This is a genomic window from Amycolatopsis arida (assembly GCF_900115565.1).
GTDB lineage: Bacteria > Actinomycetota > Actinomycetes > Mycobacteriales > Pseudonocardiaceae > Yuhushiella > Yuhushiella arida.
The window spans coordinates 168566-282081 of the sequence record NZ_FOWW01000007.1 but is presented as its reverse complement, the minus strand read 5'-3'; the positions used below and the strand labels follow the sequence as shown (position 1 = coordinate 282081).

104 protein-coding genes, 1 tRNA gene and 1 pseudogene (2 of these 106 running past the window's edge) are annotated in these 113516 nt (G+C 73.1%); 66 read left to right on the top strand and 40 right to left on the bottom strand.

Going from position 1 to position 113516, the window contains the following annotated elements; translation table 11 throughout:
- The 4 genes in view from cydB to BM051_RS20700 are tightly spaced (at most 44 nt apart) and all read left to right on the top strand, a layout consistent with a single transcriptional unit that may run on beyond the window.
- Positions 1–214 carry the 3' portion of a cytochrome d ubiquinol oxidase subunit II gene (gene cydB, locus BM051_RS20715; protein ID WP_092532883.1) on the top strand. 794 nt of this gene lie to the left of the window's left edge, so 214 of the gene's 1008 nt are visible here — the last part of the coding sequence; its start codon lies off the left edge, out of view; it ends in the stop codon at positions 212–214.
- A complete protein-coding gene (gene cydD, locus BM051_RS20710; protein WP_092532880.1) occupies positions 211–3645 on the top strand; it encodes a thiol reductant ABC exporter subunit CydD in 3435 nt (1144 codons plus the stop codon). Before cydB ends, cydD begins: the two co-directional genes overlap by 4 nt.
- 25 nt (positions 3646–3670) lie before the next feature.
- Positions 3671–4816, top strand: a complete 1146-nt coding sequence (locus BM051_RS20705; protein WP_092533083.1) for a GAF domain-containing sensor histidine kinase — start codon at positions 3671–3673, stop codon at positions 4814–4816.
- Positions 4817–4860: 44 nt separating this feature from the next.
- Entirely contained in the window at positions 4861–7029 is a 2169-nt protein-coding gene (locus BM051_RS20700; RefSeq protein WP_092532877.1) for a hypothetical protein, read from the top strand.
- On the opposite strand, the gene BM051_RS20695 is transcribed toward BM051_RS20700, so the two are convergent.
- Positions 7007–8554: a hypothetical protein gene (locus BM051_RS20695; RefSeq protein WP_134046266.1), complete on the bottom strand. Its 1548-nt coding sequence runs from the start codon at positions 8552–8554 to the stop codon at positions 7007–7009. The two genes, BM051_RS20700 and BM051_RS20695, sit on opposite strands and share 23 nt — an antisense overlap.
- Before the next feature lie 95 nt (positions 8555–8649).
- A complete protein-coding gene (locus tag BM051_RS20690) occupies positions 8650–9294 on the bottom strand; it encodes a response regulator (RefSeq protein ID WP_092532874.1) in 645 nt (214 codons plus the stop codon).
- 207 nt (positions 9295–9501) lie between these two features.
- Between BM051_RS20690 and BM051_RS20685 the strand changes: the two genes are divergently transcribed.
- From BM051_RS20685 to BM051_RS20675, 3 genes are all read left to right on the top strand, one after another.
- The gene (locus tag BM051_RS20685) at positions 9502–9984 is read left to right on the top strand and encodes an excalibur calcium-binding domain-containing protein (RefSeq protein WP_243859669.1); all 483 of its coding nucleotides are present in this window, start codon (positions 9502–9504) and stop codon (positions 9982–9984) included.
- A 14-nt stretch (positions 9985–9998) separates the two neighbouring features.
- Entirely contained in the window at positions 9999–10643 is a 645-nt protein-coding gene (locus BM051_RS20680) for a class F sortase (protein ID WP_424923299.1), read from the top strand.
- 65 nt (positions 10644–10708) lie between these two features.
- On the top strand, positions 10709–11437 hold the full coding sequence (locus BM051_RS20675; protein WP_092532868.1) for a DUF427 domain-containing protein: 729 nt from the start codon (positions 10709–10711) through the stop codon (positions 11435–11437).
- Between the two features lie 237 nt (positions 11438–11674).
- On the opposite strand, the gene BM051_RS20670 is transcribed toward BM051_RS20675, so the two are convergent.
- The 3 genes from BM051_RS20670 to BM051_RS20660 all read right to left on the bottom strand — a co-directional run bounded on the left by BM051_RS20670 (position 11675) and on the right by BM051_RS20660 (position 15047).
- A complete protein-coding gene (locus BM051_RS20670; RefSeq protein WP_092532865.1) occupies positions 11675–14152 on the bottom strand; it encodes a helicase-associated domain-containing protein in 2478 nt (825 codons plus the stop codon).
- On the bottom strand, positions 14149–14640 hold the full coding sequence (locus BM051_RS20665; protein ID WP_092532862.1) for a hypothetical protein: 492 nt from the start codon (positions 14638–14640) through the stop codon (positions 14149–14151). The genes BM051_RS20670 and BM051_RS20665 overlap by 4 nt, the downstream gene beginning before the upstream one ends.
- 83 nt (positions 14641–14723) lie before the next feature.
- Entirely contained in the window at positions 14724–15047 is a 324-nt protein-coding gene (locus BM051_RS20660) for a nucleotide pyrophosphohydrolase (RefSeq protein WP_092532859.1), read from the bottom strand.
- A gap of 77 nt (positions 15048–15124) precedes the next feature.
- On the opposite strand from BM051_RS20660, the gene BM051_RS20655 reads away from it, so the two are divergent.
- From BM051_RS20655 to BM051_RS20635, 5 genes are all read left to right on the top strand, one after another.
- Positions 15125–15463 (top strand): DUF3024 domain-containing protein, encoded by a 339-nt coding sequence (locus BM051_RS20655; RefSeq protein ID WP_092533077.1) that lies wholly within the window; start codon positions 15125–15127, stop codon positions 15461–15463.
- A 161-nt stretch (positions 15464–15624) separates the two neighbouring features.
- Complete coding sequence (locus BM051_RS20650) at positions 15625–18486, top strand: AAA domain-containing protein (protein WP_092532856.1); 2862 nt, start codon at positions 15625–15627, stop codon at positions 18484–18486.
- A gap of 35 nt (positions 18487–18521) precedes the next feature.
- Positions 18522–19754: a hypothetical protein gene (locus BM051_RS20645; RefSeq protein ID WP_243859668.1), complete on the top strand. Its 1233-nt coding sequence runs from the start codon at positions 18522–18524 to the stop codon at positions 19752–19754.
- Between the two features lie 19 nt (positions 19755–19773).
- The gene (locus BM051_RS20640; protein WP_092532851.1) at positions 19774–21285 is read left to right on the top strand and encodes a hypothetical protein; all 1512 of its coding nucleotides are present in this window, start codon (positions 19774–19776) and stop codon (positions 21283–21285) included.
- Between the two features lie 102 nt (positions 21286–21387).
- On the top strand, positions 21388–21726 hold the full coding sequence (locus BM051_RS20635) for a hypothetical protein (protein WP_134046264.1): 339 nt from the start codon (positions 21388–21390) through the stop codon (positions 21724–21726).
- Here the strand turns inward: BM051_RS20635 and BM051_RS20630 are convergent.
- From BM051_RS20630 to BM051_RS20610, 5 genes are all read right to left on the bottom strand, one after another.
- A complete protein-coding gene (locus tag BM051_RS20630; RefSeq protein WP_092533074.1) occupies positions 21715–22365 on the bottom strand; it encodes an acyltransferase in 651 nt (216 codons plus the stop codon). The two genes, BM051_RS20635 and BM051_RS20630, sit on opposite strands and share 12 nt — an antisense overlap.
- Before the next feature lie 11 nt (positions 22366–22376).
- Positions 22377–23570: a glycosyltransferase family 4 protein gene (locus tag BM051_RS20625; RefSeq protein ID WP_092533071.1), complete on the bottom strand. Its 1194-nt coding sequence runs from the start codon at positions 23568–23570 to the stop codon at positions 22377–22379.
- A 49-nt stretch (positions 23571–23619) separates the two neighbouring features.
- Complete coding sequence (locus BM051_RS20620) at positions 23620–24549, bottom strand: NAD-dependent epimerase/dehydratase family protein (protein WP_092532845.1); 930 nt, start codon at positions 24547–24549, stop codon at positions 23620–23622.
- Positions 24550–24599: 50 nt separating this feature from the next.
- Positions 24600–25739 (bottom strand): DegT/DnrJ/EryC1/StrS family aminotransferase, encoded by a 1140-nt coding sequence (locus BM051_RS20615; protein WP_092532842.1) that lies wholly within the window; start codon positions 25737–25739, stop codon positions 24600–24602.
- A gap of 96 nt (positions 25740–25835) precedes the next feature.
- A complete protein-coding gene (locus BM051_RS20610; protein ID WP_092532839.1) occupies positions 25836–26564 on the bottom strand; it encodes a GAF and ANTAR domain-containing protein in 729 nt (242 codons plus the stop codon).
- A 90-nt stretch (positions 26565–26654) separates the two neighbouring features.
- Between BM051_RS20610 and lhgO the strand changes: the two genes are divergently transcribed.
- Positions 26655–27839 carry an L-2-hydroxyglutarate oxidase gene (lhgO, locus tag BM051_RS20605; RefSeq protein WP_092532836.1) on the top strand — a complete coding sequence of 395 codons (1185 nt, stop codon included), beginning with the start codon at positions 26655–26657 and terminating at the stop codon, positions 27837–27839.
- A gap of 406 nt (positions 27840–28245) precedes the next feature.
- Here lhgO and BM051_RS20600 read toward each other — a convergent pair whose 3' ends face one another.
- A complete protein-coding gene (locus BM051_RS20600; RefSeq protein WP_166677783.1) occupies positions 28246–28767 on the bottom strand; it encodes a DUF3558 family protein in 522 nt (173 codons plus the stop codon).
- Positions 28768–28941: 174 nt separating this feature from the next.
- Here BM051_RS20600 and BM051_RS20595 point away from each other — a divergent pair, with 174 nt between their 5' ends.
- Positions 28942–29682 (top strand): maleate cis-trans isomerase family protein, encoded by a 741-nt coding sequence (locus BM051_RS20595; protein ID WP_092532830.1) that lies wholly within the window; start codon positions 28942–28944, stop codon positions 29680–29682.
- Here the strand turns inward: BM051_RS20595 and serS are convergent.
- Complete coding sequence (gene serS / locus BM051_RS20590) at positions 29632–30900, bottom strand: serine--tRNA ligase (protein ID WP_092532827.1); 1269 nt, start codon at positions 30898–30900, stop codon at positions 29632–29634. The genes BM051_RS20595 and serS overlap by 51 nt on opposite strands.
- 97 nt (positions 30901–30997) lie before the next feature.
- On the opposite strand from serS, the gene BM051_RS20585 reads away from it, so the two are divergent.
- From BM051_RS20585 to BM051_RS20575, 3 genes are all read left to right on the top strand, one after another.
- Positions 30998–31435 (top strand): SRPBCC domain-containing protein, encoded by a 438-nt coding sequence (locus BM051_RS20585; RefSeq protein WP_092532824.1) that lies wholly within the window; start codon positions 30998–31000, stop codon positions 31433–31435.
- Positions 31436–31496: 61 nt separating this feature from the next.
- Complete coding sequence (locus BM051_RS20580; protein WP_243859676.1) at positions 31497–31925, top strand: SRPBCC domain-containing protein; 429 nt, start codon at positions 31497–31499, stop codon at positions 31923–31925.
- Complete coding sequence (locus tag BM051_RS20575) at positions 31922–32245, top strand: ArsR/SmtB family transcription factor (RefSeq protein WP_092532818.1); 324 nt, start codon at positions 31922–31924, stop codon at positions 32243–32245. The genes BM051_RS20580 and BM051_RS20575 overlap by 4 nt, the downstream gene beginning before the upstream one ends.
- A 30-nt stretch (positions 32246–32275) precedes the next feature.
- On the opposite strand, the gene BM051_RS20570 is transcribed toward BM051_RS20575, so the two are convergent.
- The 4 genes from BM051_RS20570 to BM051_RS20555 form a co-directional block, all read right to left on the bottom strand.
- On the bottom strand, positions 32276–33184 hold the full coding sequence (locus BM051_RS20570; RefSeq protein ID WP_092532816.1) for a haloalkane dehalogenase: 909 nt from the start codon (positions 33182–33184) through the stop codon (positions 32276–32278).
- A 152-nt stretch (positions 33185–33336) separates the two neighbouring features.
- Positions 33337–33795, bottom strand: coding sequence for a DUF350 domain-containing protein (locus tag BM051_RS20565; RefSeq protein WP_092533068.1), 459 nt, complete (start codon positions 33793–33795; stop codon positions 33337–33339).
- Positions 33796–33862: 67 nt separating this feature from the next.
- Positions 33863–35029: a glutathionylspermidine synthase family protein gene (locus BM051_RS20560; RefSeq protein ID WP_092532813.1), complete on the bottom strand. Its 1167-nt coding sequence runs from the start codon at positions 35027–35029 to the stop codon at positions 33863–33865.
- A gap of 1 nt (position 35030) precedes the next feature.
- Positions 35031–35603, bottom strand: a complete 573-nt coding sequence (locus BM051_RS20555; RefSeq protein ID WP_092532810.1) for a hypothetical protein — start codon at positions 35601–35603, stop codon at positions 35031–35033.
- A 205-nt stretch (positions 35604–35808) separates the two neighbouring features.
- Here BM051_RS20555 and BM051_RS20550 point away from each other — a divergent pair, with 205 nt between their 5' ends.
- The 4 genes from BM051_RS20550 to BM051_RS20535 all read left to right on the top strand — a co-directional run bounded on the left by BM051_RS20550 (position 35809) and on the right by BM051_RS20535 (position 40251).
- A complete protein-coding gene (locus tag BM051_RS20550; RefSeq protein ID WP_092532807.1) occupies positions 35809–36822 on the top strand; it encodes a septum formation family protein in 1014 nt (337 codons plus the stop codon).
- A gap of 5 nt (positions 36823–36827) precedes the next feature.
- On the top strand, positions 36828–37178 hold the full coding sequence (locus tag BM051_RS20545; protein WP_092532804.1) for a metallopeptidase family protein: 351 nt from the start codon (positions 36828–36830) through the stop codon (positions 37176–37178).
- Positions 37179–38446: 1268 nt separating this feature from the next.
- Positions 38447–39739, top strand: a complete 1293-nt coding sequence (locus BM051_RS20540) for an MFS transporter (protein WP_092532801.1) — start codon at positions 38447–38449, stop codon at positions 39737–39739.
- 116 nt (positions 39740–39855) lie between these two features.
- Complete coding sequence (locus tag BM051_RS20535) at positions 39856–40251, top strand: hypothetical protein (protein ID WP_092532798.1); 396 nt, start codon at positions 39856–39858, stop codon at positions 40249–40251.
- A gap of 11 nt (positions 40252–40262) precedes the next feature.
- On the opposite strand, the gene BM051_RS20530 is transcribed toward BM051_RS20535, so the two are convergent.
- The gene (locus BM051_RS20530) at positions 40263–40883 is read right to left on the bottom strand and encodes a DUF4232 domain-containing protein (RefSeq protein ID WP_092532795.1); all 621 of its coding nucleotides are present in this window, start codon (positions 40881–40883) and stop codon (positions 40263–40265) included.
- A gap of 117 nt (positions 40884–41000) precedes the next feature.
- On the opposite strand from BM051_RS20530, the gene tenA reads away from it, so the two are divergent.
- Positions 41001–41693 carry a thiaminase II gene (gene tenA / locus BM051_RS20525; RefSeq protein ID WP_092532792.1) on the top strand — a complete coding sequence of 231 codons (693 nt, stop codon included), beginning with the start codon at positions 41001–41003 and terminating at the stop codon, positions 41691–41693.
- 23 nt (positions 41694–41716) lie between these two features.
- Here tenA and BM051_RS20520 read toward each other — a convergent pair whose 3' ends face one another.
- Together BM051_RS20520 and pheA are read right to left on the bottom strand one after the other, a co-directional pair.
- The gene (locus BM051_RS20520; protein WP_092533065.1) at positions 41717–42340 is read right to left on the bottom strand and encodes a histidine phosphatase family protein; all 624 of its coding nucleotides are present in this window, start codon (positions 42338–42340) and stop codon (positions 41717–41719) included.
- Positions 42341–42630: 290 nt separating this feature from the next.
- Positions 42631–43545 (bottom strand): prephenate dehydratase, encoded by a 915-nt coding sequence (pheA, locus tag BM051_RS20515; protein ID WP_092532789.1) that lies wholly within the window; start codon positions 43543–43545, stop codon positions 42631–42633.
- 113 nt (positions 43546–43658) lie between these two features.
- On the opposite strand from pheA, the gene BM051_RS20510 reads away from it, so the two are divergent.
- The 5 genes from BM051_RS20510 to BM051_RS29175 all read left to right on the top strand — a co-directional run bounded on the left by BM051_RS20510 (position 43659) and on the right by BM051_RS29175 (position 48572).
- Positions 43659–44267: a macro domain-containing protein gene (locus BM051_RS20510; protein ID WP_092533062.1), complete on the top strand. Its 609-nt coding sequence runs from the start codon at positions 43659–43661 to the stop codon at positions 44265–44267.
- A 146-nt stretch (positions 44268–44413) separates the two neighbouring features.
- On the top strand, positions 44414–45346 hold the full coding sequence (coaA, locus tag BM051_RS20505) for a type I pantothenate kinase (RefSeq protein ID WP_092532786.1): 933 nt from the start codon (positions 44414–44416) through the stop codon (positions 45344–45346).
- A gap of 1602 nt (positions 45347–46948) precedes the next feature.
- Positions 46949–47758 carry an alpha/beta hydrolase gene (locus BM051_RS20500; protein WP_177216975.1) on the top strand — a complete coding sequence of 270 codons (810 nt, stop codon included), beginning with the start codon at positions 46949–46951 and terminating at the stop codon, positions 47756–47758.
- A 266-nt stretch (positions 47759–48024) separates the two neighbouring features.
- Positions 48025–48195 (top strand): hypothetical protein, encoded by a 171-nt coding sequence (locus BM051_RS29180; protein ID WP_166677781.1) that lies wholly within the window; start codon positions 48025–48027, stop codon positions 48193–48195.
- A gap of 200 nt (positions 48196–48395) precedes the next feature.
- Positions 48396–48572: a hypothetical protein gene (locus tag BM051_RS29175; RefSeq protein ID WP_166677780.1), complete on the top strand. Its 177-nt coding sequence runs from the start codon at positions 48396–48398 to the stop codon at positions 48570–48572.
- Between the two features lie 15 nt (positions 48573–48587).
- On the opposite strand, the gene BM051_RS20495 is transcribed toward BM051_RS29175, so the two are convergent.
- Both BM051_RS20495 and BM051_RS20490 read right to left on the bottom strand, forming a co-directional pair.
- Complete coding sequence (locus tag BM051_RS20495; RefSeq protein WP_092532783.1) at positions 48588–49550, bottom strand: Gfo/Idh/MocA family protein; 963 nt, start codon at positions 49548–49550, stop codon at positions 48588–48590.
- 4 nt (positions 49551–49554) lie between these two features.
- On the bottom strand, positions 49555–50661 hold the full coding sequence (locus BM051_RS20490) for a DegT/DnrJ/EryC1/StrS family aminotransferase (protein WP_092532780.1): 1107 nt from the start codon (positions 50659–50661) through the stop codon (positions 49555–49557).
- 200 nt (positions 50662–50861) lie between these two features.
- On the opposite strand from BM051_RS20490, the gene BM051_RS20485 reads away from it, so the two are divergent.
- From BM051_RS20485 to BM051_RS20435, 11 genes are all read left to right on the top strand, one after another.
- Positions 50862–51935 carry an ATP-grasp domain-containing protein gene (locus BM051_RS20485; protein WP_092532777.1) on the top strand — a complete coding sequence of 358 codons (1074 nt, stop codon included), beginning with the start codon at positions 50862–50864 and terminating at the stop codon, positions 51933–51935.
- On the top strand, positions 51905–52558 hold the full coding sequence (locus tag BM051_RS20480; protein WP_166677779.1) for an HAD family hydrolase: 654 nt from the start codon (positions 51905–51907) through the stop codon (positions 52556–52558). Before BM051_RS20485 ends, BM051_RS20480 begins: the two co-directional genes overlap by 31 nt.
- Positions 52559–52576: 18 nt before the next feature.
- Entirely contained in the window at positions 52577–52816 is a 240-nt protein-coding gene (locus tag BM051_RS20475) for an acyl carrier protein (protein ID WP_092532774.1), read from the top strand.
- The gene (locus BM051_RS20470) at positions 52813–53592 is read left to right on the top strand and encodes an SDR family oxidoreductase (RefSeq protein WP_092532771.1); all 780 of its coding nucleotides are present in this window, start codon (positions 52813–52815) and stop codon (positions 53590–53592) included. Before BM051_RS20475 ends, BM051_RS20470 begins: the two co-directional genes overlap by 4 nt.
- Entirely contained in the window at positions 53589–55001 is a 1413-nt protein-coding gene (locus BM051_RS20465) for an AMP-binding protein (protein ID WP_092532768.1), read from the top strand. Before BM051_RS20470 ends, BM051_RS20465 begins: the two co-directional genes overlap by 4 nt.
- Positions 54998–56083 carry a LuxE/PaaK family acyltransferase gene (locus BM051_RS20460; RefSeq protein WP_092532765.1) on the top strand — a complete coding sequence of 362 codons (1086 nt, stop codon included), beginning with the start codon at positions 54998–55000 and terminating at the stop codon, positions 56081–56083. The genes BM051_RS20465 and BM051_RS20460 overlap by 4 nt, the downstream gene beginning before the upstream one ends.
- The gene (locus BM051_RS20455; protein ID WP_092532762.1) at positions 56080–57342 is read left to right on the top strand and encodes an acyl-CoA reductase; all 1263 of its coding nucleotides are present in this window, start codon (positions 56080–56082) and stop codon (positions 57340–57342) included. Before BM051_RS20460 ends, BM051_RS20455 begins: the two co-directional genes overlap by 4 nt.
- A 48-nt stretch (positions 57343–57390) precedes the next feature.
- The gene (locus BM051_RS20450; protein ID WP_092532759.1) at positions 57391–58383 is read left to right on the top strand and encodes a lysylphosphatidylglycerol synthase domain-containing protein; all 993 of its coding nucleotides are present in this window, start codon (positions 57391–57393) and stop codon (positions 58381–58383) included.
- A gap of 416 nt (positions 58384–58799) precedes the next feature.
- A complete protein-coding gene (locus tag BM051_RS20445) occupies positions 58800–60881 on the top strand; it encodes a DUF6541 family protein (protein WP_092532756.1) in 2082 nt (693 codons plus the stop codon).
- 74 nt (positions 60882–60955) lie between these two features.
- Entirely contained in the window at positions 60956–61645 is a 690-nt protein-coding gene (locus BM051_RS20440) for a glycosyltransferase family 2 protein (RefSeq protein ID WP_166677778.1), read from the top strand.
- Positions 61646–61654: 9 nt separating this feature from the next.
- Positions 61655–62023 (top strand): DUF2304 domain-containing protein, encoded by a 369-nt coding sequence (locus tag BM051_RS20435; RefSeq protein WP_092532753.1) that lies wholly within the window; start codon positions 61655–61657, stop codon positions 62021–62023.
- Between the two features lie 18 nt (positions 62024–62041).
- Here BM051_RS20435 and BM051_RS20430 read toward each other — a convergent pair whose 3' ends face one another.
- On the bottom strand, positions 62042–62977 hold the full coding sequence (locus BM051_RS20430; RefSeq protein ID WP_092532750.1) for an NAD-dependent epimerase/dehydratase family protein: 936 nt from the start codon (positions 62975–62977) through the stop codon (positions 62042–62044).
- 202 nt (positions 62978–63179) lie between these two features.
- Between BM051_RS20430 and BM051_RS29170 the strand changes: the two genes are divergently transcribed.
- The 5 genes from BM051_RS29170 to BM051_RS20410 all read left to right on the top strand — a co-directional run bounded on the left by BM051_RS29170 (position 63180) and on the right by BM051_RS20410 (position 69570).
- Complete coding sequence (locus tag BM051_RS29170; RefSeq protein WP_166677777.1) at positions 63180–64847, top strand: hypothetical protein; 1668 nt, start codon at positions 63180–63182, stop codon at positions 64845–64847.
- Positions 64844–65743 (top strand): glycosyltransferase family 2 protein, encoded by a 900-nt coding sequence (locus BM051_RS29165; protein WP_166677776.1) that lies wholly within the window; start codon positions 64844–64846, stop codon positions 65741–65743. Before BM051_RS29170 ends, BM051_RS29165 begins: the two co-directional genes overlap by 4 nt.
- On the top strand, positions 65740–67026 hold the full coding sequence (locus BM051_RS20420) for a lipopolysaccharide biosynthesis protein (protein ID WP_092532747.1): 1287 nt from the start codon (positions 65740–65742) through the stop codon (positions 67024–67026). The genes BM051_RS29165 and BM051_RS20420 overlap by 4 nt, the downstream gene beginning before the upstream one ends.
- 100 nt (positions 67027–67126) lie before the next feature.
- Positions 67127–68812, top strand: a complete 1686-nt coding sequence (locus BM051_RS20415; protein WP_092533047.1) for a glycosyltransferase family 87 protein — start codon at positions 67127–67129, stop codon at positions 68810–68812.
- 47 nt (positions 68813–68859) lie between these two features.
- On the top strand, positions 68860–69570 hold the full coding sequence (locus tag BM051_RS20410) for a lysophospholipid acyltransferase family protein (RefSeq protein WP_092532744.1): 711 nt from the start codon (positions 68860–68862) through the stop codon (positions 69568–69570).
- Here BM051_RS20410 and BM051_RS20405 read toward each other — a convergent pair.
- Positions 69567–70379, bottom strand: a complete 813-nt coding sequence (locus tag BM051_RS20405) for an HAD family hydrolase (protein WP_166677775.1) — start codon at positions 70377–70379, stop codon at positions 69567–69569. The two genes, BM051_RS20410 and BM051_RS20405, sit on opposite strands and share 4 nt — an antisense overlap.
- 76 nt (positions 70380–70455) lie before the next feature.
- Between BM051_RS20405 and BM051_RS20400 the strand changes: the two genes are divergently transcribed.
- A complete protein-coding gene (locus tag BM051_RS20400; RefSeq protein WP_092532741.1) occupies positions 70456–71346 on the top strand; it encodes an LLM class flavin-dependent oxidoreductase in 891 nt (296 codons plus the stop codon).
- Positions 71347–71679: 333 nt separating this feature from the next.
- Here BM051_RS20400 and BM051_RS20395 read toward each other — a convergent pair whose 3' ends face one another.
- Positions 71680–73638 (bottom strand): DUF6541 family protein, encoded by a 1959-nt coding sequence (locus tag BM051_RS20395; protein ID WP_092532738.1) that lies wholly within the window; start codon positions 73636–73638, stop codon positions 71680–71682.
- A 120-nt stretch (positions 73639–73758) separates the two neighbouring features.
- Here BM051_RS20395 and glf point away from each other — a divergent pair, with 120 nt between their 5' ends.
- The 3 genes from glf to BM051_RS20380 are packed head-to-tail and all read left to right on the top strand — an operon-like array spanning position 73759 to position 76413.
- Positions 73759–74982: a UDP-galactopyranose mutase gene (gene glf, locus BM051_RS20390; RefSeq protein WP_092532735.1), complete on the top strand. Its 1224-nt coding sequence runs from the start codon at positions 73759–73761 to the stop codon at positions 74980–74982.
- On the top strand, positions 74975–75487 hold the full coding sequence (locus BM051_RS20385; protein ID WP_092532731.1) for a phosphatase PAP2 family protein: 513 nt from the start codon (positions 74975–74977) through the stop codon (positions 75485–75487). The genes glf and BM051_RS20385 overlap by 8 nt, the downstream gene beginning before the upstream one ends.
- Positions 75488–75489: 2 nt before the next feature.
- The gene (locus BM051_RS20380; RefSeq protein WP_092532728.1) at positions 75490–76413 is read left to right on the top strand and encodes a decaprenyl-phosphate phosphoribosyltransferase; all 924 of its coding nucleotides are present in this window, start codon (positions 75490–75492) and stop codon (positions 76411–76413) included.
- A gap of 884 nt (positions 76414–77297) precedes the next feature.
- On the opposite strand, the gene BM051_RS29160 is transcribed toward BM051_RS20380, so the two are convergent.
- From BM051_RS29160 to dprE1, 3 genes are all read right to left on the bottom strand, one after another.
- On the bottom strand, positions 77298–77639 hold the full coding sequence (locus BM051_RS29160; RefSeq protein WP_092532725.1) for a YbaB/EbfC family nucleoid-associated protein: 342 nt from the start codon (positions 77637–77639) through the stop codon (positions 77298–77300).
- A gap of 106 nt (positions 77640–77745) precedes the next feature.
- Positions 77746–78501: a decaprenylphospho-beta-D-erythro-pentofuranosid-2-ulose 2-reductase gene (gene dprE2 / locus BM051_RS20370; protein ID WP_092532722.1), complete on the bottom strand. Its 756-nt coding sequence runs from the start codon at positions 78499–78501 to the stop codon at positions 77746–77748.
- Positions 78498–79865, bottom strand: a complete 1368-nt coding sequence (dprE1, locus tag BM051_RS20365; protein WP_177216974.1) for a decaprenylphosphoryl-beta-D-ribose oxidase — start codon at positions 79863–79865, stop codon at positions 78498–78500. Before dprE1 ends, dprE2 begins: the two co-directional genes overlap by 4 nt.
- 92 nt (positions 79866–79957) lie before the next feature.
- On the opposite strand from dprE1, the gene BM051_RS20360 reads away from it, so the two are divergent.
- On the top strand, positions 79958–80425 hold the full coding sequence (locus BM051_RS20360) for a GtrA family protein (protein WP_092532719.1): 468 nt from the start codon (positions 79958–79960) through the stop codon (positions 80423–80425).
- Positions 80426–80490: 65 nt separating this feature from the next.
- Positions 80491–82425, top strand: coding sequence for a glycosyltransferase (locus tag BM051_RS20355; RefSeq protein ID WP_092532716.1), 1935 nt, complete (start codon positions 80491–80493; stop codon positions 82423–82425).
- Positions 82426–82496: 71 nt separating this feature from the next.
- Here BM051_RS20355 and BM051_RS20350 read toward each other — a convergent pair whose 3' ends face one another.
- Positions 82497–82784 (bottom strand): hypothetical protein, encoded by a 288-nt coding sequence (locus BM051_RS20350; protein ID WP_092532713.1) that lies wholly within the window; start codon positions 82782–82784, stop codon positions 82497–82499.
- Between the two features lie 150 nt (positions 82785–82934).
- Here BM051_RS20350 and BM051_RS20345 point away from each other — a divergent pair, with 150 nt between their 5' ends.
- The 4 genes from BM051_RS20345 (at position 82935) to BM051_RS20330 (ending at position 86352) form a co-directional block, all read left to right on the top strand.
- Positions 82935–83714, top strand: a complete 780-nt coding sequence (locus BM051_RS20345; RefSeq protein WP_092532710.1) for an ESX secretion-associated protein EspG — start codon at positions 82935–82937, stop codon at positions 83712–83714.
- Between the two features lie 179 nt (positions 83715–83893).
- On the top strand, positions 83894–84319 hold the full coding sequence (locus BM051_RS20340) for a hypothetical protein (RefSeq protein WP_092533038.1): 426 nt from the start codon (positions 83894–83896) through the stop codon (positions 84317–84319).
- 52 nt (positions 84320–84371) lie between these two features.
- Positions 84372–84869, top strand: coding sequence for a DUF3558 domain-containing protein (locus BM051_RS20335; RefSeq protein WP_218151700.1), 498 nt, complete (start codon positions 84372–84374; stop codon positions 84867–84869).
- A gap of 10 nt (positions 84870–84879) precedes the next feature.
- The gene (locus BM051_RS20330; protein WP_092532704.1) at positions 84880–86352 is read left to right on the top strand and encodes a hypothetical protein; all 1473 of its coding nucleotides are present in this window, start codon (positions 84880–84882) and stop codon (positions 86350–86352) included.
- A gap of 264 nt (positions 86353–86616) precedes the next feature.
- Here the strand turns inward: BM051_RS20330 and glfT1 are convergent, their stop codons facing one another.
- The 3 genes from glfT1 to wzm are packed head-to-tail and all read right to left on the bottom strand — an operon-like array spanning position 86617 to position 89359.
- Positions 86617–87609: a galactofuranosyltransferase GlfT1 gene (glfT1, locus tag BM051_RS20325; protein WP_092532701.1), complete on the bottom strand. Its 993-nt coding sequence runs from the start codon at positions 87607–87609 to the stop codon at positions 86617–86619.
- 31 nt (positions 87610–87640) lie between these two features.
- On the bottom strand, positions 87641–88456 hold the full coding sequence (gene wzt / locus BM051_RS20320) for a galactan export ABC transporter ATP-binding subunit Wzt/RfbE (RefSeq protein WP_092532699.1): 816 nt from the start codon (positions 88454–88456) through the stop codon (positions 87641–87643).
- A 3-nt stretch (positions 88457–88459) separates the two neighbouring features.
- A complete protein-coding gene (gene wzm, locus BM051_RS20315; protein ID WP_243859666.1) occupies positions 88460–89359 on the bottom strand; it encodes a galactan export ABC transporter permease subunit Wzm/RfbD in 900 nt (299 codons plus the stop codon).
- A gap of 177 nt (positions 89360–89536) precedes the next feature.
- On the opposite strand from wzm, the gene BM051_RS20310 reads away from it, so the two are divergent.
- From BM051_RS20310 to neuC, 4 genes are all read left to right on the top strand, one after another.
- Positions 89537–90166 carry a hypothetical protein gene (locus BM051_RS20310; RefSeq protein ID WP_092532693.1) on the top strand — a complete coding sequence of 210 codons (630 nt, stop codon included), beginning with the start codon at positions 89537–89539 and terminating at the stop codon, positions 90164–90166.
- Positions 90167–90209: 43 nt separating this feature from the next.
- Complete coding sequence (locus tag BM051_RS20305) at positions 90210–90647, top strand: hypothetical protein (RefSeq protein WP_092532690.1); 438 nt, start codon at positions 90210–90212, stop codon at positions 90645–90647.
- An 87-nt stretch (positions 90648–90734) separates the two neighbouring features.
- On the top strand, positions 90735–91712 hold the full coding sequence (locus BM051_RS20300; RefSeq protein WP_279587059.1) for an N-acetylneuraminate synthase family protein: 978 nt from the start codon (positions 90735–90737) through the stop codon (positions 91710–91712).
- Positions 91705–92871, top strand: a complete 1167-nt coding sequence (neuC, locus tag BM051_RS20295) for a UDP-N-acetylglucosamine 2-epimerase (protein ID WP_243859665.1) — start codon at positions 91705–91707, stop codon at positions 92869–92871. Before BM051_RS20300 ends, neuC begins: the two co-directional genes overlap by 8 nt.
- Positions 92872–92880: 9 nt before the next feature.
- On the opposite strand, the gene BM051_RS20290 is transcribed toward neuC, so the two are convergent.
- Positions 92881–93567 (bottom strand): acylneuraminate cytidylyltransferase family protein, encoded by a 687-nt coding sequence (locus BM051_RS20290; RefSeq protein ID WP_166677774.1) that lies wholly within the window; start codon positions 93565–93567, stop codon positions 92881–92883.
- Between the two features lie 110 nt (positions 93568–93677).
- Here BM051_RS20290 and BM051_RS20285 point away from each other — a divergent pair, with 110 nt between their 5' ends.
- Positions 93678–94424, top strand: coding sequence for a cytidylyltransferase domain-containing protein (locus BM051_RS20285; RefSeq protein WP_092532678.1), 747 nt, complete (start codon positions 93678–93680; stop codon positions 94422–94424).
- Positions 94425–94538: 114 nt separating this feature from the next.
- Here the strand turns inward: BM051_RS20285 and BM051_RS20280 are convergent, their stop codons facing one another.
- The gene (locus BM051_RS20280; RefSeq protein ID WP_092532675.1) at positions 94539–95108 is read right to left on the bottom strand and encodes a bacterial proteasome activator family protein; all 570 of its coding nucleotides are present in this window, start codon (positions 95106–95108) and stop codon (positions 94539–94541) included.
- A 176-nt stretch (positions 95109–95284) separates the two neighbouring features.
- Here BM051_RS20280 and BM051_RS20275 point away from each other — a divergent pair, with 176 nt between their 5' ends.
- A complete protein-coding gene (locus BM051_RS20275; RefSeq protein WP_092532672.1) occupies positions 95285–96484 on the top strand; it encodes a cysteine desulfurase-like protein in 1200 nt (399 codons plus the stop codon).
- 167 nt (positions 96485–96651) lie between these two features.
- Here the strand turns inward: BM051_RS20275 and BM051_RS20270 are convergent, their stop codons facing one another.
- Entirely contained in the window at positions 96652–97626 is a 975-nt protein-coding gene (locus BM051_RS20270; protein ID WP_092532669.1) for an NAD(P)H-quinone oxidoreductase, read from the bottom strand.
- A gap of 65 nt (positions 97627–97691) precedes the next feature.
- On the opposite strand from BM051_RS20270, the gene BM051_RS20265 reads away from it, so the two are divergent.
- Together BM051_RS20265 and BM051_RS20260 are read left to right on the top strand one after the other, a co-directional pair.
- Positions 97692–98354, top strand: a complete 663-nt coding sequence (locus tag BM051_RS20265) for a GNAT family N-acetyltransferase (RefSeq protein WP_092532666.1) — start codon at positions 97692–97694, stop codon at positions 98352–98354.
- A gap of 112 nt (positions 98355–98466) precedes the next feature.
- Positions 98467–99999 (top strand): M28 family metallopeptidase, encoded by a 1533-nt coding sequence (locus BM051_RS20260; protein ID WP_092532663.1) that lies wholly within the window; start codon positions 98467–98469, stop codon positions 99997–99999.
- Positions 100000–100169: 170 nt separating this feature from the next.
- On the opposite strand, the gene ypfJ is transcribed toward BM051_RS20260, so the two are convergent.
- Positions 100170–101084: a KPN_02809 family neutral zinc metallopeptidase gene (gene ypfJ, locus BM051_RS20255; RefSeq protein ID WP_092532660.1), complete on the bottom strand. Its 915-nt coding sequence runs from the start codon at positions 101082–101084 to the stop codon at positions 100170–100172.
- 674 nt (positions 101085–101758) lie between these two features.
- On the opposite strand from ypfJ, the gene BM051_RS20250 reads away from it, so the two are divergent.
- The 3 genes and pseudogenes from BM051_RS20250 to BM051_RS30700 form a co-directional block, all read left to right on the top strand.
- Positions 101759–102235: a MarR family winged helix-turn-helix transcriptional regulator gene (locus BM051_RS20250; RefSeq protein WP_092532657.1), complete on the top strand. Its 477-nt coding sequence runs from the start codon at positions 101759–101761 to the stop codon at positions 102233–102235.
- 48 nt (positions 102236–102283) lie between these two features.
- Positions 102284–102368, top strand: a tRNA-Ser gene (locus BM051_RS20245).
- A 689-nt stretch (positions 102369–103057) separates the two neighbouring features.
- A pseudogene (locus BM051_RS30700) lies at positions 103058–103132 on the top strand (SEC-C metal-binding domain-containing protein); the annotation flags it as partial.
- A gap of 63 nt (positions 103133–103195) precedes the next feature.
- Here BM051_RS30700 and BM051_RS20235 read toward each other — a convergent pair.
- From BM051_RS20235 to BM051_RS20225, 3 genes are all read right to left on the bottom strand, one after another.
- On the bottom strand, positions 103196–103468 hold the full coding sequence (locus BM051_RS20235; protein ID WP_092532654.1) for a DUF2277 domain-containing protein: 273 nt from the start codon (positions 103466–103468) through the stop codon (positions 103196–103198).
- 67 nt (positions 103469–103535) lie between these two features.
- Entirely contained in the window at positions 103536–103883 is a 348-nt protein-coding gene (locus tag BM051_RS20230) for a hypothetical protein (protein WP_092532650.1), read from the bottom strand.
- Between the two features lie 447 nt (positions 103884–104330).
- Positions 104331–107261, bottom strand: coding sequence for an AfsR/SARP family transcriptional regulator (locus BM051_RS20225; protein ID WP_166677772.1), 2931 nt, complete (start codon positions 107259–107261; stop codon positions 104331–104333).
- A gap of 271 nt (positions 107262–107532) precedes the next feature.
- On the opposite strand from BM051_RS20225, the gene BM051_RS20220 reads away from it, so the two are divergent.
- Entirely contained in the window at positions 107533–108741 is a 1209-nt protein-coding gene (locus BM051_RS20220) for a hypothetical protein (protein WP_092533036.1), read from the top strand.
- Positions 108742–109033: 292 nt separating this feature from the next.
- Here BM051_RS20220 and BM051_RS20215 read toward each other — a convergent pair whose 3' ends face one another.
- Positions 109034–111151, bottom strand: a complete 2118-nt coding sequence (locus BM051_RS20215) for a tetratricopeptide repeat protein (RefSeq protein WP_092532644.1) — start codon at positions 111149–111151, stop codon at positions 109034–109036.
- A 202-nt stretch (positions 111152–111353) separates the two neighbouring features.
- Between BM051_RS20215 and BM051_RS20210 the strand changes: the two genes are divergently transcribed.
- Positions 111354–112526: a glycoside hydrolase family 3 N-terminal domain-containing protein gene (locus BM051_RS20210; RefSeq protein ID WP_243859664.1), complete on the top strand. Its 1173-nt coding sequence runs from the start codon at positions 111354–111356 to the stop codon at positions 112524–112526.
- A gap of 82 nt (positions 112527–112608) precedes the next feature.
- Here BM051_RS20210 and BM051_RS20205 read toward each other — a convergent pair whose 3' ends face one another.
- Positions 112609–113516 carry the end of a heavy metal translocating P-type ATPase gene (locus BM051_RS20205; RefSeq protein WP_092532641.1) on the bottom strand. It continues 1396 nt past the right edge of the window, so 908 of the gene's 2304 nt are visible here — the last part of the coding sequence; the start codon falls outside the window, past its right edge — the gene reads right to left on this strand; its stop codon occupies positions 112609–112611.

The following is a 113516-nucleotide window of genomic DNA, read 5'->3' as shown; positions in this document are numbered from 1 at the left end:
CGGCGCCCTCTACCCGAACGTCCTCCCGTCCACGACGGACGCCACCTCGCTCACCGTGGCCGAGGCGGCCGCCAGCCCCTACACCCTCCAGGTCATCACCTGGGTCGCCGCGTTCGGCGCCCCCGCGGTGCTCGTCTACCAGAGCTGGACCTACTGGGTCTTCCGCCGCCGCATCGGCACCCGACACATTCCGAAGGCGCACGCCCCCCGATGAGCTTCCCCGCCCGCGCTCTCCTTCCCGCCACCGTGTCCACAGCGGACACAGCGCGGGCCGGGAAGGGCCCGCTCGGCGCGCTGCCCGCACTGTCCGCGGCGGCGCGCCGGGCGCTGGCCGCCACGGCCGGGCTGGCGCTGCTCAACGCGGCCGCGCTGGTCGCGCAGGCGTTCCTCCTGGCCCACCTCCTCGCCGGCATCGCCAGCACCGTCGACAGCGCCGCCACCGGGCGCCCCGACCTCGACCCCACCGCCGCGTTGCTCGCCGGCACGGTCGTCGCCAGGGCGGTGCTCACCTGGGCGTCGCGGACGGTCGCGGCCCGCGCCGCCGCCGACACCAAGGAGGAGCTGCGGGCCAAGGTGCTCGACCACGCGCTGCGGCTCGGCCCGGAGTGGATCGCCGCGCGCGGCCCCGGACAGCTCACCGCGCTCACGACGCGGGGCCTCGACGCGCTCGACGCCTACTTCACCGAGTACCTGCCCGCGCTGGTCACCGCCGCCGTCGTGCCGGTCGCCGCCGGCGCCGCCGTGCTGCTCGCCGACTGGCCCTCCGCCGTGGTCATCGCCGTGACCGTGCCGCTGCTGCCCGCCTTCGCGGTCCTGGTCGGCCGGTACACCGCCGACCGGATCACCGGGGCCACCGACGCCGCGCACCGCCTCTCCGGCCACCTGCTCGAGCTGGTCCGGGCGCTGCCGGTGCTGGCCGCGTTCCGCCGCGCCGAGGCGCAGGCCGAGACGGTCCGCCGCACCGCCGACCGACACCGCCGCGCGACGCTGGCCACCCTGCGCGTGGCGTTCACCTCCGCGTTCGTGCTGGAGCTGGCCGCCACCCTCGCCGTCGGCCTTGTCGCCGTGCTCGTCGGCGTCCGGCTGGTCTCCGGCGACCTCTCCCTCGCGGTGGGGCTCGGCGTGCTGATCCTCGCCCCCGAGTGCTACCAGCCACTGCGGGCCGTCGGCGCCGCGTTCCACGCCAGCCAGGACGGGGTGGAGGCGGTGCGCCGGGTCGCCGACGTCCTCGCCGAGCCGGTCCCGCGGCCCGGCACCGCGCGGCCGCGCCGGGGCGAGGTGCGGGTCGCGGGCCTGCGGGTGCGCCGCCGCGGCGCACCCGCCCCGGACGGTGAGTCGTTCGTCGCCCGCCCCGGCACCACGGTCCGGCTCGCCGCGCCCAGCGGCGCCGGCAAGTCCACCACGCTGGCCGTGCTGCTCGGCTTCGTCCGGCCGGACGCCGGCACGGTCACCGTCGCCGGCACCCCGCTCGCCGATCTCGACATGTCGACCTGGCGGGAGGCCCTCGCCTGGGTGCCGCAGTTCCCCGCGTTCACCGGCGGCACGGTCCGCGCCGAGCTGGAGCTGGCCGGCGCGCCCGAGGACGACGTGCGGGACCTCCTGGTCGAGCTGGACCTCCACCACCTCCGCGACGCCCCGGTACACCGGCTGTCCACCGGCCAGCGCCAGCGGGTGGCGGTCGCGCGGGCGCTGCTGCGGGTCCGGCGCGGCGCGTGGCTGCTGCTGCTCGACGAGCCGACCGCCCACCAGGACCCCGAGCACGCCCGCATGGTGCTCGCGGCGGTGCGGCGCGCCGAGCGGGCCGGTGCCGCGGTGGTGCTGGCCGCGCACCGGGCGGGACCGACCGGCGACGCCGGCGACGTGCCGGCGGCCCCGCGGCCCGGGGTGCCGCCGGAGGGCACCGGCGGCACCCCGGCCCGCGCTCCGTTGCCGTTGCGCGCCCTCCTCGACCGGCGGCTGCTGGCCGGGGCCGGGCTCGCCGCCGCCGCGCTGCTCGCCGGCCTCGCGCTCACCGCCACGTCCGGCTGGCTGATCGCGAAGGCCGCCCAGCAGCCGCCGATCCTCACCCTCACCGTCGCGGTGGTCGGGGTGCGCACGTTCGGGCTGGCCCGCGCGGCGCTGCGCTACGTCGAGCGCCTGGTCACCCACGACGGCGCCCTCCGGGTGGCCACCCGGCTGCGGGTGGGGTTGTGGCGGTCCCTCGTCCACCGCGGCCCGATCGCCGATCGGGGCGATGCCACCGCGCGCCGCCTCGTCGACGACGTCGACACCGTGCGCGACCTGCTGCCCAGGGTGCTCGCGCCGCCACTGGTGGCCGCGCTCGTGCTGGCGGGCGTCGGCGTCACCGCGGTGGCCGTGCTGCCCGCGGCCGGGCTCGCCGCCGGGGCACCGCTGCTGGCCGGCGCGCTGCTCGCGCCCGCGGTCGCGCTGGTCACGGAGCGGCGGGCCACCTCGGCGCTGGCCGAAGGGCGGCGCGAGGTGGCGGCCAGGGTGCTCGCGCTGCTCGACCAGGCCGCCGAGCTGCTTGCCTTCGGGGCGCACCGGCGCCACCGCGCGGACCTGGCCCGCGCCGACCGCGGGCTGGCCGCCACCGCCCGCCGCCGCGCGCTCGGCGCGGGCGCGGCCGACGCGGTGGTCGTCCTCGCCACCGGCGGTGCCATGCTCGCCGGCACGGCGACCGCCGCGGCCGCCGTCACCGCGGGCGCGCTGGACCCGACGCTCGTGCCGGTGCTCGGCCTGGTGCCGCTCGCGCTGGCGGAGGTCCTCGCCCTCCTGCCACCGGCCGCCGCGCACTGGGACACCCTGCGCCGCGCCCGCACCCGCCTCACCGACCTCGACCCCACGGTGAAACGCCATGAAGGTGGCCTTCATGGCGTGGGTGGGGAGGTGGAGCTGCGTGGGGTGGACGTTCGGTGGCCGGGGGCGAGCCGGGTGGTGCTGCGCGGTGTGGACCTGCGGGTTCCCGCCGGGAGCAGGGTGGCGGTGGTCGGGCCGTCCGGCGCCGGGAAGTCCACCCTGCTGGCGGTGCTGCTCGGGCTCCTCGACCCGGAGCGGGGTGAGGTGGTCCGCCCGGCGCGGGTGGCGTGGGCGCCACAGGAGCCGCGACTCGTCGCTACCACGGTCGCCGAGAACCTGCGCATGGCCGACCCGCACGTCACCGACGCCGAGCTGGTCGCCGCGCTGCGCGTCGCCGGGTTGCCCGACCTCCCGCTGGACATCCGGCTCGGCAGCGGCGGCGCCGGGCTGTCCGGCGGGCAGGCCCAGCGGGTCGCGCTCGCCCGCGCGGTGCTCGCCGCCGCCGACGGTGCGCTCGTCCTGCTCGACGAGCCCACCGCGCACCTGGACGAGCCGACCGCGCGGACCGTGCTCGCCCGGCTCGACGCGGCACTGGCCGGGCGCACGGTCCTGCACGTCACCCACCGCGCCGCCGAGGCGGCCGGCGCCGACCTCGTCGTCGAGGTCCGGGACGGCAGGGTCCGCAGCCTCCGGCCGGAGGAGTGGGTGGGCACGGGCCGGCGGCCGGACGGCGAGCCCGAGGCCGGGCCGGGAGAGGCGGCAGCCCGGTCGGCGCGGGCCGCCGGCCAGGCCCCCGCTCCCGAGACCGGCCGGGTGGCCCCAGGAGGGGCGGCGGCCCGGTCGGCCTAGTGTGGCGGTGTCGATGGAGCTGCCGATGGAACCCAGCCTCGCGGCGCGGGCGCTGTCCGCCGCCACCGAGATCACCACCGCGGCGCTGTCCGGCGACGACCCCGGCGCCGTGCTGGGCTCGGTCGTCCGCCGCGCCGCCGAGCTGGCCGGGGCCGACCTCGGGCTGGTCATGGTGCGCGCCGAGGACGGCACGGTCGCCGTGGAGGCCGCGCATCCGGCGACCACCGAGGGCCTGCTCGGGCTGGTGCTGCCGGCCGCGTCGGCCGCCGGCCAGGTCGCCCGCGGCGGCGGCCCGGTGGTCAGCGCCGACTTCACCACCGACCCGCGCACCTCCCCGTACGTGCCGCCCGAGCTGCGTGACTACGGCCCCTTCGCCGCCGCCCCGTTCGGCTCGGGAGGGCGGGTGCTCGGCGCGCTGACCGTGTACCGCGAGCGTGGAGCGGCCGCGTTCCCCGAGCCGACGGTCGAGGTGCTGGCCGCGTTCGCCGCGCAGGCCGGCGTGGTGCTCGCGCTGGCCGAGGGGGCCAACGCCCGGCAGCGGGTGTCGCTGTACCAGGAACGGGAGCGGATCGCCCGCGAGCTGCACGACGTGATCGTCCAGCGGCTCTACGCCGCCGGCATGCGGCTGGACCGGGTGCGCCGGCGGATGCGCAAGCGCTTCGCGCAGGCCGACGCCGCCCGGCTCGGCGAGGCGGTCGACCAGCTGGACGAGACGATCGGGGAGATTCGGGCGACCGTGCGGGCGCTGCGCTCGCCGGAGCCGGCGCGGGAGTCCCGCCCGGCCGCCGCGACCGACCTGGCCGAGTCGGCCCGCGGCGAGGTGCGCATCGCCGGCGAGCTGCTCGGCTTCCCGCCGACCCTGGAGCTCTCCGGGGAGTTGGCGGACATTCCGGCCGAGCGGGCCGACCACGTCCGCGCCGCGCTCCGCGAGGCACTGTCCAATGTGGTGCGACACTCCGGGGCGAGCGAGACCAGGGTGACCCTGCGCCGGGACGTCGAGGGGATCAAGCTGCGGGTGCGGGACAACGGGTGCGGCGTGCCGCGCGACGTGGCCCGCCGCGGCCTGCGGCACCTCGCCGAGCGGGCCGACGCCGCGGGCGGGAAGTTCTTCGTCAACTCCTCGCCCAGCCTCGGCACCCTGGTCGCCTTCGACCTCCCGCTCGACGGCTGACCGCGCTAGCGTGGCCCCACGTGCCGTGACGAGGGGAGCACAGCGTGTGGGAGGTCGTCCTGGGGGAGGTCGCGAAGTCGCTCGCGGCGGGGGCCACCCTGCGCGGCGCCGGCCGGCTCCGCGAGGCCGTGGCTCGACGGCTCGCCCGGCGGCGCCGGGCGGAGGACGTCGCCGCGCTGCTCGCCGATCCGGAGCGGCTCGAGCGGGCGCTGCGCGAGCTGGTCGAGGCCGAGCCGGAGGTCGGCGCCGAGCTGGCCGGGCTGCTCGGCGAGCTGACCGGAGGGCCACCGCGCGCAACCCGGCCGGCCGCGCCCGCCGCCCCGGTGCCGTTCGTCGACCGGGACGCGGAGCGCGCCGCCCTCGCCGGCGCCGGCCGGAAGCTACTCGTCGGCCAGCACGGTGCCGGCAAGACCGCGCTGGTCTGCGCGGTGGCGCACGACCTCGCGTCCCGGTGGCCCGACGGGCAGGTCTACGTCGACCTCGCCGAATGGCGGGACGGCAACCACCTGCGCCAGCCCGAGGTCGTCGCGCACGTGCTCACCCAGCTCGGTGTCGAGCCCGGCCTGCTCGCCGGCGGCACCGCGGACCTGTGGGCGCAGTACCGCGCGGTGACCGCGCGCCGGCGGTTCCTGCTCGCCCTGGACAACGCGCGGAGCCTTGCCGACGTGCACGCGCTGCTCCCGCCGTCGCCGGCCAGCCTGGTGCTGGTCACCGCCGTCCGCGCGGGTGACCTCGCGGCCGAGCTGCCCGGACCGGTCCCGGTGGGCGCGCTGAATCCGGTCGCCGCGCTCGACCTGCTGGAGGCGCTGGCCGGACCGCACGTCGTGGCCGCCGAGCGGGTCGCCGCGGAGCGGCTCGCCGAGCTGTGTGAGCGGATGCCGGTGGCGTTGCGGTTCGCCGGCGAGCGGGTGCGCACGCGGGCCAGGATCGTCGCGGAACCGGTGGCGGCCGTGCTCGCCGAGCTGCGCACCGCCGGCGCGCTCGGCGCGGTCGACGCCGTGCGCGTGACGTACGAGCGCACCAGGTCCGAGCTGCCTGCTCCGGCCGCCGAGCTGTGCGGCCTGCTCGCCGAGCACCCCGGGCCGGACTTCACCGTGGTCGGCGCGAGCTCGCTGCTCGGTCGGCCCGCCGAGGCCGCGTTCGCCGAGCTGGCCGACGCCCAGCTGCTCGTGCCGACCCGGCCCGGCCGGTACCGGCTGCACCATCTCGTGCGGGAGGTCGCCGCCAGGCCCACTCCGGACGTGGCCGCCGCGGACCGGCTGCTCCGCCACTACCGCGACCGGGCGGTGGCCGCCGACCTCGAGCTGGGCACCGACCGGCTGCGCCGCTACCTGGTGCCGGAGGTCGAGGAGTTCACAGGTTCGTCCCCACTGGACTGGTTGGACGACGAGCGCGAGGTTCTCGCCGCGCTGGTGCGGGAGGCGTGCCTGCGCGGCCGGGACGTCGAGGTGGTCCAACTCTGCGGAGCGCTGGAACGGTTGCAGGTCGCCCGTGGCCATCATCGGTTGTTCGCGGATCTCTACCGGTGGGGCCTGCGCGCCGCCGAGCGGCTCGGCACGCCGGCCGTCTCCGCCCGGCTGCACGGGATGCTCGGCCGCACGCACGTCCTGCTGGGCGAGTACGAGCGGGCGCGGGAGCAGCTGGACCGGGCGCTGGAGCTGGTGGCCGGCCTCGACGACCCGGAGCTGGCGTCGTCCACACTGGAGTTCCGCGCGCGATGGCACGAGGAGCGCGGCGAGCTCGCCGCGGCGGTCGCGGCGCTGCGGGAGGCGGTGCGGCTGGACCGCACGCTGGGCGAGGCCGGTCGCCGCGCGCTCGGCCTGCACCTGCGGATGTTGGCCAACGTGCTGGTGAAGGTGGGCCGGCCGAGGTCGGCGCTGGACCTGCTGCCCGAGGCGTGGGCCAACACCCCGCCGAGGGAACTCCGCAACCAGTCACGGGTGCGGCTGGTGCAGGCCAAGGCGCACACCGCGCTCGGGGCGTACCCGGAGGCCGACGCCGCGCTGCGCGAGGCCTGGCGGCTGGTGGGGGAGGCCGGGGCCACCCAGTACGCGGTGGAGCTGCACGAGGTCTCGGGCACGCTCGCTCATGCTCGCGGCGACCTGGCCGGCGCCCGGTGGCACTGGTCGGCCGCGTGGGAGCTGCTGTGGTGGGCCGGTCATCCGCGGGAGACCGTGTTCCGCGACTGGCTCAGCCGGATGGGGCCGAGCTGACCTCGACCCTGGTCGCGCCGACGCGCAGCGCCGCCGGCACGTCCGGATCGACCTGCCGGAGGTAGGCGAACGAGGCCAGCAGGAGCGGGTCGATCCCGGGCGCGGAGAGCCGACGCGGCTCACCGCCGCGTGGGCACACCAGGCAGGTGCCGTCCCCAGCGACCGCCGCGGCGATCCTGACCACCGGCCGGCGGTGCAGCACCTCCATCGCCCACCTCGGGAAGTCCGTGGGGGCGGGCTCGGTGTACACCACCGAGGCGGCGTCCAGCTCGCGCAGCTCGGCCAGCTCGGCGTGTGCCACGGTGTGCCGGTAGGACAGTTCACCGTGGACATCCACGGCGGCGGGGAAGCGCTCCAACGCCACGACGTCGCCGTCGACCCGGCCGCCGACCACGAACGCGGCGACCTCGGCCGGCTCCACCACGGGCTCCGGCACCGCCGGGAACGCGGGCGCCACCGGCGGGGTGAGCCGCAGCCACCGGTACAGCAGCTCGGTGAGCAGCGCCGCCGACCGCCCTGGCCGGTGCACCGCCCGCCGCAGGATCTCCGCGTGCGCACCGGGCCGGTGCCCGTCCACGACCTCGTCGATCCGCGCGCGGAGGTCGTCACCGGGGCCGAGCGCGGGCGCCGTGGCGGCCAGTGCCGCGAGCGGCGACCCGGGCACCGTGCTGCCGCCGCGCGCGCCGAGCAGCACCGGCTCGTCCACCGCCGCGGCGTACAGCGCGGCCGACCCGGTGTCCGTGACGACACAGTCGGCGGCCAGCAGCGCGGCCTGCCAGCCCCGCTCCGGCGGGACCAGCACGAGCCCGGCGCGACGGGCGTCGGTCAACCAGCCACGCACCTGCCACGGCCCGTGCGCCGCCCAGATGCCCGGGTGCAGCACCGCCGCGACCTGGTAGGAGTCCAGTGGCAGCCGGCCGAGCAACGCGGCCGGCAGCTCGGGCCAGCTGCCGAGCAGCGACTCCGGGCCCCAGGTCGACGCCAGCACCACCAGCGCGCGGTCGCCGGTGCCGAGCGCCCTGCGGTAGCGGGCGGTGCGGTGCGCGCTGGCGAGCATCCGGTCGTGGCAGGGGTCGCCGACCACCACCGCGCGCGGCACGGCTGGCGGGCACGCGGCCCGCAGCTGCTCGGCCTGCTCGGGGTGGGACAGCGCGATCGCCGCCGGCACCACCCGGCCGGCGTGGACCAGCCGGTCCGGATCCATCCCGGACGTGACCCGGCTGCCCGGGTAGTGCTTCTGGTAGCCGAGACCGTGCGGCACGAGCAGCACCGGGCCGGGCAGCTCGTGCAGGTCGTCGTTCTCGCTCGCGGCGAGCACCAGGTCGACCGGGGCCTTCGTGGCCTGCTCCCACGGGATCACCGGGGCGCCCAGCGCGCGCAGCAGGTCGGGCACGCCGGCGGCGAAGATCGCCCGGTTGCCCTCGGCGTGGGTGAACACCACCTGGACCCGCCGGTCGCGTTCCAGCAGCGCGAGGATGTCCAGCAGCCGGGTCAGCGTGGTGACCGTGCGGACGACCACCAGCACGGTGCGGGCGAAGCCGACCGTGTTCCAGTGCCGGTACCGCTGGTCGACCGGAACCTTGCGCCAGTTCGAACGGGGGGGGGGTTGGCGGTTCCGGGTCAGCCGCCACGCGGGCTCCCCCGGCGCGCCACCCACGCCGCGGCCTGGGTGCGGCGTTGCATGCCGAGCTTGGCCAGCACCGAGGTGACGTGGTTCTTCACCGTCTTCTCGGCGAGGAACAGCCGCTCGGCGATCTCCCGATTGGACAGTCCCTGACCGATGAGGTCGAGCACCTCCCGCTCGCGCTCGGTGAGCGCGGCCAGCTCGTCCTCCGGCGGGTGGCGCAGGCTCTCCAGCACCCGCGCGGTGCTCACCGGGTCCAGCAGCGAGCGCCCGGCGGCGACCTCGCGCACGGCCTTCACCACGTCCTGGCCGCGGACCTGCTTGAGCAGGTAGCCGGAGGCCCCGGACATGATCGCGCCGACCACGGCCTCCTCGTCGTCGAACGCGGTGAGCACCAGGCAGCGCGGCGGGTTCGGCAAGGACCGCAGCTCGCGGCACAGCGCGATGCCGTCCCGCTCGCCCTCGCCGAGCCGCACGTCCACCACGGCCACGTCCGGCTCCACGTGCACGGCCACGGCCAACGCCTCGTCCGCGCCGCTCGCCTCGGCGACGACCTCGATGTCCGGCTCGTCACCGAGCAGGTCCCGCAGCCCGCGCCGGACGACCTCGTGGTCGTCCACGAGCAGCACCTGGATGGCCATACCCGAAGCGTACGGGGCGGATCGGGAACGCCCAACCAGGACCGACCTTTTCTCGTTGCCAAATGCCGGCGATTTTCTTTGTGATCGGCGTAACACCTACTTTCGTAGGGTCGATAAGGAAGCCGGTACCGCCGGAGAAAGCGCTCCGGCGCGGGTTCCCCTGTGCGGAGAGGTGTGTTTTCCATGTCATTGTCCCGTCGTTTTGTCGTGTCCATTTCCGCCGTCCTGCTGGCCGGTTCGGCGTTCACCGGCTCCGCGCTCGGGCAAACCGGGGAGGTCGCGCGGGACTACGACTGCGCGAACTTTGCGACCCAGGCGGAGGCGCAGGCGGTGCTGGACGTCGACCGGTCCGACCCGCACCGGCTGGACGGGGACGGCGACGGTTACGCGTGCGAGTCCCGGTTCGGTCCGCCCGCCCCGCCGCAGGCGCCGCCGGCCGACCCGCAACCAGCCGCCCCGGAGCCGGCGAAGCCCGCCGCGCCGGCCCGCGCCGGCCAGGACAAGGACTGCCGGCACTTCGCGACGCAGGCGCAGGCGCAGGCGGTGCTGGACGCCGACCGGTCTGACCCGCACCGGCTGGACGGGGACGGCGACGGTTACGCGTGCGAGTCTCGGTTCGGCGGGCCGGGCAAGCAGCAGGTCCGGGTGCGCCCCTCCGGTGGCGTCGACACCGGCGGTGACGGGCGCTGACCTCGGTGACGACACTGCTGGCGCGGCCGGCGCGGCGGCTCACCCGCCGCGGCCTGGCGGGCGTCGCGGTCCTGGTGTTGGCGGGGTGTGCCGGCCCACCGGTCACCCCGCCGCCGGGCCCGTCGTCCCCGAGCGTGCCGGCCGCCAGCGCGCTGGCTACGGACGCCTCGCCCGAGCCGGACACGGCCTCCCCGCTGCCGCCGGCCCGGCCGGCGTGGCTGGAGATCTCGGCGATCGGGGTGCGCACCGGCGAGGTCGTCGACCTCGGCTTCCAGCCGGACGGCAGCCTCGAGGTGCCGGCGGACGCCGAGACGGCCGGCTGGTTCACCGAGAGCCCCGCTCCCGGGGAGGTCGGGCCGGCCGTCATCGCCGGTCACGTCGACTACCGGAAGGTGCCCGGGGTGTTCCACCGGCTGGCCGAGCTGCCGCGGGGCGCCGTGGTCACCGTGCACCGCGTCGACGGGTGGTCGGTGGAGTTCACCGTCGACCGCGTGGAGCGGTACCCGAAGGCCGCGTTCCCGACCGAACGGGTCTACGGCAACACCGAAGGCCCGGAACTGCGCCTGATCACCTGCGGCGGCGTGTTCGACCGGGCGTCCGGGGAATACGTCGACAACGTGGTCGCCTACGCCTCGATGGTCCGCACCGTTCGCCGATGACCGCCGCGCGGAATCGTCCGGGAATCCGCAGGAATCTCGGCGGGCGATCCGGTGTTGGCCTGGACATGAGCGAACGTGGACGGGTGCGGACGGAACCAGGAGCGAAGCGGGTGCGGGCGGTGTTCGCCGGAACGGTGGTGGCGGACACCACCCGGCCGCTGCTGGTGTGGGAGGTGCCCTACTACCCGACGTACTACTTCCCACGGGCGGACGTGCGGACCGACCTGATCGCCCCGAGCGAGCGGACCCAGCACTCCCCGAGCCGCGGTGACGGCCGGCTCGGCACGCTGCGGGTGGGCGAGCGGGAGGCGCCGGACGCGGTGCTGGAGTACGCCGAGTCGCCGATCGAGGAGCTGCGCGACCACGTCCGGCTCGACTGGGCCGCGATGGACGCCTGGTTCGAGGAGGACGAGGAGGTGTTCACCCACCCGCGAGACCCGCACGTCCGGGTGGACATCCTGGCCAGCTCCCGGCACGTGCGGGTGGAGGTCGCCGGGGTGACGGTCGCCGAGTCGCGCCGCCCGACCGTGCTGTTCGAGACCGGCCTGCCGCCCCGCTACTACCTGCCGAAGCTGGACGTCCGGCTCGACCTGCTGGAGCACACCGACACGGTGACGCACTGCCCGTACAAGGGCGCCGCCGAGTACTGGTCGGTCCGCGCCGGCGACGAGGTGGTCACCGACCTCGCGTGGTCCTACCGGACACCGTTGCCGGAGAGCGAGAAGATCACCGGCCTGGTCGCGTTCCCGCATGAGAAGGCCGACGTCTACGTGGACGGCTCGCTGTTGAGGTGACCCAGCCCGTCGGGCTGGTGGCGTCGAAGCCGAGACACCTTCCGTCCTCAGCGTGGCGCCGCCAGCCCCGACCCGGAGGAGGTCCGGCTGTTGGCCGACGCCCTCGGCCGCGCCGGCGGGCAAGGCCAGTGAGGACCGGGGACCTGGCCGGCCGCTGGTGTCCCGCGCCCGGAACGGCCGGGAACCTCTGGCCACGGTCGAACCAGCACGTACTCGACGGATTTCGGGCGCAGGACACTAGCGCCCTGGTCTGTCGTGCCATTCGGTGAGCAGGCGCTCGGCGTGCGCGCGGGGGCTGGGCACGCTGACCGCCGGCTCCGGCTCCGGCTCGGCGACCCGGGCCAGCGCCGGCTCGGCGATCACCAGCGCGCCGTCGACGTCGCGCCGCACCGGGGCGAACCCGGCTCGCCGGAGCCGGCGGAGCACGGTGTCGGGGTCGACGGTGGCGACCAGCACGGTCGGCGCCACCCGGCGCAGGCCCAGCGCGCCGGCCGCCTTGTGCCCGGCGATCTCGGTTACCACGGCCTCGTCCTCGCCCACGACCACGCCGGCGACCCCGATGACGGCCACCTCGCCGTGTCGGCGCGCGACGTCGTTGATCAGGTACACCAGCGGTTGCGGCAGCTCGTCCCGGGCCACCGCGGCCAGCTCGTCGAGCAGCATCGGGGCGGTGGTGCCCCGGTCGAACGCCCGCCGCACGCTGGCCCGGCTGAACCGCCAGGTGGTGGCCGCGCCCTGGGACTCCCGGTCGGCGACGCTGTCCAGCAGCGCGGCGAGCTGGACGTCCGGGGCGCCGGCGACGACCGCGGTGAGGTCGGCGCCGAACAGCGCCGTCTTCCCGGCGCCGGTGAGCAGCCGATCGACGATCCCGGTCAGCTCCGGCGCGGCCGGGTCGAGCCGCGGCCCCGCGGCGACCATGGCGTAGGCCAGCTCCCCCGGCGCGCCGTCCGCGACGACGCCGAGCAGCTCCGCCTCGGCCAGGCTGCCGCGGACCAGGGCGTCCGCCGCGCTGGCGGGCACCGCGGGCACGGCCCACCGGGCCAGTTCGAGCAGCGCCTTCTCGTCGGCGAGGCCGGACCCGGGTTCGAGGTGGCAGAGCAGCCGCAGGGTCAGCTGCCGCAGGTGCCGGACGGCGGCGGCGCCGAGGCCGCGCACCGCGTGCTCGTCGGCGAGCGGGCTGGCGTCCAGCGTCCACCACGCGCCGAGCAGGGTGCGGAACAGCGCGGCCGAGCCGGCGCTGCGCAGTCGGGCGGCCCGCTCCGCCGGCACCACGCCGAGGTCCGGCGGCGGCGGGATCGGGCGGGCCCGGGTGGGCGGCTCGGGCTCCAGCTCGCGGACGGTCAGCAGCGAGGTCGCGGTCGCGAGGTCCAGGACGAGGCGGACCTCCGCCGGTGTCGCCCCGATGTCCCTGGCCAGCCGCTTGACGACACGGGGGCCGATGTCGGCGCGGTAGCGCAGCGTCGGCAGCGGCTCGGTGGCGGCGGCGTCGAGCACGCTGTGGACCCGGTCCACCAGGCGCAGCGCGGCGGCCGAGGTCCGGACCGCGACGTCGGCCGGGTCGGCCGGGTTCATCGACAACTCGGGTGGGGCCGGGTCGAGCGGCAGCCGGAGCTCCGGGCCGCGCAGGGTCACCGCCACCTCGAGCGGCAGCACCACCTCGCCGGTGGGGAGGGTCCACAGCAGGGCGTGCCGCAGGGCCCACTCGGCCGGCTCGCCGGATCGCCGCTCGACCGGGACGGTGGGTCCGTGCCGGGCGGTGTCGTTGAGCAGCTCGACCGTTCCCTCGGGGGCGCCGGCCAGCAGCTCGCGGACGTGGCCGGGGTCGCGGAGCACGCCGAGGATCACGTCGACGAGCTGGGGCTTGCGGACGCCGCCGGACAGGCCGAGGGTGGCGCGCAGCCGCTTGAGCTCGGCGATGGTGGCCTGTGGCAGCAGCTCGGCCAGCGAGGCGCCGAGGCCGTAGGTGCGGTACTCGTCGCCGCGCAGCGGTTCCGGGAGGTGGATGGCGCCGGAGGGGTCCGGCCAGGCCAGCGCCAGGCCGGCGAGGAAGTCCAGCACCGCCCGCGGGTCGGCGTCGCCGGCCAGCCAACCGGCCAGCGTCGCCGGCGGGACGCCCTGCTCGTGGCCGAGCGCGTAGCCGAGCTGCAACGCGCGCAGCAGCTGGACGCCGGGCGTGCCCACCAGCAGGCGGGCGGCGCGCACCGACTCGGCCGAGGACAGCCGCTCGGCGAGCTCGTCCAGCCGGCGCGGCGGGGAAGGCTCGAGGACGTCCGGCCGGGCGGTGAGGATCCGCTCGAGCCGCTCGGGATTCAGCCCGGCGAGCCAGTCGAGCAGGGTCGGGTCGAACTCGGGTTCGTCGAGTAGCCACATGCGGTGTCCTCCCGGTCGGCCGGGCCCGGCGGTAGTCGAGGGTATCGAGTCCGTCACCCACCGTCGGGGAGCGGGTTGCCGGGCGGGCACCGACCGGCTCAGGAGGCCATGGTTCGAGGAACCGCCTCGTCTCCGGATCTGTGGAGTACACGCACACCCGCCGCCCAGCACGACCACGACCGTCTGCCGCCGCGCCACCCTGGCTCGTTCCACGGCCCGCAGCACCGACTGGTAGGCCACCTGCTGCTCGTCGAGCAGCACGAACTGCTCGCGTTCCCGGATCTCCCTGCTCGCCCGGTTCAGCAGCGGTTTGGCCGGGGCGTGCCGGAAACCTTGGAACGTCACCGACGAGTTCCTCGTCCGGCGGCATCCCGTTCCCCCGCGGGGTCGAGCAGGGCGCGGAGGTGGGCGAGCAGCTCCGCCTTCTCGTCCATCGTGTACAGCCGGGCGAACTGGCTCGGGGTGTACCGCCGCAGCGAGGGCACCCGGTCGCCGAGCGAGTTGTGCAGGTAGGCGATCCCGTGCACGGCGTGGGGACGGTCCTCCAGCGCGGGTGTCTCGTCGACGACGTACTCGCAGTACCGGCGGACCTGCTCGGCGGGGTGCAACACGGGTTGGGTGTGCGCGTCGAGCAGCACCAGGTCGGCGGCGAGCAGCTCGGCGTGCGACCACTGCTTGAGCTCGACCATGACGAAGGTGGACTCGCCGGTGCACGGATGGGTCCCACACAGGACGACGTCGACCCGCATGGGGCTGTGCGGCAGCTTGTGCTCCAGCAGGACCTCGACGTGCCCGAGGCCGGCGTCGACCAGATCGGCGAGGAACACCGGCACGCAGGTATCCACGTGCGGGTGGGGGCAGCGACGAAGTGGCTACTTCGGTGCCCGTCGGGCCGCGACCGCCGAGGTTAGCGGAACTACCCGACGGATTCGGGCGGGAAGCGGTGCTCGTTGCGGTCGATCTTGGCCTCGGCGGCGGCCAGCAGGTCCACCCCGAGGACGTCGGCCAGCCGAACCAGGTAGAGGAGCACGTCGGCGAGCTCGTCACGGACGTCGTGCGCGGTCCCGGGGTCGTCGAGCACCGCGGCGGACTCCTCGGGGGTGAGCCACTGGAACAGCTCGGTCAGCTCACCCACCTCGCCGGACAGCGCCATCACGAGGTTCTTCGGCGTGTGGAACGGCTCCCAGTTCCGGGCGGCGGCGAAGTCGCGCAGCCGCAGGGCGAGGTCGTCGAGTGTCACCGGAACTGCCTACCACGAGCGCCCGGGACGGGGCGCGAGCGGCTGCCTCCGCGTCGCCGGTGGGGTTCAATGGCCGCGTGGCTGCCATCTCCGAGTTCGCGCTCCGGCAGATCGAGCGGTGGTGCGCGCGCCGGGTGCCGGACACCGTCAGGGAGCAGCTCCGCTTCGAGTGCCGGCGCCGCGGCCGCTCGGTGACCCTGGTCCAGCGCCGGCTGCCCTGGACCGCCGAACCCGGGTCGACGGCCGAGTGGATCGTCCACGAGTTCGCCCAGCTCCGCCTCGGCGACGACGGCCGGTGGTCGCTGTACTGGCGCGACCGCGGCGGCCGGTGGCGGCCCTACCCCGGCTGCCCATCGGCCCCGAGCCCGGTTCCCCTGCTGGAGGAGATCGACCTCGACCCGGAGGGCCGCTTCTGACCGGCGGCCGGGATCCGGCTCTATCGCCGCTCGACCCGCCCGCGTTTCGCCCGCGCCCAGGTTTTCCACCGGAGGGGTTACGCTCTGTATTTGCTCGGGCGCTCTTGGTTTACTCGTGGTGAACGGACGCGGACCGACGGGAACGACCTTGGGAGTGATGGATGACGGACTGGCGGCGGGACGCTGCCCACGCGGTCGAGCAGGAGCTCGCCCACGTCCGCGAGACCGGCCCGTGGACCCCGCTTGGCACCCCGGTCCCGCTGCCCGACGCCGGCTGGTACGCCGTCGACCTGCGCGACCGCCGCATCAGCGCCGAGCACCTGCGGCACGTCTGCGTCGCCGGCCCGCGGGGACCCCGGCACGACACCGCGGTCCCCGCCGACGCCGCCCACCTCGCCGGCGGCGTCCTGCGGCTCCGGCTGCCCGACCCGCCCCGCGGCCGCGACCACGTGTGGGCCGCCACCGTGTCTCCGCGCGCCCTGCTCCGCGGCCTCGCCGACGGGCTGCGCCGGCTCGGTGACGCGCCGCTGGCCGACCGGCTCGCCACCGGCACCGTCGACCCACTGCCCGATCCACTGCGCGATTCGGCACCTCCGGCAGCCGGGCTCGTCGACGACCAGCGTGCTGCCTACGCGGCATGTCGGGGCCCCGGCCTGCATCTGGTCTGGGGTCCACCGGCCACCGGCAAGACCCACGTGCTGGTCGCCGCGGTGGAGGAGCTGGTCGCGGCCGGCAAGCGGGTGCTGCTGCTGTCCCCGGTCGACTCCGCGGTGGACGACGCCGTGCTCGCGCTGCGTCGCCGGCTCTCCCCGGGCAAGGTCGCCAGGGTCGGCCTTCCCACCCGCGCCGAGCTGGCGGTCGCCCCCGCCTGCCCCGCCGACGCCGACCGCACCGCCGTGCTGCGCGAGCTCGCCGAGCTGGCCGGCGCCGGGGAGCGGCTCGCCGAGCTGGACTCCGCGCTCACCGGGTACAGCCACGAGGCGTTCCTCGCCGCGCGCCGGCGAATCGACAACGCCCAGCGGCTGCGCACCCTCGGCGACGAGCTCGCCGCGGTCACCGCGCGGCACGCCGAGGCCACCGAGGCGCTCGCCGAGGCGCGGGCGGGGCTGCGCGCCGCGCGGGAGGGCTGGCGGCGGGCCACCGAAGCCAGGGCGAGCCTGACCAAGGCGGAGGAGCTGACCGAGGAGTTGGCCCGGCTCGACACCGTGCCCGACCCGGCCACGAGCCGGCGGGTCCGCCGCGGGTCCGCCAGAGCCGCCGAGCGGCGGCGGGTCGAGCTGCGGGACCACATCGACCGGTGCCGCGCCGCGGCGCACCCGCTGACCGCCGCCGACGTCGAGCGGCTCGACACCGAGCTGACCGCCGCCGAGCGGGCGCTGGACGAGGCCGCGCGGGCCGAGGCCGAGACGCGCACCCGCGCGGAGGCCCTGCGCCGCAAGATCGGTCTGACCCGCTCCGCCGGTGTCGCCAGCGACCAGGACCGCCGCTTCTCCGCCGACTGCCTCCGGCACGACCTGCCCACTCGGCACCAGGAACGGGAGGCACTGCGCCGGCGGGTCGAGGACGCCGCGGCCGCCGACCGGCTGCGCGACCGGCTGCGCCGGCTGGCCGAGCGAACCTTCGCCGAGCGGGAGGAGGCCGAGGCCGCGGCGGTGTCGTGCGCCCAGGTCGTCGCGACCACGCTCGGCACCGCCAGGGTGAACTCGGCCGTCACGGGCCAGCGGTTCGACGTCGTGCTCGTCGACGAGGTCGGCGCCGCCCGGCTCGCCGAGGTCCTCCTCGCCGTCGCGCGGGCCAGGGAGAGCGCCGCGCTCGTCGGCGACTTCCTCCAGCCGGGGCCGGCGGTGCGGCCACCCGCGCTGCGGGCCGTGCCCGAGGCGCGCACCTGGTTGGCCGCGGACGTGTTCACCCACTGCGGCATCCGCCGCGCCGACGACGCCCGGCGCCACCCCGGCTGCGCGGTGCTCGGCCAGCAGTTCCGGTTCGGCCAGCCGCTGCGCGCGCTCGCCAACGACCTGCACTACCGCGTGCTGCACGGCGGCGGCGCGCCACGCCGCGACCCCGGACCCGACACCGAGCTGGTCCTGGTCGACACCGGCATGCTGCCCGGGCTGGCCGCGCCGCGCGGCGCCGGCTGGTGGCCGATCGGCGCGCTGCTGTGCCGGGCGCTGGCGTGCGCCCACCCCGGGCTGGGCGTCGTCACCGCCTGCCGGCCGCAGGCCAGCGCCGATCTGGCCGCGGTCCGCGACGTCGACACCCGGTTCGCCGCCGCGGTCGGTACCGCCCGCACCTGCCTCGGCCGACGCTTCGCCACCGCGGTGATCGACCTCGTCGCGGCCAGCGCGTGGACCCGGCGTCCCCGGCAGTTCGGCGCCGCGCTCACCCGGGCCGACCGCCGGTCGTACCTGCTGGCCGACCTCGACGCCGTGCGGTTCGCGCCGGAGGGCACGCCGCTGGCGGCGCTCGACGAGCAGCGCCGCGCCGGTGGGGTGGAGGTCCGCCGCGCCGACGCCCTGCTCGACCTCGAACCCGCGGACACACTGGCCGACCAGCTGGACCGGGCCGAGGAGTCGCTGTGGTTGTGCCTTCCCGGCCCGTCCTGGCCGGCCGGGCCCGACCTGCCCGTCCATCTGGCGGCAGCGGTGCGCCGCGGCGTCGACGTACGCGTCCTTTTGGACGGCGACCAGGAGGACGCGGACCCGCTGCGGTCGGCGGGCGCCACCGTCGTCCCGGCCGCGACCGGACCGGCCGCACTGGCGGTGGTGGACCAACGGACCGTGGTGTTCGGCAGCGCGCACCGGCCCGAGGTCGGCGACGGCCGGTCGGTGGTGGTGATCTGCCACGGTGCCCGGTTCGCCGCCAGGGTGCTGGCCGACGTGCCCCCGACATGGTGTCGCGGAGCCAGCCGCGTCCCGGCCGGCGGCCCTTCACCGACCGTGCCGACGACGCCGACCGTGCCGCCGACGCCGACGGTGTTGACGGGGAGTGCGCACGAGCGCGGCGAAGTCAACGCTCTTGGATGACGTGGCCGGCCGTTCGGGTAGGGCACTATAGCTCGGTGCCCCCCGCCGACCTGCGTTCCTACCTGCGCTCCCTCGATGTGGCCACGCTGGTCGACCTGGTGTGCGAGTACGCGCAACGGCACCCCGAGCTGCGCCGCGCGCTGGACGCGCACCGGCTGCTGCACGACGCCGCCGCGGCCGAACGCGGCCGGGACCACGCGCTCACGACCAGCGCGGTGCTCGACACCCTGCAGCGGCTGCTCGACGGCGGCACCAGCGCGGACGTCGCGCCGCTGGCCCGGCGCACCGTCGACCGCATCCGCACCGCGCTCGCCGAGCTCGACGACGGCTCCGGAGCCGTGCGCGCCGAGCTCGACCGGGCCGTCGGCCTCTACGCACGGGCCTGCGTGGCGCACCCGCCGCCGCCGACCGCGCTGGCCGAGTGGATCCTCGACGTGGCGCTCGCCGACCGGGCGCCGCAGCTCGCGCTCACCGAGTTCGCCGACGCGCTCGGCCCGGCTGGGCTGCGCCGCCTGCGGTCCCTCGTGGACAACGCGCTCGGGGAGGAGACCGGCCAGCGGCGCAGGGCGACCCTCGAGCGGCTCGGCGAGGAGCTCGCCGAGCTCACCGGCGATGTGGACACCCTGATGGCGGTCCTGGCCGGGACGCCACCGACGGAGACCGCGCGGCGCCTCGACCTCGGCCGGAGGATCGTCCGGGCGCTGCGCGCCGCGGGCCGGCACGCCGAGGCGATCGCGTACGCGGCCAGGACGCTGGGCCACGACAAGCAGGGCCACGACAAGCAGGGCCACGACAAGGCGGCGGGGCCGGAGCACCGGCCGGCCGGACGGGAGCGCGCGCTCGAGGAGTTGCGGGCCAGGGCCGAGCGGGACGTCGGGGCCGCCGACGAGCTGGTCCGCGCGCTGCACGCGGAGGGCAGGCTCGACGAGGCGTGGCGGGCGGCGAACCGGTACGGCTGCTCGCTCGACCTGCGACTCCAGCTCGCCGAGGCCAGGGCCGCGCAGCATCCCGGCGAGGTCATCGGCGTCTACCGCTCGCACGTCGAGCAGCTCATCGCCCACCGTGACCCGCACTACTACCGGCAGGCGGCCCAGCAGCTGCGCAAGCTGCGCACCCTGCACAAGCGCGCGGACACCGCGGAGGAGTTCAGCGCCTACCTCGCCGAGCTGGTCGAGACGCACAAGCGCAAGACCCGGCTGCTCGCCGAGGTGCGCAACGCGAGGATCGCGCTGCCCAAGCCCGTGCGCCGGGCGCCGGCCACCCGATGACGGATGACAGCATGGGCGCATGAGCGGTGAGCGTGCGCCGGAGCCGTCCGGTCGGAACCAGTTCGTCAAGAGCGCACTGCGGGACTTCGGCACCCTCGGCCCCGACCCCGACCCGCTGCACGTCGAGGTGCTCACCGCGGAGATCCTCGGCGAGGCCTGGGCCGACGAGGACTTCGCCGAGGTCATCGACCAGCTGGTGGAAGCCGCCAGGCGGAAGGCGAACCCGGGCGCGGCGGCGCTGCTCACCGCGCTGCACGCGATGGCCGAGGACGACGCGCTGCGCGAGCACGCCGCCGACGCGCTGCGGGCGGTGCTGCGCAAGGGGATCCCGGAGCCGGGGTGGGCCGACCGGCTCGGCGCGGTCAGCATCGAGGAGTGCTGGGAGCTGGCCGACGTCTACGGCGACTCGGCCTCCGTGCTGGGCGTCTTCGGCTACGGCGACCGGCGGCACGGCGTGTTCGCCCTGGTGCAGCTCGACGACGGCCAGTTGCCGGACGTCACCGTCGTGGACAACCCGGACGATTTGCTCGCCGGTATGCGCGAGCAGGCCGCCGAGAGCGCCGGTCTGCTGCGGATGGCGCCGATCCCGCCCGCGCGGCTGCACCGGCTGCTGGCCGAAGGGCTGGCCACGATGGACGAGCTGCCGGAGCCGGCGGTCACCGAGGAGTTCGTCCGGTTTCGGGCGATCGCGGTGGCCCGCTGCCGGGTGCTGCCCGAGCCGGAGCCCGTGGCGGAGGCCGAGCCGATCGGTGATCCCGAGGCGGTGGTCGAGGAGCTGCTGCGTTCGACCGCTGACGTGCCGGACGGGCCCGAGGCCAGGTACTGCGCGCGGCTGCTGGTGCGGTTCGGGGAGGAGACCGAGCCACGCCGGCCGTTGCGGGTGAGCCCGGAGCGGGTGCGGCGGTTCCTGCTCGACTGGCTGCCGGGCGAGGTGGAGCTGTCCGCCGCCGAGGAGGAGGTGCTCCCGCTGGTGACGCACTCCTGGGTGCGCTGGGGCGCGCGACGCCAGGGGCTGCCCCAGCTCGCCGTGGACGAGCTGGCCGAGACGGTCGAGGAGACGTGTCACGGCGCCGACCCGGTCGAGGTCTACCTGGACGCCGACGAGCCGGTCGCGGACGGCGACGAGCTGGCGGAGCTGCTCGACCGGCGGATGTTCGCCGTTCCCGACATCGTCGTCGAGCTCGGCGACAGCGAGCTGGCGCTGGACCCCACCGACCCCGAGCAGCGGCAGCTGCTGGTGGTGGGCGAGCACCCGGAGTACCACGACGCCCTCGCCGAGGACTCGCCGACCGACGACGACGCGCGGGTGTACCTCGCGCTCAAGGCGGCGGTGATCGACCAGCTGTGGGACGGCGAGCCCGCGGAGGTGTGGTCCGCGGCCAGGAGGCTGCGGGACGGCGGCCGGGACCGGGACGAGGTCGTCGACGAGCTGGTCGCGGTCCTCACCGAACATTCCACATCCAACGGATCCGATGTGGACCTGAAGTTCGACGTGGACGCCTACCGGGCGGCGCTGGCCGCCCTGCGCTGAGAGGCTGAGCGGACCGGGCTGCCCGCACGCGACCACGAGCACACGCCCGACCTGGCCACCTCCGTGCTGCGCCAGGGTGGGCGGGCCACACCGTGGCCGCTGGTGCTCACCGAGCTGGTCCGCGGGCTCAGTGGCGTGGTCGCCGTGCTCACCGAGGCGCGCTGGGCCAGCGGGAGGGCCGGCCGCGGGCGTGGACCTCCGAGGGTCGACAGGGCCAGGCTGGAGGCGGTGTCCCGCCGGTACGTCAAGGTCAGCCACCCGTTCGCGCGGTACTACGCCACCGCGTCCGACACCGCGTGGACCCCCGCCGAGATCAACGGGTCCGCCGCGTGGCGGCACAGCCAGTTCCGCAGCCTCGCCCGCGAGTTCTTCGGCACCCAGTACATCCTCGGTGTGCTCCCACCGGTGCGGTCTCGTGGGAGGCCGCCCTCAGTGTCCTGAGCCTTCGCCGTCCTGCTCGGTGAAGTCGCCCGCCGGGGCGCCCCAACCGGGGGAGGAGACGCCGCGTTCGGCGGCCAGCGCACGGCGTCGCTCGTTCTCCGCGCGGACCCTGGCGATCTCCGCCTCGATGTACTCCTCGTCGTAGCGCTGGAACACCCGCGCCGGGTTGCCGGCCACCAGCGTCCGCGGCGGCACGTCCTTGGCCACCACCGAGTTCGGCTGCACGGTCGCGAAGTCGCCGATCGTCACCCCGGGCATGACGACCACGAGCCCGCCGACGAAGCAGCCCCTGCCGATCCTCACCGGCTTGCGCTCGATCAGGTCGCTGCCGGAGTAGTTTGCCAACGCCATGTTCGCCAGCCAGCTGGAATGGGTGAACACCAGCGTGTTCAGCCCGATGCTGGTGTGCTCGCCGATCTCCAGCCCGCCGCTGGCGTCGAGCACGGCGCCCTCGCCGATCCAGCAGTGCTCGCCCAACGTCAGGTTCTCCGGACTGACGATCTTCGCCCGCTCCCGGATCCGGGTGGTCTCCGGCAACCCGTAGAGCCGCGCCCGCTCGACGTCGTTCATGTACTGGCCGACGAGGTCGGTCAGGATCTGCCGGCGCAGCCGGTCGCTGCGCTCGTCGTCAAGGAACAGGTCGGGGGACATCAGGAGCCGCTCCGCGCGCTGATCATCTTCTCCAGGGTGCGCAGGTGCTCCTCGGCGACCACGTCGAGGCCGAAGTGGGCGCGCACCATGGCGCTCTGCCGCCTGGCGATCCGCTCCCGCCGCTCGGGGTCGTCGAGCAGGCCGATCACCGTGTCGGCCACGGCCGCGGCGTCGTCCGGCGGCACCAGCAGGACGTTCTCGCCGTTGCGCAGCTCGACCCCGGGGTAGTTGTCCTCGGCGACCGAGGCGATCGTGGCCGTTCCGGACAGCATCGCCTCCAGCGACGCGGTGCCGCAGCCGCCGTTGAGGTCGTGGGTCACGATGTCGGCCGCCGCGAAGTACGCCGGCACGTCGTCCTTGGGCACCGCGCCGGTCACCACGAACGCGTCCCGCACCCCGAGCTCCTCGGCCCGCCGCAGGAACGCGTCGTGGTAGACCCCGCCGACCACGAGCACCCTGGTCCGCGGGTACCGCTCCAGGATCGCCGGCATCGCCTCGACCAGCGGGACCCGGTCGCGCAGCGGGATCACGTGCCCGAGCGAGACGATCAGCGGCGCGTCACCGACGCCGTGGTCGGCGCGGACGTCCCTGGTCAGCGGCTTGTCGAAATGGGCGGCGTCGACCGCGATCGGGAAGTAGTGCGAGTTGGCGTCACTGGTGCCGTACCGCCGCACGCAGTAGTCCACGCCGAGCTTGTCGAGGATGACGAACCTCGGCCGGAACAGACCCAGGATCGGCCGCACCAGCACCGCGTCGAGCATCCGGAACACCGCGGCGTAGACCTTGTTCTCGCTGACCAGCAGCGTGTGGATGGTGAGCAGGGTCGGCACCTTCCGTCGGCGCGCGTACCACCCGGTCATCCAGGTCAGGTCGAAGAACTGGCCGTGCTGGTGGATCGCGTCCGGCCGGAACTCGTCCAGGAGCCGAAACAGCCGCCGCCAGTTGCCCGGCCGCACCGCGGCGAAGGTCATGTCGAAGTCGATGGACAGCCCGAGCTGCGGCATCTTCGTCGCCGGCAGCCGGACCACCCGGTAACCGTCGCGCTCCTCCTCGGCCGGCGCGCCGCCGTAGGCCGCCGTCACGGCCAGCACCTCGTGACCGGCTGCGGCGTACTGCTGCGCCAGCGACGCCGCCATGTGCGCGCTGCCGCCCACCCGCGGCGGGAAGAAGTTGTTGACCACGACGATCCGCATCGCTCGCCCCTTCGCCGCCGCGACCACGATGTCGCCGCCGGAACCGGTGTCAGGCACTGGCCCGGACCAGGTCGCGCATGCCCTGCTCGACCGTGATCGTCGGCTCCCAGCCGAGGACCTCCTTGGCCCTGGTGATGTCCGCGGCCCGCCGGGAGACCAGCACGTCGCGCTCGTTGAACACCGGCTCGACGTCCACCCCGACGGCGTCGATGAGGATCTTGGCGAGCGCGGCGACCGAGGTGTCGACGCCGGTGCCGATGTTGATCGGCAGGTTCGCCCGCTCCGACTCCAGCGCCAGCACCACCGCCCTGGCCAAATCGGTGACGTGCACGAAGTCCATCGACTGCTCGCCCCTGCCGTCGATGACCGGAGGCTGGCCGGACCGCAGCCGCTGGATGAAGTGGTTGATCACCGAGGTGTAGTAGGCCTCGATCTTCTGGCCGGGGCCGTACACGTTGAAGAACCGCAGCGCGTTCCAGGGCAGGCCCTTCTGCCGCTGGTAGAAGCCGAGCAGATCCTCGCCGGCGCGCTTGGAGATGCAGTACGGGGTGAGCGGGTCGAGCCGGTCGTCCTCGTGCATCGGCAGCTTCTCCGGGTCGCCGTACACCGACGCGGTGGAGGCGAACACCAGCCGCTCGACACCCTCGGCCGCGGCCGCGGCGAAGACGTTGTGGTTGCCGGTCATGTTGATGTCGATCGACTCGTGCGGGTCGGCGATCGACTTGTTGATCGAGACCGTGGCGAAGTGGATCACGTGCGTGCAGCCGCGCATCGCCTCGCGCACCGCGCCGCCGTAGCGGACGTCGGACTCCACGAGCTCGACGTTGCCGGTCGCCACCCACTCGGCCATCCGGTCGCGGTCGCCGCGGCTCATGTTGTCGAAGGCCCGGACGGTGTACCCGCGGTCGAGTAGCAGCGGGACCACGTGACCGCCGATGAACCCGGCGGCTCCGGTGAAGAGGACCTTCTTCTCGGACACGTTCGTCGTCTCTCCTCGCGGTGCTGGGATCGGTGCGGTGGCGCGGATGGTCAGGACAGCTCGGTGACGACCTCACGGACGGCGGTGACGACCCGGTCGACCTGCGCGTCGGTGAGGTTGGCGTGCATGGGCAGGGCCAGCTGGCGGGCGAACACGTCGGCTGACACCGGCAGCGGCGGCTGCTCGCCGTACACCGGTTGGAGGTGGGAGGCGTAGGTGCCGAAGTTGCAGCCGATGCCCCGCGCGCGGAGCCGGGTGGCGACCCTGTCCCGGCCGATCTCCGAGGCGACCAGCACGGCGTAGGCCTGCCACGGATGCTCGCGGTCGGGCAGCTCCACCGGCACCTCGACGCCGTCGAGATCGGTGAAGGCCGCCGAGTAGCGCTTGGCCACCGAGCGGCGCGCGGCGAGCAGGTCCGGCAGCCGGTCGAGCTGCACGTTCATGATCGCGGCCTGGACGTCGGAGAGCCGGAAGTTGAACCCGGCCTCGTGGAAGGTCGGGATCGGCAGCTCGTCGCCGCCCTCGCGGTTGAACGCCGGCTCGATGCCGTAGGTGTGCAGCTTCCGGGCGCGCGCGATCAGGTCCTCCCGGTCGGACACCAGCGCACCGCCCTCGCCGGCGGTGATGCCTTTGCGGCCGTGGAAGGAGAACGCGGCGAGGTCGGCCAGGCTGCCGGCCGGCCGCGTGCGGTAGGTGGCGCCCGCCGCGCAGGCGGCGTCCTCGAACAGCCACAGCCCGTGCCGGTCGGCGATCACGCGGTACTCGTCGTAGTCGCCGGGCTGGCCGAAGGTGTCGACCACCAGGATGCCGACCGTGCGCGGGGTGATCGCCGCCTCGACGGCCGCGGGGTCGGCGGTGAAGATATCCGGCCGGATGTCGGCGAAGACGGGGGTGGCGCCGGCCTGCAGCACGGCGTGACCGGTGGCCGGGAAGGTGTAGTCGGCGACGACCACCTCGTCGCCGGGACGCACGTCGAGGACCCGCAACCCCAGGTAGAGGGCGGCGCCGCAGTTGCTGGTGGCCAGCGCGTGCGCGGTGCCCACCGCGGCGGCGAAGCGTTCCTCGAACCGGCGGCAGGCGGGCCCCGCGCCGGCCAGCCACCCGGACCGGAACACCTCGGCGACGGCGGCCAGCTCCTCCTCGCCGACCGTGGGCTGACCGAGAATGACGTTCTCGGGGCTGTTCGACATACCTCTCCCGTTGCCTTGGGTCGGGTCGCAGTGTATTGGAGCGCCCTCGGCGCCCGTGCGGCCCGTACCCTCGCCTCCGGTGGGTCCCGGGCGCGGTCAGGGTCGGGACAACTCGGTGACCAGCCGTACGGCCAGCTCGCGCAGCTTGACGTTCTGCTGCTGGGACTGCCGGACCAGCAACTGGAACGCCTCGTCCGCGGAGACGTGCCGGGCGGCCATCAGCATGCCCTTCGCCTGATCGATCACTGCGCGGCTGGCCAGCGCCGTGCGGAGCTCCTGGGCGAGGTCGCGCGCCGCGAGGTAGCGGCGGATGCTGCGCACGGCGGCCTCGACGGCCGTGGAGTAGAGCTCGAGCAGCTTGGCGTCGATCTCGTGGTAGCCGTGGTCGGTGTAGCCGAAGAGGTTGAGCGCCCCGGCCAACTCGGGGTCGATGGTGAGCGGCGCCGCGAGGTAGCTGCGGATCCCCACCTCCGTGGCGGCCTTGGCGAAGTCGGGCCACTTCTCCACCGCGGTGCTCACGTCCACCCGGACCACCTCGCCGGTGGCGATGGCCTCCAGGCACGGACCCTGGCCGGCCCGGTACTGAGCGGCGTCGATGTCGAGGACCACCGGATTGCTGCTGGCCGCCGTCTCGTAGGTGTCCCCGTGCCGCACGGTGATGCTGGCCACGTCGGCGTCCGGCAGCGCCTCGGTGATCTGCACGCACACCTGGCGCAGGATCGTGCCGAGGTCCTCTTCGTGGTCCAGCGTCCTCGTCAACGCCTCGAGGGCGTCGGTGACCTCGTCGACTTGTGCGCGCCACTCGGCGGCGGGGCTCTCGGCCATAAGCGCGAGAGTACGCGGCCGGGGCGACCGCGTCCCCAGGAGATTTCCCGAGGTCGGGTGGCCCGGCGTGCTCGCTTAGGCTGTGCAGCCGTGCGTCGAGTCGTGGTGATCGGTGGGGGCATCGTCGGGCTGGCCGTGGCCAGGGAGCTGACCGGGCGCGGCTGCCGGGTGACGGTGCTGGAGAAGGAGGACCGCTGGGCGGCCCACCAGACGGGGCACAACTCGAACGTCGTCCACGCGGGGCTGTACTACAAGCCGGGGTCGTTGAAGGCCAGGATGGCGGTGGCCGGCAACGCCTCGATCGTCGAGTTCGCCCGCGCGCACGGGGTTCCGGTGGAGGTGTGCGGGAAGCTGGTCGTCGCGACGGGCGAGGCCGAGCTGCCCGCGCTGGGCGAGCTCGCCCGGCGGGCGGAGGCCAACGGCGTGCCGGCGAAGCTGGTGACCGCGGCCGAGGCGCGGGAGTACGAGCCCGAGGTGGCGTGCGTGCGGGCGCTGCGGGTGGAGACGACCGGGATCATCGACTTCCCCGCGGTGTGCGGCGCGCTGGTGCGGCTGCTCACCGAGGCCGGCGCGGACCTGCGGCTGAAGACGCCGGCGCTCGGGATCCGGCCGGGGGCGCGCGGGGGTGTCGAGGTGGCCACCGGCGGCGAGGTGCTGCGCGCGGACGCGTTGGTGAACTGCGCGGGTCTGCAGTCCGACCGGATCGCGCGGCTGGCCGGGCTGGTCCCGCGGGCGCGGATCGTCCCGTTCCGCGGGGAGTACTACGAGCTGCGGCCGGAGCGGCGGCACCTGGTGCGCGGGCTGATCTACCCGGTGCCCGACCCGGCGCTGCCGTTCCTCGGGGTGCACCTGACCCGGATGCTGGACGGCAGCGTGCACGCCGGGCCGAACGCGGTGCTCGCGCTGCGCCGCGAGGGGTACCGGTGGGCGGACGTGTCGGCCCGGGACGTGGCGGAGGTGGTGCGCTTCCCGGGGACGTGGCGGCTGGCCCGGCGGTACGCGGTCCCGACCGGGCTGGCCGAGGTGCGCCGGTCGCTGTCCCGGCGCCGGTTCGCGGCCAGCCTGGCCCGGCTGGTGCCGGCGATCGGCCCGGACGACATCGTGCGGCACGGGTCGGGCGTGCGGGCGCAGGCGCTGCGCCCGGACGGGTCGCTGGTGGACGACTTTTTGATCGAGACGGCCCCGGGCCAGGTGCACGTGCTCAACGCCCCCTCCCCGGCGGCGACCAGCGCGCTGGAGATCGCCAGGTACGTCGCCGACCAGGTGCACGACTAGCGGACCCTGGCGCGGGCGGAGTTGTCCACATCACCCATTGGTGGTCCACAGATTTCCGCGACCCCCGTCAGCCGCCCCGACCACCGATAGAATGGACCTGGGACGGCCCCCCGGGAAACGGGTGGGGTTACTTATGGGGCGGGCCGAATCGTTTTCGGGGCCGTTCCGGCCGACTCTCGGGAGCTTTCGGGCCGTTTCGGGTCGGCTTTCCGAGCGTTTGGGGGCGGCTTTCGGATGCGTTCCGGTTGGCTTCGGGGCCGTTCGGGCAGGGTCGCCGGCCGGAATCGCCCGCCGCTCGGAGCGGCGGTGGAACAGCGTGGAGTTGCCCCGAGAGCAGGGGTGGTGGAGCGGTTCGGCCCGGGGCGGGCGGACGCGGCCCCGCGGAGCAGCGGGTCCGGTCAGCGGGTCAGAGGCGGGCGGCGACCAGGGGGGCGACCGCCTTCGGGACGTCGCACGCCTTGGTCGGGTCGCTGGTGTTGCCGCCGGCGATGACGACGAACGCCAGCCTCCCCCGCTTCACCGCCAGGTTGCAGATGGTCGGTCCGAACACGCTCTCGTACCGCCCCCAGCTGGTCCCGCCAAGCTCGAGCTGCTCGACCGGCGGCTTGCTGGCGAAGTACTCCTCGATGGCGATGTCCTCGCTGATCCCGACGTCCACCGGGTCGAAGTCCGCCTCCGGGTCGGCCGGCCGCCACTGGCACATCGGCGGGATGAGCTGCGCCTCGTTCCCCGGCGAGAACGTGCCCTGCTCCGCCAGGCCCAGCCCCTTCGCCTCGGCCGGCGTGAGCAGCTGGCACGGGTCGTTGCGCGGCGCCTGCTCCACCGGCCGCGCCTTCGGCGGCAGCACGGCCGTCCCCGGCACCGTGCTGGCGCACCCGGCCAGCACCGCCACGAGCGCCACCAGCGTCACCAGACGATGCTTCCGCACGTCCACCCTCCCCGTGTCCGTCCCAGCCCGGGTGTTTCGGGCCGATGAACACCGCCGACCTGCGCCGTTACGTCGTGTTACCCCTCGGGAAAACCTCCGCGACACCCGCCCGCTGGCGCCACGCGCAACCTAGCGTGTGCGTCAACCAGCCGGTTCGACACGGGGGGCACGCCCATGGTTCCCGACCTCCCGGCGCTCACCCCGCCCGCGCAGACCGGGATCGGCGTGATCGCCCCCTTCGACTTCGCCCTCGACCGCGAGCTCTGGCGCTGGGTGCCCGACCACGTCAGCCTGCACCTCACCCGGCTGCCCTACCTGCCCGACCCGGTCACCGTCCGGCTGGCCGCCGCGCTCGGCCACCCGCACGGCGTGCGCCGCGCCACCCGTGACCTCCTGGTGCCGCGGCCGAGCGTGGTCGCCTACGCGTGCACCTCGGGCAGTTTCGCCGGTGGCGCCGCCGGCGAGGCCGCGCTCGTCCGTGGCATGCGGGAGGCCGGCGCGCCGGCCGCGGTCACCACCTCCGGCGCCCTGGTCCGGGCATGTGCGGAGCTCGGGGTGCGCCGATTGGCGGTGGTGACGCCGTACGTCGCGGAGGTGGCCGCACTGCTGCACGCCTTCCTCGCCGAACACGGGGTGACCACCCGCGCGAGCGTCGACCTCGGCCGGCTGGGCGGCATCTGGCGGACCACCTACGCCGACGTCCTCGACGCGGTCGCCAGCCTCGACCTGCGCGCCGCCGACGCGCTGTTCGTCAGCTGCACCAACGTCCCGACGTTCGACCTGGTCGGGCCGCTGCGGCGACGCCTGCGCATCCCGGTGCTCACCGCGAACCAGGTGACGATGCACGCCGCGGTGCGGCTGGCCTCACCGGCCGACCGGCTCCAGGACCTCCCGGCCGCCGAGATAGGGGCGTAGCGCCTCGGGCACCCGCAACGAGCCGTCCTCGAGCTGGTGGTTCTCCAAAATCGCCACGATCCACCTCGTGGTGGCGAGCGTGCCGTTGAGCGTCGCCGCCACCTGGGGCCGGCCGCTCTCGTCGCGGTAGCGAATGTTGAGCCGGCGGGCCTGGAACGTGGTGCAGTTCGACGTGGAGGTCAGCTCCCGGTACGCCCGCTGGGTGGGGATCCACGCCTCGCAGTCGTACTTGCGTGCCGCGCTGCTGCCGAGATCGCCGCCGGCCGTGTCGATCACCCGGTACGGCACCTCGATCTTGGCCAGCATCTCCTCCTCCCAGCCGAGCAGCCGGTCGTGCTCCGCCTCGGCCTCCTCCGGCCGGCAGTAGGTGAACATCTCCACCTTGTCGAACTGGTGCACCCGGATGATGCCGCGGGTGTCCTTGCCGTACGACCCGGCCTCCCGCCGGAAGCAGGACGACCAGCCGGCGTACCGGCGGGGCCCGGCGGACAGGTCGATGATCTCGTCGGTGTGGTAGCCGGCCAGCGACACCTCGGAGGTGCCGACCAGGTACAGGTCGTCATCGCGGAGCCGGTAGACCTCCGCGGCGTGCGCGCCGAGGAACCCGGTGCCGGCCATGATCTCCGGGCGGACCAGCACCGGCGGGATCATCAGCTGGAACCCGGCGCCCACCGCCTGCGCGGCGGCCAGGTTCAGCAGCGCCAGCTGCAGCTGGGCGCCGACACCGGTGAGGAAGTAGAACCGGGCGCCGGAGACCTTGGCGCCGCGCTCCATGTCCAGCGCGCCGAGCCCCTCGCCCAGCTCCAGGTGGTCGCGCGGGGTGAAGTCGAGCTCGCGCGGGCTGCCCACGTGCTTGAGCACCACGTAGTCGTCCTCGCCGCCGGCGGGGGCGGCGGGGTGCACGAGGTTGGGCACCGCGGCGTGCAGCTCGGCGAACTCCGCCGAGGCCGCGGCCTGCTCGGCCTCGGCCTCCTTGACCTTGGCGGCCAGCTCCTTGCCCGTGGCCAGCAGCCCGTCCCGGTCGGTGCCGCGCGCCCCGCCGATCCGCTTGCCGAGCTGCTTCTGCTCGGCCCGCAGCGCGTCCGCGGCGGCGATCGCGGACCGGCGGCGGGTGTCGAGGGCGAGCAGCTTGTCGACCACGCCCTCGTCCTCACCGCGGGCGTGCAGCGAGGCACGCACGGCGTCCGGGTCTTCGCGCAGGATCCTCGGGTCAATCACGGGTGAGGAGCCTAGTCGCCACCCAGGTGCAACCTACGGGTTGCGCGATTCCGGAGAGATGTGCAACTCTGTAGTTGCACATCGAGAGGAGATCCGAATGGACATCGACAGGATCGAGCGGGACGTCCTGATCGCCGCCCCGCCCGAGCGGGTGTGGACGAAGCTCGTCGAGTTCGCGTGGGCCGACACCGGCGGCAGCCGGGTCGGCGTCGAGCCGAGGCCGGGGGAGCGGTTCGTCGCCGAGAACCCGGAGCACGGCAAGTTCCCGATCGTGGTGGAGCGGGTCGAGCGACCCCGCCACCTCGCCTATCGCTGGGCCAGCGCCTTCGCCGGGCAGGAGCCCGCGGCGGGCAACTCGACGCTGGTGGAGTTCACGCTGATCGAGGAGGCCGGCGGCACCCGGCTGGCGGTCGTGGAGAGTGGCTTCGCCGGCCTGCCCGCGGAGTCCCGCCGCGGCGCGCTGGACGACAACACCCGTGGCTGGACCGAGCAGCTCGACGCGCTGCGGCAGCGGGTGGAGGCCGCCGCGGGATGAGTCCCGTCGCCACCCATGCAACTCTCTGGTTGCCTATCGCGAGAGGAGAACATCCGTGGACATGGACCGGATCGAGCGGGAGATCGTGATCTCGGCGCCCCCAGAGCGTGTGTGGGCCGCGCTGACCGCACCGGAGTTCTGGCTCGACGAGGCCGACCCCACGGGGTTCGAGCTCGTCGAGGGCGCCCTCATCGTGGGGGAGCACCGCGGGCACGAGTCGGTCCCGCAACGGATCGAGAAGATCGAGCCGGGACGTTACCTCGCGTACCGATGGGCGAACCGGTTCCCTTCCGCGGAGCCGGGCGACGGCAACTCGACACTCGTCGAGTTCACCCTGATCCCGGAGGGCGCCGGCACTCGGCTACGCATGGTGGAGAGCGGCTTCGCCGCGCTCCCCGGGTCCGCCGAGGAGCGGCGGCAGGCCGCCGAGGACAACATCGGCGGCTGGGACGCCGTGCTGGGCGAGCTGAGGAAGTCCGTCGAGGAATGACCGGTACCGGTGTCGACGCCGTGCTCGGTGCGCTCGCCGACCCCACCCGGCGCGCGCTGCTGGACGTGCTGGCCGCGCGGGGCACGGCGTCGGCGACCGCGCTGGCCGCCGAGCTGCCCGTGTCGCGGCAGGCGGTGGTCAAGCACCTCGCCGTGCTGGAGCAGGCCGGCCTCGTGTCCTCAACGCGGGCCGGCCGCGAGGTGCGTTACACCCCGCGGGCCCGGGCGCTCACCGCCACGGCACGGTGGATGGCCGACCTGGCCGCCGAGTGGGACCGGCGGCTGGCGACGATCAAGCGGCTGGCCGAGACGGACGACTGACGCGGCTCGCCCTCGCCCGCCTTCGCCCGCTCAGTACGAGCGGGCGAAGCGGGCAACCACCTCGCCGAGCTCCTCGCCGGCGTCCTCCTGCAGGAAGTGCCCCGCACCGGTGATCGTCGGGTGCTCCCGGCCGGTCGCGCCCTTCATCGCCCGCTGGAGCATCGGGCCGACCGGGCCGGTGATCGGGTCGCCGTCGGAGAACGCGCACAGGAACGGAATGTCCATGGTGGACAGCTTGGCCCACGCGGCGCGGTTGGCCGGGGTCGCCGGGTCGTCCGGTCGGGTCGGCACCAGCGTCGGCATCGCCCTCGGCCCTGCCTTGTACATCTCGTTGGGGAACGGCGCGTCGTAGGCGGTCCTGACCTCCTCGGTCAGCTCGGTCCGGCAGCCGGACTGCACGGCCCGCCCCACCTCGAACACCTGGGTGCTCTCCACCATGGCGCGGAACGCCCACCACGCCTCGGGCATGTCGTGGTCGCCGGTGGGCAGCCCGGTGTTGGCGGCCACCACCCCGGCGAACCGCCCGGGATGCTCGGCCACCAGCCGCAGGCCGATCAGCCCGCCCCAGTCCTGGCCGACCAGGGTGACCTCACGCAGGTCCAGCGCCTCGAAGGCGAGCCGGCGCATCCACTCGACGTGCTTGGCGTAGGTGTGGTCGGCCATCTCGGCTGGCTTGTCCGACCGGCCGAAGCCCACCAGGTCGGGCGCGACGGCGCGCAGCCCGGCGTCGGCGAGCACCGGCAGCAGCTTGCGGTACAGGAACGACCAGCTCGGCTCGCCGTGCAGCAGCAGCACGGCCCGGCCGTCGGCCGGGCCGGCCTCGACGTAGCCCACCCGCAGCAGGCCGCCGTCCGGATCGGGGATGTCGACGTAGTGCGGCTCGTAGTCGAAGTCGGGCAGGTCCTCGAATCGGTCCTCGGGTGTCCTCAGTAGGCGCACACCGGCAACCGTAGTGCCGGAGACGGGCCGAGCCGACCCCCGGGATGGGTGGGACGAGGCGTCACCGACCGCGAAGGGTGCTGTCTTTCCTGGTCAGCGCGCTGCTGGTGGACAGGTCACAGCGGAGGTCACAGTTCCCTTACAACGGGGGGTCAGGAGATCGCGACGGCGACCACGAGACCGAGCGCGAGGTGCGCGGCGGCCACCACGAGGCTCGCCGGGGCGAACTTCTCGCCCTCGATCGTCGAGCGCACGTCGATCCGGGTCGACCACTCCAGCAGCCGCACGGCGGCCACCTGCGCGATGATCCCGACCAGGCCGTAGACCAGCGAGGTGATCAGGCCCTCGGTCAGGTCGCTGGCCGAGTTGAAGATCGCGACGACGATGATGAACGCCATCGAGAGCAGCCCGGACGCGGTGACCAGCACCGCGTTGGGCAGGCCCCGCCGGACGAGCTCGGACAGCTTGCCGGGCGTGCTCCAGTCGATCGCGTAGAAGCCGAGCAGCATCAGCAGCAGACCGACGACCGCGTACAGCAGGATCGCGCCGATCCCGCGGACGAGGTCGGTGCCGAACGTGTCGGACAGCGCGAGGGCCGTCGAGGCGGGCAGCGTCACAGGTACTCCCGGTGTGGACGTGGATTGTCGCGGGTGGATTCTTCCGGTCGGTGAGCTTCTATCACGACTCGGGGATGCGGTGGGGGACGAACGCCGCGCCGTCGTCGGTCACCAGTCCCGCGGTCTCCCGGATGCCGAGGCCGGCCGCGTTGTCCCCGACGATCCACGCGCCCAGCGCCGGCCGGTAGCCGTCGAACTCCGGCAGCGGGTCGAACGCCTGGTACACGAACCCCTCGGCGCCGTAGACACCACCGGTCTCGGTCTCGTACCCGGGCGCCACGATCCGCACGTTGGCGCCCTCCCTGCCGAGCTTCGGCTTGCGGACGTACTCGGTGAGCAGCCCCGGGTCGTCGAGGAACGCGGGCAGCAGGTTCGGGTGGCCGGGGTAGTTCTCCCAGAGGATCGCCAGCAGCGCCTTGTTGGACAACAGCATCTTCCACAGTGGCTCGACCCACAGCGTCTGCGGCAACGACTCCACGGCGTGGCGGCCGAATTCCTCGTCGACCACCCACTCCCACGGGTAGAGCTTGACGATCGTGTTCATCGGCGCCTCCTCGAGATCGACGAAGCGCTTCAGCAGCGGGTCCCAGCCGATCTCCTCGATCGCCAACCCGACCGTGTCCAGCCCGGCCTCGGCGGCGGTCTCCTGGAGGTAGGAGGTGGTGATGTGGTCCTCGCCGGTGGGGTCGGCCGAGGACCAGGTGAAGTACAACTCGTTCGACGGCAGCGATCCGGCGATCTCCGCCCACCGCTCCACCAGCCGCTCGTGGATCGAGTTCCACTGGTCGTCGACCTCGAACACGTCGGTCTTCCAGTGCCACTGCACGACCGCGGCCTCGAGCAGCGAGGTCGGCGTGTCCGCGTTGTACTCCAGCAGCTTCGCCGGGCTCTTGCCGTCGTAGCGCAGGTCGAACCGGCCGTAGAGGTGTGGGTCCCGGCGCCGCCACGACTCGGCGATGTGTGGCCACACCCACTCGGGGATGCCGAAGTCGGCGTAACGCTCGGTGAGCACGACGTTGTCCACCGCGTCCAGGCACATCGAGTGCAGCAGCTCGACATCGGCCTCGACGGAGAGGATCTCGTCCATGTCGAACACGTAGTGCACCGACTCGTCCCAGTACGGCCGCGCCTGCCCGCTGCTGTAACGCGCGGGCGTGCCGAACACCAACCCCTGTTCCTCGACCACCCGCTGCCAGTCCCGGCGCGGGCTGCCGGACTCCCGGTGCAACTCAGGAGCCCCCGCTCTTGCCGCTGCCGCTGATCCCGAACCCGCCGCGCTGGATCGTCTTGCCGGTCTTGGTGGTGATCGTGGCGTTGGACGGCCGGGTGAACGTACCGCCGGAGACCCGCGTGCCGGGAGCACCCGTGCCGCCGTAGTTGTAGCGGTACTGGCCCATCCCGCCGCCGGGCAGTGGCAGGAACAAGAAGCCGCCGGGCCCGATGTAGCCACCGTGGCTGCGGACGTACTCCTCGTCGCAGTGCTCCGGGTTCTGGGCGACGATGCCCTCGGCGTTGGTGCACACCGCGGTGACCTCCTCCGGGGCCACCACCAGGTACCAGCCCGCGACGAGGCCGACCAGGCCGACCGTGACGCCGCTGCCGATCAGCACCTTGCGCCGGGTCTCCGCCTTGCGCTCGGCCTCCTGCTGGGCGATCTCCCGGTCGCGTTCCTCGGCGAGCGCCTTGCGCCGGGCTCGCTGTTCGGCCACGGTGGGCTGGCGCGGGGTGGTGGAGCCGGGCTCCTGGTGCCGCATCGAGCCGCGCGACCGCGGCTCCCCGCCAGGGGGCATGTCGTCCGTCATCAGCACTCCATGACCAAGGAGACCGAAAGCAAGCCGACCGCACTCGCGACGTGCTGATGGGCCGAACAGTTTGCTTTCGGTCGGATTGGCATCTACCGGCACCGTACCGCTGGTACCGGCACCGTACCGCTGGGCAGCACGCTGTGCCCCACACTATCGACCGGTCGGCTCCGGGACACCGCAAACTGCAGGCATCATGGAGGAGATGTCCATTGACTCCGTGGTCGCGGGGCGTTCCGCCCGCGCGGCCCGCACGTTGCGCACCCAGCTGCTGATGGCCGGCGCGGCCGTCGGCGCGCTGGGCGCGCTCGCGTTGAGCTGGGCGTTCTCCTGGCACATCAGCCCGGAGGAGCAGAAGGCGGCCGCCGCGGCCGAGGCCAAGCGGGTGGCCTTCCACTCCCCCGCGGGCAGCTGCCTGTCCTGGACGCAGCCGGACGCCGGCGACGCCCGCACGGTGCCGTGCACCCAGCCGCACCTGTTCGAGGTGACCGGTGTGGTGGACATCTCCGACCAGTACCCGCCGGGGGTGCCGTCGCCGGACCTCACGCTGTGGCGGCAGATCGCCGAGGAGCGGTGCGGTGAGATCGGCGAGGCGTACCTGGGCAAGCCGCTCGACCCGTACGGCAAGCTCACGCTCGGTGTGCTCCGGCCGCCCGAGGAGGAGTGGGTCGAGGGCGACCGGCAGCTCCGCTGTGGGCTGCAGTGGGCCGGCCCCGGCGGCGGGCTGCAAACGCTGGACGCGCCGGCCGCCGAGGTGGACCAGTCGAACGTGTGGGAGCCGGGGACGTGCCTGGCGCTGGTCGGCAAGACCGTGGGCGATCCGGTGAGCTGCGCGGGGCCGCACTCCTACGAGATCGTGGCGACGATCGACCTCGCCGAGGAGTTCACCGAGGGCTACCCGTCGCAGGACAAGCAGATGGCCTGGCTCGACCTGCGGTGCAACGAGGCCGTCGAGGAGTACTCCGGGGGCATGGACCTGGCCGAGCAGGAGCTCATCCTCGGCTGGGACGTGCGCGAGCAGGAGAGCTGGGACGCCGGCTCCACCAAGGTCAACTGCAAGGTGGGGGCGACGCTGCCGGACGACAGCGGCCTGGCCGTGGTGCACGGCAGTATCCGGAAGCAGCCCGAGTCGGCGGAGTCGAGCGCGCCGGAGTCGGAGTCGTCCGACCCGTCGACCGACGCCGCGACCTCGGCGGAGCGGTCCGGGTCGGGCGGGTAGCGGCGATGCCGGTGGAGATGACGCGGCAGCGCTTCGAGGAGCTGGTCGCGGAGGCGCTGGACCTGGTGCCGGCCGAGTTCGCCGCCGCCATGGACAACGTCGTGGTGCTGGTGGAGGAGCGCAACTTCGAGGAGCCGGACATCCTCGGGCTCTACTCGGGCATCGCGCTCACCGAGCGGATGTCGGACTACGGCGGCGTGCTGCCCGACCAGATCTTCATCTACCGGGAGCCGATCCTGGCGATGTGCGACAGCGAGGAGCAGGTGGTCGACGAGGTCGCGATCACCGTGGTGCACGAGATCGCGCACCACTTCGGCATCGACGACACCCGGCTGCACGAGCTCGGCTGGGGCTGAACCGACCGACCCGACCCCACCAGACGCACCGACCGGCCCAGCCGAGCCAGTCGCGGCAGCCGGGCCGGTTGAGTCGGGCGCACCGCCGTATCGGCTGGCCCGACCAAGTCAGGCGCACCGGCCGCACTGACCGACCCGACCGAACGAATCGCAACGACCGCACCGGCCGGTCCAGCCGATGCGGTGGCGCCGCGCGGGCCGATTGAGCCGGCCAGGCTCAGCCGAGCCAGTCGCGGTAGCCGAGCCGGCTGATTCGACCGAACCAATCGCACGGGCCGGGGCGCGCCGGGCCAGTTGAGCCGATCGCATCGGTCGAGCCGGTCGCATTGATCGAACCGGCTGGTTCAGCCGAGGTGTTGGCAACGGTCGGAGGGAGCGGGCCCAGTCAATCGCGGTAGCCGAACTCACCGACCCGACCGAACCAATCGCGGCGGTTGGGCCCGCCGGGTCAGCTGAGCCGATCGCATCGGTTGAGCCGGTCGCATTGATCGCACCGGGTGGTTCAGCCGAGGTGTTGGCAACGGTCGGAGGGAGCGGGCCCAGTCAATCGCGGTAGCCGAACTCACCGACCCGACCGAACCAATCGCGGCGGTGGGCCGAAGGGACCATTCGAACCGGCCGGACGAGCCGAACCAGCGCGAACGGAGCCCCCGGACCACGAAGTTGTCCCCATTTTCCGCGACGCCCTTCCCCAGGCCCCAGCACCGATAGACTGGAACTGGGCGCCGGCCCCCCGATGGGAGGGCGGGTTCTGCGGTAGGCGCTGCTTCTGGGTTCGTCAAGCCTTGTTCGCCCAGCGGTTCGTCGAGCCGTGCGCGTTTGTTCGTCGCGCCGGGTGCATCCGTTCCGGGAGCTGTGCGGGGAGTTCGTGCTCGTCGTCGTGGCGGTGATCGCTCAGGAGGCCGGCCAGATGGCGGGCGGCGCCGGTGTTCCCCTCGGCGTGCTGCCGACGGCGGCGAACCAGGTCGCGCGCCTGGCGACCGCGGCGCCAGGGTCGGCCGGATCCCGGGCCGTTGGTGCGCGGCACTCGAGATCGGCGCGGCACTCGAGATCGGCGCGGTACTCAAGACCGGTGCGGCACTCGAGACCGGCGGCCACCCGGCCCGGTCACCCTCACCGGCACGGCGCGCCGCGCTGGAGGATGCCCCACTGGCGAAGCCCTTCGGCGGTGAGTCTTACTTTCCGGTACGAACCGCTTCCCCCTGTGCCGAATTCCGGTAGCCTAACGCGTTGTCATTCAATGATCGCTACGCGTGCTCAGGGGGAGGATGCATGAGCGAGTCGATCGACCTATCCGGGGAGCCGTGACCAGGGACCGCCGCCTCACCTGGTTGCTGTCCTCGAGCACCGTGTCGAACCTCGGCGACGGGATCGGCAAGGTCGCGTTCCCGCTGCTGGCCGCGGACCTGACCCGCGACCCGGTACTGATCGCCGGGCTCTCGGCGACGCAGTTCCTGCCGTGGCTGATGTTCGCGCTGCTCACCGGGGCGCTGCTGGACCGGGTGGACCGGCGCATCGCGATGATCGCGGCCAACACCGCGCGGGCCGTCGTGGTCGGCGGAGTCGCCGCGTTGGCGTACTTCGACGTCGCCACGATCTGGCTGGTGTACGCCGCCGCGCTGCTCATCGGCACGGCGGAGACCGTGGCGGACAGCGCGGCGAACGTGCTGGTCCCGTCGGTGGTCGACCGGAGCGGCCTCGAGGGGGCGAACAGCAAGCTGCAGGCCGTCGAGATCGCCGGCCAGACGTTCCTCGGCGGCCCGATCGGCAGCCTCACGTTCGCGGTGTTCGCGGCGTTCCCGTTCCTGCTCAACTCGGCGGCCTTCGCACTCGCGGCGGCGCTGCTGCTCGGCCTCGCCGGCAGCTACCGGCCCCGGCGAGAGGCTCCCGAGCGGGACGACCCGGAGCGGGACGACACGGTGCGGCGGCAGCTCGCCGAGGGGCTGCGCTGGGTGCGGCACAGCCCGGTGGTGTTCCGGCTGGTGCTCATCGCCGGGCTGGTCAGCCTGACCAGCGAGCTGGCGCAGGCGCAGCTGGTGCTCTACGCGCTGGAGGACCTCGAGCTGAGCAACGCCGCGTTCGGGGTGTTCGCGTTCGTTGGCGGGATCGGTGGGCTGGCCGGGGCCGCCGTCGCGCCCCGGCTGGTCCGCCACACCAGCCGGCTGGGCGTGCTGGCCGGCGGGGTGTTGCTCGCCGGCGCCGCGTTCACCGGCATGGGGATGAGCACCCGCGTGGTGCTGTCGGCGGGGTTGTTCGGCCTGTTCGCCGCCGGTGTGGTCGCCCTGAACGTGGTGCTCGGCACGGTGCGGCACGCCGTGGTGCCGAGCGAGCTGCTCGGCAGGGTGCTCGGCGTGTGGCGGACGCTGGTGTGGGGCGCGATCCCGGTCGGCGCGCTGCTCGGCGGCGTGCTCACCCAACTGCTCGGCCGGCCCAGCGGGACGTTCGTGGTGTCCGGCGGGCTGCAGCTGCTCATCGGGGTGGCCGCGATCGTGCTGCTGCGCGGGCACCGCGGCACCGTCGACCGGCTCGAACCCGTGCGCGGCAAGGACAACAGCCGGTAGCGAGAAGGGCACGGTTCAGCCAGTCGGGTGCGGTCGACGCTGGTCCCGGGGCGCCGGGAGTGCTCCAATCGCGGGATGTCGTGGGGCACATCACACTCGGAGCGGGGGAGCGGACGATGAGCGAGGCTGCGGACGGCAGACGCGGGCCGCTGGTGCTGGCCGCCACCACCGGGTTCGTGATCGGCAGCGGCGTGCTCGGGTTGCTGTGGGCACTGTCCGGGGTCTCCGGACCCGCCGCCGATGCCAGGGCCGCATGCGCCGCGTTGGAACGGGCCGGCGACCTGCCCGAGCCGACGCGGGGGAACCCGGACCCGCCGCTGGCGCCGGGAACCTGGCGGCGGATCGCCGCCGCCCGCGAGCTCGCCACGGCCGCGGCCGAGCTCGACGGCCGCTACCAGTCGCTTGCCGACCACATCGACGGTGTCAGCCGGATGGTGGTCAGCCGGCACCTGGCCGACCCGGGTGGCCGCTGGCACCTGCGCCAGGCCCGGCGGGCGTGTACCCAGGTCTGACCCGTCCCGGGTCAGGGCTCGCCCGGCCCCTTCTCGATCGTGCGCACCACGAGCTGGTGGCCGGGGATCTCGTCGCTGGCGCACCCGGTGCCCTCGTGCTCGAGGAACTTGGCGTCGGTCTCCTGCGGCAGGTAGACCCGCAGCCCGCGGACCGGCGTCGGCCGGCACACCGCCGGGTCGTAGTTGCGGACCTGCACGAAGCCGAGCGGGGCGTGGGCCTTCTCGCCCGGCGCGACCACCACGGGCGCGCCCTTCTCGCCGTCGCGGTAGGCGGCGGGGCCGACCTGGTGCCCGTCGTCGCCGGTCACGTAGGAGACGCCGGGGTAGCCGTGCAGCACGCACGAGTGGTCGCTGGTGTTGGTGAACTGCAACGGCCGGTAGGCGGTGCCGGCGGCGGCGCTGCCACGGCCGAGCGACAGCGCGACGTCACCCGCCGTGCACAGCGCCGGCTCGCCGTCCGTGGGGCGGACGGACTTCTCCTGGGTGACGGTCTCGGTGACCGTGGTGGTCACCGTCTCGGTGGTGGTCGGTGGGGTGGCCGGCTGACCACCCTGACCGCAGCCGGCGATGGCCGCGGTCAGCGCCGTTCCCGTCGCGATCAGGGCCAGGTGTGCAACTCGTCCTCGCGTCATGCTCGTTCGCCTCCCTGTGCCGGGGAACTACCAAGAGGACGTGTGCGGCGTGGGCACGGTTGCGTCGGTACCGTCGCGGCCGGTGCCGAGGTGCGGGACCGGGAGAGGACGGCAGCGATGACGGGATTCTGTGAGCAGGCTTGGCAGCACACCGGGACGCTACAACGGGCCGTGCTGGAGCACCCGTTCAACGAGGAGCTGGCCGCGGGGACGCTCTCCCGCGACCGGTTCCAGTTCTACCTGGCCCAGGACGCGCGGTACCTGGTCGGCTTCGGCAGGGCACTGGCGGTGGCCGCGGCGCGGGCGCCGGAGCCGGACGGGCTGACGTTCTTCGCCGGTGCCGCGCACGAGGCCGTGGTGGTCGAGCGGGCGCTGCACGAGAGCTACTTCCGCGAGTTCGGCTTGGACGAGGCCGGGTTGGCGGCGATCGAGACCTCGCCGACGTGCCTGGCCTACACGTCGTATCTCCTGGCCGTGGCGCAGGCCGAGGGCTACCCGGAGCTGGTGGCGGCGCTGCTCCCGTGCTTCTGGGTGTACCAGCACGTCGGCACCAGCATCCTGCGTCGTGGCTCCGGCGGCCGTGGCGATTCTGCCAACCCGTACCAGGCGTGGATCGACACCTACGCCGACGAGGAGTTCGCCCGATCGGTCGATGCCGCGAAGGCCGCGGTGGACGCCGCGGCCGCCGGCGCGGACCCCGCCACCCGGGAGCGGATGCTGGGCCACTTCGTGCGCGCGACGGAGTACGAGTGGATGTTCTGGGACAGCGCGTACCGGATGGAGGCCTGGCCGACCACGCACCTTCGCTGAGGGGCCGATTCGTCCAGGCCGGTTCAGGTCAGGACGAGGCCGGCCCAGGTGAGGCAGTGCCACCCGCCGCCGGGGCGGGTCTCCAGCTCGACGACGGCGGTGTTGGGGAGCAGGCCCTTGTCGGCGATCTCCGGGCGGACGTTGTCGGAGAGCCACTCCGCGCCGAGCCGGATCACGCCGCCGTGACTGACCAGGGCGATCACCCCGTCCGGGTGGGTGTCCTCGTGCTTGGCGCGCAGCTCGGCGACCGCGGTGAGGTAGCGCCGGCGGACCTGCGCGCCGGTCTCCCCGCCGCCTGGCATGGCGCCGTCCAGCTCACCGCGCAGCCACGGCCCCACGGTGTCCAGGTAGGTCTGGATGGCGGCGCGGTCGGTGCGGCCCTCGAGCTCGCCGACGGAGACCTCGTGCACGCCGTCGATCACCTGCACCTCGAGGTCGCGCGCCGCGGCGAGGGGCGCCGCGGTCTGCTGCGCGCGAACGGCACCGGACGCGTACACGGCGACGATCGGCTCGGCCCGCAGCTGGTCGGCCAGCGCCGCGGCCTGGTCGTGGCCGAGGTCGGTCAGCGGCGGGCCGGGCAGTGCGGTGTCCAGAGCACCCCGGATATTGGACTCGGTCTGCCCGTGCCGGATCAACAGCAGTCTCACTCGTTCGCCTTCCCGCGCGCCGGTCACCGGCGGGTCGTCCGCCGGCGACCGTCCGTGCAACCCCAGTTCCGCCGCCCACCCTAACGGGCGCGTCTGTCACCCACGCCTACCTCAGCACGCCCTCGCGCGCACACCCTGCGGACTGGCCGCCGCCCCTGACGTGGGAACTCGCCGTCCCGAAGGTGGAACTCGCAGCTTCAGGCCAACGTGCCCGCGCGCACGGCGGCAAGCCGCCCGCCCGTCTCCCACCACCACCCAAACGGACGCCGTGCGCGTGGTCCTCGTACCACTCAGGCCAACGTGCCCGCGCGCACGGCGGCAACCCAATTCGTGGCCCGTTCGAAGGCCTCGTTCTCGGCGCCGGGTTGGATGGTCGCTGGCACGCCGTCCGCCCTCGGGTGCGACCCGAGGAACCGCACGTCGCAGCGCCGCCGCAGCGCGGCGAGCGCGTCACCGATGCGTGGCTCGGCGACGTGGCCCTCGATGTCGATGAAGAACCGGTACTCGCCGAAGTTGCCCTTGGTCGGGCGGGCGTCGAGCCGGGTCAGGTTGATCCCCCGGCCGGCCAGCTCGGTGAGCAGCTCGGCGAGCGCACCGGTCCGGTTGGCCGCCGCGGCGACCAGGGAGGTGCGGTCCGCGCCGGTGGGCGCGGGCAGCTCGCCCGGCGGGCGCAGCAGCACGAACCGGGTCCGCGCGTCCGGCACGTCGGCCACCTCCGTCGCCAGCTCGCGCAGCGGGTAGTGCTCCGCGGCCACCGGGGCGGTCACCGCGGCGTCGTACTCCCCGCGCTGCACCGCCACCGCCGCCGCGGCCGTGGACGAGGCGGCCACGTGCCGGGCGTTCGGCAGCCGCGCCGCCAGCCACTGCCGCACCTGCGCCAACGCGTGCGGGTGACTGGCCACCGTGCGGATCTCGGCGGTGTCCGCGAGGTCCGATCGGACGAGCACGCTGAAGTGCACCGGCAGCAGCTCCTCGGCCACCGCGACCAGTGGCGGCCCTTCGGCCAGCCCGTCGAGGGTGGCGGTGACCGGCCCCTCCACCGAGTTCTCCACCGGCACGCACGCGGCGTCGGCCGCCCCCTCCCGCACCGCCGCGAGCGCGGCGAGGATGGTCTCCGCGGGGGTCAGCGCACCGTCCGGGGCGAGCCGCCGCGCGGCCTGCTCGGTGAACGTTCCCCGGGGGCCGAAGTAGGCGATCCTGGACATCGCGCCAGGCTACGCAAGCCCTGCTCGGCGCCGCCGGGCGTGCCCAGGTTCACTCGCATAGCCGGTAGCCGAGCTGGTTACCTTCCGTGGCTTTTTTTGCGATGCTGGTAGCCGTGACGGCTGAATCTGGCACGCACATGACCCATCGGGACCACGTGTCACGCCGCACTCCCGAGTTGGTGCTCTGTGCCGTCGACGAGGCACTCGCCACGGCGTGGCGGTCGGTGGCCACGGCGATGGAAGGCCGGGTGCGGGTGCACCAGGGGTCCGTCCTCGACGTGCCGGCCCAGGCGGTGGTCAGCCCGGCGAACTCCTTCGGCTGGATGCGCGGCGGCATCGACGCCACCTACGCCAGGGCCTTCCCCGAGGTGGAGCAGAACGTGCGCAGCGCGGTGCTCGCCTACCACGGCGGTGAGCTGCCCATCGGCGAGGCGATCGTGGTGCCCACCGGCGAGCCGGCGCCGGCGTGGTTGATCAGCGCGCCGACCATGCGGGAGCCGGGCGAGCGGCTGCCCGAGGACACGGTGCACCCGTACCTCGCGGCGCGCGCGGTGTTCCAGCTGTGGCGGGACGGTCGCCTGGAGGAGGGGCTGGACGTGCGGCGCGCGGTGGACACGATCGCGATGCCCGGCCTCGGCACCGGCGTCGGCGGCGTCGCGCCGGAGACGTGCGCCCGGCAGGTCGGCGCCGCCTGGGAGGAAGTGTTCTTCGGCCGCGGCTGAGCGGGTACCCGGTAGCCGTCGGACCACCGGTGCGACCACCCGCCGGCGTGGACAACGTCACAGCCCGTTCGCGGGGAGTAGGCCCTACCGTTGGATCCGCGTGACACGAAGACGGCGCTGGCCCACCGACGGGCGAGGAGTGTGCGATGCCACGGGTCCGTGAGCTGAGCCCCTATGTCGAGCTACACCGTGACCAGTGGCGGGAACTGCGCAGCTTCACGCCGTTGCCGCTGACCGCCGACGAGCTGCTCCGGCTGCGCGGGCTGGGGGAGAAGGTCGACCTGCGGGAGGTGGCGGAGGTCTACCTGCCGCTGTCCCGGCTGATCAACCTCCAGGTGGCGGCGCGGCAGCGGCTGTACGAGGCCACCACCACGTTCCTCGGCGAGGACTGCCGCGGCACGAAGGTGCCGTTCGTGATCGGCATCGCCGGCAGCGTCGCGGTCGGCAAGTCGACGACCGCGCGGATCCTGCGCACCCTGCTGGCCCGGTGGCCCGACCATCCCCGAGTCGACCTGGTGACCACGGACGGCTTCCTGTACCCGCGGGCCGAGCTGGTGCGGCGCGGGCTCATGCACCGGAAGGGCTTTCCGGAGAGCTACGACCGGCGGGCCCTGCTGCGGTTCGTCACCGAGGTGAAGTCCGGTGCGGAGCGGGTGAGCGCGCCGGTGTACTCGCACCTGGCCTACGACATCCTGCCCGGCGTCGAGCACGTGGTGGAGCGGCCGGACATCCTGATCGTCGAGGGGCTGAACGTGCTGCAGCCCGGACCGCGGTTGACCGTGTCGGACCTGTTCGACTTCTCGATCTACGTGGACGCGCACACCGAGGACATCGAGCGGTGGTACGTCGAGCGCTTCCTCGAGCTGCGGCACACGGCGTTCGCCGACCCGGCCTCGCACTTCCACCACTTCGCCGGGCTGCCGGACGACGAGGCCAGGGCCGAGGCGCGGCACCTCTGGCGCACGATCAACGAGCCGAACCTGATCGAGAACATCCGGCCCACCCGGCCGCGGGCGACCCTGGTGCTGCGCAAGGACTCCGATCACTCCATCAACCGGGTGCGGCTGCGGAAGCTCTGACCACGTCGGACAGGATGCCGGCCACGGTGTCCGGGATGGACACGTGTGGGCAGTGGTCGCCGGGCGGCTCGATCGGCTCGACTCCTCGCAGCTCCCTCGCCGCCGCGCGCATCCACTCCGGACGCGGGGCAGCACGTAGGTCGAGGCGGCGCGGAGCGGGGGGTGTCGACCGGACCCTCGATCACGGCGGTCGGCCAGAACCACCGCAGGGTGCTGAGCGCCCAGGGCAGGGTGACCAGGTCGGCGGCGTGGAACAGGAAGTAGGCCGAGATCGCCGGCACCTCCCTCGGTGAGCGGCTCCCGCCAGGTGTGCCACTCGGGGTGAACTCCCCGCCACGTTCCCGGACCTCGTCCCGCGATGCGCGCCCGGTGCGCGGGTCGGGCACCAGCGACGCCAGCCAGACGAGGTGGGCGCACCCCAGCCGGCGGGCGATGGCCGGGAGGAGCAGCCCGCCCAGCGAGTGCGCCACCACCACGGGCCGCTCGACCCCGCGACCTGGCCGGCGGCGATGTCGGCGTAGCCGTCGGCGGTCCAGGTCCGGCCGGTCGACCGGGAGGCCCACCGCGTGGCAGCGGGTCGCCCCGCCGGTCCAGCGCGTCACCCGACCGCTGCCACCCCGCCGGCGACTGGGTACCGCCGTGCATTAGCACGAAGTCCATGGCGGAGCGTCCGCCCGCCGGGCGAGGCCGGCGGGCCGATGTTCACGCGGAGCGGAGGAGGCGGCGGTGAGCGCTGCTGGCACACGCTGGGGGAGAGTGCGCCGCGGCGGGCGAGCGGTGCACCCACCGCCGGCCGGAATACCGGCGAACCTCGGCTGGCCGGGCCGGTGGTGCCGCGGGCGGAGTGCCGCGGTGTGGGCGTACGGGCAGCGAGTGCGCGACGACCAGCGGCCGGTGACGTTGGCGGCGCTGCCCGCAGTTCGAATCCGCAATGGACTCCGGGGGCGCCCCCCCGGGGTCCAGCTTATCGCCTGTGGCGGGGCTGATCGAGCGCTCCGGAGGAATGTGGACAGCTCGACGACGCGAACGGGCCGGTCGATACGTGCGGGTGGCGCGAGCGGGCCGGTGGGTGCCTGCTGGCACGAACCGTGGGGCGGATGCGGGCCGGCGGGAGAGACCGGCGGGAGAGACCGGCGGGAGTGGCACCGGCCCGGCAGGCCGCCGGGCCAGCCCACGGCACGGGGGGCGCTCCGCGCGTGGCGGTGGCGGGCCGCCGCCCGGTCGGCGGCAGCCGTGGTGGCGCTGCTCGGCATCCCGCTCGCCGGGGCACATGTTCCCGCGGGCACCGAACCGGGCCTTCCTCGCCACCGCGGGGCGGCCGGCCAGGGGCATGTGGCGTGGATGGGCGGCGGTTCGGCCGGTGGGAGGTGCGCGGAGTGGACGGATGGTCGCGGTTTGGCCGGTGGGACCTGCGCGGAGTGAACGGATGGTCGCGGTTCTGCCGGTAGGAGGCGCGCGGTGTGACGGGCGGCGGGGTTTCCTCGGCGAGGGCCGTGCGGCGGCCGGGATCTGGTGGTGGGTGACGCGCGGCGCGGCCGGGCGGGTTCGGTCGCCGGGAGTGAGCAGCCTCGGTTCGAGGGGCGGAGGGGGTAACGTGGAAGCATGCGGCGCCGGCTGTTGCTCGGTCTCGTCGCGGGGCTCACCATCGTGGCCGTGGTACTCGCCGGCCTGTACGTCCTGCAGCGCAAGCTCGTCTACCTCCCCACACCGGGGCCGGTGCCCAGCGCCGCCGACGTCCTGCCCGGCGGCCGGGACGTCACGTTGCGCACGAGCGACGGCCTCGAGCTGTCCGCCTGGTACTTCCCCGTGCCGCGGCCACGGGCGGCGGTACTGGTGGCGCCGGGCAACGCCGGCAACCGCGCCGCCCGCGCGCCACTCGCCAGGGAGCTGCACGCCCGCGGCCTGTCGGTGCTGCTCATGGACTACCGGGGCTACGGCGGCAACCCCGGCGCCCCCAGCGAGGCCGGACTGGCCCGCGACGTCCGCGCGGCGCGAACCCACCTCCTCGCCGCCGGCGTGCCCGCCGACCGCCTCCTCTACTTCGGGGAGAGCCTGGGCGCCGCCGTGGTCGCCGAGCTCGCCGTCGAGCACCCGCCCGCCGCGCTGGTGCTGCGCTCGCCGTTCACCGACCTCGCCGCGGTGGGCAGCCGCCACTACCCCTTCCTCCCGGTGCGGCTGCTGCTGCGCGACCGGTTCCCCGTCGTGGAGTACGTGGCCCACCGGCCCGCGCCGCTCACCGTCGTGTACGGCACCGCCGACTCGATCGTGCCGCCCGAGCAGAGCAGGGCGGTGACCGCCGCCGGCGGTGGCCGCGCGGTCGCGGTACCCGGGGCCGAGCACAACGACCTGGTGCTGCTGACCGGCCCGGCACTGCTCGACGCCGTCACGGCGGCGGTGCCGGACATCCCCTGAAGGTGCCCGGCGGTCACCGTCCTGAGTGGACCTGTGATCAAAGGGGCGGGAGTGCTGCCTGTTGCACTCGGGGATGCCTCGATCGGCGTAATGTCGGGAGCACGGGTTTCCCCCTGGCGCGGTCACGGAACACGCAGGGCGACCGCGCTCGGCCGATTGGCCGAGTGCGGCGCGCCAGCACCAACCGGTTGGCCGATACCACCGCCGCCCACCTGGGGCGACCCTGGATAGCAGGTAGGACACCCTGCGGAGGGGGAGGCACGCCGATGTTCTCGATAGTGATGACGTGGATCGGGGCAATGCTCGGCGTCGTGGTGCTGCTGGCCATGGCCTTCGGCGCCTTCGTGCTCGATGTCGACGACGCGCTCTACCGGCGGGACCGCAAGCCACGGGAGACCCGCGACGGCTCGGGAGCCAAACCGTCACTGCTCGGCTGAACCCTTCCCGGTACGCACGACTCCAGGGTGATCCCCGGTTCGCGCCGCACCCCCAGCGGCAGCCTACGCGTGTATGTCGCCGTGTGGCGGTCCGGCCGTCGAGCGCCGCCCGTTGGCCGAACCCGGGGCCGGCCGGACGCGGCGACGCGGACGTTCCGATCCACGCCGGGGAGGAAGCCGCGCCCGACGGGGGTTGTCGCATGAATCCGCGCCAGCCGCGTGCGTATGCGGACTATGCCAGCGACCTCTCCGGCGACGCGGGGACCATCCGGATCGCGATGTACGAGGGGCCCCGGCCAGCCGTTCGAATGGGGCCACGGGACGACGACGTCCTGCTCGGCCTGCTCGACCACGCGTCAGCGGAGGCGTTGCGCTGAACCCGCCCGAGCGGATCAGGCCGACGCCGTGGCCTGGTCGAGGACGCTGGCGACCACGCGGTGCGACGGAAGGATGGACTCCCGCTCCACGTCGGCGTCGATCCTGCCCTCCAGGAGGTCCACGAACCGGTCGAGCTGGGTGGCCAGCGGCTCCCGCGCGGTGACCAGCTCCGGAATCTCGATCACCGTCTGCTGCCGGTAGCCCAGGCCGTCCGGCGTGGCCGCGTCGTGCGAGACGTGCCGGTAGATCGTGACGTCCCGGCGCAGCAGGTCGATCTCGATCAGCCGGTCCAGTTCGGACACCATGAGCGAGCGCACCTTGCGCTGCCCCAGCCGGGAGGCGGACACCGTGGCCAACCCGGTCGGGAAGGTCAGCACGGTCTCGATGGTGTCCTCGGCGCCGCTTTCCGACGAGGGGTGGAAGTAGCCCGCGCCGGAGGCCACCCGCTCCGGGACCTGCCCACGGAACAGCTGGATCGCGATGTCCACGTCGTGCACCAGCAGGTCCCACGCCACCCCGGTCTTGATCCGTGGGGCGTACGGCCCGTGCCGCCGGGCCATCAGGTGGATCGGCTCGCGCAGCAACGCCTGGACCGTCAGCACCGCCGGGTTGTACCGCTCCAGCAGCCCGCACATGAGCGGCACGCCCCGCGACTCGGCCAGCGCCACGATCTCCTCCGCCGCGGCGAGGTCGTTGGACAGCGGCTTCTCCACCAGCACCGGCGTGCCCTGCCGGAGGATCTCCAGCGCCAACTCGTGGTGCGTCTCGGTCGCCGAGGCCAGCACCACGGCATCCACATCGGACAGTGCGCCCAGCTCGGGCGTCCACCGGGTCTCGTACCGCTCGGCGCAGGCCCTGCCGGAGTCCTCGCGCGGGTCGATCACCCTGCTCAGGGTCACCCGCTCGTTCTGGGAGAGCACCCGGGCGTGCAGCGACCCCATGCTCCCGGTCCCGATCAACGCGATCCGGTGCGACATCCGGTCAGGCCCCCAACAGCTCGCGGACGGTCTCGACAACGAAGTCGACATCGGACTCCGAGAGCGCCGGGTGCACGGGCAAGGACAGCGCCTGCTCCGCCACGGCCGCGGCCACCGGCACGCCGGCCGGCGACGCCTCCGGCACCAGCGGGTGCTCGCGGTAGCAGTCGTAGTCGAACACGACCTTCGGGTAGTAGATCCCGTTGCCGATCCCCCGCTCGGTGAGCTGTGCGGCCAGCTCGTCGCGGGACAGCATCGCGTGCGGCCCGATCAGCACCGTGTACTGGTGCCACACGTGCTCTCGGCCGGGCAGCACCGGCGGCACCCGCAGCCCCGGTGTCCCGGCGAGCCCGGCGCCGAGCCGCTCGGCGTTGCGCCGCCGCGCCGCGGTGATCCGCTCCAGCCGTTCGAGTTGCGGGATGCCCACCGCGGCGTGCAGGTCGGTCATCCGGTAGTTGTGCCCCGCGACCTCGTACTGGTAGCGAGCCCGCATGCCCTGGTTGCGCAGCACCCGCAGCCGGTCGGCCACCTCGTCGTCGTCGCAGGTGATGACCCCGCCCTCGGCGGTGGTGACGTTCTTCGTGGCGTACAGCGAGAAGCAGCCGAGCCCGAAGCTGCCCGCGGGACGCCCCTCGAACGTCGCGCCCACCGCCTGCGCGGCGTCCTCCACGACGTGCAGCCCGTGCTCGGCGGCCAGCGGCGCGAGCTTGCCCATGTCCGCGGTCTGCCCGTACAGGTGCACCGGCATCAGCACCCTGGTCCGCGGCCCGACCACCTCGGCCACCCGGTCGGGGTCGAGCGCGAAGTCGTCGTCCCGAATGTCGGCGAACCGGACCGTGGCGCCGGCCTCGAGGATCGCGTTCAGCGTCGCCACGAACGTGAACGGCGAGGTGACCACCTCGTCACCGGGCCGCAGATCCAGCACCTGCAGCGCCGCCACCAGCGCGGTGGTGCCGTTGTTCACCGCGACGGCGTGCCGGGTGCCGGAGATCTCCGCGAAGGTCGACTCGAACCGCCGGACCATCGGCCCCTGCGCGATCGCGCCGGACCGCAGCACCTCGCGGACCAACGGCTCCGCGTCGCTGACGTCGACGACGGTAATCGGAATCATGCGGCAGTCTCTCAACTCGGCGGACAGGCTCGGCGCGTCAGGTACAGTCGTGCCTCGGCGAGGCGACCCTGGTCGGCGCACCCGCCGGCGCTGACGCGGGCGTCACGATACTCGCTGGTCGACACCCGTCCACGGGACCGGGTCACCAGCCCGCCGCATCCCGGTGCCCACCACCAGAACAGGCGCGAAAGGGTAGGGACATGCCACGAATCCTCATCACCGGTGCCGGCGGGTCGGCGGCGTTCAACTTCCGGGACGCGCTGTCGCTCGCGCCGCACCGCTACGAGGTGGTCGGCACCGACGTCCGGCCCTACCACCTCGAGCTCATCGACCTCGCCGCCCGGTACCTCGTGCCGCCGGTCACCGACCCCGGCTACGTCGACGCGGTCAACCGGGTCATCGCCGAGGAGCGGATCGACTTCGTGCATCCGCAGCCTGACGTCGAGGTCGGCTTCCTGGCCGAGCACCGCGACCGGATCGAGGCGCCCACCTTCCTGCCCGACGCCGAGGCGGTCGCGCTCTGCCACGACAAGATGGCGTTCAACGCGCACCTGCGGGCCCGCGGTGTCTCCGTCCCGCGCGCCGTCGCGATCGACAGCGCGGAGGACCTGAGGGCCGCCCTCGCCGAGCTCCAGCGGCGGCACCCGCGGGTGTGGCTGCGCGCCACCCGCGGCGCCGGCTCGCGGGCCAGCCTGCCGATCAGCTCCTTCTACCAGGGCGACGCCTGGATCGACTACTGGCGCTCGTTCCGCGGCCTCGACTACGGCGACTTCATGGCCAGCGAGTTCCTGCCCGGCGCCGAGTTCGCCTGGCAGAGCCTGTGGCACCGCGGCGAGCTGGTCACCGCGCAGGCCAGGGAGCGGGTCGAGTACGTGTTCGGCAACCTCACCCCCAGCGGGCAGAGCTCGTCGCCGTCGGTGGCCAGGACGGTCAACCGCGCCGACGTCAACGAGATCGGCACCGCCGCGGTGCGCGCCGTCTCCGCCGAGCCGCACGGCGTGTACTGCGTCGACATGAAGGCCGACGCCGACGACGTGCCGATGGTCACCGAGATCAACGTGGGCCGCTTCTTCACCACCAGCAACTTCTTCGCGCACGCCGGGCTGAACATGCCGGACATGTACGTCCAGCTCGGCCTCGGCAACACGTTGCCCGACCCGCCGCCCCGCTACGACCCGCTGCCCGACGACCTGTACTGGGTGCGGATGATCGACATGGGCTTCCGGCTGGTCAAGGGGGGCGAGTGGGCGGCGTCGGCCCTGGCCGGCCGGTGACCGTGGTCGTCTTCGACTTCGACGGCACGCTGTTCCACCTGCCGGTCGACTGGGCCGCGCTGCGCCACGACCTCGGGATCGACGAGCGGGCCCGAATCGGCGACCTGCTGCAGCGGGCGATGGACGAGGGCGACACCGCGACGCTGGCGGTGGTCGACGAGCACGAGCGGGCCGCCGCGCGGGCGGGCGAGTTCACCCCCGGCTCGCCGGACTGCCTCGCCGCGCTCCGGGAGCGTTGCCGGGTCGCCGTGCTGACCCGCAACACCCGCGACGCCGTGCGCATCGCGCTCGGCCGGCACGCCGACGACCTGCTGGTGGTCGGCCGCGAGGACGTGCGCCGGCTCAAGCCGGACCCGGAGGGCCTGCACGCGGTCCTCGCCCGGTTCGGAGCCGAGCCGGGCGAGGCGGCGCTGGTCGGTGACACCCATCACGACGTCCGCGCCGCCGCGGCGGCCGGCGCGCGCAGCGTGGTGGTACGCAACCCCAGGCTGCGGTACGCCCCGGAGGGTGCCGACCACTACGTCGACGACCTGACCGTGGACCTGCTCGACGTGCTCCGCCGCCCACCGGCCGAGTTCCCGGCCCCGGGACGGTCCGTACCATCGGACGGGCCGACTCACTAGAGACCACCGAGGGAACACATGGCGATCAAGGACCGGCTCCGGGACGTCTTCGTGGAGGCGCTCGACCTCGACGGGGACGTCGACGTCGAGAACCTCAAGTACCGCGACATCGAGGCGTGGGACTCGGTCGGGCACATGGCACTGGTCGCCGCCATCGAGGACGAGTTCGACGTGCAGTTCGACACCGACCAGGTAATCGACATGAGCAGCTTCAAGGTCGCCGTCGACATGGTCACGGAGTTGCAGGGCAAGGCATGACGGATCTCTCCGGCAAGGTCGCGCTGGTCACCGGCGGCACCCGCGGGATCGGGCGGGCCACCGTGGTGGCGCTCGCCGCGGCGGGCGCCACGGTGGTGCTGACCGGGCGGGACGCCGCCGCCGCGGAGCGCGCCGCGAAGGAGGCCGCCGAGGCGGCCGGGGCAGGGGAGGTCGCCGGCCGGGCGCTCGACGTCACCGACGGCAAGGCCGTCGCCGCGCTGGTCCGCGAGGTCGCCAGGGAGCACGGCCGGCTCGACATCGCTGTCGCCAACGCCGGGGTCATGACCGGCGGCCTGCTCGGCATGATCCGGCCGGAGGACGTGGACTCCGTCCTGGCCACCAACGTGGCCGGCACGCTGCACACCGTGCAGGCCGCCGCGCGGGCGATGATGCGCAAGAAGGCCCGGCCCGCCGGCGGTGGCGGCACCAGCACCGGCGCGATCGTGGTGCTCGGCTCGGTCGTGGGGGAGAAGGGCAGCGCCGGGCAGGCGGTCTACGCGGCGTCGAAGGCCGCCGTGGCGACCATCGCCCGGTCGGCGGCCAAGGAGTTGGGGAAGTCCGGGATCCGGGTCAACGCCGTGGCGCCGGGGGTGATCGAGACCGCGCTCACCGCCGACCTCGGCGAGGAGGTGCTCGCCGCGAACGTCGCGAACACCCCGCTGGGCCGGCTCGGCCGGCCCGAGGACGTCGCCGCCGCCATCCGCTTCTTGGTCAGCGACGAGGCGGCGTTCGTCACCGGCCAGGTGCTCGGCGTCGACGGGGGTCTCGTGCTGTGACCTCGCCGCACGGCTCCCTGCTCGGGGACGGCGCCCGGCTGGTCGACGTGCCCGGCGGGCGCGAGCTGGCCGGTGCCGAGCTGGCCGGGGCGGTGGCCGCGGCCGCCGAGGAGTTGGCCGCGCTGCCCACCGGCGTGGTGTTCGCCCGCACCGCGGTCGACCTGCCGAGCGTGCTGCGCTACCTCGCCGCCGTGGAGTCCGGCCGCGCGGTCGCGCTGCTCGACCCGGCGTTGGACGCCGACGTGCTGTCCGGCCTGGTCGAGCGGTTCCGCCCGGTGGCCGTGCTGCCCGCCCCGGAGGGCCCGGTCCCGCCCGGGTACGCCGCGCGCGACGGGCACTGGGTGCGCGCGTCCGCCGAGGGGGTGGCCCCGCATCCCGACCTCGCCGTGCTGCTGCCGACCAGCGGCTCCACCGGCAACCCCAAGCTCGTCCGGCTGTCCCGCGCGGCGGTGCTCGGCAACGCCGGCGCGATCGCCGAGGTGCTGGGCATCGACGGCGCCGAGGTCGCCCCCACCAGCCTTCCGTTGCACTACAGCTACGGCCTCTCCGTGCTGAACTCGCACCTGGTGCGCGGCGCGACCGTGGTGATCGAGCCCTCCGGGATACTCGGCCGCGGGTTCTGGACCGCGGTGACCGAGCACGAGGCCACCTCGCTGGCCGCGGTGCCCTACCACTACGAGATGCTGCGCCGGCTGCGGTTCGACCCGGCGCGGTACCCGAGCCTGCGCACGCTGACCCAGGCCGGCGGCCGGCTGCGCACCGAGCTGGTGACCGAGTTCAACGACGCGATCAGGGCGGCCGGCGGACGGATGTTCGTCATGTACGGGCAGACCGAGGCGGCACCGAGGATGGCGACCGTGCCGGCCGACCGGTTGGTCGACAAGCTCGGTTCCGCCGGCATGGCGCTGCCCGGCGGGGCGTTCACCATCCGGCGTGACGACGGCGTGGAGACCACCCACCCGAAGATCGTCGGCGAGGTGGTCTACCGCGGGCCGAACGTGATGATGGGCTACGCCGAGCACGAGGCGGAGCTGGCCCGCGGCGACGACATGGGCGGCCGGCTCGCCACCGGCGACCTCGGCTACCTCGACGAGGACGGCTACCTGTACATCACCGGGCGGCTCAAGCGGATCGGCAAGGTCTTCGGCAACCGGGTCAGCCTGGATGATCTGGAGCAGGCCGTGCGTTCCGCTGGTATGGGGGTCGACGTCGTCGCCGCCGTGCCCGCCGGGGACAAGGTGGTGCTGTTCGCCGAGGGCGCCGCCGGGGAGACCTGCCGGGCGGTGGCCCGCGCGCTGTCCGAGCGGCTGCACCTGCACACCAGCGGCTTCGACGTCCGATCCATCGACACCGTGCCGCTGCTGGCCAGCGGCAAGATCGACTACCGGACGCTGGAGGCGAGGGTATGAGTGGGCCGCGGCCGGAGGGCGTGTTCACGCTGTCCCAGACCGAGCGGGAGGCGCGGCTGCTGCCCGAGCTGACCGCGCTGACCGAGCACCACCGAGACAACTCGCCCGGCTACGACCGGATGCTCGGCGCGCTGGGCGTGCCCAGGGACGCGCGGTTCGAGCGGATCGCCGACCTGCCCTGGCTGCCGGTGCGGCTGTTCAAGACGCACGAGCTGAAGAGCGTGCCCGACGACGCGGTGTTCAAGGTGCTCACCTCGTCCGGCACCACCGGCTCCGGCGCGTCCCGGATCCACCTCGACAAGGCCGCGGCGGCCGCGCAGACCCGGCACCTCGGCGCGACCCTGCAGACCGTGCTCGGCGGTGCGCGGCTGCCGATGCTGATGGTCGACACGGTCGGGATCATCAAGAACCGGCGCTCGTTCTCCGCCCGCGGCGCGGGCGTGCTCGGCATGGCGAACTTCGGCCGCAGGCACGTCTACGTGCTCGACGAGCAGGACCGGCCCGACGTCGCGGCGGTGGAGCGGTTCCTCGCCGAGCACGGCGACCGGCCGTTCCTGATCTTCGGCTTCACCTTCATGGTGTGGCGTTACCTGTACGAGGTGGCCCGCGAGCATCGGCTCGACCTGTCCAACGGCATCCTCGTGCACTCCGGCGGCTGGAAGAAGCTGGCCGACCAGGCCGTGGACAACACCGAGTTCCGCCGCCGCTTCGCCGCCGACACCGGGCTGCGCCGGATCTTCAACTACTACGGCATGATCGAGCAGATCGGGACCGTGTTCCTGGAGGGCCCTTCCGGCAACTCGCTGTACTGCCCCGACTTCGCCGACGTGGTGATCCGCGACCCGGAGACCTGGCGCGAGCAACCCGTCGGCAAGCCGGGCGTCATCGAGGTGGTGAGCACCCTTCCGCACTCCTACCCCGGGCACGTCCTGCTGACCGAGGACCTCGGGGTGTGCAACGGCGTCGACGACGGTGACTGGCCGGGCAAGCACTTCTCGGTGCTCGGCCGGCTGCCGAAGGCCGAGGCCCGGGGCTGCTCGGACACCTTCTCGGCCCCCTCGGGCCCGGGGGTCGCGGCATGACCACCGCGCTGGCCCAGCGGTTCCCGTTGGGGCCGCCGGTCGAGGTGGACGCGCTGCTGACCGAGGTGTCCGCCGAGCCGGAGGGCGGCCGGCTGACCGTCGGCGACGAGCGGGTGGTGGAGTTCCTCACCCGGTTCGCCAGGAAGCTGCTCGCCCCGGCCACCGCCCGCCGCCACCCCGAGCTGGCCTCGCTCGGCTTCTTCCTGCGCAGGGGGGAGATCGCCAAGGCGCTGGACCGGCTCCGCGACGTGGGTGACGCGCTGCGCTTTCCCCGCGGGCTGGTGTTCCACGTGCCGCCGGCCAACGTGGACACGATCTTCGTCTACTCGTGGGCGCTGTCCGCGCTCGCCGGCAACAGCAACGTGGTCCGCGTCTCGTCCCGGTCGGCGGGAGCCGCCGACGCGGTCCTCGAGGCGCTGACCGCGGCGTTGGACGAGGTCGACCCCGCCGTCGCGCGGGACATCGCCGGCACCCAGCGGATGGTGACCTACGACCGCAGCGACGCGATCAGCGGCGCCCTGTCCGCCGCGTGCGACCTGCGCGTGGTGTGGGGCGGCGACGCGTCGGTGCGGGCACTGCGCCGGTACCCACTCGCGCCGCACGCCCGGGACCTGACCTTCCCCGACCGGTCGTCGTTCGCGGTGGTGTCGGTGGCCGGCTGGCGGGCGGCCACCGCCGAGGAGCGGGCCCGCGCCGCCGAGGGCCTCTACAACGACGCGTACTGGTTCGACCAGGCGGCCTGCTCGTCGCCGCGGGCGGTGTTCTGGGTCGGCGACGCCGAGGAGGCCGCGGCGGCCGGCGCAGAACTGCGCGGCCTGCTGGCCGAGGTGCTCGCCCGGCGCGGCCACGTCGTCGAGCCGGCCATGGCCGTGCAGAAGCGGGTCGCGGCCTACGGCGCCGCGGTCGACGGCCTCGCCCGCCGGATCGCGTTCGCCGGTCCGGGGGAGGACGTCAACGCCGTGGCGACCCTGGAACTGGCCGAGCCGGCCGGGCTGCCCAGGGAGTGGCTGGGCGCCGGCACGTTCGGCCACGCCGTGGTCGGCTCGCTGGACGAGCTGGTGCCGATCGTGGTGCGCCGGGACCAGACCGTGACGCAGTTCGGCTTCACCCGCGACGAGCTGGTCGACTTCGCCGGAAAGCTGGCCGGGCGGGGGGTGGACCGGATCGTGCCGTTCGGCGCGGCGCTGACCTTCTCCGCGACCTGGGACGGCTACGACCTGCTGGCCGAGTTCAGCCGCCTGGTGACCGTCGCCACGTGACCGCCCCCTATCGTGCCGGAGATGGCCGGTGAGGAGACTCGAGAGCCGATGACCGCCGTCGAGTCCGACGCGACCGGGCAGTCGCTGGCCGCGGTGGCCCCGCCGACAGCGCCGAAGACCACGCCGAAGACCACCAAGGCGAGGGTCCTCGACGCCGTGCGGGCCGTCGCCATCGTGGTGGTGGTGTTCTTCGCGGTCCGCCACCTGGTGCTGAACTGGCACGAGTTCTGGCACACGCTGGCCGGGATCCCCTGGCAGTCGTCCCTGCTCAGCCTGTTGGTGCTGATGGTGAGCATCGCGGTCGGGGTGTACGCATGGCAGGTCGTCGTCGACGACCTGGGGCCGCCGATCGGCTACGCCAGGGGCGCGCAGATCAACCTGGTCGGGGCGCTCGGCAAGTACGTGCCGGGCTCGGTGTGGGCGTACCTGCTGCAGATGGAGCTGGGCAGGAAGGCCGGGCTGGCCAGGGCGCGGATCTTCACCGCGTCGCTGATCCACCTCGGCGTCGGCGTGGTCGCCGCGCTGGTGCTGTCGCTGCTGGCGATGCCGGCGGTGTTCGCGAACAGCCCGCGCGCGTGGTGGCTGGTGGTGCTGCTGCCGGCCGGGTTGGTGGCGCTGCACCCGCGCGTGCTGACCTGGGGCACGTCGCTGGTGCTGCGGATCCTGCGCCGGCCGCCGCTGGACCACCGGTTCAGCTACCGGACGGTCGGCACGGTGTTCCTCGCGCTGGTGGGGGTGTACGCGTTGCAGGGCCTGCATCTGTGGCTGCTGGCGAACTCGGTCGGCGCGCCCGGCTTCACCGGCTACGTGCTGTGCGTGGGCGCGATGGCGATCGCCATGACGTCCGGCACGTTCGCGTTCATCATGCCGAGCGGGGCGGGAGTGCGGGAGTTGGTGATGGTCGCCGTGCTCACCGCCACCGCGATCACCGGCCCGCAGGCGCTGGCGTTCGCGCTGGCCTCGCGGGTCATGTTCACCGTGGCCGACCTCGCCACCGCCGGTGGCGCGGCCCTCACCGCCCGCCTCTCCCTTCGCCGCTGACCACCGCCCGCCACCAGGGCCGCGAGGTCCCGCGGCCCGGGCGCGTGCCGGAAGTCCTCCTGGTGGCCCCCGTGGCCGACGATCACCCAGCGCACTCCCAGCCGTGCACCACGTCCCGGACGCCGCGATCAGCGCGGTCGCACCGGCCCGGCGCGGGGCGTCACCGGGCCGCGGGCGTGGGCCGGACGTGACCGGCTCGACACCGGGAGTGCGCCCCGCGTTTCGGCGCTTTCGAGATGTGCTCCCTTCGGCGGACACAAGCATTTCCGTTCGGTCACGAAAATCCGGAAGAGGCAACCCGGGTGTGGTTGTGAAAACGTCATGGAAAATCCCGGACGTGCTCCCGGAAACGGTTTGATATCAGCGAGTATCCCGTTCTGGGGTTGTCTCTCTTCCGTTCCGGAAGGGGGACTCGAATGTCACTGTCCTGGTTTTTTCCGTTCGTCGCGTTCCTGGTTCTGGTGGGTCCCGGGTTGGTGATTCAGCTCGCCGCGGGGGTTCGGGACACGCTGTGGCTGGTCGCGCTCTCCGTGCCGGTGAGCTTCGGCGTGCTCGCCGTGGCCGGGGTGGTCTCGGCCGTGCCGGGACTGCCGATGTCGCCGGTGCTGGTCGCGGGGGCGACCGTGGTGCTGGCGGTCGGCCTGGCTCTGCTCACCCGGATGCCGCGCGACCGGCCAGCGGCCGCCACGTCGGAGCCGGCACCGCCGGGGTTCCTGCCGGCGTTGTCACCGCGGCTGACCTCACTGGCCACCGCGGCCGCCGTGGTGCTGTGCCTCGGCGCGGTCCTGCTGGCCCTGGTGCCGTGGTGGTACGCGCTGCGCGGTTGGTCGACGTACCCGCAGGAACACGACCCGGTCGTGCACACCCTGCTGGCCGGCTACATCGCCCGTACCGGGGAGGCCGCACCGTGGAAGCTGATGCCGGTGGACCTGCTGACCGGGCAACCGGTCTCGTTCTACCCGTCCGGGCTACCGCTGGCGGCCGCCGTGACCGGTGCGGTCACCGGCGGGCCGATCGTGGGGTTCAACCTGGTCACCGCGCTGGTCCTCGGCCCGGTGTTCGTGCTCACCGTCGCGGCGCTCGCCGCGGCGATGTTCCGGAGGTTCGCCGCCGGCCCGGGGTGGACCGCCCTTGCCGGTGGCGTCGCGGCCGTGGTCGCGGCCGGGCTGTACCGCCCGGCGACGCAGCTGATGCACGACGGTGGCGTCGCGCCGAACGCGGTGGCCCTCAGCCTCGCGCCGGGCCTGATCGCCGCCATGATGATCGTGGACCGTGGCCAGTGGCCTCGCGTGGCGCTGCTCGGCCTCGGGCTCGCCGGCGGGTTCGCCGTGCACCCGAGCATCGCCGCCACGGTCGGCGCCAGCATGGTCGTGGTGTGGCTGGTCGACGCCTGCACCGCCGCCGGCCGGCGGCGGCTCCGCCAGCAGTGGGTCGCCGTCGTCGCCGCGGGCGGGGTCGCGGCGCTGGCCGGGGTGGGCACCCTGCTCGGCTCGCTGAGCCAGGCCGCCCGCACCGGTGGGTGGGCCGTGTCGTCGAACGGGCAGTCGGTGGGCGACGCGGTCGGAAGCAACCTGGTGCTGGTCTACGGCGGCTTCGTCGACGGCGACGAGCGCCTGGCGCAGGTGGCCACCGCGGTGGTTGCGCTGGCCGGCGTCGCCGTGGTCCTGCTGACCCGGCGGGGCTGGGCGGCGCTGGCACCGTGGGCGTTCTGGCTGCTGGTCACCGTCGAGCGGCGGGTCGCGCCGGACGGGGTGGCGGCGAACACCATCGGCACCTTCTTCTACAAGTCCTACCCGCGCATCCAGTCGCACCTCTCGTTGTTCGTCCCGGTGCTGGCCGCGCTCGGGATCCTCGGCGTCGCGGTCGGGGCGGCCCGGTTGCTGCGGTCGTGGCGACCGGTCCGCGCGCGGGGCAGCTCGGCGGGGACCTCCGCGGCGCTGGTGGCGGTCGTGCTGACCGGGTACGTGGTCACCGCGGCCGTGCCGTACGCCGAGCGCAACGCGGCCACCCTCGCCACCCGGTACACCGAGCCGGAGTTCACCCGGGTGACCGACGACGACCGCAGGGCGGCGGACTGGCTCGCCACGCACGTGCGCCCCGGCGAGCGGGTGATGAACAGCGCCAACGACGGTTCCACCTACGCCTACATCACCAGGGGTGTGCCACTGGTGGTGGTGAGCACGCTCGGGTCGGCGGAGGCGCCCTACACCTACGAGCTGCTCCGGTCGTTCGACGAGTACCCGCGCGACCCGCGCATCCGGCGGCTGATCCAGTCGTTGAACATCGCCTACGTCTACGTCGACACCGCACCGCCGCGGATCGGCGCGGGTCCCGGGGCACCCAACAACTGGTTGGGGGAGCCAACGATGACCGTTCCGCCCGGGCTCAGCGACGTCGAGGGGCTTCCGGGTGCCGAGCCGGCCTTCCGCTCCGGGCCGGTGACCGTCTACCGGCTCGACCGCGCCGCGGTCGCCGCACTGGACGGCCACGCGGGGTGAGCGGGGGTGTCCCTGTGGGCCACGGCAGCCGCCTGCGTACTGTGTCACCCGGTGTCGGACCCGAAGGAGTGGCAATGGTGGATCACCAGGACACCTGGCTGATCGTGCCGGTGTACAACGAAGGCCCCGTGGTCGGTGACGTGATCCGGGAGGTGCGCAAGGTCTTCCCGAACGTGGTCTGCGTCGACGACGGCAGCGCCGACAACTCCGCCGAGGAGGTCCGGCGCGCCGGCGCGCACCTCGTCCGGCACCCGGTCAACCTCGGCCAGGGCGCCGCCCTGCAGACCGGCATCGAGTACGCACGGTCGCGGCCGGGCGCCCAGTACTTCGTGACCTACGACGCCGACGGCCAGCACCAGGTGGCCGACGTGGAGCGGATGGTCGAGCGGCTGCGCACCGAGCCGCTCGACATCGTCGTCGGCACCCGGTTCCACGGCGACACCAGCCACATTCCCTGGCTGAAGCGCCTCGTGCTGAAGACCGTGGTGGCGCTGTCCCCGCGGTTGCGCAAGCTCGAGCTGACCGACGCCCACAACGGGCTGCGGGCCTTCAACCTGCGGGTGGCGCGGGAGATGGCCATCACCCTGAACGGAATGGGCCACGCCTCCCAGATCGTCGAGCTCATCGCGACCCACGGCTGGCGGGTCGCGGAGGAACCGGTGACCATTCTGTACACCGAGTACTCGATGGCGAAGGGGCAGTCCCTGATCAACGGGGTGAACATCGTGTTCGACTCGGTGCTGCGAACCAACGCGAGGCGATAGAGGCAACAGATGCTGATTCAGTTCCTCCTCATCGTGGCGGTCGCGCTGCTGCTGCTGTTCTTCCTGCGCAACCACGGCAGCGCGCGCGCCTCCGCCGGCGCGAAGATCGGTTTCGTCCTGTTCCTGGTGTTCGGGGTGATCGCGGTGCTCCGCCCGGACGACGTGACCAGGCTGGCCGGGCTGTTCGGCGTCGGCCGCGGTACCGACCTCGTGCTCTACGGGATGGTCGTCGCGTTCGGCTTCGCCACGATCAACACCTACCTGCGGTTCAAGGCGGTGGAGCTGCGCTACGCCCGGTTGGCCCGGTCGATCGCGCTGCGCAGCGCGGAGAGCCCGGAGCCGGGCGACGAGCACGACGGGACGCTGCACCGCAGCTGAGCCCGGCCGAGCCCTGGCTCAGCGCGCCGCGCGGAAGAACTCGACCGTGCGGCGCACGCCCTCGGTCACGTCGACCTGCGGCCGCCAGCCCAGCTCCCGGGCGGCCGCCGACGCGTCGAGCGCCGACGCGCGCAGGTCACCCAGCCGGGCCGGGGCGAGCTCCGGGTCGTCGACCGCGCCGGCCGCCTCGGCGACCATGCGGTGCAGCTCCCGGTCGGTGGTCTGCACCCCGGTGCCGATGTTGAACCGCCGGCCGCTGCCCTTGTCCACCGCGGCGACCAGCGCGGCCACCGCGTCGTCGACGTAGACGTAGTCGCGGGTGTTGCCACCGTCGCCGAACACCCTGGTCGGCTTCCCGGCCAGCAGCGCGCCGGCGAAGATGGCGACGACGCCCGCCTCCCCGTGCGGGTCCTGCCGTGGTCCGTAGACGTTGGCGAAGGCGACGCTGGTGAAGTCCAGGCCGTACAGCCGCTGGTAGGTCTCCAGGTACAGCTCGCCGGCCACCTTCCCGGCGGCGTAGGGCGACTTCGGCGCGAGCGGCGCGCTCTCGGCCACCGGCAGCTCCTCGGGGCTGCCGTAGATCGACCCACCGGACGAGGTGAACACGATCTTGCGGGCGCCCGCCGCCCTGGCCGCCTCGGCGACGTTGAGGGTGCCGAGCACGTTGACGTTCGCGTCGGCGAGCGGCTCGCGCACGCTGGTTCGCACGTCGACCTGGGCGGCGAGGTGGAACACCACCTCGGGCGCGGCGGCGGCGACCACGGCGGGCAGCTCGGCCGAGGTGATGTCGAGGTGGTGCAACGTCATCCGCCCGGTGGCCTCGGCCGCGGTCAGGTTGGCCCGGTTGCCCCGGCTGAGGTCGTCGACCACGTGGACGTCGTGCCCTTCGGTCAGCAGCCGGTCCACGAGGGTGGAGCCGATGAACCCGGCCCCGCCGGTGACGAGTGCGCGCAAGGTGGAACCCCCTGACGTGGCGGAGACCGCCCGGTTGGCTGACGTCGCCGCGGATGCTACCGGGTGGGCAGGGCACCGGGAGGCGCCGCCGCTAGGCTGCACGGCGGGCCGCCGGTACGCGCCGGCGGCGTCCTGCTCCGCGTCTCCACAACTTTATCTCCACAACTTTCCACGGCGCGCACACGATGTCGGGAGGACGTTCATGCGCGACACCCTTGCCCCCGGGGTGGCGGCGGACGAGGCCGGCGGAGTGCCCGCCGCCACCGCCGCCGAGAGCGCCCCGCCGGCTTCATCCCGCGGCGGTTGGGTGGCCGGCGTGGCGGAAATCGTTGTCGCGCTGGTGGTGGCGGCGGCCATGGTGCTCGCGAGCGCCACGGTCGACGTCAACCCGCTGGACCGGGTGGGGCAGGTCAGCGGGCTGGCCGGCCTCGGGCTGCGCTTCGCGTTGCTCGGCCTGCTGCTGCTCGCCGCCGTGGTGCTGGTGAGCCGGCCGCGCGCGGGCCGGTGGCGCGACCTCGCCGTGCGGCTCGGCTGCGCGGGCACCGCCGGCCTGGGATCGGGCCTGGTCGCCGGCGGCGTCGTGGTGATCATGAACGGCACCAGCATGCCGATCAACGCCACCCACGGCGACATCCGGGTGCTGGCCGGCTGGGCGGCCTCGATCATGGAGGGCCAGTCCACGATGCCGGGGAACTACCCGCCGGCGTTCTCCACGTTGTTGGCCTGGTACTCCTCCCTCACCGGCACCGAGCCGATGCTGGCGGTGAAGGACTTCCAGATCGTCGGGACGGCACTGCTGCTGCCGGCCGCCTACCTCGCGTGGCGGCTGCTGTTCCGGCCGCTGCCGGCGCTGGCGGTGGGGTTGGTCTCCGCGGTGCCGCTGCTGTACCCGTACAAGCCGTACGAGCCGCTGGTGCTGGTGGTGCTGGTGCCGGTGCTGGCCAAGGCGGTCCAGTACCTCGCGACCACGCCGAACCGCGGTGCCCGGCAGGTGCTGCTGGTCGGCGCGGCCTTCGGCGCCGGGCTCGGCCTGCTGTTCCTGATCTACTCCGGGTACTTCCTGTGGGCGTTGCCCGGTGTGCTGGTGGCCGTCCTGATCCTGTTCCCGTGGCGCCGGGGCGCCCTGCGGGGCCTGCTCTTCGGCGCGGCCGCGGTGGTGGTGTTCCTGGCGGTGTCCGCCGTGCACCTGGTGCCGCTGGTGCTGGACTGGACGAAGGAGGGCGTCCGGGACACCTACTTCTACTTCGACGCCTTCGTCGACCCGGCCTACATCGCGATGTGGCGCACCGACTTCCCGGGCGAGGTCGGCGCGTGGCCACCGCACGGCGAGTTCGGCGGGGTGGGCGTGTTCACGCTGCTGCTGGTCGTCGGTCTCGGCGTGGCGATCGCGCTCGGCCACCGCGACGCGATCGTGCTCACCGCGTCCCTCGGCTTCGCCGGTGCCTGGCTGATGCGGCTGTACTACGCCGGCCAGATGTACGGGGCCCAGGACGTGCGGCTGTGGCCGCGGTCGAGCGCGTTCATCCTCTACTGCTTGGTGGTGCTGGTCATGATGGCCGGTTACCTGGCCGTGCGCCGCTGGCGGAGCTCGGCGGCGGCCGGCCGGTCCGCTCAGCCGGCCCGGCCGGTCCGCGGGGTGCCGGCGGCGGCGCTGGGCGCGCTGGCCGCCGTGCTGTTCCTGCTCGCCTCGTCCGGCTCCGCCTACGTCGACAAGTTCATGCCGCGCAGGGACAACTCGGAGGGCGCGTTGGCGTGGAACGGCCACGTCGCGCGGATGCCCGACGGACGGTGCTCGGTGCACCTGATGCCGGACTGCCAGACCGTGCGGCACGTCAAACCGGAACGGAAACCGGCCAACGTGCCGGAGTGAGGACGCACGTGTTCGCGCTGGAGATCTTCATCCCCTACCACGGGAACCCGGAGTTCCTGTTCCGCGCCATCCGCAGTGTCCAGGCGCTCGAGGACACCAAGTGGCGGCTGACGATCCTGGAGGACTGCTACCCGGACGGCGACGCCGTGCGGCGGCGGGTCGAGGAGCTTGACGACGGGCGGATCACCTACCTGCGCAACGACCGCAACCTCGGGCCGGGACTGACCCAGCTGCGCTGCATCCACATGGCCGAGTGGGACCACTTCACGGTCATGGACTACGACGACATGCTGCTGCCGAACTACGGCAGGGTGGTCGCCGACCTGTTCGCCCGGCACCCCGACGCCACGTTCGCGCAGCCGAACGTGGAGATCGTCGACGAGCACGACCAGCCGCACCGGCCGCTGCCCGACCGGATCAAGTGGCTGGTCGGCGCGCGCGGCAGGGAGGTCGTGCTGGCCGGTGAGCCGGGGGTGCGCAGCCTGCTGCGGGCGAACTGGACCTACAACCCGGCGCTCTGCTACCGGCGCGGCCCGATCACCGAGCGGCTCGAACACCGGCCCGGCATCGACTGCGTGTGCGACCTCGGCCGGATCGTGGACATCATCCTCGCCGGCGGCTCGTTGGTGGTCGGCTCCGAGGTGGCGTTCCGCTACCGGCGGCACCGCACCAGCCACTCGAGCTCGAACGCGCGCAGCGGGGAGCGGTTCGCCCAGGAACGCAACTACTTCACCGGGATGGCCGCCGAGCTGCGGGCCCGGGGGTGGAACTCGGCGGCGCGGGCGTCCCGGATGCGGCTGTTCTCCCGGTTCAACGCGCTGAGCCAGCTACCCGGCGCGCTGGCGGGGCGCAACGGGGAGCTGGCCGGCCTGCTGACCCGGCACGCGCTGCGATGATCGGCAAGCTGCTGTCGTCGGCCCGGTTCGCGATCGGGCTGCTGCTCGTCGGGGCCGCCGGCTACTACTTCCTGGCGGTGGCCGGGCGGAACCTGCCGGACGAGGAGGCCGCCGCGGTCTCCGCGCTGTACCTGCTGGTCAACATCATCGGGCCGGGCATCTCCACCGCGCTGGAGCAGGAGACCAACCGCAGGGTGAGCCACGCCGTCGCGCACGGGCACGACCCGGCGGAGGCCATCCGCCGGATGACCCGGCTCGGGATCAGGGTCATGCTCGCCGCGGCGGCCGTGCTCGCCGTGCTGTCCCCGGTGCTCGTCGACCGGCCGCTGCGCGGCAGCTGGCCGCTGTTCTTCGCGCTGCTGCTCGCGGTGTTCACCTTCGCCTCGATGTACCTGGTGCGCGGGGTGCTCGCCGGGTACCAGCGGTTCGGCGGGTACACCGTGACACTGGCGGTGGAGGGGCTCAGCCGGTTGGTGCCGTTCTTCGTGCTCGACGTCGCCGGCGTGGCCAACGGTCCGCTGTACGGGTTCATCTTTTCCGGCGGTTGCGCGCTGGCGGCCCTGTCGGCGGTGCCGTGGTTGCGGTCCCGGCCGCCCGCCGAGAGCCGACCGGAGACCGAGGCGGTGACCGCCGGCAACGCGCTCGGGCACCTGCTGTCGGCCGCGCTCATGATGCAGGTGATGGCGAACCTGGCGCCGGTCGTGGTGTCGTCGCGGCTGACCGGCGAGGCCGATCTCGCCGTCACCTTCTCGGTGGCGTTCGTGCTGGCGCGGGTGCCGCTGTTCCTGTTCGCCCCGGTGCAGACCGTGCTCCTGCCCAAGTTCGTCGGCGCGGTGGCCCGCGCCGACCTCGCCAGGGTGCGGCAGAACATCCGGATCGTCCTGCTGGCCGTCGCCGGGATCGGGTTGCCCGGCGCGGCGGCGGCCTGGCTGCTCGGGCCGTGGGTGCTGCGCACGTTCTTCGACGCGAAGGCCGACCTGCCCGGCGCCGTGCTGGCCGTGCTCGGGCTGGGCACCGTGCTGATGATGGCCGTGCAGGTGCTCGCGCCCGCGCTGCTGGCCACCCGGCAGCAGGGCGCGCTGCTCGCGGCGTGGGTCGCCGGGACCGTGGCACTGGTGGGAATCCTGGTGCTGCCGGGCTCGCCGGTGGCGCTGGCGATGGTGGCCCAGCTCGCCGGGCCCTCGGTCGTGGTGGCGGTGGCCGCGGTGACGCTGACCCGCTATTTGCGCCGCCCGGCCGCGCCGACCGCCGAGCGCCCACCCGTGCCGGTCAACCGCGACTGATCCCGACGCCGCACCCGGTGGAACCGATCAGCGCAGGTCGCCGCTACCTTGGCACAGTCGATCCTGGCCGAGCCGGGTGAAGGGTGGAGCGTCGGTGGACGTGAGCGTCGCTGTGGCGGTGGGTGCGTGGCTCGTGCTGGCCGCCTTCGTGCTCGTCGTGTGGCCGCGGATCAACACCCTCCGGTCCTGGCGGGTCGGCGCGTTGCTGCTCACCCTGGCGTTCTCCCTCACCCACCAGCTGCTGTTCGGCACGGTCGCCGAGGACGCCTACATCAGCTTCCGCTACTCGCTGAACATCGCCGAGGGCCACGGGCCGGTGTTCAACGCCGGCGAGCGGGTCGAGGGCTACTCCAACTTCCTCTGGGTGATCACGCTCGCCCTGGCGAAGACCGTGTTCGGGCTGGGCATCGTCGGCACCGCCGTGGTGCTCGGGGTGCTGTGCACCCTCGGCAGCGTGCTCCTGGCCTACGCACTGGTGAACCGCGTGGTGGCGATGGTGCGCCCGGCCACCCCCGCGTTTGGACTCGCCGCCGCGGTGCTCACCGCCGGCGCGAGCGGACTCGCCGCCTACGGCCCCTCCGGCCTGGAGACCCCGCTGTTCCTGCTGCTCGTGCTGGGCATCTGCCTCGCCGTCGCGGCGGAGCGGTTCGTCGTGGCCGGGGTGCTGGTCGCGCTGGCCACCATGACCCGCCCCGACGGGGTCGTCGTCGCGGTGATCGTCGGCCTCTGGTTGCTGGTCCGGGCCGCGCGCCGCCGGGAGAACGGTTGGGCGCTCGCGGGCTACGTCCTGGGCGCGCTGGTGCTGGTCGTGCCGTGGACCGCGTGGCGGGTGACCTACTACGGCCACTTCGTCCCGAACGCCCTCGCCGCCAAGTCCGGCGCCCCGCTGGGCTGGCAGCTCGCCCGGGGCTGGGACTACCTGGCCGGCTTCGTGCTCGCCCACCAGGGCTTCCTGCTGCTGGCGATCGCCGCGGTGGTGGCACTGGTGCTGCGCCGCCCGGCCACCGACGACCCGACCATCGTGCGGGCCCGTTCCCTGGTGTGGCTGCTGTTCGCCGTCGCGACCGGCTACCTGGCGTTCATGACCTACGCCGGCGGGGACTGGATGCCGGCATGGCGGCTGCTGGCCCCGGTGCCGCCGCTGCTGGCGGTCGCCTCGGCCGCCGCGTGCGGGTTGCTCACCGCGCCGGCCACCGCGCCGTCGCCCGCCAAGCGCCCGCCCCGCCGGCGCGCCGTCCCGCTCGTGCCCGTGGTGGCGCTGGCGCTGTCCGGGCTGTCGCTGATCGTGTCCACGGTCCACGGTCAGATGCTGCCGCTCATGCACGAGTGGCGGGACAAGATCGCCGAGATGGCCGAGATCGGCTCCTGGCTCGGCGACCGGCTGCCGCCCGGCACCGTGGTCAGCACCTTCGCCAACGGGGTGCTGTCCTACCGCGCCGGCACCCAGTTGGTGATGATCGACGTGCTGGGGCTGACCGACGAGCACATCGCCCGGCACGGCACCCGCAACGCCGATCTCGGCCTGGTCGGGCACATCACCACCGACTACGACTACGTGGTCAACGTGCGGCGGCCCGCGCTGGCCGTGGTGACCGGCAGCGGGTACTCCGACCGCCAGCGGTGCGGGGCCGACCCGGTCTACGCCGGGCGGTACGAGGTGGCCACGTTCCGCCGCGCCGGCACGGACGAGTGGGTGGCCGTGTACCCGATCGCCGAGCAGGCCGCGTCGATCATCGAGACCCTGGACGCCGACCCGCGGTTCGAGTACGTGCCCTGCGGGACGTGACGCGGACAACCTACGGCTCCGTAGGTTTGTCGCGTAGCCTGGGCTCGATGGAGCTTGTGTACCCGCCGGTCGTGCTCGCGGCGAAGGCGATGTTCCGGGTGCTCGACCTGCGGCTGCGGGTCGACGGCGCGGAGCACATCCCGGCCACCGGCGGCGCGGTGATCGCCTGCAACCACGTCAGCTACCTGGACTTCGTCTTCTGCGGCCTCGGCGCCCAACCGGCCGGCCGCCTGGTCCGGTTCATGGCCAAGCAGGAGATCTTCGCCAACCGGATCGCCGGGCCGCTGATGCGCGGCATGCGGCACATCCCGGTGGACCGCGGCGCCGGCAAGACCTCCTACGCCGAGGCGGTGGCCAGACTGCGGGCCGGCGAGGTGGTGGGCGTGTTCCCCGAGGCGACGATCAGCCGCTCCTTCACCGTCAAGGCCCTCAAGTCCGGCGCCGTGCGGATGGCCGCCGAGGCGAACGTCCCCGTGGTGCCGATGGCCGTGTGGGGCACCCAGCGGCTGTGGACGAAGGGGCGCCCGCGCCGGCTCACCCAGCGGCACCTGCCGATCTCGATCCTCGCCGGCGCGCCGCTGCGGCCGGCCGCCGCCGACGACCCGGACGCGCTCACCACCGAGCTGCGCGCGCGGATGTCGGCGCTGCTGGACAAGGTCCAGGCCGAGTACCCGGAGTCGCCGGCCACCGACGCCGAGCGCTGGTGGCTGCCGGCCCACCTCGGCGGCACCGCCCCCACGCCCGGCGAGGCCGCCTAGAACCAGCGCTCGAGCACCTGGGCCACGCCGTCCTCGGAGTTCGTGGCGGTCACCTCGTCGGCCGCCGCCAGCGCCTCCGGGTGCGCGTTGGCCATCGCGACGCCGTGCCCGGCCCAGCGCAGCATGGTCACGTCGTTGGGCATGTCGCCGAACGCGATGATCCGCTCGGCCGGCACGTCGAGGCGGTCGGCGACCTCGGCGAGGCCGCTGGCCTTGGTGACGTCCCGCGCGGAGATCTCGATCAGCCCGCCGCCGGTGGAGAAGGTGATCTGCACCGCGCCGTCCAGCACGGCACCGGCGGCCTCGGCCATCTCGTCGGAGGTCATGCCCCGGCAGCTGACCAGCAGCTTCACCGCCGGGTGGCCGAGCACCTCGGCGCGCGGCGCGGTCGCGCCCTCGCCGTCGCCCCACGGGTTGTGGTAGGCGGGCTCGATCACGAAGTTGCGCACGTCCCCGTTGGTGGCGCTGGTGCCGATCCGCTCGGCCGCGAGCCGGCACCCCGGCAGCGCCTCGTCCAGCGCGCCGGCGATGTCGTGCAGCAGCATCGGCGCCAAGCCACGGGTGGCGACCACCCGGTCGCGGCCGATGTCGTAGAGCACCGCGCCGTTGGCGCACACCGCGTAGCCGGTCAGCCGGGCCGGCCCGGCCACCGGCGGGATCCACCGCGGTGGCCGCCCGGTGACCAGCACGAACGGCACGCCGTCGGCGGCGACCTCGTGCACGACCGCCGCCGTGCGCGGGCTCAGCCGCTCGGCGGGGTCGAGCAGGGTGCCGTCGACGTCCGAGGCGATCAACGCGGGTTTGTCCACAACCCCATCCTCCCGTACTCACCGCCCGTGCCCCCGGGTGTCCGTGCTCACTACCACGCACCACTACGTTGATCACGTGCGAGTAGGCATCGTGATACTTCCGGAAGACCGTTGGTGGGCCGCCGAGCCCAAGTGGCGCGCGGCCGAGGAGTACGGCTTCGACCACGCCTGGACCTACGACCACCTCGGCTGGCGCTCCCTCGTCGACGGGCCGTGGTTCGAGGCCATGGCCACGCTGACCGCCGCCGCGATGGTGACCTCCCGGATCCGGCTCGGCCCGTTGGTGGCCTCGCCGAGCTTCCGGCACCCCGTCCCGTTCATGCGGGAGCTGATCACCCTCGACGACCTCGCCGACGGCCGGCTGCTGGTCGGGCTCGGCGCCGGGTCGGCGGCGTTCGACGCGAAGGTGCTCGGGTACCCGGAGCTGAGCGCGCGGGAGCGGGCCGACCGGTTCGTCGAGTTCGTCGAGGCGCTCGACGGCCTGCTCACCACCGACGGCTACGACCATCGGGGCACCTACTTCTCCGCCGTGGGGGCGCGGAACCTGCCGGGACCGGTGCAGCGGCCCCGGATGCCGTTCGTGATCGCCGCGAACGGGCCACGCACCATGCGGCTGGCGGCCCGATTCGGCTCCGGCTGGGTCACCACCGGTCCGCGAACCGACGACGTGGACGAGTGGTGGCGGGGCGTGGCCGAGCGGGCCGTCCGGTTCGACGAGACGCTCGACCGGGTCGGCCGGGACCGGACGCGGGTGCACCGCTACCTCAGCCTGGACGCCGCGCCGGTCTACTCGCTGACCAGTGTCGACGTGTTCGCCGAGGCCGCGGGCCGGGCCGCTGAGCTCGGGTTCACCGACGTGGTCACCCACTGGCCACGGAGCACCGGCCCGTACCAGGGGCACGAGTCGGTGCTGGAACAGGTGGTGGACACCGTTCTCCCCACCCTTCGGGATCACTCGCCAGGGTGAGAAACCGCACGAACGGAAACGGATCACCCACCCAGAGCGTCAGTCCGGGCACGGGGGAACGCAAGGGGGAGCCGGCCCGGTGGCACCGGGGGGATGCGACCGGGCCGGCACCAGGCACCCCGGGGGTGGGGACAGGGTCGCGCAGGGCCGAGCCCTGCACGACCCACGGTGCTGGGCTGGTTGCAGGGCCGAGCCCTGCACGACCCACGGTGCGAGCTCCTGCCGACCCAGCGTGGTCACCGGGAGCTCGCACCAGCACCGGTCGGGACACTTTCGGTAAGCGAGACTCGTGCACCTGGCAGCGGTCTTCCCGGGTGAGGCCAGCGCTCGGGGTCAGCTGACCAGGGTGTAGATCACGGCGTCGCGGTTGCGGTACGCCTGCTCCAGGAACGGAAGGCCGTCGAGGTCGCGCAGGCCGGGGGAACGGGGCACGTCCGGGCGGATCGAGCCGCTGCCGAGCAGCACGTGCCGGACGTTCAACCGCTCCACCGCGGCCCGCACCTCGGGGTTCGTCGCGTACTCCCGGAAGTGGTTGGCCAGCAGCACCGCGTCCGGCGGCGGCACGCTCGGGTCGTAGTGCGCCGCGACCGGCCGCACCCCGGCGATCGCGTACAGCCACGCCGTGCCGTCGTTGCGGTCGTTGAGCACCATCTCGCCCGGCTCGGCCAGTTCGCCCATCCGCCGCATCGCGGCCACCTCGGCCTCGGTCACCGGAATCTGCCGCCCCCAGGACTCCGGCCAGTTGTGGTACGCGTACGCCACGGCCGTGGCGTTGGCCGTCGTGTAGAAGCCGTTGGTGACCACGGCGAGCGCGGAGACGATCAGCACCGCGCTGGTCGCGCCGACCCTGGCGGGCGTCACCCGGATCCCCGAGGTCCAGGACAGCCGACCGACCAGCCTGGCAAGCCAGCGCTGCAGCTCGGCGAGGCCGTGCCCGGCGAGCAGGCACAGCGGGATCGCGGCCAGCGCCATCAGCCGGTACCGGTCGTTCCACCACGGCCGGGACAGCGCGATCACCCACGGCACCGCGCCGTAGCAGGCCACCAGCACGAACATGCCGGACAGCAGCACCGCGGACAGCCCGAGCCAGCGGAACGGCCCCAACGCGCCGAGGGTCAGCACACCGGCCGCCAGCAGCACCGTCAACCACAGCTGCGGCTCGTCGAGCACCTGCTGGAAGGTCACCAGCTGCTTGAGCGCGGTCGGCACCGGCAGGTCGGCACCCCACGGCAGGTAGGGGAACCCGCCGGCGGAGAACCGGATCACGCCGATCAGGTGCGGCGCGGCCAGCAACCCGGCGCCGAGCCCCGGCGGCAGCAGCAGCGCCAGGTCGCGCAGCGGCCGGCCCTCCCGCCGCCACCAGCGCTGCACCAGCATCGGGAGGGCGAGCAGGGCCGCGCCGAACAGCGCGCTGGTGTGCGCCAGCAGTAGCCCAGCGGTGGTGAGGGCCAGCACGATCCCCGACTCCACCCCGGGCGCCACCACGAAACGCCGGACGGCGACCACCCCGAGCGGGGTCAGCACCACACCCAACGCGAACGTCAGCAGGCCGCTGGACACCGACTCGTAGGCGCCGGTGGTGGCCGCGCCGGCGACGATGGCGGTGGCACCGGCGAACACCGCGCGCCCGCCGAACTCGCGGACCAGCGTGACCAGCGACAGCGCGAACAGGCCGGCGATCGGCACGGTGACGCCGTTCAGCACGGCGGGGATCGTCGCGCCGGACAACTCGTACACCAGCGTGCTGACCAGGTGGTAGGCGTTGGGGTAGTACGACCCGTCCGGGTACCAGTTGAGCGAGCTCATCCCGGTCAGCGAGCCGTCGCCGGTCTCGGCGATGTATCGCACGCCGTTGGCGTGGTACACGGTGTCCCAACGCTGGAACACCGCGCTCGGCCCCCCGGCCGCGGTCAGCACGGCGACCGCCGAGATCACGCTCGCCAGCGCGACGCACGCCGCCACCGCCACGTGCGCCCTGCCCCGCCAGGGCACCTGTTCGGGCGACGTGCCGGCCGCCTGGCCGCGGGTGGCGAGCCGGCGCAGCCCGGCCACCGCCGCGGCCATCGCCAGCGCCCACACCGCCGCGCTGACCACGGTGAACGAAATCCCGACCAGGCCGAGCCAGGGCCCGGCCAACCCCATGGACAGGTAGGTGAACAGCGGTGCCAGCCCGGCCAGCGCCCAGCCACGCAGCCCGGCCGCGAGCCCGAGCAGGACGCCCGGCACCGCGAGCACGACCAGGTAAACCCCGATCGTGCTCAGATAGGTCCAGACGGCATCCGGTGTGGGCACTGCTTCCTAGGATTCCTCGGTGTTCCTCGGGCCGTTCGTCGCGCCCCGTCCCAGCGGTCCTGCTGCCGAAACCAGCGGGCGGTGCGATCCGTAAAACGCGCGTCGGTACGCTGGGCGTCCGTGAGCGCGCACACGAACCCCCCCAAGATTACTGAAGGCGAATTCGCCGGCTTCGACCTGATCGTAGTCGGCTCCGGCTTCTTCGGTTTGACCGTCGCGGAGCGGGCGGCCAGCCAGCTCGACAAGCGGGTCCTGGTGCTGGAGCGGCGGAGCCACCTCGGTGGCAACGCCTACTCCGAGCCCGAGCCGGAGACCGGCATCGAGGTGCACCGCTACGGGGCACATCTGTTCCACACGTCGAACAAGCGGGTGTGGGACTACGTCAACCAGTTCACCGACTTCAGCGACTACCAGCACCGCGTGTTCACGATGTATCAGGGACAGGTCTACACCTTCCCGATGAACCTGGCGCTGATCAACCAGTTCTTCGGCCGGTCGCACACCCCCGACGAGGCCCGCGCGCTGGTCGCCGAGCAGGCGAGCGAGATCGACACGAAGAACGCGCAGAACCTCGAGGAGAAGGCGATCTCGCTGATCGGTCGCCCCCTGTACGAGGCGTTCGTCCGCGGTTACACGGCGAAGCAGTGGCAGACCGACCCCAAGGAGCTGTCGCCGTCGATCATCACCCGGCTCCCGGTGCGCTACAACTTCAACAACCGCTACTTCAACGACACCTACGAGGGCCTTCCGGTGGACGGCTACACCGCGTGGCTGAACCGGATGGCCGACCACCCGAACATCGAGGTGCGCTGCGACGTCGACTACTTCGACGTGCGGGACGCCATCCCGGTCGGCACCCCGACGGTGTACACCGGACCGCTGGACCGGTATTTCGACTACTCGGCCGGCCGGCTCGGCTGGCGTACGCTCGACTTCGAGCAGGAGGTCGTGCCGACCGGCGACTTCCAGGGCACCTCGGTGATGAACTACGCCGACGAGGACGTCCCGTTCACCCGGATCCACGAGTTCCGGCACTTCCACCCCGAGCGCGACTACCCGAAGGACAAGACGGTGGTGGTCCGCGAGTACTCGCGCTTCGCCAAGGACGACGACGAGCCGTACTACCCGATCAACACCGCCGAGGACCGCGAGATGCTCGAGCGGTACCGGGAGCTGGCGAAGGTCGAGGCGCGGGAGCGCAACGTCCTGTTCGGCGGCCGGCTCGGCACCTACAAGTACCTGGACATGCACATGGCCATCGGTTCCGCGCTGTCGACGTTCGACAACAAGATCGCGCCGCACCTCGCCGATGGCGCTCCGCTGGACGGGTCGCTCGATGCTTGAGAAGAGCCGGCCCTCGGGTGAGCTCGCCGTGCTCGCCGGGGTGCAGCGTGCGCTCAACCGGCGCCCGGTGGTGCGCGCGGCCCGCGCGCTGTCGCACTTCGGCGAGCACAGCGGCGGCTGGGTCGCGCTCGGCCTGGTCGGCGCGACCGTCGACCGGCGGCGCCGTGTCGACTGGCTGACCGCGGCCGCCGGCACGTTCGGCGCGCACGTCGCGTCGATCGCGGTGAAGCGGGTGGTCCGCCGGACCCGGCCGGAGCACCCGGCGGTGGAGGTGCTGGTCGGCACGCCCAGCCGGCTGAGCTTCCCGTCCGCGCACGCGACGTCGACCACCGCGGCGGCCGTGCTGTACTCGAGCTTGACCGGTCGCGCTCTCGTGCCGGTGCTCGTGCCGCCGATGCTGGCGTCCAGGATGGTCCTCGGGGTGCACTACCCGACCGACGTGCTGGCCGGCGCCGCGCTGGGCGGCCTGGTGGGTGGCCTCGTCCGAAGGAAGCTGAAGACCTGACCATGAGTGAGACGACCGAGCGGGTGGAGTTGGCCACGCCCGCACGCCGCGGCCCGGTGGGCACGGCGCTGGGGGTCGTGCGCACCGCACGGCCCCGGCAGTGGGTGAAGAACGTCCTCGTGCTGGCGGCGCCGTTCACCGCGGGGCAGATCACCAACGCCGCGGTGCTGCTGGACGCGGCCGTGGCGTTCGTGGCCTTCTCGCTGGTCGCCTCCTCGATCTACCTGGTCAACGACGCCGTCGACGTCGAGGCCGACCGGGCCCACCCGACCAAGCGGCACCGGCCGATCGCGGCGGGGATCGTGCCGGTGCCGGTGGCCTACGCCGCGGCCGTGGTGTTCTTCCTCGGCGGCATGGCCGTCGGGCTGGTGGCCGACCCACGGCTGCTGATCGTGCTGGGCGTGTACGAGGCGGTGCAGCTCGGGTACTGCTTCGGGCTCAAGCACCAGCCGGTGGTCGACCTGGCGATCGTGGGCTCGGGCTTCCTGATGCGGCTGATCGCCGGCGGTGTGGCGGCCGGCATCGCGCTGTCCCAGTGGTTCCTGCTGGTCACCGCGTTCGGCTCGCTGTTCATGGTCGCCGGGAAGCGGTACGCGGAGATCATGCTGTACGAGCGGACCGGGGCGAAGATCCGGTCGTCGCTGAAGAAGTACTCGGCGAGCTACCTGCGGTTCGTGTGGGCCACCTCCGCGGCGATCCTGATCATGTCGTACTGCCTGTGGGCGTTCGAGCAGCAGCAGCGGGCGGCCGAGGCGGTGTGGACCGTGGTGTCGATCGTGCCGTTCGTGGTGGCGGTGCTGCGCTACGCGGTGGACGTCGACGAGGGCAACGCCGGCGAGCCGGAGGAGATCGCGCTGCGTGACCGGGTGCTGCAGGTGCTCGGCGCGGTGTGGGTGGTCACCCTCTTCCTCTCGTTCTACTTCTGACCTGCTGGTCTGCTGCTGGCCTGATTCTGGTCCGCTTCTGGTCCGCGCTGACCTGGCCGGCCGCCGGGGTGGTAACAGGAATGTCACGTCCTGGTCCTGAGGTGGTGTGGGATGGTTGCTCCGGAGCTCACCCGGTCGGCAACCCGCAGCCCGGCACGGCGCACTCCATCGCCGGCGGGCGAGGTGGCCGGTGGCGGCGGGGATCGTGGCCGCGATGGTGTTCCTCGTGGTGCGGGCGCACCTCGTCGACGACGCCTACATCACCCGCCTACATCACCCGGTCCTACGCCCGCAACCTCGCGCTGCACGGCCACTGGGGACTGATCACCGACAGCACCCCCACCCCCGTGTTCGCCGCCGACGCCATCGTGTTCGCCGCCTCCGTCGTCGTGTTCGTGGTTCGCGTCGTCGTGTTGGCCGCTCGCGTTCGAGCTCGCTGGGGTGTGCTCGCACTCGGGGCGAGCCCGTAGGGGGGCCGCTCTTCCCTCACCGGGGCCGTGACGGCGGGTTCAGGGGGATTGGTGATGAGGAGTAGCCGGGCCACGTGACCGCACCAGAGGAGCGGTCGGACCACCCGGACCGCACGACAGGAGCAGCCGGACCCCGAAGTTGTCCCCATTTTTCGCGGAGCCCTTCCCCGACCCCGAGCACCGGTAAACTGGAAGCGGGGCCGGCCCCCTTGGTGCGGGTGGGGGATACCTACCGCCGGTTACGCGCAGTGATTGTCGCGGAGGACGCGGTCCTGCTGTGGGTGGGAGTGCGGCGACTGCTGAGTGCTGGCCGGGGTGGACATCCGTGGGCGTTCGGCACGGCTCAGCGCCTCCGTGCTCGATCAGGGCACCCCTCGATCGATCCAATCCTTGTGCACCGGGGCCGAACCCCGGTCAGCCGTGTGCGCCGCCGCCGGTGTGCCGGTACCGGTTGCGGGTCGGGGTCGGGCGGGGTGGTGGCGTCCGGCGGGTCCGCGCCGGCGGCGCGGGTGGTGCCGGCAGTGCCGGGGGCGACCCACTCGCCACCTCGGCGTCCTCGTCGCGCCCCGCCGCCGCGTGCTCGGTGGCCCGCCGGATCGTGGCGAGGATCTCCGCCTGCAGCTCGGTGTGTGTGCGGCGCATGGCCAGCGGGGACAGCTCCAGCCCGAGCACCGCGCCGGACGCCGCCGCCGTGACCCGCACCGAGCCGTCGGCGTTCCCGGCGTGCCCGACCGGCTGCTCGTCCCGCTCCGGCATGTCGTCCCCCTGCCTCGCCTCCCGACGCGTCTTCCGACGAAAACTTAACCGCCCGCCCGGAGGGGGAGAAGTCGCGGGGCCGGCGCGCCTTCCGCCGGGAGCGCGGCTAGATCGGCAGCTTGCGGAAGATCGGCCTCGGGATGTGCCGGAGCACGCTCATCACCGGCCGGAACGCCGCGGGCGCCCACACCAGCTCCTTGCCCTTCGCCACCGCGCCCACCGCGACCTCGGCGACCTGCTCGGGCGTCTGCGCCAGCGGCGCCTCGGCCATGCCCTCGGTCATCTTCGACCGCACGAAACCGGGCCGCACCACAGAGACCCGCACGCCGTACGGCCGCAGCGCCTCACCCAACCCGAGATAGAAGCCGTCGAAGCCGGCCTTGGTCGAGCCGTACACGAAGTTCGACCGGCGCACCCGCTCCCCGGCCACCGAGGACAGCGCGACCACCGCGCCGTGCCCCTGCCGCTTCAGCCGGTCGGCCAGCGCCACGCCCACCGACACCGCCGCGGTGTAGTTCACCGTGGCCAGCTCCACTGCCGTGGCGTGGTCCTGCCACGCCCGCTCGGCGTCGCCGAGCAGCCCGAAGGCGACCACCGTCACGTCGATGTCGCCGTCGGCGAACGCCTTCTCCACCACGCCGGGGTGGCTGGCGGTGTCGGCCGCGTCGAAGTCCAGTGTGGACACCTGCGCACCCTTGCCGCGCAGGCGTTCCACGACCGCGTCCCGGCGCGCCGGCGGCCGGGCGGCGAGCACCACCCGCAGCGGGCGGGCGGCGAGGTAGCGCTCGGCGATGGCCAGCGCGATGTCCGAGGTGCCGCCGAGCAGCAGCAGCGACTGCGGGTTGCCGGTCGCGTCGATCACAGTTCCAGCCTCCTGGCCATGTCAGAGGTGAACACGCCGTCCGGGTCGACGGAGTGGCGGATCTTGCGCCACTCGTCCAGCCGCGGGTACATCCGGGCGAAGCGCTCCGGGGTGGTCCGCGAGTCCTTCGCGGTGTACAGCCGGCCACCGGCGGCCAGCACGTCCTCGTCCAGCTCGTCGCAGAACCGGCCGAGCCCGTCCTTCACCGGGAAGTCCACGCTGAGCATCCAGCCGGGCGACGGCCAGGACAGCGGCGCCGGGTTGGCCTCGCCCATCCGCTTGACGACGTTGAGGAAAGAGTGGTGCCCGGAGGTGGCGATCCTGTGGCAGATGCGCCGGAGGGCGTCCTCCGCGCCGAACGGCACGGAGAACTGGTACTGCAGGAAGCCCTTCGAGCCGTACCCGCGGTTCCACTCACCGAGCATGTCCAGCGGGTGGTAGAACTGCGTCAGGTTCTGGATCTTGCCGCGGACCCCCCGGACCGGCACGGTGTGCTGCCACAGGTTGGTGATGAGTCCGAAGGTGAGCTTGTTGCCGAGGCCGTTGGGGAACACGTCCGGCAGGGTCAGCAGCTGGGGCGCGTCGAACTTCAGTGGGTCGCGGCGCAGCTTCTCCGGCAGCTGGTCCAGCCTCGCCAGTGAGCCGCGGGAGAAGGTCGCCCGGCCCATCCGGTCGTCGGCGGAGATCAGGTCCGGCACCGCCATCGAGTAGTCGTAGGCGAGGTCCGAGCCGTCGGTGAACAGTGCGAGCGTCTCGTCGAGGCTGCCGGTGCGGTCGGCGTCGACGACGAAGTAGGCGGTCTCGGTCGGCTTCATCCGCACGGTCGCCCGCAGGATGATCCCGGTCAGCCCGATCCCGCCGACGGTGGCCCAGAACAGCTCGGTGTCGGGCCCCTCCGGGGCGAGCGTGCGGATCCGGCCGTCCGCGGTGAGCAGGTCCATCGACACCACGTGGTTGCCGAAGCTGCCGGCGCTGTGGTGGTTCTTGCCGTGGATGTCGTTGGCGATCGCGCCACCGATGGTCACCTGGCGCGTGCCGGGCAGCACCGGCACCCACAGGCCGTGCGGCAGCGCGGCCCGCATGAGCTGGTCGAGGCTGACCCCGGCGTCCACGTCGACCAGCCGGCTCTCCGGGTCGATCGAGTGGATGGTGTCCAGCGCGGTCATGTCCACCACGAGCCCGCCGGCGTTCTGCGCCGGGTCGCCGTAGGAGCGGCCCAGGCCGCGGGCGATGACACCGCGCGGACCGGCCTCGGCCACCGCGCGGGCGATCACCTCGACGTCGGGGGTGCGGAGCACCTCGGCCACCGTCGGCGCGGTCCGGCCCCAGCCGGACAGGGTTCGCCGCTCCACGTGGAAGGTCACGGGCCCAGGGTAGCCAGTCCCAGTCCGTGGCCTCCCGGTGACCGCTTCTACACTTTCCCCGTCCACCGGACCCGAACCGACGAGGTTGAGCAGTGGTGACCACCGACCCGCAGGCCGGCCCGGCGGCCGCCCGCCCCGGCTCTCCTGGCCTGCTCGGCCAACTGGTGCGGTTCGGGCTGATCGGCGGCTTCTGCGCGCTGCTGGACTTCGGCAGCTACTCCGCCCTGCTCGCGCTGGGCATGTCCGGGGTGCCGTGGGTCGACGTCGCCCGCGCGATCAGCTTCGTGATCGGCACCACCACCGCGTTCTTCCTGAACCGCAGGTTCACCTTCGCCGCGGGCCAGCGCGGAGGCGCCGGGCAGGTCGGCGGCTTCGCACTGCTCTACACCGTCACGTTCTTCGTCGCGGTCGGGGTGAACCGCGCGATGCTGGCCCTGCTGTCCGCCGCGTCTTCCTCGGGGTGGGAGACCACCATCGCGTGGGCCGTCTCGCAGGCAACCGCGACCACCATCAACTTCGTCATGCTGAAGTGGGTCGTCTTCCGCGAGCCGCGACCGTGAGAAGCTCACCTCTTCACCCCGCACTTTGTCAGCCCGTTCACAGCCCTATGGAGGACTGAGGTCACATGCCCGGGAAAGCAGCACCGGCCACCGCGTCGAAACCGGCCGACAACGGCACGGCACCGGATGCCGCCGAGCACGTGGCCCTCACCGAACGGGCGCCGCAGGGCCGGCTGCTGGCGCAGCGCGGCCTGTACGCCGGGCCGTCCGACCTGGTGAGCAAGGATCTCTACGCGCAGGTCGTCACGGGCGTCGCGCTGCGCCGGCGCAGCGGGGTCACCCTCGAGCCGGCCGCCACGGTGTCCGGCAACACCTACTTCGGCCGCTTCCCGGCCAGTTACTGGCAGCGGTGGACCACCGCGGGGCAGGTTCGGGTCGAGGCGACCGTCACCGGGTCCGGGCTGCTCACCGTCGGCGCCTCCGACGCCGAGGGCGAGTCGCGGATCGTCGCCGCGCAGTCCGTGCAGGGCGTGCGGGGCGCGACCGTGACGCTGGACGCGAAGCTCGACAAGTTCCTCGACGGCGGTGCGCTGTGGCTGGACCTGTCCACCGAGGCCGAGCAGCTCACCGTGGAGAACGTGCGCTGGACGGTCGAGCCGCCGGAGCGAATCCGGCCCACCGCGGTGACCATCTGCACGATGAACCGGGCCGACGACTGCCTCGGCAACCTCCGCGCGCTGGCGGGCGACCTGTCCTCGCTGGAGACGCTGGACGCGATCTACGTCGCCGACCAGGGCACCGACACGGTCGAGTCCCGCGAGGGCTTCGCCGAGGTCGCCGCGCAGCTCGGCGAGAAGCTGCACTACATCCGGCAGCCGAACCTCGGCGGCGCCGGCGGCTTCACCCGCGGCCTGTACGAGGTGGCCGGCAGCACCGAGACCGAGCACGCGAACGTGCTGTTCATGGACGACGACGTGCTGCTGGAGCCGGACCTGGTGATCCGGCTGACCGCGTTCTCCAACCGCGCGGCCAACCCGCTCATCGTCGGCGGCCAGATGCTCAACCTGCTGCACCCGAACCAGCTGCACGTCGGTGCCGAGTACGCCCGGCTGAACACGCTGGAGCCCGGCCAGCCGGTGGAGCACAGCCTGTCCACCGCCGACCTGCTCGGCGTGGACGAGGAGACCGGCAAGCCGAACCGGCAGGAGCGCCGGCTGGACGCCGGGTACAACGGCTGGTGGTCCTGTCTGATCCCGTACGAGGTGGTCAAGGAGGTCGGCTACCCGCTGCCGTACTTCTTCCAGTGGGACGACGCCGAGTACAGCTACCGGGCCAGGGCGCACGGCTTCCCCACGGTGACCCTCCCCGGCGCCGGGGTGTGGCACGCCGACTTCCACTGGAAGGACTGGGACGAGTGGCACCGCTACTTCAACCTGCGTAACTCGATCATCACGGCGGCGCTGCACAGCCCGTTCAACGTCAACCTGCTCACCCGAGTGCTGGTCGCGCAGCTCGTCCGCTACCTGCTGGGCATGCAGTACGGGCTGTCCGCGACGCTGATCAAGGCGGTGGAGGACTTCCTGGAGGGGCCGGAGATCCTGCGCGACGGCGGGGTCGCGGCGATGCAGGAGATCCGGCGGCTTCGGGACCAGTACCCGGAGACCAAGCGGCACCCGGCCACCGACGTCCCCGGCATCGCGTCCAGCGACATCGGCATCATCAACACCGCGCCGCGGCCCAGCCTGCAGCGGGTGGTCCTGCTCAAGCGCGTCCTCGACCGGCTGTTCGGCCGGCACCGGTTCGGCCTCGGCGCGATCCCCTCGGACGAGGCGCACTGGTGGCACGTGTCGCTGTTCGAGACGGCCGTCGTCACCGACGCCTCCCAGGAGGGGGTGCGGGTGCGCCGCTACGACCGGCAGCGGATGTTCGACCTGGCCAGGCAGGGCGCGAAGGTCCTGCAGCGGCTGCGCAGGGAGGGCCCGGCGGTGCGCGAGCGGTACCGGCGCGCGCTGCCCGAGCTGAGCAGCCGGGAGAACTGGACCCGCCTCTACGGCCTGTGACATCAGGCGACATCGGGGCCGGGTGGTGCGTCGCGCCGCCCGGCCCTGCCGCGTCTCCGGCCCCCGGTGGCTCAGTGGATGCCGAACACGCTGCCCTTGCGTTGCTGGTCGTCGACGTAGGCCACGGCCACGTGCGCGAAGTTGACGGAGAACGCCTGGCCGTCCCGGGTCCGCAGGGTGGCCATCGCCTGGTCGGTCAGTAGCGAGGCGACCTTGCCGTACAGCTCCTCGGCGTCGCCGGGTGGCAGCGCGAACAGCAGCGGCTCCCCGCCGCCGGCGAGGTGCACGACGAGCGCGGGCTTCTCCAGCCGGGTGCTGTCGGTGCCGGCTGGCTTCTCGGTGGGCTTGTCATCGGCCATGATTTCCAGCAGAGCAGTCGCGCCGGTGGTGGGACAAGGCGGTTCGCCCAGGGCTGAGCGGGTGTCGCCCGGATGCGGCATCCACCTGCGGTGGCGGCCGGCGGTGGGCTAACGTGCTGCCCAGCGATCGGATTCCAGGGGGAGCGCCGGATGTCGTACTCGTTCTCGCTGTCGCTGGCGGCGGTGGACATACTGCTCGAGCACGTCTCGCTCGGCCGGGCGCCGTTCCCGTTCGAGGTGCCGCACATCGGCACCACGCGCAGCCAGCGGGCGCAGGTGCGGGACGCGGTGTTCCGCGACCTCGACGGGCGCGGGCTGCTGAGCCGCGGCCAGGTCGACCCGGATGTCGAGCTGGCCCTGCGCACCTTCGTGGACTCCCCGGTGGCCATCACCGCCGCCGCGCAACTGGACAAGGGCAGGCGGCTGTTCGCCAGGGCCGGCTCGACCGGCCAGTACGGGCTGCTCGTCCGGCAGGACGACAACCTGCTGGTGTTCGAGGAGACCCGGCCGACGGGGATCGTCCCGGCCGTGGTGGACCTGCTGCCGCTCACCCCGGCCGCGGGTGGCCAGTCGGTGACCGTGGCCCGGCCGGCCCGCGCCCGTCGGCCGCGGCACGCCGCGGACGAGGGCGGCTACGACCCGTTCGCCGGGGTCGCGGCGCCCCGGTCGCACTCGGGTGGCCAGCTGCGGATGGTCGAGCGCCTGTTCGAGAAGCCGAAGCTGCGGATCGGCCAGTTCACCGTGTTCGTCAAGGGCCCGGACGGCAGGGAGGGTCCGCTCGGCCCGATCGCGTGGTTCGACACCGAGGACGGCCGGTACCTGAGCACGATGCGCGAGGCCAGCGACGGGCAGCAGTGGATCACCTACGCGCCGGCCGACAACGCGCGGATCGCCCAGCAGCTCTACGAGCAGCTCGAGGGTTACCTGTAGGGCCCGGAACCGACACTGGGCGGGGCGCGTCACACTTCAGGGAGCCGGGGTGGGACCTGATCCGGCGAAGTGCCGGTGGCGCACCGTGGTCACCCAGTAGAATCAGCGCGCAGGCGAGACCGGCGACGAGGTGGGGCGACGTGGCGAACTTCCAACCGGACCCGGGGCAGGGCTCCGCGATGGGTGCGGCCATCGGCAGCATGTTCGGGTCCAGCGGCTCGATCAGCGCCAAGGCCGTCGAGGCCACCAAGGCGGAGACCCAGAAGTTGATCTCCGCCGCCAAGTCCGGCGGCTTCCGCATCTCCGAAGAGGCCGTCAAGCCGCTCCTCGACTCCATCTCCACGATGCAGCACGAGCTCACGGCCCTGATGCGGGGAACATCCCGCCTGAGCCAGACACCGAAGTTGGGGAGCCACGAGTACGGCCAGACCGTCGCCGAGCACGACCAGAAGGCGGCTACTTCGGAAGCCGGTTCCGCGATCGTGGTTCTGGAACAGTTCCGCCAGGTGTTGGTTCAGGCGACCGAGGCGTTGCAACGCGCGGCCGGCATCTACCGGGAGAACGAGGAGAGCGCCCAGTCCTCCATCCGGAACTTCCAGGTCTGACGGCATGCGCACTATTGCAACGACGGTCACGCCCCTCGCCGTAGCACTGCTCGTGCTCACCGCGTGCGGTGGTGAGGGAGGCACCGCACGGCCCACCGAGCAAAACCCCACGACCGGCAGCCCGACGAGCGCCTCGTCACCCTCGGCAGGAGGCGACACCAGCGCAGCGGGGTTGGATCCGTGCGGGCTGCTCGACCCGGCGGAGCTCGCGGAGTTCGGCACCTTCTCCGCCGGGCGCCCCGTCAACCAAGGCGGTGCCCGCGGGTGCGATTGGATCGCCGATCGCGGCCCCTATGCCGGGCTCGGGGTCGGCGTGGACATTCGAGACGCGCAGGGCGTCGACGAGGTCAACGACCTCGGTGACGGTGTCCAAACCGGCGACATCAACGAGCGCCCGGCGGCCCAGACCAGCACGCTCGGCGCGTGCATCATCGCGCTGTCACTGGGTGAGAACGCGCGTGCGGACGTGTCCGTCAACGCGGGGGAGCGTTCCTGCGAGATCGCCGACAAGGTCGCCGGCATCGTCGAGCCGAAACTTCCGGAGAGCTGAGGGGATCGACATGACCACCGAGAACCCGACCGCGCCACGGGAGCTGAGCGACCGGGAGATCGCCGAGCTCTCGCCGGCCGACCGTGAGCAGTACTTCCGCGACCGGGCCGCGGCGGGCGTCGACGACGGCGGCCTGTTCGGCTGGTTCCAGCGGATGCAGGCGCAGGCCGAGGGGGAGCGGCAGGCGCAGGAGCAGAGCGAGCGCAACGTGCGGACCCTGTCCTCCGGCGACGTCCAGTACGTCGAGGGGCTCCGACCCTCGGACGCCGACTACCAGGGCCACGAGCACGCCCAGCTCACCCAGTACGTCACCCAGAACCTGGAGCCCGGCCAGGTGGTCGAGGTCTCCGAGGCGTACCACGAGCTGCACAAGGCGTTCAACGACTTCGCCACCCAGCTCAAGGCCGCCATCGCGAAGTCCGAGAGCGAGTGGGAGGGCCCCGCGGCCGAGGACGCGCGCGGCTACTTCACCAGCCTGCAGACGTGGGCCGACGCCAACTCGACGAACGCGAAGCTGGCGTCGGAGACCATGTACCAGCAGTCGGAGGCGGCCACCTCGGCGAAGAACCGGATGCCCGAGGAGATCCCGTTCAGCTGGGACACCGAGATGAGGAAGTGGGCCAGCAACCCCTTGGACGTGATCGACAACGTCAACCAGTCGATCGAGACCTACCGGGCGAGCCAGCAGGCGCACGCCGAGGCCGCCTCGGTGATGACCCAGTACGACAACGACCTGTACGCGGCGGCGTCGAAGCAGCCGGTGTTCGCCGAGCCGCCGAAGTTCGGTGAGGGTGGGGGCGGCGCGGTGACGCCACCCGCGGGATACGGGACGGGCACCGGCAACACCGGCGCCTCCGGCTTCGCCGGCGGCACCCCCGGCTCCTCCGCCCCGCCGTCGGCGATTCCCGGCGGTGGCGCGGCCGGTGGCGGAGGCGGCACCCCGGGTGGTGGTGGCGGGTTCACCCCGATGCCCGCGCCGCTGGGCCGCGGCCCTTCGACCGGCTCGGGCGCGGTCCCGCCGGCCCGGACCCGCCCCTCGGGCTACCAGCCGCCCGCCACGAGCATGCCGCGCGGTAGCGGCGGCGCCCCGCCCAGCACCATGGGCGGCATGGGTCCGGTGCCGGTCGGCATGGGCGGGATGGGCGGCCTCGGCGGTGGCTCGGACTACAGCAGCAAGATCGGTCGTGGCGGTGGTGGCTTCGGCCCCGGTGGCAGCGGTGCCGCCGGCGGCGCCCCGGGCAGCGGTGCCGCCTCGGGTGCGGCCCGGCCCGGTGGGGTGGGCGCCGCGGAGGCCGCCGCGGGTCGCGCGGGCGCGGCCGGGCGTGGCATGGGCGGCGGCATGGGTGCGATGGGCGCCGGCGGCGGCCGCGGCCAGGGCGGTGAGGACAAGGAGCACCAGCGGCCGACCTACCTGGTCGAGGGTGATCCGGACGAGCTGTTCGGCACCGACCAGCGCACCGCCCCGCCGGTCATCGGCGAGTAGCGCCCGCGGCCCCGCGCCGTCCCCGCCCGCGCGGCCTCGCCTCGCCGCGCGGGCGGTGCCCTGAAGACCACCTTGATCGCGCCCACCCGTCTCCCCCCCACCCGAACGGAGACGCCGCACGCCACTGTGCTTGATCAACGCTCCCCTACCGCGCGCCCACTAGCGCGCAGCGGGGACACACCGGCGTCTACATGGCGCTCGCCGCGGGAGGTGAGCGACGCGCGGACAGTGAGCTCCGGGGTGGCTCGGGGCGCGGCGAGGGGCTCAGTACCGGAAGAAGCGTTCCCGGCGGCCCAGCCGCACCAGGCGCAGCCACTGCGCGAACGCTTTCGGGTCCCGCTTGACGCCGATGAAGTACAGCCCGAACCGCAGCACCTCGAGCGCGCCGATCCGGCGCATCCCCGGCTGCGCGAGCAGGTACCCGCGGTTGCGGTAGGTGTAGTAGCGCTTGACCTCGTTCTCCGGGTCCTGCGCGTGGAACCGGCCACCGAGCATGGGCTTGAACTCGTCCGACCCGTTCGGGTGCAGGTACGTCGCCTTCAGCGACGTGCCGAACGGCAGCCCGGAGCGCACCAGCCGCCGGTGCACCTCCACCTCGTCGCCGCGGAAGAACAACCGCAGGTCCGGCACGCCCACCACCTCGAGCGTGGTCGCGCGGAACAGCGCTCCGTTGAACAGCGAGGCGATGCCGGGCAGGAAATCCTCGCCCAGCCCGCCGGCGCCTGAGGCATCACGCAGCTCGCCTGCGCCTGAGGCATCACGCAGCTCGCCGGCGCCTGAGGCACCACGCAGCTCCGCTGCCGACCGCTTCCAGGTCAGCCCGCGGCGCAGCGGGAACGCCAGTTTGTCCGGCTCGTCGATGTTCACCACCACCGGTGACACCTCGGCCAGCCCCCGCCGCTCCGCCTCGTCCAGCAGCACGGCCAGCACGGTCTCGTCGGCGGGCCGGCCGTCGTCGTCGGCCAGCCACACCCACTCCGCGCCGAGGGCCAGCGCGTGCAGCATGCCGAGCGCGAAGCCACCGGCGCCGCCCAGGTTGCGGTGCGAGGGCAGGTAGGTGTGCGGCAACGGGTACGTCGACACCACGTCGCGGGCGGGCTGGTCGGGTCCGTTGTCCACCACCACCAGGTGGTCCACCGGCCGGGTCTGCGCGGCGATCACCTTCAGCGAGTCGGTGAGCAGCTCCCGCCGGTGCCGGGTGACCACCACGCCCACCACCGCGCCGGGACCCAGCGGGGCCGGCTCCTCGCCGCTCACGATGCCTCCTGGCCGCACGCTGGGTTGCCCATCACTCGCCGCCCTTGACCGCCACGGGGTGCCCGGCGGCGATTCGCTCGGCCACCTCGGCACTGATGTTCTCGAACGGGTCCTTGCCCTTGTACGCGGTGAGCACCTCGCGCAGCGAGCCGCGCAGCTTCATCCTGCCCTCGTCCATCCACACCGCCGAGGTGCACAGCTCCAGCAGCAGGTCGTCCTGGTGCGAGGCGAAGACCAGCAGGCCGGAGCGGTGCACCAGGTCCACCAGCCGGTCGCGGGCCTTGTTCAGGAACGCCGCGTCCACCGCGCCGATGCCCTCGTCGAGCAGCAGGATCTCCGGGTCGATGGAGGTGACCACGCCCAGCGCCAGCCGGACCCGCATGCCCGTCGAGTAGGTGCGCAGCGGCATGGACAGGTAGTCGCCGAGCTCGGTGAACTCGGCGATGTCGTCGACCCGCTGCTCCATCTGCTTGCGGGTCATTCCCAGGTAGAGCCCGCGGATCATGATGTTCTCGTAGCCGGAGATCTCCGGGTCCATCCCGACGCCGAGGTCGAACACGGGCGCGACCCTGCCCTTGATCCGCGCCGAGCCGCGGGTGGGCTCGTAGATGCCGGAGAGCAGCCGGAGCAGGGTGGACTTGCCGGCGCCGTTGTGCCCGACCAGGCCCACCCGGTCGCCCTCGCGCAGCGAGATGGTGATGTCGTGCAGCGCCTCGATGATCGGCACCCTGCTCTCGGTGCCGATCTTGCCGCCGACCTTGCCGAGCACCTTCTTCTTCAGCGACCGGCTCTTCGCGTCGAAGATGGGGAAGTCGACGTAGGCGTTGGAAACGTCAATGCTGACCATCTGTCACACCCAATACGAGACGCGAGAACGGTAGTTGCGCAGCACGACGAGCGCCAGTGCCCAGCCGACCACGGTGATGCCGCCGACGATCACCCAGTGGTGCCAGCTCTGCTCGTTGCCGATCAGCGGCGCGCGGACGATCTGGATGAAGTGGTAGAGCGGGTTCAGCTCGGCGATCAGGTCCCGCCAGTCCACGGTGTCGCCGAACCGCTGCTTGAGGATGTCGGTGGACCACACGATCGGGGTCATGAAGAACAGCAGGTTGATCAGCGCGGAGATGACCTGCGGGATGTCCCGGAACCGGGTGGAGATGATCCCGAGCAGCAGCACCACCCAGCCGGCGTTCAGCGCGAGCAGCGCGAACCCGGGGATCGCCAGCAGCGCGCTCCAGTCCAGCCCCGGCTGGGGGATGCCGCCTTGGGTGATGGTGTACCCGGGCCGGCTGATGGAGCCCCAGAACACCGCGATCATCAGGGCGTAGACGATCAGGTTGTGGCCGAACATGATCGTCTGCCGCCACACCGTGCGCAGCACGTACACCGACAGCGGCGCCGGCAGGTGCTTGATCAGCCCCTCGTTCGAGATGAACGTGTCGGCGCCCTCGGTCAGGTTGCCCAGCAGGAAGTGCCAGACGATGAAGCCGGTGGTGATGTAGGGCAGGAAGGTGCCGATCTGCGAGTCGAACAGCTGTGAGTAGAGCAGCCCGAGGCCGAGCGCGGTGATGCCCATGCTCAGCGTGATCCACAGCGGGCCGAGTACCGAGCGGCGGTACCGCTGCTTGATGTCCTGCCAGCCCAGGTGGCTCCACAGCTCACGCTGTCGGAACCCGTTCCGGAGGTCGGCGAACGCTCTGGCCCACGAGCGGTTGCCCGGCGCCGCGGGCGCGGGCGCGGCTGCGGTCACGGTGTCTTCACTACCCGCCTTCAGGGTGCTGGTGGCCTGCACGAGGTACGAGAGTACCCACGCGCGCGCACCGCCTCGGCGGACCCCGGTGGTGGGCGCGGCCGTTGACCCGTTCGGTGATCGGCGGGGCTGGTAGCTTGTCCGGTCATGGATGTCGCCGCCCCCTCGTCGAGCCTGATGGTGCGCCTGATCGAGGCCTACGCGGACCGGCCCAACCCGCGCACTGTGGCGGTGGTCGGCAACCAGCCGCTGCCGCCCGACGAGTACCGGGCGAAGACCATCGACTCCTGCGACGTGGTGTTCCGGGTGAACGGTTTCGTGTGCGACGAGCCGGACGGACCGCCGACCGTCGGCAGCCGTACCCATGTCGTGGTGTTCAACCGGGCGCTGCGCGCCACCCGCTGGGTGTTCCGCGACTACCGGTCGCGGCTGTACCTGCTAGCCGAGCCGGGCCGGCTGCACTGGGAGCCGGAGGACATCCCGCCGTGGTGGCCGGCCGACCTGGGGTTCGTGCCGGTGTCCAACCGCGAGGTGACGTTGCCGCTGTCCCGGGCGCTGGGGTTGGAGACGATGGCCGAAGGAAGCTGGTCGACCACCGGGACGATGGCGGCCTGGATCGCCCGCACCTCGTTCCCGGAGGCCGACCTGGTGCTGAGCGGGTTCTCCTTCATCGACAACCCGAACCAGACCCACTGGGAGCACGCCTCCGGTGACTCGTGCCCGGTCGGCCCGGAGCACCGGATCGCCGTCGAGGGCCGGATGCTGGAGTCGTGGACCCGCACCGGCAACACCCGGCTCCTGCGATGACTCCGTTGTTCAGCAGCTCCAGGCAGACATAAAGGACGTTTCGATGGCATTGGGCAGAGTGCGCAGGCTGGTCGCGACCAGGCTCGCCAACATGGTCGACTTCCGAATCAACGAGCGGGTGCGGCCGCTGGAGGAGCGGGTCACCGAGCAGGAGCACTGCACCGTCGACCACCGCAAGCGGCTGGACGCCGTCGAGGGCGGGCTGGAGCACGTCCGCGGCGACATCCGGTGGATCCAGAACGAACTCGACCGGCTGATGCCGCACGTGGCCGCGCTGGAGGACCGGCTGGAGACCCTGCGCGAGCGGCTGGCCGTGGTCCCGCCCGCGGACGAGCCGGAGGTCGCCGAGGCCCGGTCGCTGATCGAGGAGATCCAGCGGCAGCACGCGCAGATCCGGGTTCGGCTGACCGGCATCGCCCGCTACGAGGACCGGCTGCGCAAGCTCGAGGAGCGGCTCGCCTCGAGCAACGGCGCTGGGTGAGTCCGAGCCGTCCGGGTCGAGTGTCGAGTGGGAGGCCAGATGTTCCAACTTGGGGACCGTGCCGTCGGTACGGACCATCCGCCATTGGTGATCGCGGAGATCGGGATCAACCACGAGGGTGATCCCGAGAAGGCACACCGCATGGTCGACGACGCCGCGGACGCGGGCGTGGACTGCGTCAAGATCCAGACGCACGTGGTCGACGACGAGATGATCCCCAACGACGTCGTGCCCGGCAACGCCGACGAACCCATCTGGGACATGATGAACCGGGTGGCGCTCTCCGCCGACGACGAGCGCGCGATCAAGCAACACGCCGAGGACCGAGGACTGCTGTTCCTGTCCACCCCGTTCTCCCGAGCTGCCGCGGATCGGCTCGAAAGCCTCGGCGTCTTCGGTTACAAGATCGGTTCCGGGGAGTGCAACAACTATCCGCTCATCCGGCACATCGCGAGCAAGGGCAAGCCGGTCATTCTGTCCACCGGCATGAACGACATCGCGTCGATCGCGCCCGCCGTGGACATTCTTCGTGCCGCCGGAGTGGGTTTCGCGCTCCTGCACTGCACGTCGCTCTACCCCACCCCGCCGGAGCAGGTCCGGCTCGGCGCCCTCGCCGAACTGCGTGCGGCGTTCCCCGACGCGGTTCTCGGCCTTTCCGACCACACGACGTCGATCTACCCCTGTCTCGGCGCCGTCGCGCTCGGTGCCTCCGTGCTGGAACGCCACTTCACGTCCGACCCGACATGGCCGGGGCCGGACATCCCGGTGTCCTCCAAGCCCGAGGAGTTCGCCCGCCTCGTCGAGGGCGCGAAGCTCATTCACGCCGCTCGTGGCGGGGGCAAGCAGATTCTTCCGGAGGAACAACCCACCATCGACTTCGCGTACGCGTGTGTCGTGACGACGGCGCCCGTCGCCGAAGGCGAGGCGTTGACCACGGACAACGTCTGGGTGAAACGACCCGGGACGGGGGAGATCAAGGCGAAGGACTACGACGATGTCCTTGGTAGGAAGGCCACCAGGGCGCTACCGGCGAACACCCAGCTCGGGTGGGCGGACCTTGCCTGACCGAGGGCGGTCCGGCGGATCCGCCGACCATGATCGTCGCGAGGTCCTCTTCCTCACCGGCACCAGGGCGGACTTCGGCAAGCTACGCGACGTGATGCTGGCCGTGCAGGAGAGCCCCGTGCTGTCGGCCCGGGTCGTGGTGACCGGCATGCACATGCTGCGCCGGTACGGCTACACGGTCCGGGAGATCGAACGGTGCGGGCTGCGCCGCCTGCATCTCATTCCGAACCAGATCGAGGACGAGCCGATGGCGCTCGTGCTCGCCAACACGGTGCAGGCGTTGGCCCGCCTCATGCACGAGGAACGCCCCTCGGCCGTTGTCGTGCACGGTGACAGGGTGGAGGCCCTCGCCGGTGCGCTGGCGGGCTCGCTGAGCAACATTCGGGTGATCCACATCGAGGGCGGCGAGGTCAGCGGAACCATCGACGACGCCATCCGACACTCGCTCTCCAAGCACGCGCACGTGCATCTGGTGGCGAACGAGCAGGCCGCGCGCCGGCTACGGCAGCTCGGTGAGGAGGACGAGCGGATCTTCGTGGTCGGCAGCCCCGAGGTCGATGTGCTGACCTCGCCCGACCTTCCGACCATCGACGAGGTCCGGCGACGGTACGACATCCCGTTCGACGAGTACGGCGTGCTCGTGCTGCACCCGGTGACCACCGAGGCCAGGGCGAACGGCCCGAACGCCGCAAGCGTCGTGGATGCCGTGCTGCGCGGGGACGGGAACTGGGTCGTCATCGACCCGAACAACGACGAAGGCTGCCGGGACATCCGTGACCAGCTGGACCGGCTCCGTGGCGAACGGTTCGTGCGGCTTCCCTCGATGCGGTTCGAGTACTTCGTCTCGCTGATGAAGCACGCCACGGTGCTGCTGGGAAACTCGAGTGCGGGGGTCCGGGAGGCGCCGGTCCTCGGCACGCCCTCCGTCACCGTGGGCAGCCGGCAGCGCAACCGCGCACTGGCGGAGAGCGTGTTCACGGCGGACCCGGTCGCCGACGAGATCAGCCGGGCCCTGGAACGGGCCCGCCAGCTCGGCCCGTTCCCGCCGCACAACGGGTTCGGTGAGCGAGGTGCTCGGCGCAGGATTTTGGAGCTGCTGTCCGGGGAGCAGATCTGGAAGCCGTCGTTGTACAAGGAGTTCGTCGACCGCGACTGCTGATCCCGGGTCTCACGCTCGGCGCGCGGCCCACTCGCGAGCGCGGTGCAGATCGTCCTCAGTGTCCACGTCGAGGGCTCTCTCCGGTGGGACGAACTGGGCCCGAACCTCGGGAACGAAGAAGCGTCCCCACGATCGGAGGTCACGGGCCCGCGCCAGGTAGAGGCCTCCGGTGGGACGGGCCGCGACGGGCAGCTGCTGTCGTGGGGACTCGAGGTCCTCCCAAGCCCGAACCGGTTGGACGGTGCCGTCGACGACCAGGCACGACTTCAGCGGATGGTGGCCCGGCTCGGTGGTCATCTGCACCACCGACCCCGTGGGGCGGTCGTCGTGCAGGGAGAGGCACTCCTCCACGTCGGCCACCGTGCGCAGCGGGGACGTCGGCTGGAGCAGCACGACCACCGTGGTGTCGGGAGTCGACTCGACGTCGAGCACATGGAGGACGGCCGGCAGGGTCCGGCTGTCGGCCGTGGCCAGCGCGGCGGGTCGGCGGACCACCCGCGCTCCCTCGGTGCGGGCCGCCGCGGCGATGTCGTCGTCGTCCGTGGTCACCACGACGTCCGCCAGCCCGGCCTTCAGTGCGGTGTGGACGGCATGCGCCACCAGCGGCCGGCCGCGGAACACCGCCAGGTTCTTGCCGGGCAGGCCGACCGACCCGCCACGAGCCGGCACCACCGCGAGCACGTCCGCCGAAACCATGTTTCGTCCTCTTCGCCGATCCCGACCCTGGCGCCACCGGTGTGCGTGGCGAACCAGGTCAGCGGGCCATCGATTACCTGCGCGACGGCCGACCATCGCTGTGCGCCATCATGTCACCCATGCTGGACCGCCCGGTCGTGAACGCCGTCATCCAGGCGCGCGCCTCGTCCACTCGGCTTCCCGGCAAGATGCTCCGCCCGCTCGGCGGCCGCAGCGTCCTCGGCTGGGCGGTGCGGGCTGCGGCGGCGACACCGTCGGTCACCAGGGTGGTCGTGGCCACCTCCACCGAACCGGCGGACGACGCGGTCGCCGAGGAGACGCAGCGGCAGGGCGCGTCGGTGGTGCGCGGGCCGCTGGACGACGTACTCGCCCGGTTCCTGCTGGTGGAGGAGCTGTATCCGGCGAAGGCGGTGGTGCGGCTCACCGCCGACTGCCCGCTGCACGACCCGGAGTTGATCGAGTCGGTCATCGCGCTGTGGCGGGCCCGCCCCACGCTCGACTACGTGAGCACCACGTTGGTGCGCACCCTGCCGCGCGGGTTCGACGTGGAGCTGGTGCGGTCGGGGGTGCTCGCCGAGCAGGCGGCCGAGCCGGCCGGACCGCACCGGGAGCACGTCACCACCGGTATCTACGGCCAACCCGACCGCTACACCTGTTCCGGGATCGTGGTCGCGCCGGCCGCCGACGACCTGCGGGTCACCCTGGACACCGAGGAGGACTGGGCGCTGCTCACCGCTGTGGTGGCCGAGCTGGGCGACCGGCCGCCACGCTGGCAGGAGGTGGTCGCACTGCTGCGGTCCCGGCCCGACCTGGTGAAGCTGAACGCCGAGGTCGAGCAGAAGGCGGTCGGTCGGTAGCGCCGCCGCCACACCCAAACGTCCGGTCGGTCGGCGGTGCCACCCCAACTCGGCCCCGGGCCGCACGTTCCACGACCCGGGCCGTCTCGGGCATGCTCGCCGGGGTCGGGGTGGTTACAGGTACTGGCCGGTGCCGTGGATGCCGGGGGCGTGGCCCTCCTTGCCGGTGGCGCCAGGGGGCAGGCCGCGGCGCATCTGCTCGAGCTGCACCCGCGCCGCCATCTGCTGGGCGAACAGCGCGGTCTGGATGCCGTGGAACAGGCCCTCCAGCCAGCCGACCAGCTGGGCCTGCGCGATCCGCAGCTCGGCGTCGGACGGTGTCTCGTCGCCGGCCAACGGGGCGACCAGCCGCTCCAGCTCGTCCTGCAGCTCGGGCGCCAGCGCCTGCTCCAGCTCCTTGATCGACGTCGCGTGGATCTCGCGCAGCCGGTTACGGCTGGCGTCGTCCAGCGGTGCCGCGCGCACCTCCTCCAGCAGCTGCTTGATCATGGTGCCGATCCGCATGACCTTGGCCGGCTCCTCGACCAGGTCACCGACGCTCTCCTTCTGCTCGCCCTCCTCGCCGGGCGCGATCCGGGCGGAGCCCACCGGCGACCCGTCCGGGCCGACCACCACGACGTGGTGGGCCTGCTCGGGGTCGGGCTGGTTGGCGTTGTGGGAGTTCGGGGAATTCATGTGCTCCATCCTGCTCTACGCTCGCCGGGCGCGTCCGGTGGCACGTGCCGCACACGGGTTACCCGGTGGTCCCAGGCGGGCAACCTGGGGGTCGTCTCGTACCGTAGCCGGGACCGTAGCTGGCCGTGTTCACCAGGCCAACCCCGGGAAGGCGCGCTGACCGGCACCTACGTACGGTGTCCTCCATGGCGTTCGACGTCGCTCGGATACGTGGGTTGTTCCCTGCGCTGGGTGACGGCTGGATTCACTTCGACGGTGCCGGCGGAATGCTGGTGCCCGAGCAGGTCGCCTCGGCCGTGTCCACGGCGATGCGCGCCCCGGTCTCCGGACCCGGCGGGGCGTTTCCGGCCTCCCAGCGGGCGGAGAGCATCGTGGCGGCGGCCAGGCGCGCGGTGGCCGACCTGGTCGGTGGCGACCCCGCCGGCGTCGTCCTCGGGCCGAGCGCGTCGGTGCTGTTGCGCCGCCTCGCCGACGTGCTGTCCGAGCGGTGGACGATCGGCGACGAGGTCGTGGTGTCCCGGCTGGACGACGAGGCCAACCTGGCCCCGTGGCAGCAGGTCGCGAAGCGGGTGGGCGGTGTGGTCCGCTGGGGCGAGATCGACATCGAGACCTGCGAGCTTCCGGCGTGGCAGTACGAGACGCTGGTGACCGCGCGGACCAAGGCGGTGGCGATCACCTCGGCGTCCGGCGCGGTCGGCACCCGGCCGGACGTGCCCACGGTCGTCGAGTTGGCCAAGCGGGTCGGCGCGTTCGTCGTGGTGGATGCCACCTACGCGGCCCCGTTCGTGCCGCTCGACCTGCCCGCGCTCGGCGCCGACGTGATCGTGGTGTCCGCGATGGCCTGGGGCGGCCCCGCGGTCGGCGCGCTGGTGTTCCGCGACCCGGAGATGCTCGAGCGGCTGCCGTCGGTGTCGCTGGAGGCCACCGCCCGCGGCCCGGCACGGCTCGAGCTCGGCCCGCACGCCTACCCGCTGCTCGCCGGGCTGGTCGCCTCGATCGACTACCTGGCCGGGCTGGACGACGACGCCACCGGCACCCGCAGGGAGCGGCTGGTCACCTCGCTCGGCTCGGCGAAGTCCTACCACGCCGGGCTGCTGGCGCAGCTGTCCACCGAGTTGCGCGCGCTGCGGCACGTCATGGTCATCGGCGACGCGATGCGCCGGATCCCCGCGCTGGCCTTCGCCGTCGCCGGCCGCAAGGCGCCCGAGGTCGCCGAGTACCTGGCGTCGCAGGGGTTGTGCGCCTTCGCCGACGACGGCACCAGCGGCGTGTTCGCCGCGCTCGGCGTCGGCGAGGTCGGCGGCGCCGTGCGAATCGGGCTGGCGCACTACTCCAACGTGTTCGAGGTCAGCCAGCTCGTCCGGGTCCTGGAGGAGCTGCGCTGACGGTCGCGCGACGACTGCCGAGCATCGACCGAGCGCCAGCGAGGGAGGAGCGGAGGCAGGAGGAGTGCGGCCCAGGATCACGGTCGCGCGACGACTGCCGAGCATCGACCGAGCGCCGGCGAGGGAGGAGCGGAGGCGGGAGGAGTGCGGCCCAGAACGCACCGCCGTCACGACCGGGTGAGCAGGACCTTGCCGAAGATCCCGCCGTCCTCCAGCGCGCGGTGCGCTCTCGCCGCGTCAACCATCGGCACCACCTGGTCCACCACCGGCCGCACCGAGCCCCGCTCGACCAGTGGCCACAGGTGCTCGCGCACGGCGGCGACGATCTCGGCCTTCTCCTCGATCGGCCGGCCACGCAGCCCGGTCGCGGCCACGCTGGCCCGCTTGGCCAGCAGCGCGCCGATGTTCAGCTCGCCCTTGACGCCGCCCTGCATTCCGATGATCACCAGCCGGCCCCCGGTGGCCAGCGCGTCCACGTTCCGGCCGAGGTACGCCGCGCCCATGTTGTCCAGGATGACGTCGGCGCCGCGGGTGTGCCGGCGCAGCTCGGCGACGAAGTCCTGCTCACGGTAGTTGATCGTGATGTCGGCGCCGAGTTGGCGGCAACGCTCCAGCCGCTCGGCCGAGCCCGCGGTCACCGCGACGGTCGCGCCCAGGGCCTTGCCGACCTGGATGGCGTGCGTGCCGATGCCGCCGGCCCCGCCGTGCACCAGCAGCACCTCGCCCTCGGCCAGGTGGGCGAGCTGTACGACGTTGGACCAGACGGTGCACGCCACCTCCGGCAGCCCGGCGGCGGTGACCGGCTCGACCTCGGCGGGCACCGGCAGGAGCTGGCCGGCCGGCACGGCGACCCGCTCGGCGTAGCCGCCGCCGGAGAGCAGGGCACACACCTCGTCGCCCACCGACCAGCCCTCGACCCCCGCACCGAGCTCGGCGACGGTGCCGGCGCACTCGAGGCCGGGGATCTCGCTGGCGCCCTTCGGCGGCGGGTAGCGGCCCTGGCGCTGCAGCAGGTCGGCCCGGTTCACCGCGCTCGCCGCGACCTCGACGAGCACCTCGCCCGGACCGGGCGCGGGGTCGGGCACCTCGGTCCACTCCAGCACCTCGGGCCCGCCCGGCTCGCGGATCATGATCGCTCGCATGGGCCCGACTGTAGCCCCGGCGAAATCCGATTGCCGGCCCAGGTGACGGCCTCCAGCATCGGGCCATGGAGATCCCCGAGCCGTGGCCACCACGGCACCTGGTCCTGCGCACGCCCCGGCTGGAGCTGCGGCCGGACGACGACGCCGGCCTGCTGGAGCTGGCCGAGGAGGCGCACCGCGGCATCCACCCGCCGGAGGTGATGCCGTTCGTCGTGCCGTGGACCGACGCGCCGCTCGAGGAGCTCGGCCGCACCCTGCTCCAGTACCACTGGCGGATCCGGGCCGAGCTGGGGCCGGACGGGTGGAACCTCAACTTCCTGGTCCGGCTCGACGGGCGGGTGGTGGGCACCCAGGGGCTCGGCGCCAAGGACTTCCGGGTCACCCGGTGCGTGCACACCGGTTCCTGGCTCGGGCGGCAGCATCAGGGGCAGGGGATCGGCACGGAGATGCGGGCCGCGGTGCTGATGTTGGCATTTGATTACCTGAATGCGACCGAAGCGAGATCTGGGGCATTTTCCGACAATGTCGCGTCGCTCCGGGTCAGCGAGCAACTCGGCTATCAGCGGGACGGCACGAACCGGATCGCCAGAAAAGGATTGCCGGCGACGGAGCACCGGTTGGTGCTGACCCCGGAGCGGTTCGCGGCGCACCGTCCGGGCTGGCGGCTGCGGGTCGAGGGACTGAACGGATGCCTGCCGCTGCTCACAGGGAGCAATACCGCCAGTTGACCCTTGACCTTCTGGGTGAAACGAACGAAGGTGATCGGCTATCGGCTGCCACGCACCGTGTCGGGGTGGTGCCGGCACCGGAACCGCATCCTGCACGAAGGGGAAGGCATCTATGTCATCCGTCAGGAAAAAGCTCGCGCCTGCCGTCGCGATCGGCGCATGCGTGGGTCTGGCGCTCACCACGACCCCGGCCGCGGCTGACCAGTCGGCGGCACCACCGGGGCCCGCACTGGCCAAACAGCTGGTGCGGAAGGTGAACGTGGCCAACATCAACCGGCACCTCATCGCGTTCCAGCGCATCTCCGACAGCACCTCCGGCAACCGCGCGGCCAGCACCGAGGGACACCGCCGTTCGGCGGAGTACATCGCCGGCAAGCTCGAGGCCGCCGGCTACGAGGTGACCCGCCAGGAGTTCCCGTTCACCTACAGCGAGACCCTCGCCGAGAAGCTGACCGTGGCCGGCGAGAGCGTGCCGATCCTGATCATGAGCTACAGCCCGTCCACCCCGGTGGGCGGCATCACCGCGCCGCTCGCGGTCATCCCACCGGACGACACCCCGGGCTGCGAGGTCGGTGACTACGGCGACGTGACCGGCAAGATCGCCCTGATCAAGCGCGGCGCCTGCACGTTCGCCCAGAAGCAGGCCTCCGCCGCCGACGCCGGCGCGGTCGGCGCGATCGTCTACAACAACGTGCCCGGCGACATCAACGGCACGCTCGGCGACCCGTCCGCCGGCCGCATCCCCACCGGCGGGATCAGCCAGGAGGCCGGCCAGGCGCTGCTCGACAAGGACGGCGCCAGCACGACGCTCGAGCTGCGCGCGCTGCAGGAGGAGCGCACGACGTACAACGTCATCGCCGAGACCAAGACCGGCCGCAAGGACAACGTGGTGATGGCCGGTGCGCACCTGGACAGCGTCACGCACGGCGCGGGCATCAACGACAACGGCACCGGCTCGGCCGCGCTGCTGGAGACCGCGCTGCGGCTCGGCGGCAGCCCGAAGGTGAACAACGCGGTGCGCTTCGCCTGGTGGAGCGCCGAGGAGTTCGGCCTCGTCGGCTCGGAGTACTACGTGGACCAGCTCAGCTTCGAGCGCCAGCTGGACATCTCGATGTACCTGAACTTCGACATGATCGGCTCGCCGAACGCGGGGTACTTCGTCTACGACGGTGACAACTCCGACGGCGTGGGCGCCGGCCCCGGCCCCTACGGCTCCGGCCAGATCGAGCAGCGGTTCGCCGAGTACATCGAGAGCATCGGCGTGCCGACCGAGGGCACCGACTTCACCGGTCGGTCCGACTACGGGCCGTTCATCGCGGTTGGCATCCCGTCCGGTGGCCTGTTCACCGGCGCTGAGCAGGTCAAGACCGAGGCGCAGGCCGCGAAGTGGGGCGGCCGGGCCGGAATCGCCTACGACCCGTGCTACCACCAGGAGTGCGACAACCTCGGCAACGTCGACCGGACCGCGCTGGACCGCAACGCCGACGCCGCGGCCTGGGTGATCGCCTCGTACGGGATCAGCACCGAGGAGGTCAACGGCGTGGCGCCGATGGCGGCGAAGAACAAGAAGGAGACCGCCAAGCAGCGCGCGAGCCAGCAGCGCATGATGGCGGCGCACGCGGACGAGCACGCCCTGGCGAGCTGATCCGCACCCGAGCGCGAGTGGCCCGTCACCGGCACCGGTGGCGGGCCACTCGCCGTGTACCGGTGAGATCCATGTCGGGACGGCGAGTTCTACGTCGGGTCGCTCGGTCTCCACGTTCGCGCGGGCTCGCCTGCGCCCGCCGGGCGGGGCTTTCGTCGTGGAGCTCGTGGTCAGCCGAGGTCGCGGGCGCCGAAGGTGTCGCACCGGGCGGGGTCACCGGTGGTCAGCCCGGTGGTGAACCACTTCTCCCGCTGCGCCGAGGTTCCATGGGTGAAGGTGGACTCGTCGACCCGGCCACTGCCCAGCTCGCGCTGGATGTAGTCGTCGCCGATGCGGCTCGCGGTGTCCAGCGCGCTGGCGATGTCCTCCTGGGTGATCTCGGTGATCAGCGGCCGGCCGTTCTCCGTGGGTGTCGTGGTGGCGTGGTTGGCCCAGACACCCGCGTAGCAGTCGGCCTGCAGCTCCAGCCGCACCGCCGCGGACCGCGGGCCGCTGCTGTCGCCGCGTACCCGGTCGGAGGTGCCGAGCAAATTCTGCACGTGGTGGCCGTACTCGTGGGCGAGGACGTACGCCTCGGCGAACGGGCCACCCCCGGCGCCGAAGCGTTGCCGCAGCTCGTCGAAGAACGTGAGGTCGATGTAGACCTCGGCGTCGGCGGGGCAGTAGAACGGGCCGACGGCGGAGGTGGCGCTGCCGCACGCGGTGCGCACGCCGCCGGTGAAGAAGTTCGTGGTGGCCTTGCGGTAGGTCTGGCCGGACCGGGCGAACTGGTCGGTCCAGAAGTCCTGGATCGAGTTGATCGTGGCGACGACGGCGCAGTCGCGGTTGCGGTTGGCGTCGGCGCCGGTGCGGCACTCCTGGGCGAGCGAACCGTTGTCGACGGCCTCGCCCGCGCGGACGTCGCCGAGCCCGGTGGCGGCCGGGCCGTCGATCCCGCCGAACTGGGCGAGCAGGAAGTAGAGCACCAGGCCGACGAGGCTCACCCCGCCGCCGCCCAGTGCGATGCGGCCGCCGATCCCGCCGCCGCTGCCGCGCAGGTCCTGCACCTCGGAGACGTCCAGCCCGGCGCCTTCGTTGAACCTCACCGGAGTTCCCTCACCGTCCTGGAATCCGTACCAATCGGGATCACGCCGAGAATATCCGGCGCCGGGTGGGCCGGCCGGACGAGCGGGGAACCGGGCGACCGGGGGTTGGCTCACCCCTGACGCAAAGCCTGGGTGCGGCCCATGCGTCGGGGCCGCACCCAGGACTACCGAGGTTGTGTCAACTGTGCACCACATGCGGAGCACATGTGGTTCGTTGTTGGTAACGGGCGGTCGACCGCGCGAACGGGCCGGCGTTCAGCACTGCCGACGGGGTCGGGAGGCCACGCCGAAACAGGCCGGGAGCACGCCGTCTTGCGCGGATCAGTTGTCGAGCGCTACAGAAACCCGAAGGCTGTTCACAATCGCGACTGGGCCGGGGTCACGCCGCCTCAGCCGCGGGGCCACAGCCGGCGGTCAACCGCACGGGATCATTCCTCACGGCATCACCTGACCCTTTCCCGGGTGGGGTGGCCGGACCGGTGCGTCTCGGGGTACCGCACCGCGGTGCGGGCCGCCCCTCCGTCACGGTCCAGAATGCGCTTGTCGTGGCCGGATCACAACCGTTTCGTTATCCCTCTTCCGGGGGCAACTGCGTATTGTGCCCGACTCGACACGCTGCGATCATGTCCGCATGGGTGGGGCGCGCGGGTGAGGAAGGTCCTAGTCTCCGTGTGATGAACGACGTTCGCGACGATGTGCGCTGGCTGTCCGATACGGAGATGCGTGCGTGGCGGTCCTACGTCGTCTCGACGTTGATGCTGCGTCATCGGCTGCACCGGGAGCTGGTGCAGGACCATGACGTGTCGCTGTCCGACTACGAGGTGCTGGTGTGCCTCACCATGAACCCGGACAACCGGATGCGGATGACGGAGCTGGCGAGCATGCTCGGCTCGACGAAGAGCCGGTTGTCGCACCAGGTGGGTCGCATGGAGGCGGACGGCCTGCTGCGGCGGATGCGCGACCCGGCGGACAAGCGCGGTGTCGTCGCGGAGATCACCGAGAAGGGGTTGGCCATGCTGCGGCGAGCCGCGCCGACCCACGTGGAGGGGGTGCGCCGGCACCTGATCGACCTGATGTCCAACGACGAGCAGGTGGTGATGGGCGAGGTGTTCTCCCGGGTGCTGGCGCACCTGCAGGAGATCGACGACTGACCGCCCCTCGCTCCCCACCCGCCGGCAGCCGCTACCCTCGCAGACGAGGGAAGCGTGGCAGAGCGGCCGAATGCACTCGCCTTGAAAGCGAGCGTCCCGCGAGGGACCGGGGGTTCAAATCCCTCCGCTTCCGCACATGGGCCTCCGTTGGGTTTCCGGCGAGGCCGTCCACCTCTTCGGGAACGTGGATGGACACCCGGGAATCCCGCGCTGGCGTGATGCCGATGGACATGCGTGCCGTGTCGATCGCCCGGGACTGTGAGCTGGCCGCCGAGTGGGAGCCGGCCGAGCGGGCGGAGCTGCTCACCGAGGCCGCCGGCTATTGGCACCTGGTGGGCGACCACCGGCGGGCCCGGGAGCTGTACGAGCGGGTGCTCGCCGAGTACGGCCCCGAGGCCGACGTCACCAAGGTCTGCTATGCCGGGTTCCTCGCCGAGACAGGCGACCGGGAGCGCGCGCTCGAGCTGCTGGACGAGGTCTGGCGGGCCACCCCGGCCCCGCTCGTTCACGAGTCCGCCGGTGAGGTGTTCGAGTGCGTGCTCGACGACCCGGCTGCGGCGCTGCGGTGGTACAACCGCGGCATCGCGCTGGCCGTCGATCCCGCCGATCCTCCCGACACCGCGGCCCTGGCCGGGGATCTGATGCTGCTGGGCTTGTTCACGGCGCGGCGCCGGGTGCGGGCGGCGCTCGGGGAGCCCGCGGACGACTGGGACCGGATGGCCGACGACACCAGGGCGACGCTGCCGGCGGGAACCGTCGAGCCGAGCGCGTTTCGCGGCCGAGCGGGCTCGTCTCGGAGCAGCCCGCCCGTGGCCGCCCGGGCGGAACGAGGTCTGCTGGTGCGGCTCGGGCCGCAAGTACAAGAAGTGCTGTGGAGCGCCCGGCTTCGTGAGCTGACCAGCTCGCCGCTCCTGGTCGGCACGATCCGAGCGGCCGGGATTCGAACGCGTTCCCCCGGCGTCAGCCCGACTTGGCGGCCAGGCGGGCCTGGACCTCGGGGCGGCGCAGCGGCGGCACGGTCTTCGGGGGCTGCTTGCGCGGCGGCAGCTCGGCGAGCAGCCTACGGGTCGCCGCGGTTACCTCGGCCACCGCGCGTTCGAACGGCTCGCGGGTCTTCTCCGAGACCGACTGGACGCCGCTGATCTTTCGGACGTACTGGCGCGCGGCCGCCTCGATCTCGTCGGGCGTGGCGGAGGGCTCGAGGCCCCGCAGCGTGGTGATGTTCCGGCACATACCAGCAGCGTACGCAGCGCCGGCCCGGTCGCCCAGGGGTTCGCGGGCCGCCCGGCCGGGCGCTGGATCAGAACCTGATCCCGCCCTGAATGTCGCGGGCCTGTACCACCGGCCCACTGACCTGCCCGGACACCTGGTTGGTCACCCCGCCCTCCGCGGCGTGCTGCTCGACCTTCACCCGCTCCCACTCGGCCCGCAGCCGCGCGGCGAACTCGGGGTCGGTCGTGGCGGCGCGGTCGAGCTTCGTGCTCAGCTCGCGGACCTCGGAGGAGTCGGCCGCCGCCCCCTCGGCGGCCTCCAGCGCCGCCGTCGCGTCGGGGTCGCCGGCGAACTTCTCCCTGACGAGCTGGTAGAGCTTGCCGACCGCGCGACCGGCGAGCGCCGCCGCGATGGACACGAGAACCGGCTCCGGCACGAGTAACCCCCTGGCATCAGGCTCGCGAACGCGAGCAGGACCAGGGGGCACTCTAGCAGTAATGCCTGACTACATCACGTGATCAACCGCGAGGTCAGTGCAACCACCAGGCCAATGCCGGGGAGACCAGCGACAGCATCACCGCGGTCGTCGCGATGGTGAGGACTGCCAGGCGGACGGGGAGACGAGTTTGCACAAGTGCTCCATTCGTGCACACCCGGGCGGGGGTTGTGTTGCCCCGGGTGGGAGTGGTACCGCCCGCGCCCTATGCGCGGGTTGGCGGAACCTTATGGGGCAACCGGAAGAAGATCAAACTCGACTAGTCTACCTACTGTAGAGTCGTTGTTCGTCTGGCAAACCTGCGAGTGTTCTAGCTGCGCTTCTTGCCAGCGCCGCAATGCTGATGTAACGGAAAGTAGTCAAAATTCAGGCGAGCGGTGTCTGGTTCTAGCCTGTTCTCGGGCCCAACTGGGTCGTGTCGCGCGCGGAGGGTGTCCTCGCGTTCGGGATCATCGGTTGCGCCACCTCCAGCGCGGCGATCCGCTCCGACATCCGCTTGGCGTCGTCGAGGCGGTGGTGTCCGGCGAAGATGTCGCGTGCCCGCAACCATCTGTCACGTGCGACATCGGCCTCCCCGCGGGCCCTGCTGATCGTCCCCAGTACGACGAGGACCTGCGCCACATCGGTCGCGCTGCCCGCCCGCCGTGCCCGGTACAGCGCTTCCTCCGCGTGCTGTTCGGCGGTCGTGGTCCGCTGCTCGTCGAGCTCCAACTCGGCCAGTACGAGGTAGGTCCGCATGCCTGCCCCGACGCCCTGGATCTGTTCCAGCAGGGCCTTGGCCTGTTCGCAGTGCTTCCTCGCCCTGAGCGGATGGCCTAGTTCTCGGCTCAGCGCGGCCAGTTCGCCCAAGGTCTCGACTCGTCCGCTGAGATCGCCGATCTGCTCCCGGATCCGCAGTGCCCGCAGGAACTGCTCCTCAGCCAGCGGGTACCGCCCCGCGTCGACGAACACCTCACCCAACCGGTGGGCCGCGCTTGCCCGGCGGTCGTGGTCGCACAGCTCTTCGGCCATCTCGGCGCACTCGCGGTAGGTCGCGATAGCCGCATCGAGCTGGCCGAGTTGCCGTTGCCACCGGCCGATGTTCAGGCTCGCGGTCAGTAGCCCCACCCGGTCACCGATCTCTTTCGCGAGCCGGAGGGCGCGCAGAAAGTAGCCGATGGAGGCATCGGTGTCACCCATGGTGAGGCTGAGATGTCCGAGATCGTTGAGGGACGCTGCCTCCGCCGACGGTTGGTGGTCGCGTACCGCGGAGCTCACCGCGACCTCGAGCGCGGCTCTGCCGTCGCTGTAGTAGCCGTGACGTTTGAGGAGGTCGATGATGGTGTGCGGCAACCGCCAGGCGTAGTCGTGGTGGCCGTTGCGCGCGGCGTGACGCGCGGCCGCCACCAGACTCGCCCGCTCGCGCAAGCACCACCGTGCCGCTTCCCGCTCGTCCGTGAAGGACAGGACTGGTGTGTCGGGTACTCGATCGGGCATCGGTGGAACCTGGCGGTGTGGGAAGACCGTCCGGTGTGCGGTGTGCGCGGTGTGGAGGTAGAAGTTCAACAGGCGCGTTCGTGCCCGCGAGCCCTCGTCATGGTCGGCGGCCAGGGCCGCCGCGTAGGCGAACAGCAGGTCGTGCATCCGGTACCGGTCCACCTCGCCCGGCTGCTCCAGCAGGTGAGCGCTGGCCAGTGTCGCCACCCTTCGCTCCACAGTGGACATTGGTTCCCCGGCCAGCGCGGCGGCCGCGGCCACCCCGAACTCGGCGCCGGGATGCAACCCCAGAAGCCGGAACAGCCGCGCGTCGGCAAGTTCCAGCGCGTGGTACGACAGCGAGAACACCGCCCGCAAGCTGGTGTCCACTCCGTCGCCGTCGTCACCGATACCGAGGAGCGTCTCTGGGTCCCGCAGTCGCCGCGCGAGCTGTGCCAGCGGCGCTCCGGACCGCACCGCCTGGTCGGCGACGAGCGTCAACGCCAGCGGCACCCCGGCACAGAGCCGCGCCAGTTCGGCCAGGGCCGCCGGCTCTCGCTCAGCCCGCTCTCCGATCCGTGCGGCGAGCAGCTCCCTGGCCGCCTCGTCCACCATCGGCCGCAGGACCACCCGTGGAAACCTGTTGAGCCCGGTCAGCCAGTGCCGACTGGTCACCACCACGACACACCCCGCGAGCAGTGGGAGCACCGACTGCACGTGTTGCGTGCTCGCCGCGTTGTCCAGAACCACGAGGGTCCTCCGGCCGGTGAGTCGGGCCCGGAGCTTCTCCGCCCGCTCGTTCGGGCGCGTGACGTGCTCCATCGGGCTCCGCAGCGCGGTCAGGAACAGGTCGACCAGCTCGGCGTCGGCCATCGGCCGGTCCGCCGAGAAGCCGCGCAGATCGGCGAAGAGCACCCCGTCGGGGAACCGGTCGGCCACCCGGTGCGCCCAGTGCACCACGGTGACGGTCTTGCCCACCCCGCCCAACCCGCTGACCACCACCACACCCGGCCGGATCTCGTCCGCGACACCTGTGGCCCGATCCAGCTCGGTCAGCACGTCCTCCCGGCCGGCGAACCCGGGCAGGTCGTGTGGGAGCAGCCGCGGCGGTGGCGGTGACTCGTGCGCCGCCACCATCACCCGCTCCGCCGGCGCCACCCGATCCCGGCCCGCCAGCAGCGCGTCCTGACACCGCCTCAGCTCGTCCGCCGCGGCCCGATCGAGCCGTCTTCGGGTGCGCAGGTAGTACTCGTCGGCCTCCTCGAAGCGGCACAGCCCGTGCAGTACGCGCAGCCGGCGCACCGCCAGGTCCACGTCGTCGCCGTGTTGCCGTTGCAGGTCGTCGAGCCGATGCAGGGCGTCGTGTAACCGGCCGAGCTTCAGCTCCGCGTCGAGCAGCAGCACATTGGCCGGGAGCAGGTCGTTGTCCTGTACCGTGCGGCGCCATTCACGAGCCGGTTCGGAATCCAGCTCGGCGAGTGGCTCGTCCGCCCACAGAGAAAGCGCCCGTTCCAGCCTCCCGACCACCTCGCGATGCCGACCCTCCGCGCTGAGTGCACGTGCATTCGACACGTGCAGCTGAAACGCGTGATAGTCGATCACGTTCTTGTCGACTTCGATCCGGTAACCACGATCGGCGCGCGGCAGGATGGCGGGATTCCCGGCCCGGTGCAACGCCTGCCGCAGGCGGGTCGCCTTGGTCTGCAGCGTCTGATGCAGGTTTCGGGGGAGTGCCTCATCGTCGGTCCAGAGCCAGCTCAGCAGCTCGTCGGCGGTGAACCGGTGGCGAGGGCGGGTCAGCAGGACGGCGAGGAGCTTGGGCTCCCTGAGCGGTCCCCACTGCACGGTCAATTGCCCGTGCATCTGCATTCTCGTGGGCCCCAGTATTCCGAATGCGATGTGATCAACCACCGCGACGCACCCCCTCGTTCGTCGCCGGTCCACGGCCACGCTCGAATGGCCTACCAGTTTTCCATCCCATGGCCCGATTAACCAGGGGCAAAATCACGACCTGTCAAAGTCCTGTCACGACTGGTGATCAATTGAAAGGTGTTCGGCCGTTCGCTGACCGATGGTCGACCAGTGGGACCCGGACCCTCGGCGGCAACCCACCACCGACGAGGGGAGAACGGCCATGACCGGTTGGATTCGCGGACCTTTCGGCCTCGGCGCGGCGAGCCGGGTCACCCTGGCCGGCTGCCGCACGGTGCTCGTCGTGGTGCCGACCATGACCGCCGGCACGCGGCTGCTCGACCTGGTCCCGCTGCTGGAGGCCGACCACCGCGTGCAGGTGGTGTTCACCGTCCCGCACACCGGCGACACCTGGCACGGGGTCGAGGACTACGTCCGCCGCCAGGGGGGCCTGGTGCTGCCCTGGCACCAGGCGACCCGGCACGCGTTCGACCTCGTCCTCGCCGCCAGCCACCGGCACCTCGCCGACCTGCACGGCCCGATCCTGCTGCTGCCGCACGGCGCCGGCAGCCTGATGTCCCGCCGGCTCAGCCGCAAGGCCGGCGCGGCCACCACCCCGACCACGGGGCTCGACCGCGAGCTGCTCACCTTCCGCGGCCGCGTGCTGCCCGCCGCGCTCGCGCTCACCTCCGACGACGAGCTGCCGGCGCTGCGCGAGCTGTGTCCGGAGGCGGAGCCGGTCGCCGTGGTGGCCGGCGACATCTGCCTCGACCGCATGCTGGCCAGCCTCCCGCTGCGGCGGCGGTACCGCGACGCGCTCGGTGTCGCCGAGGGGGAGCGGCTGACCGTCGTCAGCTCCACCTGGTCCACCGAGTCCACCTTCGGGCAACGACCCGAGCTGTACCGCAGGGCACTGGTCGAGAGCGGCGGCAGGGTCGCCGCGGTGCTGCACCCGAACATCTGGACCGTGCACGGCACCCGGCAGGTGCGTGCCTGGCTGGCCGACTGCCTGCGCGCCGGGCTGCTGCTGATCCCGCCGGAGGAGGGCTGGCGCGGGGCGATGGTCGCGGCCGACTGGGTGCTCGGCGACCACGGCTCCACCACCGCCTACGCCGCCGCCATCGGTCGCCCGATCACCCTGGCCACCTTCCCGCGCGACGACATCCGCCCCGGCAGCCTCGCCGACCTCGTCCGCGAGGCCGCCCCCGCGCTCGACACCGGCCGGCCGCTGGCGGCGCAGCTCGAGGTGGCACTGACCCGCCAGGAACACCTCCGTGAGACGGTCGCCGCCGCGCTCAGCTCGCGGCCCGGCGGGGCCGCGGCCGTGCTGCGAGCCACCATGTACCGCCTGCTCAACCTCCCGGAGCCGGCGTGCGGGCTGCCCACCGCCGTGGTGCCGCTGCCCGTTCCGCTGGAGGCCGACGATGCCTGAGGTGCCGGGAGTGCTGCGCGCCGGCGGCTGCCTGATCGCCGTGCCGGGGCTCGCGCCGGAACCCTGGTGCCGGTGCGCCGACGTGCTGGTGTGCGCCTGCTCCCCGACCGAGACGGTGGCGACGCGGCGGGCCCGGGCGGCGCTGGCTCCGCGCACCGGGGCGCTGCTCGCCGTCGCCGGTCACCCCCACGGCTGCGTGCTGGTCGCGCGGTCCGGTGAGGAGGTGTGCTGGCCATGGCCGGTCGTGCCGGTGGCGATGGCGGCGCACGACCTGTTGGTGGCCGGGTGGCCGCTACGGCAGCTCGCGCAGCCGCGCGGCGAGCGCCCCTGCCCGCGGGTTCTCCGCCGCGGCGTAGAGCGCGACGGCCTCGGTGAGCGCGTCCCGGGCGGTGACCGGGTCGCCGCCGTCGGCCGCCAGCTCGCCGAGCGCGGCGAGGACCTCGGCGGTGTGGTGCGGTGACCCGAGGTCGCGGACGGTGGCCAGCGCGGTGTGCAGCAACCGCCGCGCCTCCTCCGCCCTGCCCTGCCGGCCGTGCAGGGTGCCGAGCCGGACGAGCGCGCGGGCGTGCTGCACGGGGTCGCCGACCTCAACCATGATCCGCGCCGCCGCCTCCAGCTCGACCACCGCCTCGTCGACCCGGCCGAGCTCGACGAGCACCTCGCCGATCCGGCGCCGGCACAGCGCCACCCCGCGCGGGATGCCCAGCCGGTCCTGCAGCCGGGCCGCCGCCCGGTAGTGCTCGATCGCCGTGGTGAGGTCGCCGAGGCCGCGGGCGACCCGGCCGAGCTGGGACAGCGCGCTGGCGATGCTCGGCTCGTGGCCCTCCGCCTTCGCCAGCCGGAGCGCCTTCTCGTTCTCCCGCGCCGCGTCGGGGTAGCGGTGCACCTTCGCCAGGGCGAACGCGAGCTGGCCGCGCAGCCGCACCTCGGCGAGCCGGTGCCCGCGGCGCTGCGCCGCGGGGACGCCGAACTCCTCGTGCACCTGGATCCACTCGGTGTAGTGCTGGTGGTGGGTGAAGAAGCCCCACAGCGCCTCGCAGAACTGCCACACCAGGTCGGACCAGCCCCACGCGGCGGCCTCGCGCAGCGCCGCCCACATCGCCTGCTGCTCGTGTTCGAGCCAGCGCAGCGCGGCTCGGGCGTCCGGGAACGCCGGGGCCTCGGCGGCGAGCCGGGCGTAGCGCGGGCCGACCCGCCACCGGTGCGGGTGCAGCACGATGTCGGCGCGCACCAGCATGTCCAGGTGCCACTCGACCAGTGCCCGCGCGGCGGCCGCCCGCTCCGGCTCGGGGCAGTCCCGTCTCGCGACCTCCCGGGCGTGGGCACGCAGCAGGTCGTGGCAGCGCAGGTGGTCGTCCGGGCCCTCGGCCAGGAGGTTGGCGTCCACCAGCTCGTCCAGCCCTTCCTCGACGTCACCCAGCGCCTCGCCGGTCACCGCCGCGAGCACGTCGGCGCGCACCCTGCCGCCGGGGTACAGGCCGCAGAGCCGGTAGAGCCGGGCCGCGGCCGGGGGGAGGCTCTCGTAGGAGGAGTCGAAGGCCGCCCGCAGCGCCGGGTCGTCCTCCGTGGACAGCCGGAGCAGGTCGGCCCGCTCGGCCAGCGCGGTGGCCTCCCTGGTGAGGGGGCGGCGCGGCCGGGTGCGCAGCCGGGCGGCCACCAGGGTCAGCGCGAGCGGCACGCCACCGCACACCGAGACGAGCCGCTCCGCGGCGTTCGGTTCGGCCGCGACCCGTTCCGGCCCGATGACCTCGGCCAGCACGGCGGTCGACTCCGCTGGCCCCAACGGGCCCACCTCGACGAACCGGGCGCCGTGCATCGCCAGCCCGTTCAGCCGCCACCGGCTGGTGACCACGACGACGCCGGTGACCGTCGCCGGAAGCAGCGGGCGGACCTGGGCCGCCGACGCCGCGTTGTCCAGCAGCAGCGCCAGCGCGCGGTCCGCGGTCAACGACCGGAAGATCGCCTCCCGCTCGGGTTGCTCGTCCGGGATGTCCTCCGGGGGCACGCCGAGCGCGTGCAGGAACCACTGGAGCACCTTGTCCGGCGGCACCGGGCCGGCCGGGTCGGAGGCGGCGAGGTCCACGTAGAGCTGTCCGTCTGAGCAGTCGGTGCGAATGCGATGCAACCAGCGCAGCGCCAGCGCGGTCTTGCCGATGCCACCCGGCCCGCTGAGCACGGCCAGCGGCAGGCGGCCGGGGGTGGCTCGGCAACGGTCCAGCTCGGCCAGTTCCCGGTCCCGGCCCGGCAGCGCCGAGGGCGGCGGAGGCAGCTGGGCGGGGACCACCGGCTTCCAGCGGGTGTTCAGATGCAGCTCGTGCACCGCACCCGCCTGCACCACTGGTCCGGTGACGCTTCCGGGCAGGGTGTTACGGACCGCGTTCGGTCCACCGGTGCGCCGCCCTGCCTCCATCGTTGCCTCACCCCGTAGCTCTCCAGTTCCACCACACCACGTGCCAGGGGCGCAAGGCAGGGCTTTCCCGCACCTTCACTCAAATGCAGGACGCTTGTCCTGTTGAGCTTCGGCCGAACGGCCCGCGCGGGGGTGCCGATCGGCGGGATCCGTGATGTCATGGGGTGCCGGCCCGCCGCCCCACGACCCGCAGGGAGGTGCCGTGCGGCCGCCCCGATCCGCACCCGCCACGCGACTGCTGCTCACCGCCGCGCTCGGCGCGCTGCTGGCCGGGCTGGTCGTGATGGGGGAGGAGCGGGCCCGGCTCACCGGCACGCCGGTGCCGCTCAGCGACAGGAACGAGGCCGCCGGCCCGACGCCGGAGCAGGCGGCTCGCTCCACGTCGGAATGCGGCCCGGTGATCGCGCGGCTGTCCCCTCGGGAGCGGCTGGCGCAGCTGCTCGTGGTCGGGGTGGACCCGGCCGACCCCGCGGCGGCGGCGGACCTGGTGCGCGCCGAACGGGTCGGCGGCATCTTCGTCGGCGGTGACGACCCGACGCTGCTCACCGGCGACGCGCTCGCACCGGTGCACCACGCCGCCACGCTGCCGCTCTCGGTCGCGGTGGACGACGAGGGCGGCCGGGTGCAGCGGGTCGACCGGCTCGACGGGCCACTGCCCAGCGCCAGGGAGATGGCCAGGACGATGAGCCCCGGGCAGGTGCGGGCGCTCGCCGAGCGGCGCGGCGCCGCGCTGCGGGCCCGCGGGGTCACCGTCGACTACGCGCCGGTGCTCGACATCGGTGACCAGCCCGACACCGCGGTGATCGGCGACCGCGCCTTCTCCGCCGACCCCACGGTGGCCCGCGACTACGCGCTCGCCTTCGCCTCCGGGCTGGCCGCCGCCGGCGTCCAACCCGTGCTCAAGCACTTCCCCGGTCACGGGCACGCCGACGGCGACTCGCACCGGCAGGCCGTGGTCACGCCTCCGCTGTCCCGGCTGCGCGCGCACGACCTGCGCGCGTACGCGGACCTCGCCGACTTCGGTTCCGCCGGCGTGATGGTCGGGCACCTGACCGTGCCCGGGCTCACCGCGGGCGAGCCGGCCTCGCTCAGCCCGGCGGCGTACCGGTTGCTGCGCACGGAGTTCGGGTTTCCCGGCGCGGTCGTGACCGACGACCTGGGCGCCATGCGCGCGGTCACCGACCGGTACCCGCTCCCGGACGCCGTGCTGGCGGCACTGCGGGCGGGTGCCGACCAGGCGCTGTGGTCGTCCGGAGGCCGGGTCGGGCCGGTGCTGGACCGGCTCGAGCGGGCGGTGGCGACCGGCGAGCTGCCCCGCTCCCGGGTGCGCGAGGCACTGGAGCGGGTGCTGCTCGCCAAGTCCGCCTGCGGCTGAGTCCCCGCCGCCCCCGACGGGCCGCCGCTGCCGGACGCGGGCGGCCAACGCGGTGACGCGGGCGGCGAACACGCCGGGTGGGTCAGCTCCGGTGGGGGCGGAAGCGGCGGAGCCGGAGGCTGTTGCTGACCACGAACACCGAGGAGAACGCCATCGCCGCGCCGGCGAGCATCGGGTTGAGCAGGCCCATCGCGGCCAGCGGCAACGCGGCCACGTTGTAGGCGAACGCCCAGAACAGGTTGCCCTTGATCGTGCGGAGGGTGCGGCGGGCCAGCCGGATGGCGTCCACGGCCGCGCCGAGATCGCCCCGCACCAGGGTCAGGTCGCCGGCCTCGATGGCGACGTCGGTGCCGGTGCCCATCGCCAGCCCCAGGTCGGCCTGGGCCAGCGCGGCCGCGTCGTTCACCCCGTCCCCGACCATCGCCACCGCCCGGCCCTCGCGCTGCAGCCGGGCCACGGTGTCCACCTTGTCCTTCGGCAGCACCTCGGCGATCACCTCGTCGATGCCCACCTCGGCGGCCACCGCCCGCGCGGCGGCCGCGTTGTCCCCGGTGAGCAGCACCGGGCGCAACCCGAGCGCGCGCAGGTCGGCGACGGCCCGCGCGGCCTCCGGCTTCACCGTGTCGGCCACCACCAGCAGCCCGTGAACCACGCCGTCCCAGGCCACCGGCACCGTCGTGCGACCCCGCTCCTCGGCGGCCCGCCGCGCCTCGGCGAGCGCCGTGTCGTCGCCGGCCGGACGCACGCCCCACTCCGCCAGCAGCGCGTCCCGACCGACCACGACGGCCTTGCCGGCCACGATCCCGGCCACGCCGAGCCCCTCGGTCGCGCGGAACTCGTCCACCGAAGGCAGGTCGCCGAACCGCTCGGTGGCCGCGGCGGCGATCGCCCTGGCGATCGGGTGCTCGGCGGCGTGCTCCAGCGCGCCGGCCAGGCGCAGCACGTCGTCCTCGGCCACGCCGTCGGCGGCGTGCACCGACACCAGGCTCA

Bases quoted from the DNA above. Each gene is read 5' to 3' on its own strand.
- BM051_RS20330 (WP_092532704.1), top strand. From the start codon at position 84,880: ATGACCACCGAGAACCCGACCGCGCCACGGGAGCTGAGCGACCGGGAG.
- BM051_RS20500 (WP_177216975.1), top strand. From the start codon at position 46,949: ATGCGGCGCCGGCTGTTGCTCGGTCTCGTCGCGGGGCTCACCATCGTG.
- BM051_RS20545 (WP_092532804.1), top strand. From the start codon at position 36,828: ATGCCGGTGGAGATGACGCGGCAGCGCTTCGAGGAGCTGGTCGCGGAG.
- BM051_RS20290 (WP_166677774.1), bottom strand. From the start codon at position 93,567: ATGGTTTCGGCGGACGTGCTCGCGGTGGTGCCGGCTCGTGGCGGGTCG.
- BM051_RS20535 (WP_092532798.1), top strand. From the start codon at position 39,856: ATGAGCGAGGCTGCGGACGGCAGACGCGGGCCGCTGGTGCTGGCCGCC.
- BM051_RS20250 (WP_092532657.1), top strand. From the start codon at position 101,759: ATGAACGACGTTCGCGACGATGTGCGCTGGCTGTCCGATACGGAGATG.
- BM051_RS20615 (WP_092532842.1), bottom strand. From the start codon at position 25,739: ATGTCGAACAGCCCCGAGAACGTCATTCTCGGTCAGCCCACGGTCGGC.
- BM051_RS20585 (WP_092532824.1), top strand. From the start codon at position 30,998: ATGGACATCGACAGGATCGAGCGGGACGTCCTGATCGCCGCCCCGCCC.
- BM051_RS20690 (WP_092532874.1), bottom strand. From the start codon at position 9,294: ATGGCCATCCAGGTGCTGCTCGTGGACGACCACGAGGTCGTCCGGCGC.
- BM051_RS20275 (WP_092532672.1), top strand. From the start codon at position 95,285: ATGGCGTTCGACGTCGCTCGGATACGTGGGTTGTTCCCTGCGCTGGGT.
- BM051_RS20675 (WP_092532868.1), top strand. From the start codon at position 10,709: ATGAGCGAACGTGGACGGGTGCGGACGGAACCAGGAGCGAAGCGGGTG.
- BM051_RS20705 (WP_092533083.1), top strand. From the start codon at position 3,671: ATGGAACCCAGCCTCGCGGCGCGGGCGCTGTCCGCCGCCACCGAGATC.
- BM051_RS20495 (WP_092532783.1), bottom strand. From the start codon at position 49,550: ATGTCGCACCGGATCGCGTTGATCGGGACCGGGAGCATGGGGTCGCTG.
- BM051_RS20490 (WP_092532780.1), bottom strand. From the start codon at position 50,661: ATGATTCCGATTACCGTCGTCGACGTCAGCGACGCGGAGCCGTTGGTC.
- BM051_RS20580 (WP_243859676.1), top strand. From the start codon at position 31,497: ATGGACCGGATCGAGCGGGAGATCGTGATCTCGGCGCCCCCAGAGCGT.
- BM051_RS20455 (WP_092532762.1), top strand. From the start codon at position 56,080: ATGACCACCGCGCTGGCCCAGCGGTTCCCGTTGGGGCCGCCGGTCGAG.
- BM051_RS20260 (WP_092532663.1), top strand. From the start codon at position 98,467: ATGTCATCCGTCAGGAAAAAGCTCGCGCCTGCCGTCGCGATCGGCGCA.
- BM051_RS20595 (WP_092532830.1), top strand. From the start codon at position 28,942: ATGGTTCCCGACCTCCCGGCGCTCACCCCGCCCGCGCAGACCGGGATC.
- BM051_RS20420 (WP_092532747.1), top strand. From the start codon at position 65,740: ATGATCGGCAAGCTGCTGTCGTCGGCCCGGTTCGCGATCGGGCTGCTG.
- BM051_RS20225 (WP_166677772.1), bottom strand. From the start codon at position 107,261: ATGCACGGGCAATTGACCGTGCAGTGGGGACCGCTCAGGGAGCCCAAG.
- BM051_RS20305 (WP_092532690.1), top strand. From the start codon at position 90,210: ATGGCATTGGGCAGAGTGCGCAGGCTGGTCGCGACCAGGCTCGCCAAC.
- BM051_RS20345 (WP_092532710.1), top strand. From the start codon at position 82,935: ATGTCGTACTCGTTCTCGCTGTCGCTGGCGGCGGTGGACATACTGCTC.
- BM051_RS20285 (WP_092532678.1), top strand. From the start codon at position 93,678: ATGTCACCCATGCTGGACCGCCCGGTCGTGAACGCCGTCATCCAGGCG.
- BM051_RS20215 (WP_092532644.1), bottom strand. From the start codon at position 111,151: ATGGAGGCAGGGCGGCGCACCGGTGGACCGAACGCGGTCCGTAACACC.
- BM051_RS20470 (WP_092532771.1), top strand. From the start codon at position 52,813: ATGACGGATCTCTCCGGCAAGGTCGCGCTGGTCACCGGCGGCACCCGC.
- BM051_RS20355 (WP_092532716.1), top strand. From the start codon at position 80,491: ATGCCCGGGAAAGCAGCACCGGCCACCGCGTCGAAACCGGCCGACAAC.
- BM051_RS20235 (WP_092532654.1), bottom strand. From the start codon at position 103,468: ATGTGCCGGAACATCACCACGCTGCGGGGCCTCGAGCCCTCCGCCACG.
- BM051_RS20550 (WP_092532807.1), top strand. From the start codon at position 35,809: ATGTCCATTGACTCCGTGGTCGCGGGGCGTTCCGCCCGCGCGGCCCGC.
- BM051_RS20475 (WP_092532774.1), top strand. From the start codon at position 52,577: ATGGCGATCAAGGACCGGCTCCGGGACGTCTTCGTGGAGGCGCTCGAC.
- BM051_RS29180 (WP_166677781.1), top strand. From the start codon at position 48,025: ATGTTCTCGATAGTGATGACGTGGATCGGGGCAATGCTCGGCGTCGTG.
- BM051_RS20220 (WP_092533036.1), top strand. From the start codon at position 107,533: ATGACCGGTTGGATTCGCGGACCTTTCGGCCTCGGCGCGGCGAGCCGG.
- BM051_RS20485 (WP_092532777.1), top strand. From the start codon at position 50,862: ATGCCACGAATCCTCATCACCGGTGCCGGCGGGTCGGCGGCGTTCAAC.
- BM051_RS20440 (WP_166677778.1), top strand. From the start codon at position 60,956: ATGGTGGATCACCAGGACACCTGGCTGATCGTGCCGGTGTACAACGAA.
- BM051_RS20555 (WP_092532810.1), bottom strand. From the start codon at position 35,603: ATGACGGACGACATGCCCCCTGGCGGGGAGCCGCGGTCGCGCGGCTCG.
- BM051_RS20280 (WP_092532675.1), bottom strand. From the start codon at position 95,108: ATGGAGCACATGAATTCCCCGAACTCCCACAACGCCAACCAGCCCGAC.
- BM051_RS20575 (WP_092532818.1), top strand. From the start codon at position 31,922: ATGACCGGTACCGGTGTCGACGCCGTGCTCGGTGCGCTCGCCGACCCC.
- BM051_RS20340 (WP_092533038.1), top strand. From the start codon at position 83,894: ATGGGTGCGGCCATCGGCAGCATGTTCGGGTCCAGCGGCTCGATCAGC.
- BM051_RS29175 (WP_166677780.1), top strand. From the start codon at position 48,396: ATGAATCCGCGCCAGCCGCGTGCGTATGCGGACTATGCCAGCGACCTC.
- BM051_RS29160 (WP_092532725.1), bottom strand. From the start codon at position 77,639: ATGCCGGAGCGGGACGAGCAGCCGGTCGGGCACGCCGGGAACGCCGAC.
- BM051_RS20435 (WP_092532753.1), top strand. From the start codon at position 61,655: ATGCTGATTCAGTTCCTCCTCATCGTGGCGGTCGCGCTGCTGCTGCTG.
- BM051_RS20385 (WP_092532731.1), top strand. From the start codon at position 74,975: ATGCTTGAGAAGAGCCGGCCCTCGGGTGAGCTCGCCGTGCTCGCCGGG.
- BM051_RS20445 (WP_092532756.1), top strand. From the start codon at position 58,800: ATGTCACTGTCCTGGTTTTTTCCGTTCGTCGCGTTCCTGGTTCTGGTG.
- BM051_RS20380 (WP_092532728.1), top strand. From the start codon at position 75,490: ATGAGTGAGACGACCGAGCGGGTGGAGTTGGCCACGCCCGCACGCCGC.
- BM051_RS20610 (WP_092532839.1), bottom strand. From the start codon at position 26,564: ATGGCCGAGAGCCCCGCCGCCGAGTGGCGCGCACAAGTCGACGAGGTC.
- BM051_RS20640 (WP_092532851.1), top strand. From the start codon at position 19,774: ATGAGCGGTGAGCGTGCGCCGGAGCCGTCCGGTCGGAACCAGTTCGTC.
- tenA (WP_092532792.1), top strand. From the start codon at position 41,001: ATGACGGGATTCTGTGAGCAGGCTTGGCAGCACACCGGGACGCTACAA.
- coaA (WP_092532786.1), top strand. From the start codon at position 44,414: ATGCCACGGGTCCGTGAGCTGAGCCCCTATGTCGAGCTACACCGTGAC.
- pheA (WP_092532789.1), bottom strand. From the start codon at position 43,545: ATGTCCAGGATCGCCTACTTCGGCCCCCGGGGAACGTTCACCGAGCAG.
- BM051_RS29170 (WP_166677777.1), top strand. From the start codon at position 63,180: ATGCGCGACACCCTTGCCCCCGGGGTGGCGGCGGACGAGGCCGGCGGA.
- BM051_RS20530 (WP_092532795.1), bottom strand. From the start codon at position 40,883: ATGACGCGAGGACGAGTTGCACACCTGGCCCTGATCGCGACGGGAACG.
- wzt (WP_092532699.1), bottom strand. From the start codon at position 88,456: ATGGTCAGCATTGACGTTTCCAACGCCTACGTCGACTTCCCCATCTTC.
- BM051_RS20460 (WP_092532765.1), top strand. From the start codon at position 54,998: ATGAGTGGGCCGCGGCCGGAGGGCGTGTTCACGCTGTCCCAGACCGAG.
- BM051_RS20540 (WP_092532801.1), top strand. From the start codon at position 38,447: ATGCATGAGCGAGTCGATCGACCTATCCGGGGAGCCGTGACCAGGGAC.
- BM051_RS20650 (WP_092532856.1), top strand. From the start codon at position 15,625: ATGACGGACTGGCGGCGGGACGCTGCCCACGCGGTCGAGCAGGAGCTC.
- BM051_RS20450 (WP_092532759.1), top strand. From the start codon at position 57,391: ATGACCGCCGTCGAGTCCGACGCGACCGGGCAGTCGCTGGCCGCGGTG.
- BM051_RS20625 (WP_092533071.1), bottom strand. From the start codon at position 23,570: ATGCGGATCGTCGTGGTCAACAACTTCTTCCCGCCGCGGGTGGGCGGC.
- BM051_RS20350 (WP_092532713.1), bottom strand. From the start codon at position 82,784: ATGGCCGATGACAAGCCCACCGAGAAGCCAGCCGGCACCGACAGCACC.
- BM051_RS20410 (WP_092532744.1), top strand. From the start codon at position 68,860: ATGGAGCTTGTGTACCCGCCGGTCGTGCTCGCGGCGAAGGCGATGTTC.
- BM051_RS20270 (WP_092532669.1), bottom strand. From the start codon at position 97,626: ATGCGAGCGATCATGATCCGCGAGCCGGGCGGGCCCGAGGTGCTGGAG.
- BM051_RS20310 (WP_092532693.1), top strand. From the start codon at position 89,537: ATGGTGCGCCTGATCGAGGCCTACGCGGACCGGCCCAACCCGCGCACT.
- BM051_RS20265 (WP_092532666.1), top strand. From the start codon at position 97,692: ATGGAGATCCCCGAGCCGTGGCCACCACGGCACCTGGTCCTGCGCACG.
- cydD (WP_092532880.1), top strand. From the start codon at position 211: ATGAGCTTCCCCGCCCGCGCTCTCCTTCCCGCCACCGTGTCCACAGCG.